We start from the raw sequence: 115,343 nt of genomic DNA, 5'->3' as shown, positions 1-115,343 counted from the left end.
TGGTTACCCATTCCCAGCATTCCGCCCAAATAAGCACTGATGCCACTGGCCATGGTTTGCGTTACCACCGTACTTCCCAGCCGTCGCACCTGACCTTCGTCCACTTTATAAATCGCTTCCCTGAATTTATCAACACCGAGCATGCCCGTTCCAAACACCATCCCGCTTTCCCAATCGGGCTCGTTTTCAGCCGGAGCCAGCCCTGCGTTTTGCCAGGCTTCCATGCCCGCAATAACGCCGTACAAAATACCGCTGGAATTGAGTTGCTTTAATTGTAACTCACTGAAGTAATGAGTTTTAATAGCATCCGTAACGGGCGGAATTCCTCCTACCTGACAGGAGAATTTCAGCTCTGCCAGTTGGGGCAAAAAGCGGATTCCACTTCTTCCGTGCTGAATGGCTTCGGTAAAGGCCGGAATGCCCACCCCATTGGGAGCAGCTACGCCCAATCCCGTAATAACGACTCGTTTACGCATCCGTTTTGGCTTTAAACATTCCGGCAATAGACCCCCGACAGACGAGTTCGCCCGCTTCGTTATGCATTTCTACCTGACACTTTAGTTTCTGAAATCGGAAATATTCTTTTCGAGAAGTAACCCTGACGGTTTCTGCAGGATAAACGGGACGATAAAAATCGATCTGCGAAGACGTGAGAGCTACGGCTCCTTCTTCCAGAGCGGGTTGTAAGAAAATACCCAGACAAACCACACCGATCTGAGCCATCACCTCCGTTAGTATCACACCCGGTGTAACGGGGTAATCTTTGAAATGACCCTGGTAATAGAAGGCATTTTCTGGAAAGGTATAACTTCCTTCGACACCGTTCTCATCTACACGTGATAGCTTTCCAACAAACAGAAAAGGTTCGCGATAAGGCAATTTAGCCCGGATCGTTTCTTCGTTTATTACCATCGCAGTAAGACCCGCTGGGCCGTAAATCCGGGACCAAAACTGAGCATGAGGCCGTACGATCCGCTTTCAGGTTTCCGATTCATAAATCGCTCCAGCACGTATAACACGGTGGCACTCGACATGTTACCGAATTGCCGTAATACTTCCCGCGTGTCGTCCAGATTTTTGCCCCATTGCCCAAATAACTCTTCCACAGTCTCGACAATTTTCTTACCCCCCGGGTGAAAAATCAGGTGTGAAATGTCTGAAGGGCTCAGCTTATTTTTAGCCAGAAAAGGCTCGACAATGGCCGAAAAATGAGCCGCAATGGTTTCAGGAACCGATTTATCTAACACCATTTGTAAGCCCGAATTGGTCAGATCAAAACCCATGATTTCAATGGAATCATAGAAGTGATACATTTCCTGATCCAGAATTTCAGGGCCTTCGTCTGCTTCGTCCGAAGAGAGTAACACGCAGGCCGCTCCGTCTCCGAAAATCGCCGCACTAACGATGTTGGCCATCGAATAATCATCGAGCTGAAAGGTGGCCGTAGGAGCTTCGATGGCTAATACCGCCGCCCGCTTACCGGGGTTAGACTGAAGAAAATTCTTTGCGTAAATAATGCCGGAAACGCCCGCAACACAACCCATCTCCGTCACGGGTAAGCGAACGACATCCTGTCGCATCTGGAGTTTGTTAATCAAAAAAGCATCCACCGACGGAATCATCATACCCGTACAACTGACGGTAATGAAATAGTCAATATCGGTGGCTTTCCACTTCGCCTGAGTAAGAGCTTTGGTCACCACTTCCTCTCCTAACTTAACGACTTCCCGACGGTAAATCAGGTTTTTGTCCTCAAAGGTTGTTTGAGTAAAAACCTCTTCTGGCGACATGATGGAGTATCGTTGATCAACAGCCGCGTTTTCAAAAATCTTACTTACTTTTCGTTGAAAACGAGAATCCTGCCCAGCCAACCAGGTATCCAGAAAAGGTAAAATATCCTCCGTCGCCCGCGAATGGGGCGGTAAGGCTTTAGCTACAGTGGTAATACGAACACTCATATATTTTTCAGAATCCATTGGTAGCGGAAGGCCCATTTCCAGCTCAGATGAACGGAAGCGAAGGAAACCTGCCGCGAAAAGGTTTGTAGCTCGTGTTTTTTAAAACCTCGCAGAATAGAAATCAATCCGTCCTGACGAGTCATATCCTTAAGGCGGAAAACCCGGCACACCAGATTGAATAACTGGTAGGCCAGCTTACTTCGCTGGAGATCGTTGATGATGACGCCAATGCGGGCTTTCGCATTGAACAGGTTCATGAGGTATAGAATCTCGGTATCACTGAAATGATGCATCGTTAGCGTAGCCAGCACCAGGTCGTAACTTTCCTCCGTAAATGCAGGACTAAAGACATCGATCACTTCATAGGAAATCTCCGGGTAATCTCGTGACAACTCCTGAGCGTGAGCAATGGTAAAAGCGTTGGCATCTACACCCCGGATGGTGAAAGCTCGCTTGTTTTTCCGACCCCACTCTGCCACTTCCCGGCACATGTCGCCATTCCCACAGCCGATATCCACCACCGTAATACACTGGCTTTCAGAAACTTCAGCCATTACTTTTTTTAAACCATTCAAGGTAGCGGAATTCCCTCCCAGCCAGCGGTTAATGGTAGCGATTTCGTCCAGCGTCTTTCGTAACTCTTCGCCTTCCAGCAAAAAATTATCCATTACTTCGGCCTGCTGGCTACGTTTATGAGTATTGATGGACATAGGCAGGGGGTATTAATTCTCCGTGAGTTTGACGAATGATAAAAGGTACTAATCCAGGTACGTTGGGAGCCAGCCGGGCCAGGGCGGCGGTTAATCGGGGTTGTTGGAGCACGTGTTGAACCAGCCGCCCCGCCCGAAGGCGAGAATTGAATTTCCGATGCCAGGCTTTGCTATACTGACTTTCCAATTGAGAGCGGTTCCCGTGTTGCCGATACGACGTAATGGCTTCCACCGCCAGCCGGGCACTGTGAATAGCCATTGCCATGCCGTTTCCACACAGCGGATGAATCAGCCCGGCGGTATCACCGCAACGTAATACGTGATCTTCCACGGCAGGCTTGGCCGCAAAAGAAATCTGGCTAATGGTCAGAGACTTTTCAAAAAGCGGTTGAGCTCTCGCGAAAAAATCTTTCAGAAAAGGATTCTTACTCATGACCTGTTGCTGGAATTCTTCCGGGGTACGGTAGGGTTTAAACACATCCGCTTGAACCAGATAGCAGGCATTTACCCGATCTTTCTCGACTTTAGAAATTCCGCAATACCCGCCCGAAAACGTATTAAGAGCAATCAAGTCTGAAGGAAAATCTAGCTGATAATGCCCTTTCACCGCCATCCAGGGGGATTTTGGTAACTGCTTATCCAGAGCTGATCGTTTCCCATACGCAGCGATCAACAGGGGGGCTTCGTATGCTTTATCTTGAAGCGTAGTGACCTCAAACCTATCGTTCACCAATTGCCAGGAAGTAACCTGATCCTGTATAATCCTAACCCCGGATTTGCGGGCCTGATCCGCCAGAGCCTGATCGAGGGTGAAACGGCTCAAGCCAAATCCGCCCAGCGGAAGGCTGGTTTGTAGCGGCTGACCGGCAGGTGTGGTCAGTAAGAATTCTGAAATCTCAGAAGGCTGAAAGGAGTCGATTCCTACCCCCAGCGAATCCAGATACGGACGAACTTCGTTTGAGATATATTCCCCACAAACCTTATGATTGGGAAACACCTGTTTCTCCAGCAATGTGACCTCAAAACCCAACTGAGCCAGATGGATTCCCGCCGTCATCCCCGCCAGGCCCCCTCCTACAATTAGTATATCTGAACGCATAGGTTTGAGGTCTTGAATCTATCTTCCTGAATAAGACCTTTCAGCGATAAAATGTTTTCAAGATTTTACTTCAGCAGTTGGGGTAATACCTTTTCGCCAAAAGCGTTGATGAAAAGCTCCTGCTCGGTATTCACATTATGCAACATGAGACGCTCAAAACCCATCTCGACATACTGTTGTAACCAGGCCACATGCTGGGCAGGATCGGCTGAGATATGAATCATTTTGTCGATGACCGCCGGATTTACCTGATCGCCCAGGTCATCAAACTGGCTGGGATTTCGCAACTCAGTTAATACACTGTTCGGTAGTACATTACTCTTCCACTGTTCATGGGCCATTTGCTGGGCTTCCTGCTGGCTTCGGGCGTAGGATAGCTGTACTTTCAGAAACATCGGTTTATTTTCTCCACCGCCCCGCCGAAACGCATTCACTACTTTTTTCAGGTCATCCATTGGTTGGGAAACGGTGATGAGGGCATCTGCCCAGCCCCCTACCCATTGGGCTGTTTGGGGCGTAATGGCTGCTCCCACAATCAAAGGATTAACAACGGGACGGGTGTAGAGCTTCGCTTCATCGACCGTTACTAATCCTTTGTGAGTTACGGTTTCACCCGCCCACAGAGCTCTAATGATGTCCACACATTCTTTCAAACGCTGATTGCGGTCTTCTTTTCGGGGCCACTGATCGCCCGTGATGTGTTCATTTAGAGCTTGCCCGCTTCCCACCGCAATCCAGAAACGTTCGGGAAACATTTCGGCCAATGTTGCCGCAGCCTGAGCGATAATAGCCGGATGGTACCGCTGACCAGGGGCATTGACAACGCCAAAATCCAGGGAAGTAGCCTGCAAAGCCGCTGCGAGCCAGGACCAGGCAAAACCGCTTTCACCCTGACGGGTAGTCCAGGGATTAAAATGATCGGAACAGGAACCTGCCGTGAAACCCGCTTGCTGGGCTTGTTGCACAAGCTTCAGTAATAAACTGGGTTTAAATTGTTCGTGTGAGGAGTGATAACCAATTTTTAGCATACAATTCGGAAACGTGAGTGAATGATGCGTCACCTCCCGAAAAGGATTATGCCATTTATTATTCTTTACCTCCTTAACAACTTAATAAAGCGTATCAATTAAGTATAAAATAGTATTATCTTCGTCTTATTAATAATCTCGTAAATCATTCATGAGAGTAACCCTGTCATAAACCTTACTTGCCTGCGTAAGTAATGCCCATGCTTTATACTTTAATACCATTGATATTTTTCTAAATTAAATCAGAATACCGCTTGCTAGATTCTATTATTTTCAGTTAACCTTCTCTAAAAGATACGCTTAAATATAGAATCAGCTACTTTTATGACCTTTAAGAGACAAATTTATCAACTGTTTCCGTAATGAATTTGACCTCTATTTACAAAGCTAGTTCAGATTTTTACTGATGAATTAATATTTTTAACGAACCTATTAACCCACTTTTCGGATGCCTTGTTTATCATTTTCTATTTTTGATCAGAAGTTCTTTTTGCTGAAGGTTCGTTTTCAGTTTTAAAATAGAAGTTCTATTATCTTATTGGTAAGCTTGCTTGCTATAATGGTTTCATCATTTAACTCCTACTTATGAAAAGCGAAAATGCCATTACCCTATCTACCTTCAGTATGTCGGAAGACAGTAATGGATTTCTATTGTGGAAAGTCAGTAATCTCTGGCAGCGAGAGCTGAAAGCTCAGCTTGATCCTTTTGATTTAACGCACACTCAATTTGCCCTGCTGGCGAGTGTAGGTTGGAACAGTCTTTCAAAGGAACAGGTTACGCAGGTTGACTTATCCGAGCATACCAAAGTCGACCCCATGACGACGTCAACCGTAGTTCGGACCCTTGAAATGAAGGGATTACTGACTCGGACTCCGCATAAAACCGACACTCGGGCAAAGGTAATTACCCTGACACTCGAAGGAAAGTCAACGTTGGAAGCTGCCATTGAGCGAGTGGAAAACTTTGAAGACGAGTTTTTCGAGTCTTTCAAAAATTCTGACGAATTAAAAAACAGCCTTCATTTGCTACTGAAATATTCGCGATGAAGCGATAAAATAGTTATCTTCTACTAACTATTCATTTTAAAAATTTAAGTATATTTATCTAGTTAAAATTAAATTTATTAAGTCAAATGACTTAATAGATCGTAAGCTCCAAAAACTAAACTGAAAGCATTTGACGCTCTTCCTGGTGAAAAGGAAGAGCGTTTTTATTAGTCGATAGGTATTGAGTGTAATGACTTTCTGAAACTCCTGGAAATTCCGGAAAATTTCTTTCGGAATGAACTACTAAATGGTGTATCTGTCGTCATCTAGCTCTTGGCTAAACGGCTTGTTATTCATTCCACTGCCAACCATAAACTTCTTCACTTGTTATTTTATCGTCCGTTTTAATATACTTGATATACTCTTTTCAAAAACTCATGAAAGTTTATTTTATCTTTATATTTATTAATGAATGATAATTGCATTAATTCTGCAAACAAACGCGTTTATTCGCCAAGGCTTTATACCTTTGCTTTGACCTATTTAAACTACTCAGTATATACTTGTAACTAAAGCGGAACGTTACTTATTAATTTTTTGAAAAAGACTTCCCCTGCCTGAGCTTAAATCCCTTCCATTTAATCGAATCCAAATTTTTGTCAATAGGCTATTCATATTCGCGAAAATAGTACGGAAGTATACCTGCCAAATTGGTTATTATTAGGGCATAACCTTCGCATTCTTCCCAATCCTGAAAAGGCTTTAGGCGATTTAGTCTTAAAGATTTTTTCTCGTAATTCTGTTGATACAGGCTAAGTCGCAGATAGGATTTTTCGCTTTGAGTCATACGTGTACTCGAGATCATTTTACCCGCCGTCGCTCGGCTCTGCTAACTGTAAGCCTCTGGGACCATCTATCTAATAGGTGACTGAAAGCTTGTTTAACTTATTAAATGCTTTGGTTACCACCGGCCAGAGGCCTGGATATTATATTCGTCACTTAATAAAGCCGAGTGGCTGCGGGAGTATATGATTTCCCTTCCATAAAGCATTCATCTCACTACATAGGATCCTTCGCTTCGCCCTGGATAACCTTAAACACCTTATATACTACCGCTGCCCGTATGGCCCGGTTAGTTTTTCACTGGCAGCCCTTTTAAGTTAACACCCCTATCATCGGTCAGTCAGATCAGTGGGATGTCCGATCAAACCTTCCGGCATGTTTGTCTCAAACCCACCTCAAACGCTGTCAAATGAAACGCTGACCTTAGAATTTCGCTCTATCCCCTCAAATCTGGATTTAGTAGCTGAAATCTTCGTCTTTGGCGTTTTTCGTTTTCTTTTCTTCTTTCTCCCCTTACCTTTAAAGTCAAAGGCAAAACCACTTTTTCACAAACTTTTATTTTGAAAGAATAGGTTATTTTGTCTTTTTATATGGTATTCACTTATAAATACCATTCCCCTGTTCTTTTTCCCTACAATCATTATTCACTTATGATCCGTAAAATTTTACTGGGTAGTGCTTTCTTTTTGGCGGTGTGTGTAGCTCAGGCTCAGAACATTCCGACGCCAAAGGAACATTTCGGTTTTAACATTGGTGATGATTACCACCTGTCTAACTACACACAGACGGAAGCTTTCTTCAAGAAACTGGCTACTTCTGATCGCGTTAAGCTTGTGGACATTGGGATGACCGAAGAAGGACGCCACCAGTATATGCTGGTCGTGACTTCTCCCGAAAATCATAAAAAACTTGATCGGTATAAGGAGATCTCTACCAAAATGGCCCGGGCAGAAGGACTTTCCGAAGACCAGGCTCATGCTCTGGCTAACGAAGGAAAAGCCGTCGTATGGATTGACGGAGGCCTGCACAGCACCGAGACGGTAGGAACCATGCAGTTAATTCAGATGGCGTATAATCTGGTTACCCGCACCGATCCGGAAACGATGCGGATTCTGGATAAAACCGTCGTATTACTCACGCACGCCAACCCCGACGGTCACGAACTAGTGGGGAACTGGTACATGCGTCAGTCTACGCCCGAAAAACGTTCACAGAACTTCCTGCCTCGTTTGTACCAAAAATACATCGGTCACGATAACAACCGCGACTTCTTCATGCAACACATGAAAGAAACGCAAAACATTGGTCGTCAGTTATTTGTGGAGTGGATTCCGCAAATCATGTACAACCACCACCAGACGGCCCCAGCGGGTGCAGTAGTAGCCGGGCCTCCGTATCGTGATCCATTCAACTACGTATTCGACCCGTTGATGGTAACCGGAATCGATGCCGTTGGTGCCGCCATGATTAACCGACTGAATGCCGAAGACAAACCCGGTTTTACGCGTTTGGGTGGTTCGGTGTTCTCAACCTGGTATAACGGAGGTTTGCGGACAACGACGCACTTCCATAACATGATCGGTCTGCTGACCGAGATGATTGGTAACCCGACGCCTGCTTCGGTTCCGTTGGTTCCTAATCGTCTGATTCCGAATGGTAACACCCCTCTTCCGGTAACGCCTCAGGACTGGCACTTCAAGCAATCCATTGATTATTCGGTTTCGCTGAACTACGCCGTTCTGGATTATGCCGCCCGTCATGCCGATGAATTGCTGTATAACATTTACAAAATGGGTAAAAATTCCATTGATCGCGGCAGCAAGGATTACTGGACTTTATCGCCCAAACGAATCGATGCGATTAATGACGCCGTCAAAGCCGATCAAAGCAAAGAAGCGGGTCGTTCCCGGGGAGCAGCTGCGGGCCGGGAGTCAGGGTTACCTATCAAGTATTACAATGACGTATTCCAGGACCCAGCCCTGCGGGATGCCCGTGGCTACGTCATTCCAGCCGATCAGGCGGATTTTGCTACTGCTACCAACTTCGTGAATGCCCTGATCCGCACGGGTATCCAAATTCAGCAGGCTACGGCAGATTTTACCGTGAAAGGTAAAAAATACCCAGCCGGCTCTTACATCGTGAAAACGGATCAGTCCTTCCGTCCGCACGTGCTGGATATGTTTGAACCCCAGGATCACCCCAACGATTTTCAGTACCCCGGTGGTCCTCCAGTGCGTCCCTACGATGCCGCCGGTTGGACACTGGCCTTTACCATGGGCGTGAAATTTGATCGTTACGTAGATGCCTTCGACGGTCCATTCAAAAAACTCCCCTACGGTGAGTTATTGAAAGCTCCCGGTCATGTGGATGCTTCTGCCGCTGGCGGTTATACGCTCACTGCGAAAGCTAATTACTCTTTCATCGCCGTTAATGATCTATTGAAAGCGGGCATTGAGGTGTTCCGTCTGCCTGGCGGTGCTTCAGGTAAAGATGCGGGTGTATTCTACGTTCCTGCATCAGCCAAAGCCAAGCAGTTACTGGAAAAATCTTCGAAAGATTTAGGTATCCAGGTGGAAGGTTTATCTAAGAAACCAACGGGTGCGATGACTAAAGTCGCTCCGATGCGAATTGCTCTTTGGGATACCTACGGTGGCTCAATGCCTTCAGGTTGGGTTCGCTGGCTGATGGAGCAATATCACTTCCCCATGGATGTGATTTATTCGCAGCAAGTAGACGCCGGAGATCTGAACAAGAAATACGATGCGATCGTCTTTGTAACTCGTGCGATTCCTGCCAAGCGTGCAGAAAGTGCCGGAGAATACGGCGGTTATCGCATGCCTGAGCCCAAAAAAGAAGATATTCCAGCGGAATACCACCCCTGGATGGGCCAGATTACGGCTGAGAAGTCTATTCCTGAGTTGAAGAAGTTCCTGGAAAATGGCGGTAAAGTCATTACCATCGGAACAAGTACCAACTTGGCTTACCACCTGGACTTACCCGTAAAAAGTGCCCTGACTGAAATGACGAACGCAGGAACCGAGCGGGCCTTACCCAATGAGAAATATTTCATTCCGGGTAGCGTGTTACAGGTTACGCTGGACTCTACGCAAAGTGCAACTTATGGTATGCCCACTTTGACGGATGTATATTTTGATTCAAGCCCGGTATTCAAAATTGCTCCCGAAGCCATTGCTAAAGGTACCGTTAAACCACTAGCCTGGTTTGCTACTAATCGTCCGCTTCGTAGTGGATGGGCCTGGGGCCAGTCGTATTTACAAGATGGCGTTGCCGCTTTCGAAGCTCCCATCGGCAAAGGTAAGCTGTACGCCTTCGGACCAGAAATTACGTTCCGTACGCAGGCTCAAGGCACCTTTAAGCTTCTATTTAACCAACTTTACAAGTAGCATTTTGGGTTAAAGTTGTTTTGAGTTTAGGGTTTTGAGTTATGCCCTTTAACGCCCCACCTAGCTTTCATGCCTGGTGGGGCTTTTTATTTGTGTCTTTCCCTACTGACTTCAACTTCCCCACATCTAGAAACTTGTTGGGAAGTTAGCTCATCGTTATTGTTCAGGTAACGTCATCCCTCCTAGGCATGGGACCTTCCTTCACTTCATTTCGAACAAAGTGAAAAACCTTACTGAGATTTAAAAACTGTACTTACAAGAAAGATAGCTGGCAAGAAAATAAGATTACTCCCTTCATTTAAAGATGACAGAAGGGATATTCATAAGAGCTGCCAGCAAAAAAGCTGGCAGCGATAACGTTATAAGGTTCTTAACCTCCCGCAGTCGCTCGGCAGAGCCGAGCGACTGCGGGAGTAGACAAAAGATCGTAAAGGTTTCCAAATTCAGAGCATAAGAACGTTTGCCTAGGTAGAGACGCGACTTCATCGCGTCTAGCTGGGAGATGAAAAGAATATAACCAGTATTAAAAAAAGCCTCTTACCCAGACGCGATTAATCGCGTCTCTACTTAACTCTATCGCAGTCGCTCGGCTCTGCCGAGTGACGACTTGGCTGTAGGCCTCTGGCCGTCTCCCCAAAGACAATAGAAGTAAGCTAGATAGTTTGCTACATCCAAGTATTTTTCAATCCTACCGGCCAGAGGCCTATTTATCTATTTCGTCACTCGGCAAAGTCGAGCGACTGCGGAGTGACTGCGGAAAATTTATTCAACAGGTAATACCTCCACCTGAACCCTGCTTGCCTTGATCTGATACAAAGGCGTTTCTTCGTGTCGGGGAGCTACCACCAGTTGCGTATCGTTCATGTGCGGGTAAAACAAATCCCAGGCCACTTGCGGATGGTTATTCTCTTTCGATAAATGAGACAGAATTAAATGGCTCATGAAAGCTGGTCGGTAATTCTGAAAGAGAGACAACGCCTGCTGATTCGATAAGTGCCCTTTACCGCCCCGAATTCGCTCTTTCAGAAAATACGGATAACGGCTTTGCGTCAACATTACTTCGTCGTAATTAGCTTCCAGAAAAGCCGCATGACATTGCTGAAAATGACGAATCAATTGATCACAAGGAACGCCGATGTCCGTAAATACACCTACATTAATCCCCTGATACGAAACCAGAAAACTATGCGGGTCGGCAGCATCGTGGGTTTTGACGAACGACTTCACGCATAACTCACCAATCCAGACGCAGTCATTACTAGGTAGAATATAAATGGGAAAACCCGCTTGTGGGTACTTACAGTTTAACAGCGTTTTCGCCGTAATGTATACGGGAATCTGGTATTTTGCCGCCAGCATGGGCACCCCGGTGATGTGATCGGTGTGCTCGTGTGAAATAAAAATGGCCTTTACTTTGGTGATGGACAAGCCCAAACGCCGCATCCGCGATTCGATTTGACGACAGGAAATTCCGACATCCACCAGAATCGCCTCTTCTTCATTGCCTACGTAATAGCAATTGCCGTTACTGCCTGAATTGAGTGAAGTAATAAAAAGTGACATCCTACAAAGTAACGAATTTCGAAGTATCTCATCACGATTATTAGTTCTCTTTCAATCTTTCAGACCGTCATCTTTGCTCTGGTATCCGTTTTAGGATTTAATAAGCCCATTTTTGAATGGATTTATTCTCCATCAGCTGAGCTATAAATACATCATGTTTTTCTTTGGAACCCTGTATAATCCACGTGACCGTCAGATGTCCATGCTCTTTGATCTCGCGAGTAATCTGCCCTTTTAAGCCCGTTTGCTTGAGCAGGTCTTTTATCTCTTCACGAAAATGGCCGGAATAAGTGGTGGTAAGAATGTAGGTTCTGGACTGATTTCTTTCATCAATGTAATTTTCCAGAGAAGGCAGGGCGGCCAATACCAGAAAGATCACAATGCTTGCCCAGGCGGAAGCAAAGTAATAGCCAGCTCCAATGCCCATGCCCACGGCAGCTACGGTCCAAATGGTAGCCGCTGTCGTAATGCCTATGACTTTACTATCTCCACGAAAAATCACTCCCGCTCCTAGAAAACCAATTCCGGTAACAATACCAGCAGCCAGTCGATCTGGGTTACCCGGAGCACCCAATCGATTGGATATCATCGTAAAGAAACAGGCTCCCATCGAAATCATGATCATGGTTCTGAATCCAGCCGACTTGCTACGATACTCCCGTTCTGCTCCTACAATCCCACCCCATAACACGGCCAGAGCAAACCTTAATAAAATTTCTACGTCAAAAGAATCCATTCCTGTACATGAAACGATTGAATCACACTGATTCAAGAATACATTGTTTTTTTCAGGTTTAAAACCCTTAGCCGCCAAAATAACTGCCGGCAATGCCGCAACAGGCTTTCACCAGTAACAAACCATCAATGACGACGAGGTAATACAAAATCTTGCGTCGATGATGGAGGCCATAGGCGACGGCCAGTAAAGCGAAGTAAGGCAAGGCATTAAAAGCAATTCGAAGGGTAGAAAAATGCTGGACACTGGCAAACACAAAAAAAGAAGAAACCCCGATTAATAAGAGCGGAATGAGAATAAAGTAAATCGTTTTTCGAAGCCCAAACTGAACGACAAAGGTTTTCAGTTGCCGATTGGCATCATCGGCGTAATCTTTGAGATCAAACATGATGGCATTTACCGTGCAGAACATCCAGTTTTTAATGAACAACCAGATTTCCAGTTTGGCGTTGGGAAACACACTGCCGTGTTCAAGCTGGACTTCAAAAACGGGCATCAAGCTCACGCAACCCGCCCAGACGAAGCCAATGACGAAAGCCTTCAGCCAGCCCGTATCCCGCAGATTGAGCGTTAGGCCCATGCCGTAATAAAGTAAACCCGCTAGAGGTACCAGGGCAATGAATACGTAATCGATGAAGGGTAATGAGGTAAGATTTCTCCCGTATTGAACGAGTAGTAGAATGGCTGAGCCAAGGCCAATCATGGACAGAACCAGCTGACTGATCCGAACAAAGAAAGCATGCTGACGATACCATTCGGTTCGGGGATTTCGGGAAACGGGAGCGGTGGCCGGAATGGTGTAAGCCACGGTGTAATACACAATAACCGCCGAAACCACCAATACATAATAAGCCGGAGAAGCGAAAGGTAAATCCAGTTGAAAAGCCGTTTCCAGCGAAAGCATAAGAGCCAAGAGGCCCAGAAAGTAATTGGAAAAAAATAGAAACTGAATCGCCCGCATATTCTCTTTTGATGCTTTTTCAAAGCCTAAAGGAAGGCAGGAATTTTCATAAAGCGGTAGCCGCAATACTCAATTTTTTGAATCGATAAAGATACGGGGCTTTATGAGCCTTACCCGTGTAACTTTTCTCCAGCCGTTCGAGTAAATCCAACTGAAGCATTCGCCTTTGAAAACTGGAGCGATTTAGTTTTTCACCTAAAATGGTTTCGTATAAGTTTTGTAAAGTCTGCATGGTAAAGGCTTCGCCGAGCAGGGAAAATCCTACCAGTTCCTGATCTAGATTGGCTCTTAAATGACGCATGGCAAATTGTACGATTTCGGTGTGATCCTGCATGAGTTGTGGCAAACGACCATACTCGTGCCAATCGCACCGATCGGCCATGGAATCAGGTTGGGGACTTACTTTCGTGAAATCCACCAGAGCATAGTACCCCACTGTTACAAATCGCCGCAGTAGCCAATGATGATCTTCGGCAACAAGCCCTTTCCCCTGCATGATGGCTCGCATGGAATCGGGGTCCGATCGCTCCACACTACCAAAGGTGTGAAATTGTTGCAGATAAAGATTCGTCAAGCCCGTTCGCTCGCTTAAGACCCGCCGGGCGGCGTCTTCCAGATTCTCATTCATGCGAACAAAACCTCCCGGCAGAGCAAACAAACCGGTGTTTTCGTATTCAAGAATCAGAATTTTTAATTCCTGTTCGTGAAAACCAATGATAACAAAATCCAGAGCTAAATGCGGAATATAGCCCGCCCCGGAGGCATCATTAACGGAAGGATCATGCGAATCTGTCATTTCAGGGATTACGAAAGTAGGGTTAAGTTTGGCAAAGTCAATACAAGGGTTTATTATTGTTGCACTTTGCAACAATAATAAAAAGGCTGAGTTAAATTAGTCGTTACTTTTACTAAATAGTTCCTCAAACCAATGAAAACGCTAGGCATCTTTCTGGTTGCGGTAGGGCTGGCCACCTCGGCCTGGGCCCAAAAAGCTCCACAAGTTAAAATTAAAGACGGAACCCTTGAAGGCATTAGTGAAACAAAAGGGGTTCGGACTTTCAAAGGCATTCCCTTTGCCCAGCCACCCATAGGCGATCTTCGCTGGAAAGAACCCCAGCCCCTTAAAAAGTGGAGTGGGGTTTACAAAGCCGACCATTTCGGTCCATCGGCGATGCAACGGCCTGTTTTTGGAGACATGAATTTCCGTTCAAAAGGCACCAATGAAGATTGTCTGTATCTCAATGTCTGGGCACCCGAAAACGCCGGTAAAAAATCATTACCCGTATTGGTGTACTTCTACGGCGGCGGTTTCGTGGCGGGAGATGGCTCCGAACCTCGCTACGATGGCGAAAGCATGGCCCAAAAAGGCATTGTAGCCGTAACCGTCAATTACCGCCTCAACGTTTTCGGATTTCTGGCCCATCCTGAGTTGACGAAGGAATCGCCCCAGCATGCCTCCGGTAATTACGGTTTACTGGATCAGATGGCAGCCTTGCGTTGGGTGAAAGAAAACATTGCAGCCTTCGGTGGAGATCCTTCTCAGGTAACCATTGCCGGAGAATCTGCTGGTTCTATTTCGGTGAGTGCTCAGATGGCTTCGCCTTTATCGAAAAATCTGTTTTCGAAAGCCATTGGTGAAAGTGGTTCCTTACTAGGTACTTTGGCTCCGGTATCATTAGCGGAAGCCGAGAAAAAAGGGGCTGCCTTCGCCGCTTCTCTAGGAGCAAAATCGCTGGCTGAGTTACGAGCCTTACCGGCTGCTCAGGTACTGGAGGCTACGGCTAAAGCTGCTCCAGGAAGTTTTCCTATGGTGATTGATGGTTACTTTTTACCCAAGTCAGCTCACGAAATTTTCGCCGCTGGCGAGCAAGCTCAGGTACCTTTACTAGCCGGCTGGAATTCAGAAGAGATGAATTATAGAGCTTTTCTGGGAGGTCAGCAACCAACGGTTGAGAACTTTAAGCAAGCCGTTACTAAACGATTCGGTGCTTCGGCTGATGCCATTTTAAAAGCCTATAACCCCACCAGCGACGCGGAAGTGGAAGATGTAGCCACGGCTTTAGCGGGGGATATGTTCCTTGGTTTCAGCACTTGGAAGTGGATTGATTATCAAGTTAAAACGGGTAAAAAACCAGTATATCGGTATTATTATGCTCAGCCCCGGCCGGCGATGCGTCCTGAGATGGGGAATGCTACGCCCGGACTTGCGGGAGGCATTGTGAAAAATGAGGGTCCGGTAACGGCTGCCCCTAAACCGGCCAACAAAGGTGCCGTTCACTCCGCCGAGATTGAATACGCTATGGGTAACCTGGGTAGTAATAAAGTTTACGCCTGGACGGAAGAGGACTATAAAGTGTCGAAAGTAATGCAGGAATATTTCGCCAATTTCATTAAAACAGGCAACCCTAACGGAGCTGGTTTACCCAACTGGTCTCCTGTTACTTCAGATAAAGAAGCTGTTTTGGTGATTGACGCGAACACCAAGCAGATTACAGATAAACACCTCGATCGCTACGAAACTCTGGAGAAGGTTTCTCCAGTGAAGTAAGGGGGTGGGTTTGAACGGTTTGATTTTTGTTTGACCGCGTTTGAATAGGTATTCCTTTATATCAACGTCCCGGAGGAAAACTTTCCGGGACGTTTTTTACTATAATCCCGTATACGATGCTGACGCTCTTTATCATCGTTTAAAGGTTCTTTAAATCGTATTATAAGTTCCCGGATTGCATCCGGGGCTATTCATGTTTAACGCCTCTGGAGTTATGCATTCAAACCTTTTCAAACTTCAATCAAACCTTCTCAAACGGGATTTAATCCGGCTGCTCTTTCATAGCCATGCTGATCAATTCGGCTGTATTTTTCACCCCTGCTTTTCGCATGATACTGGCCCGCTGATTGGCCACGGTATTCGGACTGGTGTCAAATCTTCGGGCAATGTCTACGTTACTTAGACCTTCGGTCAGGCAATGTAATACCTGTACCTCCCGGCTTGTCAATTTGTTCCAGACGGATCCTGACGAAGAAACGGATTCGGTTTTAGGACGAGGTTTAGCTAATACTAATTGACGAATAATCACGCTGGAAGCATTGGGCGGATAATACAAATCTCCCCCTGCCACTGTTCGAATGGCATCAATGATTTCGTCATCATCCGTTTCTTTTAATAAATACCCCGAAGCCCCAAGTTGCACGGCATTCAGAATATAATCGGGATGGCTGTGCATACTGAAAATCAACACCTTCACTTCTGGATATTGCAGCGTAATCTGACGAGTTACCTCAATCCCGGAAAGCCGGGGCATGGTAATATCAAGCAGTAATACATCGGGCGAAAGAGTGGTAATGACGTCCAGCACTTCCTGCCCATCCGCAGCTTCCCCCACGATTTCCAGGTCTTCTTCGTCTTCCAGCAAGGTCCGAATGCCTTTCCGTACCATGGAATGATCATCCGCAATTAATATCCGTATCGGCATCGTTAGTATGAGTTAATCGGCAGTATGACTTCAATCTGCGTTCCGGCCTGACGAACCGACTGTACATCAAGCGTCGCCCGAATCAGTTGAGCTCTCGTTTGCATATTCTCCAGCCCGGCACTTTGCCAACTTAGGGCCTTTTCCAGATCAAAGCCCTGTCCATCATCGCTAATTTTCAGAATAATCTGATTAGGCTGAAAATGCAGAATAATCTGAATCTCGGCGGCTTTAGCGTGCTTCAGGGCATTCGTTAAAGCTTCCTGAGCAATGCGATACAGACCAATTTCCTGAGCTGGGGTTAAGCGTCTGGCTTCACCAAAACACTGAAAGTTCACTTCTGATGCCGCCGTTGGCTGCACCTGACTGGCTAATAACTGCAACGCCGCCGACAGACCATAATCTTCCAGTAAAGTTGGCATCAAATTATGGGAAATCTGCCGCGTAGACTGGATAATCTGCTGAATATACTCACTTAATTCCTCTACTCGCTGCTTCTGTTTGGCTTCAGGAAAAGGAATTTTTTTCAACTTGGCCGCATGCAGGTGCAAACCCGTTAACATTTGCCCAATGCCATCGTGCAATTCACGGGCAAAACGGCGGCGTTCCTCCTCCTGTCCTTCCATCAAAGCTGCCGAGCGAATCTGAGCTTCCATGCGTTCCCGCTGATAACGCTCTTCCTGTAACCGCAATACTTCCTGCTGACTTTGGGTTAGGGCTTCATTGGCAACGGCCAATTGTTGATTGGATGCCTGCAAAGCCTCTTCCGATTCCACTAGTTTTCGAACCGTTTGCCGCGTGTAACGCACCACGGGCCGAAAAACGAATAATCCTTCCAGTAACAGAGTCAATAAAGTAGCAGCCGTTAGCAGGGTTTCCATGCGTTCGAGTTCTTTGACTCGAGCCCGGCTTTCAGCGTCAAACTGAAAGACAATGTCATTCATCTGATCCACAAAAATAGATTCTGTGGCTAGCAGATTCCGTAATGCTTCCTTCTGATCAGCATTTGAAAAATTATCGTCGTTCAGTTTTACAAAGCAGGCGGACATCGATTCAAAAATGGGTTCTAGTCGCTGAAACTTCTGGACAAGTTCAGGGCTTTTTCGAACGGTGTATTCCTGTTCCATGCGAAGCAAACCCGACCGTAGCTGCCGGTGCGTACTTTGCCAGCTTTGCAACAGGGAATCAAACAAAACGGTATCACGGCTAGGTAAATGCTCCAAACGCAGCAAAGCCAGCTTCGTGAGTCGCTGGCTAAGCATTCGCTGCCTTCCGGCCACGTTCAGAACCCGGCTATCCGCTTCGTGATTATGAATAGTATCACGAATGAGCCATAACCCACCCAGACTAAGCAACGCAATGACGTGCAAAGCCACGAGGTAATAACGGGTAAGTCGGCTGGCTACCTGCCGATCCAGTGGATGCATAGGCTAAACTTCTACATAAACGATCCCACCTCTGATTTCGATGGGATAGGTGGCGATGTGATAATGCTCGTCGTTGAGACAAGAGCCATCGCGGAGTGAAAACGTCTTTTTATGAAAGGGACAGGCTACTTTCGGTTCTTCACCCTGGCTACCAATAATGCCCCGGGATAACGCCATCTGCTGACGATGCGGACACTGATTATCGGTAGCAAACCATTCATTACGACGGGAAAAATTAAAAATAGCGATTTGACGGCCTTCGATCAAAACGCAGGCTCCGCCATCCGCCGGAATATCTTCGACGGTACAGGCCTGATGCCAGGTAGTGGTGGGAGAATGCAGAACTTCCATGGAAAGAAAATGCTTTAAAATGATTGATTAAACCTCAATGATTTAGAATGTTAATTAATCGTTTTCCAGTCGCGGGCTTTGGTTTGATTTCGCATCGAGTCAAACTGAACCGTTGGATCTTTTTGCTCAGGCACGTTCACAAAGTGCGAGAAGCGTTTCCGCAATTCTGGATTTTCCACTACTTCTTTCCACTCGCAATGGTACGTGTCTACCAACAACTGCATCTCTTTTTCCAGATCCGCCACAATTCCTAATACGTCGTCTACCACCACGGCTTTTAGATAGCTCATGCCGCCTTCCAGCTTATTAAGCCAGGTTGCGGTACGGGTCAAGGGATCGGCTGTTTTGATGTAAAACATCAGAAAGCGATCAATCAGTCGCGTACAGGTTTCTTTATCAACGTCAGCCGCTAATAACTGGGCATGTTGAGGTTTGGACCCGCCATTACCGCCAACGTATAAATTCCAGCCTTTCTCGGTAGCGATGACGCCAAAGTCTTTGCTTTGAGCTTCGGCACATTCACGAATACATCCTGAAACACCGGACTTAAACTTATGCGGTGCCCGAATGCCTTTGTATCGTTCTTCGAGTTCAATGGCAAAGCTGACCGAATCCTGCACCCCAAAGCGGCACCAGGTTGAGCCTACGCAGCTTTTCACCGTTCGCAGGGCTTTTCCGTAGGCATGACCACTCTCAAATCCCGCTTCGATGAGCTCTTCCCAAATGCGTGGCAAATCACCCACGTGAGCACCGAACATATCGATTCGCTGACCACCCGTAATTTTGGTGTATAAACCGTAACGTTTCGCTACTTGTCCAATGGCGATGAGTTTATCAGGCGTGATTTCTCCACCGGGAATTCGTGGAACCACCGAATACGTACCTCCCTTCTGAATATTGGCCAGATACCGATCATTCGAATCCTGAATTACGGCTCGGTCTTTCTGCAAAATGTTTTCATTCCATAAACTCGCCAGAACTGAACCCACTAGCGGCTTACAGATTTCGCAGCCATCGCCTTTGCCTAAATGATTCAGTACTTCATTATAGGTCGTTAGCTGGTTAATTTTAATCAAATCCAGTATTTCCTGGCGGGTATAATCGAAATGTTCGCAGATGGTATTCCGAACGTACAGGCCCTGCTGCTTCATGACGCCCTGAATCAGATCCTTCACCAGCGGCGTACATCCTCCGCAACCCGTACAGGCCTTGGTCGATTTCTTAAGAGCCTCTACCGTAGTTTGCCCATTTTCGGAAATCTCGTGGCACAACTGGCCTTTGGTTAAGGCTTCACAGGAACAGATTAACGCTTCATCGGGTAAGCCCATCACCCCGGCTCCGGCTTCCTCCCCGCCCCTACTTCCTAAAATCAGATCTTCGGGATTAGGGGGCAGAATGGTCAGGTTCTTGCAGGTTTGCAACAGCATATTATATTGCTCGGCATCTCCCACCAGAATTCCACCCAGAAGCGTCTTTCCATCGGAGCTGACATTGATGCGTTTATAAATGCCTTTGGCTTTGTTCTCGTAAGTAATCGTCCGGCAATCAGGCTCCTGAGCGAAAGGGTTACCAAAACTGGCTACATCCACACCAATCAGTTTGAGCTTCGTAGACATATCAAAAGGTTTGAAGCTTTTGCTATTCCCTATTAACTGACTGGCCACTACTTCCGCCATTTCATAGCCCGGAGCCACCAGCCCGTAAATCATCTGATGTACCAGAGCACACTCCCCAATAGCGAAAATGGAGGGATCAGATGTTTGTAACTGATCATTCACCAGAATCCCACCCCGGGGATGCGTTTCCAATCCGGCAATCTTTGCCAACTCGTCGCGAGGACGAATACCCGCCGAAATAATGAGCATATCCACCGGAAGCTCGGTACCATCGGCAAATTGCAGACCTTCGATATGATCCGTTCCCTGAATAAGTTGGGTGGATTTATTTAAATGAATTTGTAACCCCAGTGCTTCCAGTTGCCGTTGCAGAATTCCCGAACCCGCCTCATCAATCTGACGGGGCATGAGCCGGGAAGCAAACTCAACCACGTGAGCTTCCTCTAGGCCTAAATCAAGTAGAGCTTTCGCCGCTTCGAGGCCTAGTAAACCACCGCCAATCACGGCCCCTTTACGGGCTTTACGGGCGTAGGACTGAATCAGGTCCAGATCTTCCAGCGTTCGATAGACGAAAACGCCATCTTTCTCTACGCCATCCACCGGCGGCACAAAGGCCCCCGAGCCCGTAGCCAGAATCAGGTAATCATACCCCACTACCAATCCGTGGTGTGAGCGAACCTGCTTACGTTCACGGTCAATATCCACGACGGGATCTCCCGTGTACAACTCAATACCATTTTCAGAATACCAGTCGCGAGGAGCCATTAATAAGTCATCGGCTGACTTTCCGGCAAAGTATTCACTTAAATGTACGCGGTCGTAAGCTACCTGAGACTCTTCGCCAAAAACGGTCAGGCGAAAGTGTTTTTTTTCTTTAGCTATAAGTTTTTCACAAAACTTATAACCTACCATGCCATTACCAATGACAACAACTCGGGTTTCTGTGGATGTGCTCATAGTTGATTTTAACTATTTAACTAGTACAAGCCTATGTTGATCTATGACTTATTCAAGAAAAACCCCCATTTCTCCTGAATTGATCGAATCAAAAATAAAACCTCAAAAACACATTTCCTAATATTTTATTCTTCAAACATGATTTTTTAAAACATATTTTTAATGTTTTTCATTGTTTTTTAAAATTATGACTCTAATTTTGAACTGCATATTTACAATAGTCACATTTTATTATTTATAGTACATTAGTCATAACATCTATATTCTCTTTATGAGTATGCGAGCAAGATTAACTTTGATAGGAGCTGGCCCCGGAGATGCCGAACTAATTACGTTAAAAGGCATTCGGGCATTAAAGCAGGCAGACGTCGTATTATACGATGATCTGGCTAACCAGGAGCTACTGGAATATGCCCCAATGGAGGTGCCTAAGTATTACGTAGGCAAACGAATCGGTAAAGCCTCGCATACGCAGGAAGAGATTAATGCGATGATTGTGGCGATGGCTCACGAATATGGTCACGTGGTTCGCTTGAAGGGTGGTGATTCGTACGTGTTTGGCCGGGGACATGAGGAATCGACCTACGCTCAGGAAAAGGGTATTCCCTGCCAGGTTATTCCGGGCGTTTCGAGTTGCATTGCGGTTCCTGCTTCCCAGGACATTCCCGTGACGCGTCGCGGGGTGAGTGAAAGCTTCTGGGTTATTACCGGAACCACCCGCCACGGTGAACTTTCGGATGACCTGAAACTGGCTGCTCAGTCTAAAGCGACAGTAGTCGTGTTGATGGGTTTACACAAAATCAATGACTTATGTGAGTTGTACGAATACTACGGTCGCGGAAATTTACCCATGGCCGTCATTCAAAACGGAACCCGTCCGGATGAACGGTGCCTACTGGGTACGGTTAGCGAAATGCCTCAATTAGTAGCCGAAAACGGCGTTGGGGCTCCGGCCATTCTGGTTATTGGAGAAGTGGTTACGCTTCATCCACACTACATTCAGCAGTATTTACAAAGCGTAAGCGTATCATAAAAAAGCCGATCCGGTGTGGGGGCACCTGGTGGATCGGCCTGGCTTGTTCATGTTGCACATAAACGTATCAAAGAAAATGTAAAACTACCGCTCCAGCAAATCTTCCCGCGTTCGCTCCGGCGAACATCGTTCTTCGTTCTGATCCTGCCGCAGATCAGCCTTCATTGGTATTGCCTGTTTTTCAATTGTTTGTCTTTCCATTTTTATGAAAAATAAGTACATATTCCGACTGCTTGGAGTGGTAGGCGGACTGGCGGGAGTATTCCCTTCTCAGGCCCAACTAACCCTGACCGGGCAACTCCGAACCCGTACCGAACTGCGGGACGGTTATGGTAACTTACTTCCGAAAGATGCATCCGCGGCGGCCTTTACTTCTCAGCGAACCCGGTTATCCGTGGGGTATAAAGTGGATCGGTTAAGCTTCGGTTTTACCGCTCAGGACGTTCGTGTCTGGGGTCAGGATGCTTCTACGATTACAGCAGCCGATGGCAATCGCTTTTCCGTACACGAAGCCTGGGCTGAACTACAGTTACTCAATAAAGCAGATACCAGTATTCACCTGAAATGGCTCGACCAGCTAAGCTTAAAAGTCGGACGGCAGGAGCTGGATTACGACGGAAGTCGCCTGCTGGGCAATCTGGACTGGCTGCAACAGGCACGGCGTTTTGATGCAGCCTTATTCAAAGCCCGCCATCGGGGTTGGGCCCTGGATCTGGGCGGCGGCTTTAATCAGAATTCGGATGCCTTTGGCTTAACCGGAACTGCTTATACGCCGGGTAACGTCGCTACCACGGCTTTGTCTACCAAGAACGTGATCCTTTCGATTCCCGCTGGTTTTATTCCAACTTCCGGGAAAAACGGGGCACCGATTTTAGCAAATGCCGTCAGCACAAACGGACAAAACCAGCAGTTTAAGGCCTTTCAAATGGCTCACCTGACCAAAGTAATCAAAGGGCATACGCTTACCGGCCTTTTCTTTAAGGATGATTTTTCCAAGTATCGTATAGATAGTACCGGTAGCATTTCCAATGGATACGTCTATGGCCGTAGATACGATATCAGAGGGGTGAATTCACGGGTTACCTACGGAGCCATGTTAACCGGATTACTGGCAAAAACGACCCTGGGTAAGTTTAGTTATCTGGCTTTTGCCTACGCCCAAAGTGGCCACGACCGCGATGGACTGACCATTAACGGAGCTCATTATTACGGCGTTAACCTGGCTTATCTTCAAAATCGTTTTACCGTAACGGCTGGATACGAAAATCTTACGGGAAACAAACCCGATCAGCCTACGGGCACCACTCGTCGATTTGATCCGCTATACGGTACCCCTCACAAATACTGGGGTACCATGGATTACTTCTATGTTGGAACGGGTTCCCCCGTGGGAGGTCTTCAGGATGCTTTCCTGAAAGTAAAATACACCGTCAAACGATTCACGGCCGGACTCGATGTACACTACTTCGCTCTGGAATCCCCCATCGTGAATCGTCTGTCGGAGGTACCCAGCACCTTCCGGGGGCATCTGGGCAATGAGTATGATTTCGTAGCGAGTTATGCTCTTAATAAGTTCACAGCCCTTGAGTTAGGCTACAGCCTGATGCAGGGCACTAATCAGCTGGAATACGCTAAACAGAATACGCTTAATCAAAAAGAGAAGTTGGGTCAGTGGGGCTATCTGATGTTAAACATTCGTCCCGATTTCCTGGCGAAATCGGCTAAACCTTAATCCCATGCCAAATACGCCTTTACAATCCCTGCCTTTGTTTCAGTTCCGTGGCGTGCAGATGCGTACGTTCCACCTGACCTGGATGACCTTCTTTGTGTGTTTCTTCGGCTGGTTCGGTCTGGCTCCTCTGATGCCTGCCATTCGGGCCGACCTGGGCCTGAGTAAAGCACAGGTAGGTAACACCATTATTGCGGCGGTTTCGGCCACCATTTTTGCCCGTTTAATCATTGGTAAACTTTGCGATACCTGGGGGCCACGTAAAACCTATACGGCCTTACTCGTCATTGGTTCCTTACCCGTTATGTTGGTAGGTCTGGCTCACGACTACCTTACCTTTCTCCTCTTTCGATTAGCCATTGGTGTGATTGGGGCTTCGTTCGTGATTACTCAGTTTCACACCTCCATGATGTTTGCTCCACAAATCAAAGGAACGGCCAATGCCGTAGCCGGAGGTTGGGGTAACTTGGGTGGTGGCGTTACGCAGTTAGCCATGCCCCTGATTATGACCACAATTATGGGTTTCGGTTTCATTAAATCAGACGCCTGGCGGTTAGCAATGGTTGTACCGGGAGTGATGATGCTAGTGATGGCTTTTCTATATTACCGCTACACGACGGATACACCCGAAGGTAACTTCGAGGACATCGATCGTCAGAAAGTGAAATCCACCGTAAGCTGGGGTCAAGCAAGTGCGGATGTTCGGGTTTGGGCGTTGGCTCTGGCCTACGCCTGCTGCTTTGGCATGGAGATTACCTTTGACGGTGTAGCGGCGTTGTATTTCTTTGATAACTACAAACTTCCCGAAACCGAAGCAGGATTTTGGGCCATGCTGTTTGGCTTTATGAATCTCTTTGCCCGGGCTATGGGCGGTGTTCTGGCGGATAAAGTGGGTAAAACCTACGGCATGCGGGGCAAAGGCGTATTACTGGCCGGCTTGCTGGTGCTGGAAGGATTAGGCATCCTGTTATTCGCTCAGGCCGGAAGTCTGACAATGGCTATCGTCTCTATGCTTTCGTTTGCCTTGTTTCTGAAAATGGCCAACGGTAGCACTTACGCAATTGTACCTTTTGTCAACCCCAAAGCCCTGGGTATTATCTCGGGTATTGTGGGTGCGGGTGGCAATATTGGCGGTATGCTTATGGGATTTCTCTTCAAGTCTCAGAACATTAGTTACGCTCAGGCCTTTTTCTACATCGGTATCGGCGTAGCTCTGACGGGCGGTTTACTGTTCCTGATCAATTTTGCCAAGGCTTCGGTAACCGAAGAATCCGCGTCGGCTCTTGCCCCTTCTTTACAGTCTGCTGAATAAGTTTTAAAAGTTGCCATTCCTATGAGTACGACCCATCAAACCACGTGTTGTTATTGCGGTGTAGGTTGCGGCATTGTCGTCAAAAAAGAAGCTACGGGTGACTTATCCGTGCAGGGCGACCCGCAGCATCCTTCCAATCGCGGGATGTTATGCTCCAAAGGCATGAACCTGCATTATACCGTGATGGATCAGTCCGACCGCTTGCTGTATCCTCAGATGAGGTATGGCCGTTCGGCTCCGATGCAACGCGTGAGCTGGGACACGGCTCTGGAACGTACCGCAGCGGTTTTCAAAACTTTCATTGAAAAGTACGGCCCTGACTCCGTGGCTTTTTATGTCTCGGGTCAGTGCCTTACTGAAGAGTATTATCTGGTTAACAAGCTCATCAAAGGCTTTATTGGTTCGAACAATATTGATACCAATTCCCGGCTTTGCATGAGTTCGGCGGTGGCAGGCTATAAGCTTAGTCTGGGAGAAGATTCCGTTCCCATTTGTTACGATGACATCGAAGAAGCGGATGTATTTTACGTGCAGGGGGCGAATCCGGCCTGGTGTCATCCCATTTTGTGGCGACGGATTGAAGCCCATAAGGCCGCTAATCCGCATGTAAAGATTATCTGCATTGATCCCCGAAAAACCGATACGGCCCGTTCGGCGGATTTGCACTTGCCCCTCCATCCCGGAACGGACATTGTGCTAAACCACGCCATCGGTCGGCTTTTGATTGAACGGGATTACCTCGATACCAGCTTTGTGCTGGATCACACGGACGGCTTTCAGGCGTATCGCGAACTGGTTTTTCAGAGAAGCCTGGAAGAATCTGCTGAACTATGCGGCCTTTCCACGGAGGACATTCGTCAGGCTGCCGAATGGATTGGTACATCCAAGGGGTTTCTCTCCCTCTGGACGATGGGAATGAATCAGTCGGTCGTCGGAGTAAACAAAAACCTGTCCCTGATTAACTTACATTTGATTACCGGACGTATTGGCAAACCCGGAAATGGCCCCTTTTCACTTACGGGTCAACCTAACGCGATGGGTGGCCGGGAAGTGGGCGGCCTAGCCAATGCCCTCCCCGCTCACCGGGAAGTTACCAATGCCCAACACCGGGCAGAAGTCGAAGCTTTCTGGCAATCGCCCGTTTCCATTTCTGATAAGCCCGGATTAACGGCTACGGAATTGTTTAAAGCTCTGGAAGAAGATCGACTGAAAGCCGTCTGGATTATCAATACCAATCCAATGGTGAGTATGCCGGACATGAATGCCATAGAGTCTGCTTTGAAAAAAGCTCGTTTTGTGGTTGTTCAGGATATTTCCAATCGATCCGATACCGTCGCTTTTGCCGACGTTGTTTTACCGGCGTCGGGATGGCTGGAGAAAGAAGGAACCATGACCAACGCCGAACGGCGGATTACCTATTTACCTAAAATTCTGGAAGCTCCCGGCGAAACCCTGCCCGATGTCGAAATCATCTGGCGTTTTGCTCAGAAAATGGGATTCCACGATGCTTTCAATTACCAGCACGCTTCCGAGGTCTACGCCGAATACGCTCGCTTAACCGCCGGAACGAACGTGGATATTACCGGGGTTACCTATCCGTTACTCCAACAGGAACGAAGTATTCAATGGCCGTATTCAACTCAAGCCCAGAGCTCTACCCAACGCTTATTCTCGGATCACCGTTTTTATACGCCTAACCAGAAGGCTCAGATTCGGGCCGTTCCCGATGGGAATGCCTCGGAACCACTGGATGAAGATTTTCCACTGATATTAACTACGGGCCGCATCCGCGATCAGTGGCACACCATGACCAAAACGGGTCGGGTGGCTAAGCTGAATCAGCACATTCCACAAGCTTTATTACAAATCCACCCTCAGGATGCCCTTCAGCGTGCTGTCGGGGATGGTCAGTTAGTTACCGTAAGCAGCCGACGCGGCGAGGTTCGGGTTAAAGCTCAACTCAGCGAAGACGTTCGCCCCGGCGTTTGTTTTCTACCCATGCACTGGGGAAAAATTCTTGAGTCAACGCTCAATCGGGCGAATAACCTCACGCATACCCTGATCGACCCGATCTCTAAAGAACCTGATTTTAAGTTTTCAGCAGTTGAGGTGAAGGCTTATGCAAAGCCCCGCGAAAAGATTATCATCATCGGAGCGGGTTCGGCTGGGCTGGGTTTTGTTCAGTCTTACCGGGCTTTAAATCAGGACGATGAAATTCACGTTTTCTCAAAAGAAGAACATCCTTTTTATAACCGGGTATTACTCCCTGACTACATCAGCGGAGCTCAAAACTGGTCGCAGTTAGTCAAACTAAGCCCCGAAGAATTCGAAGCTCAGGGTATTATCGTTCATAGCGGCATCAGTATTGAACACATTGATCGCACCCATCGGATAGTTACCGACAGTCTGGGCCGGGAGCATTCCTACGACAAACTGATTTTGGGTATGGGCAGTCGCTCTTTCCGTCCCAAAGGTGTTCCTAATCTACCCGGCATCTTTAATCTGCGTTCCCGCATGGATGCCGATACTTTACAACCCTACCTCAAGCAGCCTAATGCCCGGATTGTGGTGGTGGGCGGCGGGTTATTAGGTCTGGAATTAGCGGCCTCCTTACGCCACATGGGCCTGCTGGTAACGGTGATTCAGCGTTCTGGCCGTTTCATGGAACGCCAGTTGGACCCTTTAGCCGGGGAGATGCTCTATCAGGATCTTCGGGAACGGGGCATTGACATTTACTTTAACGAAGAAGTTCAAACTTACCTGGGGTTAACCCAGTTGGAGGGCATTCAGTTAAAATCCGGGAAAAAGATTGATTGCCAGGCCATTGTATTAGCCATTGGCACAACTCCTAACCTGGAATTAGCTCGGGCTTCGGGACTGGATTGTGGTCGCGGCGTCCTTGTGAATGATTACCTGCAAACCTCTGATCCAGCCATTTTTGCGGCGGGAGAGATTGCTCAGTGGCAAGGGCAAATGTGGGGAATTACCCGGGCCGCCGAACAGCAAGCCGAAGCCATTGCCCGCTACATTTTCGGGGATATATCCCAGCCCTATCGCGGCAGCTTGTCCATGAACATTCTAAAAATGGAAGGGTTGCATTTATGCAGCATGGGGTTAGCCGAAGCCCCGGATTCTACGTATGAAGAGATCGTTTTTGTTGACAAAGCCAAGCGTTATTACAAAAAATGCATCGTCCATCATGATCGACTTGTCGGAGCCATTCTCATCGGTGATAAAAACGAATTTCTGGAATTCAGAGAACTCATTGCTAACAAAACAGAGCTTTCCGAAAAGCGTCTGCAATTACTCCGTTCCAGTCAGAAAGCCGATCCGCTCGAAGGCAAGCTGGTGTGCTCCTGCAACAGCGTGGGTGAAGGCAATTTGAAGAAAGCCATTAACTCTGGATGCACTGATTTTCAAAAACTTTGTCAGCAAACCGGAGCAGGAACGGGATGCGGTTCATGCCGTCCTGAAGTCAAGAATATACTACAGCAAATGCTGATCACTGCTTAAGCCATGAGAGATTATTATATCCTGAAAATCAACGCTCCGGCGGGCATTTATTCACCGGGGAATTTACTTCGGATTTTGAAGCTAGCTTATGCTTCGGGCATTCGCAAGGTGCGTTTCGGAGCTCGTCAGCAGTTGTTAATGACGGTACATTACGAAGAACTTCCCAGCCTGCAAAAATCACTCACGCAGGAAGCTATTTCTTACGAAGTTAATACCGACCTCTACCCTAACCTGATTAGCTCTTATTGCGGTGAAGATGTCTTTCGCAGCGGTGACTGGTTACGGGAAAGCGAGTATCATTTTATTCTGGATCAGTTTGAAAAACCCTCTCAGCTTAAGGTTAATCTTTCGGATTCCGGGCAGAGCTTTACGCCGTTTTTTACGGGTCACGTCAATTTTATTGCTTCTCATGAGCCGCATTTCTGGCATGTGTATATCCGTTTACCGAAAAGTAATCAGTTAATCCGTTTTCCTCAGTTACTCTACAGCAGCGAGTTAGGACGTTTTGTTTATACTCTCGAAGCGTTACTGAACCAATCAACTACCCACTGGTTAGAATCGCTTCAACAAACCCATTTCATTGCTCAGCCCTCTCTTCAGGAAGTCGAACTTCCCGACTTTTCGCTCCCTTATTACGAAGGGTTCAACCGCTACGGTACCCGAACCTGGCTGGGGCTTTACCGCCGCGAGGAATGGTTTAGTATTTCTTTTTTGGTAGAGGTTTGCGAGTTATGCCTGAAAACCAGAATTGGAGAAATTTGCAGCACTCCCTGGAAGTCACTCATCATCAAAAACATTCAGGAAAAAGACCGAATGCATTGGTCCTACCTGCTCGGTAAACATAACATCAGCGTTCGTCATGCTTCGCATGAACTGGCCTGGCAAACGGAAGATCATTCGGCAGAAGGGGCCAGTCTGAAACAATACGTCATTCAGCATTTTAACCGGGAAGACACCCGCACGTTTGGGTTATGTTTCGGTATCCAGACACAGCCTAAATCAGAGGTTTTCGGCTCGGTATTAATCCGGCAAAGGCCCTGGATTCAATGGGGATTTATTAGCCTTGGGAAACGTTATGATCTATACGTAGCAGAGCAGTATAATCCCAACAGTCGCATCTTTCGAAAAGTTGAAAAGGGCTTGCTTAAAATGCACGTTCCGCTTCAGGTGGAGCGAATTTGTCGGACGTTTAGTGCCCAGCGAATCCTGCGTACGACAGAAGCCTTGCCCCTGGTAGAAGAAGAACTTTTTGCTTCGCCAACGACTGAAGTCTATGAATGCCCGCACTGTCTGACCCGCTACGATGAACGTTATGGCGATGAAACCCAGTCGATTGCAGCCCATACCACATTTCAGAAGTTACCGGAAAGTTATCGCTGCCCCACTTGCGAGGCTCCCAAGAGCGATTTGATACGAATGTTGCAGGAAGCTTAAAAGCGGTCTAACATTTTAGAATCGAAGCACTGAATGCGTTCTTCCTCTTTTCTAGGACTGACAGGCTTGGAATCAGGCAGGTAGAACCTGCCTGATTGTAGGAACAAGAGGGTATCTCGCACCAGTGGAGACGTAACATTTTTTAAATCTATTTTTAAACAGTCTCTTTAAACGCCAAAGGTTTTGGCGGTATAACTTCCAATATTCTTGATTTCATTATTAGCCGCCCTTACCTCAATGTCGTAAAGGGTCTTATTGATGCGTTCAATGCTGAAGGATTCCAGAATTTCTTCGGCCTGATCCTGCCGCAGCTTGAATCGGTTAATGAGTCGATCCATGATGGGCGTTACGTCCACTGCCGTCGATTTATTCGCATAGGAAACTTCAAAAACAACGTTCTCAACGGGCTTGCGTCCCCTCCCCTCTTTTTCCCCATAAACAGGTGTATACGTGAAGGTTAAGTCCGTATTGCCATTAATTTCCCGCATGGCAATCTCCAGCACTTCGCGGTTAAAGTGCGTCCATTTGGGATATTTATCTTTTCCTGTTTTCGGATCAATGATGGCCAGCATGGATTTCAGTTCTACGACACTACGGGTAAAGGTTTTGTTCTTCATGTTCTTGTACATGCAGAGTAGTTCATAAATCCGTTTGGCGTGAATGGATTGTAAAGCCATGGCTGCCTGAAGCTGGATTTTGGTGAACTTTTCCTTTAACTCAACGTAAAACGGGCGAATCTTCCGAGATAATTCAATTTCAATAATTCCGGTGCCCTTTTTGTAGGTGGCAGAAGCGGCAAAAGTCGTTTGCAGAAAATCGCCATTGGGCAGGTATCCTTCCACCAGACGCGTAACGATCTTGGCGGTAGCTTTTTTGTAGGCATCGTAATACAGTTCCTCACTCCCCATGATCGAAGCAATTTCCTTGATGGACACCTGATATACTTTGTTCAGCGGATCGTCCGGGCGTACCTGAGAAATGACCATATACAAAATGTTCCGCTCGGTTTCAGACATTTCATAACGAGCTTCGGTAATGAAGTTGTCCTGGTATAGTTCGATCTGCTTTTTCATATCCATAGGTTGCTGACACTTAGCCAAATATAGAAAAGAATTGCAATTAGTTGTACATTAAAATTCAAAACACAACTTTTTACCGATCAAAACACAACTTTTAAACCCTATTTCACCGATCAAAACACAACTTATTAGCCTCATCTGACCGATCAAAACACAACTTTTTACCGATCAAAACACAACTTTTAAAAGTTATCCACAGGGTAAATCGCTGATTGATAGCCTGTTAATTTATATTTTTTTCCCTTCAAGAGTATAACAAGAGTATTTGAAATACCCAAACTCTTGATTACTTGCCTACAAGACGAGAGCTTGCATTAAATTTCCCCCGCTCTTTTTTATAGAAAGGGTAAAAAGTAATCAATGAAAAAATCAAAAAACAAAGCGGGGGGATAAAGGTAAAATAGAGTAGGCCGTGAACTAAATAATTAGTTTTAAAACATCTCTCTTTACACGATTCGTTTCTAAGCTTTATCTAGACTTTCAAAAACGATGGATAAGTATAATCACCCAGATTTACTAATAAAGTCGCTCAGAAGGGCTCAAAATGCGAAAAACTAGGCTCTTCTCATTCTTTCGTCCACTCTACCACTCGCCAAAGCTTCCATTTCATCCGTTTTCACCGATCAAAACACAACTTATTCTCTTCAATTAATCATGTTTGATACGGTTTACCTTCATTTATTAGCTAAAGCAAAGAGGAGTATATATTCTCCTCCACCAATTAAAACACAACTTATTCTATTAAATCAAGGGGCTTCTTGGTTGTTCAAAGAGTACAACCCTTCAGTTGACCGATCAAAACACAACTTATTTAAGCGGCTCAACTAAACAGTAGAGACCAATAGCTACATCTATTCTATTGATAATCAAATACATACTAGTTTCACCAATTAAAACACAACTTATTCATAATTGTAATGAAATCACCCATGGCATATCTCTACTGGTATATTTTACCCACTACTAATTTCACCGATCAAAACACAACTTATTAACTAATCATAGCTTATTGAACTAAATTAAGTAATTGATAATAAGACATATACGATAATAGCCATAATAAAAGGGGTAACACTGATTAAAACAGTATTACCCCTTTATTTACTAATTACTCCTGGATTTTACTTCAACGTCTTAAGTTGGCGAGCCAATTTGATAATAGCATTCAGTAACTCGTCCGAAGCAACTTCCACTTTCATTAACTGACTCAATTTTTTCCGCAACTGATTCTTCACTTCTTCCGCTGATGCGGTTTCATGATCCTCTGAATTCTCCACAGCTGGTTTTCTCAACACTTGCTGAACCGCATCCATGGAAGGCAAATCCTCTACCGGCAAAGTTGCTAATTGTTGCATATCACCTTTGCTAACTTTTACCTTTCCGCTCAGCACTTCCTTCTTTAATTCAGGACTCAGTTTATCTACACCCTTTGAAAATTCAGCGTCACGTTTAATGGTCTTTTCACTAACATTGAAACGCTCGGCCAGCCGTTCTGAAGTATTCATTTTTTCATAAGGGACATTTTGTCCTTTATGCTCTTCAAATTCATAAGGGTCAAAATGTCCCTTATGGTTTTCATCCGACAAATTTTCATAAAGGTCATTTTGTCCTTTATGACTACTTCGTTCGTATTTACCCTTTTCCAGCCGTTCGGTTCTGTATCGTAACCCGCGTAAATACGAGGCTTGTTCCGGCGTTAGGTTTCGTCTACCTAGCTGATTTTCAATCATAAAAGCAAAAACTGCTTCCTTGGTTGAAAACTGAACCAGATGAATCTTATAGTCTATGTGATTGGCGGTACAAATGGAATAGCGATTGTGTCCGTCAATCAAAATGTAAGCGGCTTCTGCAACGTCGGTGCCTTTGGCTATAGCCTCTGTTGTTTCCCAAACCAGAAGAGCTTCCCTACATCCTTCTTTCCTTATATTCGCCTCCAACTGAGCAAACTCTTCCGGTTGCAGGGGTGGAATGAAGGCTTCTAGTTCGGGAAGAATCTGAATGCGATTTTTTATTTCCTCATGCCGCAACAGACTCTGATCCTTGATAATTTTCTTATCGTTTAAACCAATCTGGTATTTTTTCATAGGTCAAGGCTTAAGTTCTGGATTGGATAAATTCAGTAGCAAGGTTCTTATAATCCACGGCTCCATTGGAGTCTTTCTGATAGGTAAATATGTCCAACTGAGCTACCTGTGATTCCTTCAAAGCAACATTGGTTCGAATCTCCGTTTTGAAAATGCGGAAATTACTCAAGGCTTCGTGAATATTCTGAATCATGTCCCGATGCACATTCAGGCGTTTATCGACCATAGTCAATAAAATGCCCTCCACTTTCAGCTCGTAATTGATCCGATCACGAACCTGAGCGATTCGATCAAACAAATGATTAACCCCTTTCATGGAAGAAGCCTCCGGTTGAAGAGTAACCAGACAACTGTGCGAGGCTACTAAAGAGGAGTTCGTGAAAATGTTCAGGGCTGGAGGACAGTCAATCAGGATATAATCGTAGTTACCACGAACGGGAGCCAGTGCATTTTTAAGCTGATTAACGCCACCGACGGCCTGCACTAATTCCAGATCAGCGTAGGCCAGTTCTAAATCGCTCGGAGCTAAATCCAGATTTTCACCTACGTTCACAATGGGTAGCGGTTCATTTTTCAGTAAGGCATGAACTACCTGTTTGTCAAGCTCATCCAAGCCGAGCGACTGGGTTAGGTTTCCCTGGGAATCCATGTCTACCAGCAGAATTCGATATCCCGCCAGAGCCAGAGCTTTTCCGAGATTAAGAGTCGTCGTGGTTTTCCCAACCCCTCCTTTGTGATTCACTACCGAGATAATACGGGCTTTTCGGTCAGACAGTTCCGCGTAGCCGTACTCCAGTAGAACAGGATACAATGCCGCTAAGTGTTTATCATTAAGTGTACGATCTCCAGAGATGGCCTTAGCCAGGGTACCGGAAGGAAGGCCCGCCTGTTTTTCTATAGCAGAAACCGAAAGGGCTGGTTTTCGGCGAAAGAATGAAAGAGCTTCTTCGTGCGTCAGCATAAGTCAAAGTGTATTGGAATAATATTAGGACAAATAAATATCATTTGTCCTAATATATGGACTTTCTGATCTTAGAAAATGTAAACTTTTTTTGAACGGCTTAGAAAAGTATCAACCATTAAAGCACTGAGCTACTTTTCTATATAAGCATAGGTTCACCAATCAAAACACAACTTATTAACCTATATTCAATAAGTTGTGTTTTGATAAATGGCTTATTATCAGTTATGTATGAGTGATCGATTTTAGAAATAGTTTTCACCGATCAAAACACAACTTTTAAAATGGAGAAGGCTCAAACAAGGATAATTGATCTGTGTGGGTAAGACGGAGGGCTTTCATCTGCTTTTCATCGAATGGCTGTAAAAGCGAAGTAATAGCCGGATCATCAGAGGGCCGATCGGATAACCAGAGTGATTCGTGTTCAGGATCAATAATGACAGGCATCAAGCCCGTAACATTATTAATGAATTTAAGTAGTGAATTTCCGGGTGTAGTGATTAAGGTAAAAGTCGGGATAACCTGATCTTCGTGTTGCCAGGTTTCGTAGATACCAGCCAAAGCAAAAAGCTGATTATAACGTAACGATAGCTGATAAAGTACCTGGTTTTTTCCTTCTTTTCGATGCACAAAAAAACGATCCGCCAGGACTAGTGCCCGTTGTCCATTCTGAAATGGTTCACGTGCGTAGGCTTTTAACGCAAGATCCTGGCTAAGTACATGCAACCGACGCAGGGGGGTAGACTCTACTTGTTCAGGCTTGGTAGTTGTACTTAACAGGCCCCACCTAAACTGTTGAAGTTCAGTGGGGCTTTGACTAGTAATAATGGGCCAGTAGGGTAATGCTTCAGCATCTGCCTGTGTGACAGGCAAGTACTTTCTTGTCTGAGAAGTTACTTTTTCAACATTAAACCGTTGCTGAATATCCTTAAGTTTTTTGCCAATGCCGAGCCCGATGTACATGGAAATAGATGCTGCCTGGTACCTGAAATAAATCGCGAGGGTATTCGCAAAGGTATGGGATTAAAAAGCTCATGCCCAGTTCACCGCTTATTGAGATTGAAAATAATGGGTAAGGATGGACTGAAAAGATTCAGGAATCAGGTCTGGTCGTTGCGTTTGCAGTGTTTCCGTGTCGAACGTATCCAGATCCGTATATAAAGCTTGTTCCGTATTAAAATGGAGCAAGCCTTCTTCAAATACTCGCTCTTCAGAATCACTGGAAACCTGCATGGAAACGAAGTTCAGACGGCTTATCTCGTCCCTTCCATGTTCCCACTTCAACCAGAAATAAACTTGACTCTTGTCTGTAGCATTGGCTAAATCTGTCCTTTTAACTTCGATGATGCTGATGGCTTGGTTAGTGAAGTAATAAAGTATATCAAAAGCTTCATTCATAGCGAGTAAATCAAATTACATAAATTCAATCAAAATTATAAAAATAAAATCATTTAAAAACGACTTTTAGACTGTAGGTATTAATAATCATAGATAGCGTATTTTCCCGTAATTACAATCTCTTATTAAGTTGAAATCTATTGATAGTATACGTAAACAAATAATTTGCTATTAATGATTTGATTTACAGGTATTTATTATTATTGATAGTAAGATTTTTTCAGGATTAAATTACATTTAATGTTTGTATCTGTAAACGTTTACTTATGAAACGATCCGGCTATTGGATATCTTCTTGGGCAAAAATTAACGTTAGGTGATTGTTATTTTCCTTATTAAATTTACATAAGTTATTTAAGTATAATCACGGATAGTTCCCCCCGCCTGAATCAGTAATTTATGAATCTACCTTTACTCCAAAGTAGGGTTTCTTTGTGGAATCTTACGTTTCTTTTTTTCTCCTGCCTTAGCGTTTTAAGCTGCCGCCCTGATGACTATCCTAAGCGTCAGTTTACGCCTTGTGAAACATTAGCTACTGAAATCGGATATTCGGCTAATGGATTGACTGTATCGGTCAATTTAAATTCCTTAACTGAAACATTAGCTTCCATTGAATGGGATTTTGGCGATGGCACGGCCAAGCAGACCAGTTTAAATTCAACGCAAACGCATACCTATTCCAAAGCTGGAACTTACACCATCACAGTAACCCTTACGGACAAATGCACAAAGACTTTAGTAAAGACGGCAACCGTTACGGTAACGGCCATACCAGTACTAACAACTGTTTTGGCTAGTAGTATAACTTCTAATAGTGCTATTGCTGGAGTTAGGTTTACTAGTTTAGGCAATCCATCAGTTCTTCAATATGGGATCTGTTACACAACTAATAGCAATGTTACTCCAACTGTAGATAACGCAACAGTTAAGTACTTTTCTAACGTTCCTGACGTAAATAGTGCTTTAACACAGCAATTAGACAATCTTCAACCCAATACTACCTATTACTACAGAGCATTTGCTGTCACTGCAGGCGGTAAATACTATCCAGAAGGTGAAGGAGTATTGACCTTCAAGACAACGCCTGATATTACGAGCGGGTTGGTAGCTTATTTGGACTTTGATAATGATACTTGGGATAACAGCCCTAGTAATAATAACCATGGAGAGGTAATACCTAATTCCAGTAAAAGTTTCGATGCAGACCGTAGAGGGAAGACTTCATCAGCCTTTCGGTTTGATGGAACCAATTACATTAAGATAGCCGATAATGCTTCATTACGTTCTTCTGTAGCGTCTATTGCTTTCTGGTTTAAAACAGACAATGTTCCTAACTCGTCCAATAGATTCATGCATCTTTTGTATAAGGCTGATTATGAGACGGATGGTTACAAACAATATTCTGCTTCGCTAGATTGGACTACTCAATATGGCATTAGTGTAAAAGCAGATCTTCGGCAGGGGAGTTGTGAAAATGCATGGCAGCCTTTGCATAAAAACAATTATAGCCTGACTACTAACTGGTGCCATGTGGCTATTGTATTTAACGGTAATAAAGGGGAATTATATATTAATGGTGCCAAGCAACAGGATACTACATTTGCGAGTACAGGTATTGCAAACTGCCCTGGAGGAGACATCATTTTAGGAGCACAGACAAGGGCGTATCCTAATAACTTTAAAGGTTTGATGGACGAATTCCGCGTTTATAATATTGCTCTTACTGAAGAGCAAATTAAGGCACTTTATAACTTATAATCCCCATGTTACATTTTCTATACAAGTGCCTGTTCAGTAGCTTGATTTTTCTGGCTTTTGTTGGTTCAAGTCAGGCCCAGACGGTGGTTTCCAATATTCGAACGGATTATAACACCGATCGAATGAAGATTACTTATGATCTGGAAAAAGCAAATCCCCAAGATTCGATTTACGTTCAGGTGGAAAGCAAAAGTAAAGGTTATTTGCCCGTCAAAACAATAACCGGGGAGGTGGGGAAAGGCATTACGTCGGGTACGAACAAGGTCATCTACTGGGATTATGCTCTGGATGGTATCAAGATAGACGACGAGCAAATTCGGGTTCATATCCAGGTTTTTAACTCTGCAATCAAGCCTAACACAGGAGCGGGCCCGGTCAGTGCTCTAGCTTCGGTGGTCTTACCCGGCGTGGGTAATATGCTGGTAAACCGTAAAATCGGCCTTCGTCCCTTAATCTCCATTTCCTACATTGGTTTGCTTGCCTATGGTTTGATGGAACGCAAGAAAGCAAACGAGCAGTATGCCATTTATAATAGCTCGCAGTACGATTACCTGCCAGCGGAAGCAGAACCATTTTATCAGCAGGCCAATAAGCATCGGCAGAATTTTTATTACGCTTTGCAGGGAGCCGGTTTAATCATGGCCGCTGATGTCATTTACAGTGTCATCAAAGGCAGTAAAAACGCCCGAATCAAACGTTCCCAACCTCGCATTTCCCTCCATTATATCGGTAATACTCCTGCTTTAGCCTACCAACTGAACTTCTAAGCGTATGAAAAAAGCTTTATTTTTTAGTGTGCTCCTGGCAGCTTTGCCCTTCTTCGGTTATTCTCAAACGACCAAAAATTTCTCAACGGGTTGGGAAAAACCCGATATTAAACTAGTAAAACCATCCATCGTCTGGCAGAGTCCATCCGCTCCTGAGTTAACGGTTAATCAGCCCGTTTTTAAAGCTAAGGTTTGCGTACAGTCTTCCGCAGAGTTGACGAATTATCATTTCGTTTTGAATGGGAAGACCATTGGGGGAGTGGAGAGGGGCTTTCGCAAGTCAACTACTTGCGGACAGGAAATTACGCATGAGCTGACCCTCGTGGAAGGCAATAACGAACTACATTTTGTCGCCGTAAATAAGGGCGGGACCACCACGAGCGAATCGCATTACATTACCTACAAAATCGGAGCTACGATCATTCCCCGGTCGGCTTTGATTCTGGCGAATAGTGCGTATCCGGTGCCTTTGAAAAACCCGCTAAATGACGGACGGGCTTTGGAAAGTCATTTGAAAAAACTGGGCTACGAAGTAACCATTCTGGAGAATAAGAACCTGAGAGAGCTCAAAAGTGGCATTGATGCCTACACCGAAAAATTATCCGACAAAACCATTAGTCTTTTCTTCTACGCCGGACACGGTTTGATGGTCAAACGCGAGAATTACATCGTTCCGACCAATGTTCACATCGGCAGCGAGTCAGACGTAGAATATGAGTGTTTTGCTTTATCCCGGCTGGTGGATCGAATGAAGGAGAAAAATCCCAATGGTTCTAATCTGGTGCTTTGGGATGCCTGTCGCAACAATCCCTATCGTTCCTGGACGCGTGGGGTAGAAGGAGCAGTGCATACCAATATCAATCCACCCGTGGGAACCATGATTATCTACGCCACCGAACCCGGTAAAACGGCGATTGATAATGCCGAAGGATCGAACGGGCTGTTCACGGGCGAACTCGTGCGTCACATTCAAACGCCAGACATTGATATTTACGAATTAATGCGTCGCATTGATAAAGGCCTTGCGGATCGGAATACGCCGCAAACGCCTTATCCTGAGGGGACTTTTCGTACACAATTCATGTTCAATCCTTCGCTGAAATGATCCGTTCGAAACGCCTATTTCTACTTCTTTTCTGGTGTATAGCTCAAACAATTCAGGCACAAACCCTGCACGCCGTCTTTGTAGCCGATACAAAAGATGAGTCCCTTGCAACGGCCTGCGAGCGGGATCTGGAAGTCATGCACCGGCAGTTGGCTCAGGCTGCTTCAGCGATGTCGTATCGGTTGAATGACCAAACCATTTCAAGGGATTTATTTACGACCCAACAGCTAGCCCAGGTATTGGATAAGCTTCAGGTAGAGTCGCAGGACGTAGTCTTCTTTTATTACACGGGGCATGGGTATAACCTGAGCGGGCGGCAAGATGTCTTCCCCATTTTGCACATCCAAAAGGACGAAAATCAACTCAAAGACAATCCGGCTCTGCGGGATATTCATGCGATTCTGAAGAAGAAAAACGCTCGTTTGTGCATCACGCTGGGCGATTGCTGTAATCAGATTTCTCATAATACCCGGGGAATGATTGGACGTAAACCCGCCATCGGCGAGTTAACCCTGACGAATGATTCTCTGAATGCAGCTTACCGAAAATTATTTCTGGAAACGTCTGGTGATGTCCTGATTACCAGCAGTAAGCCACCCCAAAACTCTTTTGCACATCCCGACTCAGGCAGCTATTATACCCGGGTATTTGACGAAGCTCTGGAGCTGGCCAGCCGCTATAACCGGGACATTACCTGGGAAACCTTACTCAAGGATACGCAACACCGATTGGAGCAACATTCGGCTACGAAAGACAAAGTTTCCCTTTATGAAATTAAGCTTAAGGGGCAGGAGCCTGTGGTAGTGAGAGAGCTGGACTTCGAACGCATGAATCGTTACCTGAATGCTCTTTCGGATCAGAATCTTTCGGAGTCAGAACGTCAGGCTCTGTTGGGTAAGCTTCACGAATTTTTTGTGAAGAAAGCACGAATTGACATTTACGTTAATACTACGCTTGGCGAAGTGCAGCCCATCGAGCAGGTAGTAAAACGTCTGTATCTCAACGCTGGAAAAATTCAGCGAATTAATATTATCGAACGCTTATCGACCGTTGCTGCCGACGGAAAACATTACGAGCGGGCCGCCATTCAGGAAATTTGGGAATAAAATGATAACCATTGGCTGGTTTAGGTATAGGTAATTGAAAATGAGTTACCCCACACTTTATGAAAACGTACATTTTACTTGTTTTTAGTTTGTTAGGCATCGCAATGTCCAGCCATGCTCAGCCTACGCAGGTTGATAAAAATCTGGTGGTGGAAGATGACCTATTAACCGAAGAAAAACTCCGCGATTTTCAAACCCTTACCCAGCAAAAAGTAACCGAATTTCAACGCTACCTTGCTATTATCTCTGATCCTACGCAGTCGGATGAGGTGCGGGAACTGGCCATTGAAAATGCGGAGAAGCTATTTCTTCCCGGAGCAGCCATGCAAGTAGGAACGGTGAAGAAACAGACCTTAATTCAGGAATATCCGCTGTCGATTTACTTACGTCGGCTGAAAAATCTGGAGAAAAAATATTTCGACGTTTCCATTACCTTTTACGATTTGGCAATGGTGGGCGACTGGGAAAAAACGCAGACGGGTTATGTAACTACTGCTACGTATTTTCAGCACTTTAAAGGAAAAGGCAAGGATGGGAAAATTGCTTACGAGGACAAAACCATCAAGCACCTGGACGTAGATCTGAGAAATCGGCGGGACCCTTTTTATGAAGAACACCGCTGGACCGTTTTGCTCGGTAATATTCGGGTAGCAGAGGTGCAGCCTAAAAAGTCAGCCTTGTAGATGTGGAAATACGTATGCTTTGGGCTGTTACTTTTTTCCATTACCACCCAGGCTCAGGAAGCGGATTCACTGTTTCTTCAGGAATCTACGCAAGCCGGAGGGGCACGGGTAAGGTTTCAGCGATTGCCCGCCGAAGGTTACATGAAAACCCGTTTACATCTGGTAAGCGATTTTCTGAAAAAACTGAATGATACAACGGCTTCCGAAGAATATCCCGTAGCCGAGATTGCCCGGTCGGCTCGACTAAGAGAGCTGATTAATACTGAAAATACCCACCTATCAGGAGATGATTTACAGCGTTTTATAGATCAGATTGGGGCAGAAAAAATAGCGAATCCGCAGGAACATTTATACGCAGAAGTGCTGCTGGAAACCCTGAACAAGGGCGAGAACCGAACACTGAAAGTCTACTTAAAAAAGCAAAAAATCAGTAATAACTGGTCCTGGCAACTGATCGGAACCGAAGCTTTCCCGCCGCTCGATAGTAGCTATAGTCTGGAAGAGAAAGCAGATTCAAGTCAGTTTATTCCTCCCAATGCTCAGGAACTGAATTTCATGGCTTTACCAGGATTATTCCGAAAAGAGATCAGTCCGTTTTGGGCGGCATCGGCTCGCACTAACCCGGATCTACTAGCGATGAATCAACAGATTAAGGAAGGGAAATTGCAGATCATTCATTCCCTCGAAACAAAACTCTGGCTGGATACGCAGTTAGGATGGTATCTGGAATTGCGTCAGTTGAACCGGGAAAGTGAAAATTCTGGCTGGCTTATTCATGACTTAATCAATGATGTAAAGACCTTACCTCAGGCTTTGCTCGTTTTCCTTCAACAAAGTAATAAATGAAAAGCACCTTAACACTATTGATCCTGAGCATGTTGACAATGCCTTTGGTGTGGGCTCAGTCATCGGAGCGTCAGGTAAAAGCCTTTTTGCTGGAATACCAGCAACAGGTTAATCGATTGAGTCAGTGCAAACAGGAGAGCGAAGTAATGAATGCGAAGCGGTTCTTTGCGAATGACACGCTTCGCATTCCGGCTATGTTATTACCCACGGCTTTGTATCGGGTCTCGCGTTCACAAATAAGCGTTCACGATTGGATGCAGGCGTTACCTTCTTTTTTCTGGGAGGGGTTTACCTATAAGCTTGATACGGCCCATTGCCATTTCGAAGAACTAACGCAAGACAAAAACCAGATTTGGGCGAAGGTGACGATTCCGGTTGTTCTGCACGGCTTGTCCCTCAAAACGCACCAAAGGCATTATTACCAGGAAGAACAGGAAATTCTACTCTCCGCAGAGCGGCAGGGGATCCCTCACTGGCAAATTGAAAAAATGACAGGTACGGGTCGTGGGATGAAAGAGACGCCCTTAAATGCCCAGCAATTACTGGACCTTAATCAATTTCTTCAAAGTAGTCTGATACAGTTAATGTACGAGAAAACGCCAGCAACCGTTCGAGAGCAACTATTGGAAAAACTTCAGAGTTACGTTACTTTGGACGCTAAGGTGTTTGTCTGTAAAAAAACAAGCGGCTCCAGCTTATCTCTGCGGGAAATTTCCCAACTCAATCTAACCGCCGAACAAGCCGCCGCCTGTCGTGTGGAAGGCTTTGACCTGGTGTATCAGGGCAACTTTTTTCAAGATCGAAGTGGAAACTGGCAAGCCGATGTGATAACCTTAAAAGGTATTTCGGTATGGATGGATGGAAAGGTTAACTATCAGGACAGGCAAATGAATACACTTCCTGCGGAGCCACCTTTCCAGGAAAAAATTCAATTAACGCATTTAGCTTTCCTCTTGTGATGCTTGTTCGTACGCTACTCATCTGGTTATTTTGCCTTAGTCCTTTTTGCTCAACAAGTCAGCAAAAAGAAGTCATTCATTCGCCCATCGATGTAAAAGTTGATTCCGTAATGAGCCTGGTAAATAATCCGACAGTGGCGAAAGGCACGACCTCCCAGCAGTGGCAGAAAAAGTGCGAACAGTGGTTTGCTCCTTCCGGCTATGTCGTATTAATTAGGGCGAATAAAACGGAAAAATGGATTCCGGCTGCCACCTTTTTGGGTAGTCGCCCGGCAGGGATCAGGTACGAGATGCAGTCGGTGAAAGTGATTCATTTTCAAAATATTAAGAAAATAAAAGAAGGCGAGTACAGCAGTCAGGCATCGATTTATTTTGATGTTCAAAACTTTGAAAATCATTTACCCGTCACGAAGAGTATTTCGAAAGTAACCATTCCCTTAACTCAAATTCCTGCCGCCACGGACTACTGGCAGATTTACGAACTCCGACTCGTTGAAGTCCCTAGTCGCCTGTCGGCCAAGCCCCATCCTTAATTAATGTTTTTTATGCAAAAAAGCTGTATTCTACTACTGATTTTTATCCTGAGTATCCCTTCCTTAATGGCTCAAAAAACCTACCAACGCGGGCTGGTTTTTAATGATGAAGCTTACGAAAGAATGCCAATGAAGGCGGTATTAACGAAAGGAAGCTATGATAATCTGGCAAAAAGTATTTCTTACGAAGCTTATTGCCCGCCTATCATGGATCAAGGGGAATATGGCACTTGCGTTGGCTTTGCGACTACCTATTACATGCGGACGATACTTGAGAAAATTCGACTGAAACAGGAGTCTAATCATGCACTGGCCTTTTCGCCCAGTTATACTTACGAAAAGATCAAAATGACTTCAGACATTACTTGCCAGGAGGGTGGGTCGATAATAGATGCCTTATATACGCTTCAACACCTGGGAGCTCCGTATTACCAAGTCTTCCCGTACCCCAATTGCCGTGACGCCGATAGAACGATAGACGCTCAGGCTGCTCCGCATAAAATTGGGGATGCCATCCGTCTGTTTGGCCCGCTGGCTCCGGTAGATTTTAAAATCAAAAGTCTGAAGAAAGCTTTGAATGAAGGGTACCCCGTGGTAATTGGTATGCGAACACCCATATCCTTTTTTGCGATTCAGCACGTGTGGGAACCCGCTCCCGGTGACGAAAAAACGCCGCAAAATGAAAGCGGCCATGCCATGTGTGTGATTGGTTACGATGATGCGAAATTTGGCGGAGCTTTTCGAATTGCCAATAGCTGGGGAGACCAATGGGCAGAAAATGGATATTGCTGGGTTCGTTACAAAGATTTGGCCGCTTATACCCGAAATGCTTACCAGGCTTTTCCTGATTTCAAGACTCCTCTACCCAATGTAACCTCTACTAGTTTAAAGGGAAAACTGGATCTTCAACTGCGGGAAGGCAGTCTGATGCGGTCTAAACAGACGCTCCAAAAAGGACTGGTGGTGATGGATGATAAACCAGCCGAACTTACCGTATATCAACTCGCCAGTAGTTACCCCGCCGGAACGGCTTTTAAGGCTTTGTTAACGACCAGTGAAGCGGCTTATGTGTACATGATCGGAACGGATAAAAGTGCCAAAATGAATGCCTTATTTCCTTATGCTCCTGATATTAGCCCTCTCTTAGGTCCAGACAATACGGTAGCTTATCCTTCAGGCACGAAGTCAATCACTCTCGATGGTACCAAAGGAACGGATTATCTGATTGTACTTTTCTCGAAAAAACCGCTGGATTTCAAGAAAGTATTAAAGCAAATGCAGCAAAGCACCGGGAATTTGTCCCATCGATTATCGATTGCTTTGAAGGGAGAATTAATTGCACCTTCGCAGGTTTCATATGCCGAAAACCAGCCGAGCTTTGAAGTAACCGGAAAGACAAATGGTTCGGTTGTTCCTCTGATTGTGGCTATTGACCATAAGTAAGTTATGCGAACGATTTCCCTTTACCTGGTTTTCTTTTGGCTCTTTCTGAATTCGGGAAGAGCCCAATCCTTTTTACCGGAAGAAGAAAAAAGCATCATCGAAAATGCCCGGAAGCTACTAAATACGGAATACTTGCAAAATCTGGAAATTCTAACGCATTATGAAGTAAATCAGCCTTTTGATGCACTTCGACCGCAATTGCAGGGTTTCATAAAATCAGCCTTTCGGGACGCGGACGTTCAGATTTTCAACGAATTTCGGGAGCCGTTGGGAACGCTCACCACGGTTGAAGAATACATCAAGGATTACCACATTTTTGCCAAACGAAAACCCATTGTAAATACCCTCGACTGGTCGAAAGCCCGGTTTCAATTGAAGCAAACATCAGACAAAAAACCTTTTCTGAATGTCTACATCTTGAAGAAAATGCAGGGTAGTACGGGAAAAATTCTAAATCAGGAACATCTGGTAGAATGTCGGGTTCAATTTGATTACAACGAGAAACTGAAGTCGTTTTATGGCTTTAAAATTGCCGGGATTACAAAGGTTCAAGACTACCCTAAAGAGTCGGCAACGGATGTTCAGACAGTGGTAGCAGCGAAGAAAAACGATCTTTTCGCCGTACTGGATACGCTGACGGCCCAGTTAAAAGCAAATAGTTCAACTTCACCCGAGGAATTAGTTTTAGAGCGTTTTACGTATAAAAAATGCGGGATCAACGATGCTCTTTCCGATCAGGTTTTTGCGGCTCTAAATTCCTGTATACAGAGGCGAATGAACGTTTCGGTGCAGTCGGTAGCGGGCGATAAAAACGTTTTTCCTATCATTCGGGGATGGTATGAAGATGCCGAAAATCAGTTGGTAATGCACATGGAATTGGTGGATTCCAGAACGGGTAAAGTCTTTCAGCAATTGAGCAATGCCGAGTTACCGTTGCGATGGCTGGAAGAACAGCAGATTCCGCTTAAGCCGCAGAATTATCAAAATGTAAAGGTCGTACAGGATACCATCCGGCAGATCACATCGGTTACTCCACAGTCGGCGTTAAAGCTGGAAATTCGGACCGATCGCGGACGAACGGGGGTAGAATACTGGGCGGGTCAGTCCATGATTCTGGAAGCGAAAGCCAATCGCCCCTGCCATGTTCGATTGCTTTATCGTCTCGCTGATGGCACGCAAACCTTGCTGGAAAATGATTTTGTCATTAAACCCGGGCAGGAAAACCAGCTTGTTCGCATTGCTCCCGAAGCTTCTTTTATCTGTTCAGCTCCTTATGGTACGGAGTACTTGCTGGCGTATGCCTCTGAAGAGCCTTTTTGTGCTTTACCAACCGTGCCGAACCGCGAGGGCTATTTCAGGCAGGAAGGAGAGTATCAAATTTTTGTCGGTTCCTTATCGGCCTTTAATACCTTGATGAAATGTGCGAAAAATAGCGTTATCGCCGAGGATCACTTGCAGATTACTACGCGGGAAGGAAAAACAGATAAATAGTTTAATTGATAATGATTCGGATTAACTCAGACGCTAGGCTATGAAACGTTACGGCAAGTGTACCAATTTTGATAACCATTGCCCAAAGGCTAAGTCGAAGGAATTATTTATGCTGGAGGAAACGCAGGCGTTTGTTTGTCCGGCTTGTCAGAAACCTTTATTTGAAGTTCCAGCAGCGAAAACGCAGGCTTCCCTCTGGCCTAAAGTAGCCATGATCCTGGCAGGAATTTTAGTTTTGGTGGGAGTGGTTATTGGCGGATTCATGTGGCCTGTTTCGATTGAAACTAAGCAGGTTAACACAGAGGAGTCAAAACCAGAGGTTACATCAGATTCAACAGAAAAAGTAGATGCTGTAACCGATACGGAAGTAACCATACGTACAGATACCATGGAGACACCTACACCTCCCCAATTTCCGGCCAAGGGTACTAAAATCAAAGGTTCCGAACATTGTCTGGATTGTGAATCTCTGTATTTTGTTGCGGATGGAAAAGGAGGAAAAATCATGCAAACGGAAGGCTATACTACCAATTGTTGCAAGTGCGGTTCGCGGGTAGCTTTTCAGGATGGGTATTACTATGATATCGTCTGCGAGGATGATCGTATTAAAGCGGTAATGGCAGGAAAAGTTAACTAACAGCGTCGCAGACGCTGTTTTAGGGACTAGTAATCTCAGTGGTATACATGAAATAAACCAGTCTAGTTTTGAAAAAGAGATAATTCGGCCATGCCGCTACCAACGTGGACCGACCAGCTTTTTCGCTGGTAGCAACCGCTTACTTGACCAAAATAGACCTCATAGCCTAGGTTATTGCTGCCAGCGAAAAAGCTGGCCGGGCTACGCTGGCAGCGGAGGACTAGAGACTATTTTTTGAGGAATAAATTTATTTGATAAACAACTAACAACTAACAACTAACAACTAACAACTAACAACCGCAGCCGCTAACAACTAAATCCCCTTCACCACAAAACCATATCGTACAAAACGGGCCATGTCGCGGTAGGTAATCCAGCAAAAACCCTGATCGGCCCAGGTCTTTCCGAAACTGTTAATGATTCGAAACGCTCCTCCTGATTGTTGATCGTCGTAACCAATAATGCAGAGAGCATGACCTTTAAGATCCCTGTTTTGAGGATCATCGCCAGGAGCTGCCTGCCATACCTTCTTGGTGTAATAAAATGAGGCAGGAATAACCATTCCCACCACCACCGGATTACCTTCCGACAAGGCCCTTTTCAGAGCTTGAATTTTAGCCGCTTCGCTATCCTGAACTTTAAAAATTCGCTCATAACCCTTAATCCGATAACGGTTGGCAATGGGATCAACACGGGCTGTCTTTTCACCGCAGGCCGGGTAAGGAAAATTCTGCCAGGACGTATTCCCAACTTCCTGCATAAGCTGTAAAACCTTTGTTAGATACACGCCCTGTGAGCAGTCATAGTCGCTGCCCAGCTTGGCTTTTTCATAGAGGTAACCCGGAGAGAAAGCAAGTTTATTAATGGCTACCTGATTCTTTAACCCCCGTTTTTTCGCTTCCAGAATCGTATGCAGGTAATAACCGCAGGCAAAACCCACACAGGTGCTGTAGGTGCCTTGTCCTTGCACGCTGGGGCAATAGGCTTCGAAACTTACCTGAGCAGGCAACGGAGCTTTCGTCAAGACAGGCTCAAAAGGCAAATGCTCATACGCAGCATCATCCAGTAACATTCCCGTTTGGGGCAGTGGCTGTGCCTCAACATTTCCTGAGAGGAGGAGTATAAATCCAGCCAGAACGATTCCTAACCCACGCATTAATTTACTTCGTTTTTTGATAAATCAGCTAGCAATTGTCGAGCTTCGGCCTGATAAGGATGACCGTTTGTTTTTTCAATCTCTCCTAACAACTTCCGGGCCTGATCGGGTTGACTATTTTTGAAATAAGCCAGCGTTAAGTACCACTGGGCTACCGCATCCCAGTGATTATGAACCTCTTCGGTTAAACTGTGCAGTTTAGTGATGGCCTGCCGGGTCTGATTTTGCCGTAATAGAGTTACGGCTTGTTGCAATTGAATGGAGTCGTTTTGGGCGGCCTCGTCTATTCCGCCCGCTCCGAGCCGATCTGGGTCATAAGGGAGTACGGGAGCCGATTTTACGGAATCAGTCAGGTAACGACTGGCTAATTGTTCGCTGGGACTGGCTCCTGAACTTGCCTGACGATTGGGTTGCAGATAAAACCAACCAATGCCCAAGAGTAAGGCCAGCCCCGCCGCTGTTGCCAATGGAATCCAGCGATTGATTTTTTTCACGGGTTCAGCCGGGTGCAGTGAGATTACCTTGGGTTCTTCCGAAGCATTCGTTTTAAAAACAGGTAACTCATTTCGATCAAGCAGCTCCTGATGAATCTCACGAAAACGGTTTTTATCAGCCAGTAAGATTAATCCCTTCTTGATTTCCTTTTGTAGTTGTACTTCTTGCTGTAATGATTGATCCGCTTGTAATTGCTTTTCAAAAGCCTGACGTTCAGCATCTGGCATTTGGTTGTTAAGGTATGAGCCTATTTGTACGAGTAGTTCTTCTCTTAATTCCATGACTTATTTTTTTCGATAACCGAGGTATAATTCCTTGAGTCGTTGTACGCACCGGAAGCGTTTTACTTTAGCAGAACCTTCCTGAATACCCAGTATTTCACCACATTCAGCCAGTGATTTTCCCTGCACGTAAAAGCAATCAATCATTACCTGACATTGGCGACCTAATTCGTTTCGAGCCCGATCAAGTGCTTCATAATCGGCCTCCTGATCGTCGTCGGACCAGATGCTTTGGGATTCCGCCAGTTCTTTTTCCAGGGCTGAGTCTTCTGATTCGTTTCCCTGAATGAGATCATCTATCAAATCCACCTCATTTGCCGTCGGCTCCTGATAGATTTTAAATCGGTTGTTCTTAGTTCGGCGGAGATGAGACAGCCACTGTTTCTGGCAAATTGCGTTGGCATAAGCCGCAATGGGCTTTCCCTGAAAAACAAATTTCTTATCCCGGATATTAGCCAGACAGATCGCTAAGCCTTCTTGTAAAAGATCGTAAGCATCGTCACTGGAAATCGAGCTACGATTTAGTACATAAGGGATAAAGGTTTTCATTACATTGAGGTATAGCTCTTCCCAGGCTTTGGGGTTATTCTCCAAAAGAGCATAATACTGTTTTTCTTCTTCAGGGAAACGGGCGTGAGAGGGTTTCGATGAATGAGAGGGTTCAATTTCGGACATATAGGCAAGTAGGTATTCATCCTAAAGTTACTTATCATTTTGTGAAATAATAATTTTGCACGTAGATTGAATAAACGTCGTTCACCAAAGTGGAAGCATTTACCTATGTAGATTCCGGGGAAAGGTTATCATTAAGCAGAAAAATAATAGAAAAAGAAGAATAGGAAAGGTGGAGAGGCCTAATCATTAGATCAAAAAATAGCTAAAAATAACCTCAGGCCGAAGCCTGAGGTTATTTTTAGCTATCGATTATGAATTAAAGCAACAACGCATCAATTCGGTGAGCGTGAACCATGTCTTCCGCCTTCGACCAGGTAAAGACGGTATAACGCCCATCCTGAGAGGCAATCAAGGCGATGGCGTCCCGCTGGTCATGGACAAATTGAGCAGCGGATAAATGCCGGGTTCCCCAGGTATGCGTGGGATGAACAACCGTTGCGACCTGATCAAGAATAGGCTCGGAAACGAGGATTTGTTCCACCCGGCTGCTGTGATCTGAACGGCCAATTTTGGCTCCAAATCCTAATAATTGGTATTGATCGTTAATAATAGTGGCTCCATCTACGGCAGTTAATCCGGCCATGCTTTCTACGGCTAGTCCTAGGGTTCCTTTCCAGGAAGAAGCCGTATCCGTTCCTTCCTTCATGAGACTAGCCAAGTGAGAATACGTTGGGACAATGGGGTAAGTAATGGGCTCAATGATAGACTCCCGCCAGGTTTGGCTTTCGGAAGGAACGACCAACAGTGAACCACCCCGACCATGAGCACGCATTGAAACGGCGAGTTGTACCAACACATTTTTAGCGTCGTTAGACTGAAACCCGCTCAAAGACGTAAGGCTCGCGAGGTAATCGGGCAGGTCAGTAATGGTATGATCCACAATTTTTACCTGGTCGCCTTTAAGAATGGCAACGTTCACAAACTTTCCATAACCAGATAATCGTCGGTGCTTAACAATCAGCAAACCGGGCTCGATGACTTCCAGCACAAAACAGTTCCCCGGAATTTCGCGGGTAGTGCCCCAGATGAAGAGTTCGTCGTTTTCATACCCAATACCCAGGTGAATGCCCGGTCTTTCAACGGCGGGAGCCAATTTGGTCAAAATAGCGGGACTAAGCGGAAACCGGTGTTCAAACAACAAAGGCTGATCCGCCATGGAGGCTGGTATATACGCTAAAGATATTTTAGGAGAATATCCCTCTTCGTGCCGCAAACTAGCCCAGAAAGCTGCATCAATCATGGCTTCAATGACGCGGGCGGGTGGGGTAGGAGCCATGGGCTGGCATTTGGCCCGGCAGGTAGAGCTTAATTGTAAAGAAAAATGACTTTCCAGCGTTTCGGCTACTAATCGGGCTGCCTGATAAGTAGGGTCCAGAATCATAGGAGTATATTTAGCGGGGGTGGCCAAACGGCTTAAAGGTCGATGCACAGGAGTATAATTGAATCATCTATAAAGTTTACACGGATGACCAGCTAACGAGAAGTGATTGTGGATCGTTCGCCATGTATGAAAATCAGAACAGGCTTCAATTGTTTTTGGATTATTTAAAATTTGCTAAATAATAGAAAATAGCTTAAGTATGAGTACATTAATACCACCATTAGTAAATTAACGTATAGATCTAGTAAATCATTTGGGTAATTGGAAGTAACTATAGATTTAAGGATTATTAAAAAGTATGATCTATCTTAGCCTCGAATACACCTAACACAATGTTGTTTTGATTTTATGAAAATAGGTTGGAGTTTAGCTATACTCCTATTGTTCGGGATAACCGCCAGATCTCAACAAATTCCTATCCGATTTTCGCACATTACTACTGACCATGGGCTTTCAGAGAGTAACGTTTTGTGCATGATTCAAGATAGTGAAGGCTTTATCTGGGTCGGCACGTACGATGGGTTAAATAAATACGAAGGACACCGCATGGTGGTGTATCGTAATCAGCCCCGCAATAAACAGACGCTGACGGATAACAATATTCGCAGTATCTATGAAGACCATGAGCATAACCTCTGGGTCGGCACACCTAACGGTCTTAATCGTTACAATCGGGCTACGAATACGTTTGTTCGGTATGTACATGATCCTTCAGATTCCCGTTCGGTTAGTAGTAATAATATCTACACTATCTACGAAGATCACCAGCATAATTTATGGGTTGGCACTTACGGCGGCGGGATTAATCGCTTTGATCGCCAAACCCATACGTTTATTCATTACCGTCATAATCCGGTAACTAGACGGGGGTTGAGTGATGATCACGTTACTAAAATCATTGAAGACCACAAAGGTCAGCTGTGGGTGGGGACGCAGCAGGGTTTAAATCGTTTGGATCGAAGACGAAATCAGTTTATTCCCGCTATTCCCAAAATGCATCTGGATCCTCTGTTAGCTCAGGAATACATTCACTCGCTGGTGGAAGACACGGACGGGAATCTGTGGATCGGCACCAATAGTCAGGGCTTGTACCGATGGAATCCCCGAACGCATGAATCAAAGCATTTCAGGCATAGCTCGCTAGAGGTAGGCAGTTTGGGGGGAGACGTCATTATGAGTTTGTTTGTAGATCGTCAGAAACAGATCTGGATCGGTACCGAAAACAATGGTTTGAATTTATATCGGCCTGAAACCCAAAGCTTCGATAAATACCAATTTGATTACACTAATACTCTAAGCATTTCTAACAATACCGTAAACTGTATCATACAGGATTACTCCGGGAATATCTGGGCGGGGGTGCAGCGGGGCGGCCTGAATATCTTTAACCCTCAAGCCAGCATCTTCGATTTTTATTACCAGACGTCTTCCCCCCAAAGTCTTGGGCATAACGAAGTAAAATCCTTTTATCAGGACAAAGAAGGCATCGTTTGGCTGGGGTTGGATGGAGGTGGACTGGATCGATTCGACCCCGTTACGCGTACGTTCAAACACTACAAACACAACGAAAGAGATCCCAAAAGTCTTGGTAGTGACGCGGTGCTGGATATTCGGGAAGATCGCCGTGGAAACCTCTGGGTTGGCACCTGGGGTGGTGGTCTGAATCTGATGGATCGAAAATCGGGAACGTTTACCCATTTTAAGAAAGATCCCGCTAATCCCGCTTCCCTCAGCTCCAATAATGTCTGGAAGATTTTTGAAGATCACCAGGGGACTTTATGGGTGGGAACATTTTTCGGTGGCTTATGCCGCATGAATCCAAACACCCGAACGTTCGAACGAATCATAAAAGACAAGACAGGCCATCGGTTTTACGGAGAAAACATAACCTGCATCGAAGAAGATAAAGGCGGGCATTTATGGATCGGTACTACCGAAGATGGTATTAATCGCTATACCTTGCATTCCGGGAAATTAACGCACTTTTCCCCGCCAGGTGAAACGAATGAATCGGGCGATCAATACATCAAGGCCATTTATTGCGATAAGCATAACCGCGTTTGGGTAGGACAAAAAACGTTGAGTTTATACTTGCCTAGTCATAATATCTTTCAGCGTGTTCGAAATAAAGAACTGAGTAAAATCCAATCCATTCAGGAGGATAATCAGGGAAATTTATGGCTGGGTACATTGAACGGACTGATCAAGTATAATCCCGACCACAAAACGATACAGCAGTTAACCAAAGATGATGGATTGCTCAGTAATGAATTCATTCAAAATGCTCACCTCAAAGCACAGGATGGAACGATTTACTTCGGTAGCAGCAAAGGGTTTGTCATGTTTGATCCGCTACGTGTCGTAGTGAATCGCTACGTGCCGCCGGTTTATCTCACCGGTTTTTCTCTCTTTAATAAGCCCGTAGAGGTAGGGGATAAAAGTGGAATATTACCCCAGTCACTCAATTATTTAGAGGAAATTCGACTGGCTCATAATCAGTCTACTTTTGGCTTTGAATTTGCAGCTCTGGATTATACCGCCGTACGGAAAAACCAATATGCGTATAAGCTGGAAGGTTTCGATGATGATTGGAACATGGTAGGGAACGTTAACAAAGCTACCTACACCAATCTGGATCCGGGGTCTTATGTCTTTCGAGTGGCGGCTTCTAATAATAATGGCGTCTGGAATCGAACGGGGCGTTCCATTAAAGTAATCATTGTGCCTGCGTTCTGGCAAACCTGGTGGTTCCAGATGATGCTGGGCCTTGTGGGTTTGGTGATGTTATACGGCCTGTATTGGTTACGAATTCGCCAGATTAAGAGAAATCAGAAGAAACTAGAAGAACAGGTTCAACTCAAAACCCGGGAATTGCAGCAGGCGAATGATGAAATGCTTTCGCAAAAAGAGGAACTGGTTTTGCTGTCGAATGATTTACAGGCTCTTAACAAGGAATTACGCGAACAGCAGGAGCAGGAGCATAAAGCCCGCGAGGAGGCAGAAAAGGCGAATCAGTCGAAAAGTATTTTCCTGGCTACCATGAGCCACGAAATTCGTACTCCCCTGAACGGCGTGCTGGGGATGACGGCTCTCTTGCAGGAAACCACACTCTCAAGCGAGCAACAGGAATACACCCAAACCATTCATCAGTGCGGTGTAAATCTGTTGGGCGTTATCAATGATATCCTGGATTTCTCTAAAATTGAATCCGATAATCTGGAGATTGAGCATGAGGAAGTAGATTTGCGACAATGCATCGAAGAAACCCTGGATTTGTTCGCCAGTAAGGCTTCCGAGAAAAACATCGATCTTATTTACCAGATTGACTATAACGTTCCGGCTTTTATTAAGAGCGACAGCTTACGCCTCCGGCAGATATTGATTAATCTGGTAGGTAATGCTCTTAAATTCACTCATAAAGGTGAGATTTTCGTAAAAGTATCCGTAGCTCAGCAAAACGCCGATGTACTGCTGCAATTTCATGTGACCGACACGGGCATCGGCATTCCAGAAAATAAGTTGCAACGCTTATTCAAAGCATTTTCGCAGGTAGATTCTTCCACTACCCGGAAGTATGGAGGTACGGGTTTAGGGCTAGCCATTAGTAAGCGACTCGTCGAGTTAATGGGTGGAGAAATTAACGTGTCCAGTACCGAAGGCAAAGGAACGACCTTTAGTTTTACCATCAAAACTCAGATCAGCACGGAATCCAAGCGGCAATATGTCGTGTTTAATACCCTGAGTAACGAGTATAAGAAAGTGCTAATCGTGGACGATAATCAGACGAATTTATTCATCCTACGGTCACAACTAGAGCAGTGGAAACTGAAACCCAGTCTGGCTGCTTCTGGCGATGAAGCGATGGCCCTGTTAAAAGCTGGAGAATCGTTCGATCTTATCATTACGGATATGCAAATGCCCGGCATGAGCGGCGTTGATCTGGCTCGTGAGGTAAGGCAAATGCATAGTCAGATGCCCCTGATTTTGCTAAGTTCCGTAATCGACGAAATCCGGCAAAGCCTGTCAGATTTCTCAATTACTCTTATAACCAAACCAGTAAAGCAAAGTCAGTTATATCAGGCCATTCAGGAACAGTTGAAATGGTCTATTCAACCACAGATTTCACTTCAGTCGAAGCCTCAGCTATTCGACAGTGACTTCTCAAAAGAATACCCTTTACGAATCCTGATTGCGGAGGATAATATTTTCAATCAGAAAGTTGCCACTCGCACGTTGGGCAAACTAGGCTATGTTATTGACATTGCCATCAATGGTTTGGAGGTGCTATCTATGCTTGAGCAAAAGTCCTACGATGTGATTTTTATGGACGTACAGATGCCCGAAATGGATGGCCTTGAGGCTACCCAGCAGGTACGAAAAATGAAAATAGCACAACCTCAGATCATAGCCATGACGGCCAATGCCCTAACTGGTGACCGTGAAATGTGCTTGCAGGCGGGCATGAACGACTACATCTCCAAACCCATTCAGATCACGGAATTGAAAAACAGCCTGATTCGTGCCTTTGAAAAACGTATAATCCTGTCGGTAAGAGAGTTATAAATTGGAATGAGTAGAGAAAGAGGAGAACGTTTTACTGGGTAAAGGTTTCCTCTTCTGATTGAATAGCCCATTGTGCAGCAAGATCAATCCATTGCCATTAATTATACTTTATTCATAGCTAGAAATAAAAATTGGTGAAAAAGAGCTATTGATTTAGAAAGTCATTAACTTATGATAAATAAATTTTGTAGCTTAAAAATGAAATCGCCATTTCATTGCATTATTACTATTGGTCGGTCGCCATTGCCCTGAAATAATACCGTCCCGAGTAAAGGAAAAATTTATGATCACACCTACCATTCCGTTGAACGAAGCTCAGAGGCTAGCAACTCTACGAGATTATGACATATTGGATTCGCTACCCGAACCAGCTTACGATGCGATTACCCGCCTGGCTTCTCAAATTTGTGGAACGCCTATTAGTTTAATCACTCTCATTGACCAGAACCGGCAGTGGTTTAAGTCTACCTTAGGCGTACAAGGTCAGGAAACACCCCGCAGCGAATCATTCTGTGCTCATGCCATTCTGAATCCTCATTCGCCTCTTATTGTGGAAGACGCCCGGCTGGATGATCGGTTCAGGGATAACCCCCTTACGATGGGTGAGCCTTTCGTTGTTTTTTATGCGGGTATTCCACTGGTAACGCCGAATGGTTATGCCATGGGAACGTTATGCGTGATTGACCAGAAACCCAATTGTTTAAGTACCCATCAGCTTCAAGCCCTGCAAGATCTTTCAAATCAGGTTGTGTTATTGCTGGAGTTGAGGAAACAATACTTGCAGGCCAATCAGGCTCGTGAGGAAAAAACCCGGTTTCTGTCCACGATGAGTCACGAAATTCGCAATGCCTTAAGCCCCATTATTAGTTGTAGCGGTTTACTAGCCATGGAAGGCCTTACTTCCCAACAACAGGAGCTGGTTGATATGCTGGAATTTTCATCCAATACCCTGCAAGCTTTGCTAAATGACGTGTTGGACTATAGTAAGCTCGAAGCCGGTAAGATGTATCTCGAACAGATTCCTTTTAGTGTGAAAGAGATGGTGGATAAAATCGTTCGAATTCATCAGCCGTTGTCCCGTCAGAAAAACCTGCTTCTGGAAGTTTGCTTTGCTTCCGATTTACCCGATCAGGTGCTGGGAGATCCCACGCGTTTGAATCAGATTATCACCAATTTGTTAAGCAATGCCATCAAGTTTACGGAAACCGGAAACGTAATCGTTCGAATGTCTTCGCAGCAAGAAACAGAAGATCAGATTTCAATTCATTTTGAGATCATCGATACCGGTATTGGTATCCCTGAAGAGGCCCTGAAATCGATATTCGAAGAATTTTCTCAGGCCTCACTCGACATCAGCCGCAAGTACAAAGGCACGGGTTTGGGGCTTTCTATTGTTCATTTATTACTGACCCTTTATAACAGCCGGATTTTTGTAGAAAGTGAATTGGGCAAAGGCACCCGGTTTTTCTTCGATATCAATTTCGGTAAAGTGGCGGTTTCAAATGCTTTGCATCTATAGAATAGCGAAGCAGAAATCAGTGAGTACGGATAATTTGGTACAACCCAGAAAATCGTAATTCACCAATCGTTAGAAGGACAATGAAGCGTAATTAACAGGCTTTAGTTATAAAAATGAGAAGGATAAAAGGATAACTACTTTTGAAATATAGAAAGGAAGCCTCTACTTTGTAGCGTTTACCAATATGAAGCATGGATTTTGCAGCGAGCCAGTGGACTTCGCTCAGTATCCATGCTTCTTTGTTTTCACCGTTTGTAGTATTTATTGATCTAATGAAAAAATTTGTAGTTCTCGCGAGCTTTTTGTCGATGCTGGCTGGTGCAACTCAGGCCCAGCAGTTATTTTTAAGTAACTATGCATATGAGGTGAATAACCCGGTAATCGGGAAAATTTCGGCTACCACAGGAGCTTTATCTCACCTAAAGATCTCGGGTCCTCAGGCGGGTTTGTTTAAAGTAACAAAGGACCAGGAACTTCTTTTCAAAAAGAAACCCAACTCGCAGGCAAGTTATGAAGTCAGGATAGAAGCCCAGACGGCTCAGGGTAAAATCAGTCAGGATTTTTTAATCATTCCAAACACGTTTCATCAAAACGGTGTCATTGCTCACCGGGGGGCCTGGAAGCATACCGAGGCGGCTCAAAACTCTCTGGCTTCACTTCAGGGGGCTATCAAACTAAACTGTTACGGTAGCGAATTCGACGTTCATCTATCGGCTGATTCCGCTTTGTTTGTTAACCACGATCCGCATATTCAGGGCGTGGCGATTGAAAAAGCCACCACGGAACAATTGAAGGAAATAAAGTTAAGTAATGGTGAAAAATTACCGACGCTGGAGGAGTACCTCAGCGAAGGCATGAAGCAGAAAGGAACCCGGCTGATTTTAGAAATCAAGACCTCGACGATGGGTAAGGAGCGTTCTCTGGCCCTAACAGAACGCGTGGTGAAAAAAGTTAGGGAAATGAAAGCTCAGGCCTGGATAGAATACATTGCCTTTGATTATGATGTGTGCAAACGAGTAAGATTCCTGGACCCATTTGCAAAAGTGGCTTACTTAATGGGTGATCGAACGCCTGAACAACTAGCCAGCGACAAGCTGAGCGGATTGGACTATCATTACAAGATTATGCAGTCGAAGGAAGACTATATTGCTGAAGCTCAGAAGTTAGGACTGACGGTCAATGTATGGACAGTTAACGATCCAGCCCTGATGCAATGGTTGTTGGATCGCAAGGTAGATTTTATTACTACTGATGAACCCGAACAGTTACTTGAAGTAAAAAGCAAGAAATAATGACATGTGGTAAATCTGAAAATATTTTCGGATTTTCTAGATAACATTTCGCCCCTATATGCCATAAGTAAACGGGACTGAACCTTTTTACTTATGGCATTTTTTATGTATTTTTCAAAAGATGAAATAGAAAATAGTAGATGTATGTGAATAAACTTTTTTAGTAATTATAAACAATTGTTTTAACAATACCTTTTATTAGGTAAGTATTACTATTCATTGTATTATCACGTATAAATAACAGCTCAGCCTGAGAATGAAGTATTTCATCTAAAGACAATAATGTAGAAGGCAATTACCCTGTATCTTCGAGCATTGATCACAGAATTTGAATGAATGGTTTTGATCACCTCTTGAACTTTAACAATGCTTAAGAAAGTATAACTTGATTATTGTAGGTTATTTGGGTGTTAATACTTAAAATTTGTACGTAAAGCGGGTTATTCTGTAACCTGGCTTACTAGCTTGGATTAAGTATGCAAATGATCCCCCCATGCATTCAATGTAAGCCGGGCTTTGATTTATGAATTATTTAAGAGAGCAACTCTTTCAACTGATGAACACCGATGAACGAATTCTTGAATTCCTTCAGGAATCCGGGCTTTGGGCTGGTGATTTGACAAAAAAAGATAAACCCTGGTTAGGCTCCACTTTCTGGACCAGTCTGGGATATGCGTCATCAGAATTTGAAGGTACCGATCAGTGGATGAAATATGTTCATCCTACCGACTTACAAAATATCCAAAAGGAGCTTCAGCATTACCTCAAACACCCTCAGGATTCTTTCCTGCAAACCATTCGATTTTTTCATAAAAATGGTTCAATCGTCTGGACTCGTGTCAAAGGAATTCCGCTTCGGAATGATGACGGCAGTTCAATACAAATGCTGGTATCTTACGTAGACATTACTCGCGAGAAAGAGGCAGAGTTAAAGTCGGTTCAGGATGCTTTACTCTATAATTTTATAGCAAATAGTAAGAGCATTTATATTTTAAAGTTAAACCAGGAAGGAGCCTATACCTATGCTAATCAGTATTTTATAGACGAAGTGGGTATACCTCAGGAAAAATTGATTGGCTCTTTCGCAAAGGATCATGTGTTAGGAGAAGATCTGGAAACCGGACTGAAACTATTTCTATCCTGTCTGGAAAATCCGCAGACTCCTCAGTCGCTAACCTTACGTCGAAGAGTTGCCAATGGAAATATTATAACGATCGAATGGACGCTCATTGGTTTATTGAATCATAATGGAGAAGTAGCGGAAGTGCTGGCTTTGGGACAGGACCTAACCCAAAGTTTGAAGACTGAAAAGGATTTGGAAACGCTCGTGGCCAGCATGAGTGATGTTCTTTTTACGCTCAATAGAGAATACGTTTGTACGTACATGTCTCCCAGCTGGACGTCTCAGTACGGCTATGAGCTTTCAGAAACGATTGGTAAACCTACTAGCGATTTTGTTCATCCTGACGACCTGGAGAAATGTTATCAGGCCATAACCGAAACGTTTGACTACAAAGGACCCCGGCCAGCAGTTGAACACCGCATTCGTCACAAAGATGGCCACTGGTGCTGGGTATTAACACGAGCCCGGGTCAGTGAAGACAATGACGAAATAATCCTGACGAGTCATGACATTTCTGATCGTAAAAAAGCTGAGGCAAAGCTAGACCGTACCCGGGAATTGCTTGAACAAACTTCTGATATGGCCCGCGTGGGTGGGTGGGAGTTTAATCCTTTTGAACAATATGTCTATTGGTCCAAAGTAACTTTTGAGATTCATGAGCTGGAAGGGGAAAGCCCCATTCATGTGAGCGATGCTCTCCATTTTTATCAGGAGCCAGAGAGCCGTCGTAAAATCATGACAGCTCTCGAGTTGGCCCAGAAAGAGGGAACGCCCTGGGATTTGGAAGTACAGATGGTGACCGCCAAAGGGACACGCAAGTGGGTTAAAAGTGTGGGTAAAGCAGATTTTGTGGATGGCGTATGCGTGCAGGTATACGGCACATTCCAGGATATTACGGAACAGAAACTAGCCAGAGAAGAAACTCTGAAAGCCCACTTGCAGGCCGAGTCGGCTAATAAGGCCAAGTCAGAATTTCTGGCCAATATGAGCCACGAAATCCGTACACCTTTGAATGGCGTGATTGGTTTCACGGAATTATTAACCAAAACCAGACTCGACGAATCCCAACAGCAGTACTGTGATCTCGTTTTTCAGTCGGCTCAGTCATTACTGGACATCATTAACGATATTCTGGATTTCTCTAAAATTGAAGCGGGTAAGCTGGATTTATGTATAGAGAAAACAGATTTACAGGAATTGATTAATCAGGTGGCGGATATGATTACGCCCCAGACTCATAAAAAACACATTGAGTTATTACTAAAAGTCAGTCCTGATTTACCGCGTTACATCTGGACGGATGCTGTGCGTTTGCGGCAGGTTTTGGTGAATTTGTTAAGTAATGCGGCAAAATTCACCCATGAAGGCGAAATAGAATTGTCTGTCGAACGTATCTCTACGAATACTAACAAAACAGAACTACGCTTTGCGGTTCGGGACACCGGTATCGGAATTCTGCCCCAAAATCAACGGAAAATCTTTGAAGCTTTTGTTCAGGAAGACAGCTCAACGACCAAGAAATTTGGAGGAACAGGACTCGGTTTAAGCATTACCAATAAGCTTTTATCGCTGATGGGAAGCACGCTACAGCTAGAAAGTGAATTTGGCAAAGGCAGTACCTTCTGGTGTGATATTAATCTGGAATTCGAGGAAGAGGAGTCAAAAATCAGTACAGTCATTGGCCATATAAAATCGGTGCTTGTGGTGGATGATAATACGATCAATCGCCACATTCTGGAAGACATCCTGGCTCTGAAAAAAATCAAAACCGATGCGGTAGCTAACGGCTATGAGGCTATAAAGCTGCTCCTGGAAGGGCGGCATTATGATGTAATTCTGATGGATTATTATATGCCTTCAATGGATGGGATAGAAACCATTCGTACGATTCGAAAGCAGGATTTTCCGCAGCCCGTCATTCTATTATATACCTCGTCCGATGACTCGCAAATCAATGAGGCTTGCGAAGAATTGAAACTGGTACACCGGATAGTTAAACCGGTAAAAATCAGTCAGCTTTTTCAGACGCTGGAACAGATTCATCAGGAAACTCCCCAGCCTCAGGTTCAAAAAGAAAGCGTTACTACTGAACAATGCCTGGAAAACGGAGAAGTGACGATTCTGGTGGTTGAGGACAATCCAATTAATATGTTGCTGGCGAGAAAAATGATTAAAATTATACTTCCTAAAGCAACTATTGAGGAGGCAAAGAATGGAAAAGAGGCCGTAGAAGCTTTTCGCCAGCAGAAACCGCATCTGATTTTAATGGATATTCAGATGCCAGAAATGAACGGATATGAAGCTACGCAGTCCATTCGATGCATGCCTGAAGGGAAGAAGGTACCTATTATTGCTCTGACTGCGGGCACTTTAGCCGGAGAGCGGGAGCGGTGCCTGGCCGCCGGAATGGACGATTACTTAACCAAACCCATCCTGAAAGCAACGCTTATTCAGGCTCTGCATCAATGGCTTAGTGAAAGTAAAGAGTTTCAGGTTAACTAAAAAGGGAGAGCCGGTTCTGAACCGGCTCTCCCTTTTTAGTTAACGAATCGTACGTACTGATGCAGGATTAAGACTCTTTTTGAGCGTGTTGAATGGATTTTTTTCCTACCTCGACTTCCACTTCTTTAATCGTTACCGCATAATCACTCGGGTGAATGGCAGAACCGTATTTGATTGCGTAAGCTTTGGTAAATTCGGCTCCGAAGTAAAGAATCATCGACGAATAATAAGCCCATAATAACAGCACCACGAGCGATCCGGCTGTGCCGTAGGTACCTCCTACATCGCTTTGATTGATGTAAAAAGAAATGGCAAATTTGCCAATCATGAAAAGAATGGCTGTAACCATCGCCCCGGAACGAACGTCCTTCCATTTGATCTTTGCATCGGGTAATACTTTAAATATGACACCAAAAATCAGCGAGATGACAGAGAAGGTAACTAACTGATTTACAATGTAAAATAGAACCACAGTTACATCAGGAAAACGAGCCTGAAGACGGTCACTAATGACATCAATGACGGAGGTAACGGCCAGCGAGACCAGCAGGACGAAGGCAAGACTAATGATTACCGAAAAAGACAGAAAGCGATTTTGAATGAGTTTGAGCCAGCTTTTCTTGGGTTTCGCTTTCAATCCCCAAATCGTATTGATGGAATCCTGAATCTCGGCAAATACACTCGTTGCCCCAATAATCAGCGTACCAATACCAATGGCGGCGGCAACCGTTGTTTTACCACTTACAGCCGCTTTTTTAATAATCTCCTGCAATTGCAGAGCTGTCTCTTTTCCAACAAAGCCATTGAGCTGTTGGTAAATCTCCCCTTCCACGGCTTCACGGCCTAGAAAAATGCTGCAAAGGGAAATGATAACAATCATCAGTGGCCCCATCGAGAAGACAGTATAATAAGCCAGTGAAGCTCCGAGTTTGGTGACTTTGTCATCCGAGAAGCCAGAGAAAGTATTTTTAAGTACCTCCCAAATACCTTTAAATGAAAGTTTCTTTTCCATAGGGTTGAGTAGCGTTTAATCCGGTGGGCGGAGAAATAGAAATAAAGACCATGGAAACGCTAGGAAAAAAATATTCCACCCCGCTGTTATGAATCAAAAGAAAAAGAGCATGGCTTCGGACCAGTTAAGTACAATTAATTATTGATAAGTGTCTGATAATTAAGTATTAATTAATAAGGGTCATTTTGTCCAAAGTTAGGATTCGTAGTTTTTAGCGAGCGTGTGGTAAGGTTTGGATCGCATGGCGAGGAGGGTTATGACTAGGCCGATGATACCCGTAATTGTGAAGATCAGGGCAATTCCCCGATCTGCTCCTGTCCCAAACCAGGGGCCCAGCCAGCGAATGCCATCACCAGTAGTCATGTAAGGAATAAACAGGTACTGAGCAATCGGGCCAATAAGCAGAGCTGTGACGGGTGAAGCGGCCTGCTCAATACTCTGGGTAAATCCAAAGACCCGCCCTTGTTTTTCAGGCGGAATGACCTTCTGTACAATGGTCTGTTCGGCGGCTTCGATAATGGGTATGAGGCACATGTAAACGAAAAGGCCAATGCTTAACAGAATAATAGAAGCGTGCAGGGTAAACACACAACAAACCGCCCACATGATGATATTAGTCAGGAAAAGTGTCCGTAACGGGTTATTTCCCAGTCCTTTACGAGCTACCGCAATTCCACCCAAAATAAACCCAAGGCTAAGTAAGCCCCATAACAGCCCCCAAACCTGTACCGAAACCAGCGATAACCCGTACGGATCCATAAGGGCCATGAATACTCCGCCGAGGAAGTTATTGAAGCAATTGAAGAAAATTAAACCAAACAAACCCGGAATGGCATTGATGATGGCAATGGTTTTTCGGACATCGAAACTCGGAGCATGTTCCTCGCTATGTTGAATGGTTTTTTCTGGAATTTTTCTGAAAACCAGATGAATAAGAACCAAAACAGTGAGTCCCAGGGCCACAACCAGCATCCAGAACATACCCAGGTAACCAATAGCTAGTCCGCTAAAAATGGAAGCAACCAGAAACGAAACGCCGTTGGCTGTTCCTACTAATCCATTGGCTTTGTCGCGTTCTTCTTCGGGTAACAGGACACTTACCAGCGTGGATAAAGCAATGGCCCTCAAATTGCCTGCCAAAGCTCCCACCAGAGCCAGAAGCACAAAAATCCATAAAGCAGGACTTTGTACATTTTTGAAAACCGCCAGCGGAGTCATGCTATAAAGCAGAAAAGCCGCCGTGTAAAGCACTAGTGAGCCCAGGCTGGAAAATAGCATGGACTTCTTTTTAGGATAACGGTCGACAATAGTACCCAGGAAAAAGCCCGTCAATGCAACCGTTCCCGAATATACGCCGGCCATTAGGGAAGTAGTCAGTACCGATTTGGTTTCGAGATATACCCAAAATGTTAGAGCAAACCAGACAAAGTTATTCACCAGCGAAGCCGCTAGTGAGTTAACTACTATTTCGTAAAATATGCGGTAGTTTTTCTTTTCGTCAATAGTATTCATGGTAGAAAATGGAGCTTTTATGAGAGAGGGTTATGCGTTGATAAGTAATCATCTATTAACCAAAATACATACCGGAATTATTTACCCTGAATCGGCCCTAATTCGGGTCTTAATTCCCCTTATCTAAGCAAATAAAACCAATTATTAACCATTTGTTTACATAGTATGTTATTCATTTACAAACGATTAACTAATACTTATTTCGAAAAGCTGGCACAATTTTATTTAATACCTGCATACGTTAATTAATCCGAACAAATACTTATTAAACACTATTCCTATGAGTTTTATAAAAGTGGGTACCGATACGAACGGTAAAGATATTGAAGTTTATTATCAGGATTTAGGTACAGGCAAACCCGTAGTATTAATTCACGGTTGGCCGCTGAGCAGTTCTATGTGGGATTACCAGCTTAATGAGCTACCCAAATACGGACTACGCGTAATTGCTTACGACCGACGCGGATTTGGTAAATCGTCGCAACCCTGGGATGGATATGATTATGATACGTTAGCGGCAGACTTAAAAGCAGTATTAGATACATTAGACCTTCAGGATGTTACACTGGTTGGTTTCTCAATGGGTGGCGGTGAAATCGCCCGCTATATGAGTAGTTACGCAGGTGCTCGCGTAAGCAAGGTAGCTTTTGTAAGTGCGGTAACACCTTATTTATTAAAAACGGAAGATAATCCTGACGGGGTAGATCAAAGTACATTCGATGAAATTACGGAAAATCTGTTACAGGACCGTGCGGACTTCCTGCAAACGTTTGGCAAACAGTTCTACGGCGTAAGTCTGTTAAACCCTGCTGTAAGCCAGGCTCACCTGGATGGAGATTTCGCACGGGCTTATGCGGCTTCTTATAAAGCAACGCTGGACTGTGCGGCGGCTTTCTCAAGCACCGATTTCCGTCCCGATTTGCCTTCTATTAACGTACCTACACTGATTATTCACGGGGATGCTGATAAAACCGTCCCTATTGAATCCTCAGGCGAACGTCTGGCAGAGGCCTTGCCTAGTGCCCGCTATATTGTGTATGAAGGAGCCCCTCACGGATTGTACTTCACTGAGAAAGAGCGTTTAAATGAAGATTTACTAGCTTTTGTAAAAGAATCGGTAAGCTCACCTACTTTTTAACTACCTACCCGTTTTATAAACAAATGTTTAGAAAAACTATAAAATCATATCTATTATTTTGAAATAACCTAAATAGTGGCAACAATTTTATACCTTTGCTGCTCACCGAAAAAGTTAAAGGTGTGGGTTAATTCATTGAAAACCGTCTGGCTATGCCGGACGGTTTTTTTGTTTACTCGTTATCAAAGCTAGAATTGAAAGCCTGGTTTGAGGCTAATGTGCTCAGTATGACTTAATGACGTATAGGGTTAAGCGTAAGAATTGTTTAATAGGGAGTGTGCTAAACACTCCAATACTAAAAACCCGATCTCTATGATTGGATGTATATATTCTTAGATCTATAGCCGGGTTCAGACAGAAGTCACCTTTATAAGCCGGAATTTTGTCCAGTAAGATACCGTACTCTACATCGCCGATCAGGTTTTCCAGTATTACCCAAGACAGAATAGATGTTCTAAATGACATGATGGCGACGCGTTTTATGTGTCATAATGACGTATATTGCTTCAACCCAGATCATTATAGAGCATTGGTAGTAATAACGTATTAACTAAGGTTTAGTGGGATAAGTAAGCAACAAGCCAGTTTTTGCAAGAAAATCCCGGAAGTCACTTTCCGGTGGTTTTCTTTTTACGTATATACTAAAAATTAACAAATGACAGAAAATGGATAGATAGGATTCGATTCATACTTATATTATAAAGGTAGATGGGAATCTGCTATAGGGTAGGAACAAGATATCCATTTTATCTAAAATGTCATTTTTAAACAGGTGGTAACAAAAATCAAAAAGACATTGGAAAGCTAAGATGATTTCACTTGCTTTAGCCTTTCGGGTCTAATCTGGTAAAGCATTCCCATGTGTAGTGAAAGCGGCAGTAGGGTCGCGAGCAATTGAAAACTGAAAATTGTAAACTGTAAACGAAAAGATGGATCACCTGAAATTCCCCATTGGCCCTTTCGCCCTCCAGGAAACCTATACGGATGAAGAATTTGGCCGCATCCTCTATACAATTGAAACTGCCCCGGCAGCCTATGGACTGGTTACTGAAAACCTCACGGAAGAGGATTTACAAAAAACGTATCGGGAAGGAGGCTGGACGATCCGGCAGATTATTCATCATGTGGGAGATATTCAGATGATTCATTACACCCGCATGAAACAGGTCATTACTGATCCTGATTATAAGACAATAAACCTCATTAAAATTGATGATTGGGCTGCTACGCCGGATAGCCTTTATGCTCCCATTAAAGATTCGTTGTTGCAGTTAGAGGGTGTTCACCGACGCTACGCTCATTTGGCTAAATCGCTTTCGGAGGAACAGTTAAACCTTTCGTATTATCACCCCATGCGGGGCTATTTTATTAATCAGCAACAGGCGTTGGCCATGTCGGCCTGGCATGTGATGCACCATTTAGCACATATTAAATTAGCCCTGGGCGAAGCGATAATTTAGCCCAAGGTTGTTTGGTAATACTACTTTTATCATGGCTGGTGGGAACACCAGCCATTTCATTTTTATAATGGTTTTTCATTCGCCATTTTTCTTTTTAATAAACGATACACGGCCTTTCCTTCAAACGCTTTTTGCCGACGCGTCTGGTAGTGCGTCTGATTGAGTTTTTCGGCAATTTGAGCGTAGGTCATGCCCATGTTGCGGTATAAGGCAGCTAACTCTGTTGCCTGTACGTTGGCTTTATGAGTCAAGGCATTTTGCGTCCGAATCTCTCGTCCTTTAACAATAGCGGCCATGTTCAGATTTTCGGGCTTACCCAACAAAAACCCCTGGGCTTTTTTCTGAACCAGTGCCGCCCGGGTTCGTTCCGAAGTTCGTTCGGCTTCGTACTGAGCGAAGGTTACCATCATCCCAACCGTCAGGGTATTGGCATCGGGTAGGTCGCAGGCCACGAAGTCAATGCCCGAATCCCGAAGGGTCATCACAAAAGCCACATTGCGACTGAGCCGGTCTAGCTTGGCGATTAACAATTTGGCATGATGCTGATGACAGGCTCGAATGGCCGCCTGCAACTGCGGCCGCTCACTTTTCCGTCCCGATTCAATTTCGGTAAATTCTTCAACTAACGAATCCGTCTCCCGAAGGTATCGTTCCACAATCGCCCGCTGATCGCCCAGGCCTAGTCCACTTCTTCCCTGACCTTTGGTCGATACCCGGTAATAACAGATATACTTCATTGCAATTTCAGTAAAAGGATCACAGATAAGAAAATCTGATAAGTTCAGCTAACGCATTTTTCAAATATAAAACATGTATGGCATTTTATAAACGACCATTCTTAAAATGCCATAAGCGTTTTTGAAGAGATTATTGCTAAAAGACTGCAGTCTCTCGGCTTTGCCGAGTGGCCCCCTAGCAGTAGGCCTCTGGCCGTCTGAAGCAAATAAACGAACGGGGAACGAAAGACTTGTTTTACTTGAAACACTATAGCTACTACCGGCGAGAGGTCTAGCTATTCATTCTTCACTCGGCTTTGCCGAGCGACTGAAGAAAAAAAGGATTCATTATAAGTAGCCAACTTAGACTAAGTTTGCGGACCAGAAATTACAATCCGCATTTGATTTGAATGGCGGCCAATTGACGATGTCAATGGTATCATTAACGACATGCATAATATTATAAATAATGCAGAACAGTCAGGGCTAAAACTTAATACTTTTATCAAAAACAACTTTTAAGAAATGATATATTTTGAAATAAAACGAAGTGCGGAACCTAAAATAGTTGGTGTAACCCATGGGGCGGGACAGACTCTCTATACTAAGGAATTTATTGACAAAAATAAATGGTATGATGATCTTTTTTTGGGTGATGCAAGCAAAGAAAAATGGCAGTTGTTGTCAAGAATGACGCAGTTTGCTAAACCACTGATTGAAGTTCCCCTGGAAAAAAAAGCAAAGCATACAGACTATATTGGCTTTTCAATGCGAGGTTTTATGGTCAATAACAGACTTCGAGATATTTTAGAGAGTAGTCATTTACCCAAAAATCATAAATTTTTAGAAACGACTCTGGTTCAGAAAGAAAAAATTATAGATGGCTATTGGTGGTTTGTCTATGACCTGGATACAGGCGAACAAACTGTAGATTTTGATAAGTGCGAATATGACTTACGTTACCACAAACGCAATTTTGGTGAAAACTTTACGGTTAATATTCAGACCTATCAAGACTACATAAATGTATTTTATGAAACAGGCCGGGACGTAGGCATTTATAAGTTAGTATTTAATAAAAATTTTGACCAGGAATTAGACTTATTTGGGATGGAAGTTTTAGGCTCTAAAAGCTATATTTCTGATAGGCTTCTAAAAAAGATGGAAGCGGCTAAAATAACAGGTTACGAAGCTATTTCGCCTGAAAGAGCTAAAAGGCGATCGGAAACTTTAGGGCTTAGTTATACTGAGTTTATTTTCTCCTAGCCAATGAAACGCAGTCAATAGGGCTTTTTAAATTCATTTATAATAATTAGCTTTTACTTGTTCATCATAAATGGGAAGCAATATGATTTCGTCACATAGGAGTTTCATCATTTCTAAATGAATATTGTATGTTATATGAATTTTGTTTTAATGTATATTGATATATGCTATAAAAATCAGATATGTTTTCCTGTAGTCGCTCGGCAGATTTGAGCGATCGCCTAGCAGTAGGCTTTGATGAGCAGGCCCGCTTTGCCTGACTCGAATGCAACGAACTTGCCGTTAGCATTGATATCTTCATAGACCCGACCACTCACCTGAGCAGATAAGGAACCGCTCGCAATCGTTAAAAGGCTTATTAGTACAGGTACTTCCATAATATGATTTACCTTGGATGGTTAGGTAGTTTTCTTTCTAAAAGGGGTATAATTCTCCCCACCTTTCACTAGGAACAAGCCTCGCCCCAAAAACTAAGGATTGTCTTTCTAATCTTCGAGCACTGCTTTAGTTTTAGACATATGAACTAATGGAATATTCTTTCCATAATTATTACTACTTTTTATATTTCATCGTGTATTGTTCCGAGTTATACTAATCATAGATTGTTTCATTTAATAACCGTAACGATGGCTACCTCTCAGTCTCTGGTTACTAACAGTTAAAAACTACCTTTTTCTTAAGCTCCAAGTGCCGTTCTGCGAGATTGTCTCTTGGAACAGTTTGGAAAGCAATGTGTAGATTTTTTGTGCAATTATTACGCTTCTATATCATCATCTTTTATCATGCATTGTTGTTGTCATTACACTAAACACCAACAACGTATGAAATAAAATTGAAATTAATTACTCTTATAGGTTAATAAAATAAGTCTACTTTTTTGATCAATCTTTTTTCTAAAATTGTAAAGAGCAGAATAGTCTTTATTTTTTTCATATATATATATAGGATTTTCTGTTTTGAATGTATCATCTTCTACAAATGGCATATAACTATATAAATAACAATTGCATGACATCTCTTTGACTGTTGAAAATATTTCATTGGATTTTAAGAAGACTACTATTGATATCATCTCTCTTTTTTCATATTTATCTAAGGAGCTTAAAACGTTTACAGTATCAACATTAAAGAAACCTATTTTGCCTATCTTATTACTATTTATATATAAATTACTATCAACATCAAAAAAGTAATTATTCCATACGCCATTTTTAACAAGAGTTCTATCTAATAAATCATTCATGCGAATGATCTTCTTCTCTACAATTGGTATTGGAACACTAAAATTTATAACATTCCTATCATGAGTTGCCATACTACAAGAATTAAGATAAATTATGAGGTATACCATTATAGCACACTTACTTTTTTTTTGCTCATAATACTTTAAACAATTAAGGTATTTTGTAAAATTAGAATATATACTTAAAAATTATTTATCATATTCAATCTCGCCCTCGCTCGGCTCTGCCGAGTGACGAATGAATAGCTAGTCCTCTTGCTGATGGTAGTCAAAGTTTTTAAATTAGGCGAGCTCTTTAGCGTTCTGTTTGTTTTATTTGCCTCAGACGGCCAGAGGCCTACTGCTAGGTAGTCACTCGGCAGAGCCGAGCGACTGCGGGAGTAATACGTATACAACAAACAGAAAAGGCCCCCAGTCCAGTGCCTCTTCTGTTTGTGTATAAAAGAAAATTACTCCAGCGTCTTTTTGCCCGAAATTGTAGCCGCTTCCAATTGATGCTGATCAAAGATGAGGACTTCATTTGTCCCTTTCTTTAGCCAGGATGCGGGGCAATACAAACGGGTTTGGGGGCCACGTTCCCAGTAACGACCCAGGTTATGACCGTTGATATAAATCACGCCTTTCTTATACGTACTCAAATCAAAAAACGTGTCAGCCGTTTCTGATAACTCAAACGTTCCTTTAAAGAAACGACCCGGTTGCCCGGCTACTTCGGCAGACGATTTCAGCGATTGAATGTAATCCGTTGTAAAAGGTAAATTATACACCTGCCAGTCCATCAGCGTCATGCCGTTAAGTGAAACGCGTTCGGTAATTCCCTTGCGATCAATCATGAATTCAGCGAAGTTGATGCGACCCATGCCTTCCACTAAAATATCCAGAATAGGTTCTTTTGAATCAGTTTTGGGTAAGGTGATGGTGTGGTTACCCTCATCCCGGTAGACATGGCCTACGTATTTCCCATCCACAAACACCGTAGCATAATCATGTAACTCTGTGATTAACAGCTTGCCGCTGGTATGGGCGTTCAATTTCGTACGATACAAAATGAAACCAGAATTTTGACCAAAGGCCTCCATTGGCTTAGGTTGAGCTACTCGTTTGGCTGGAGGTAAATTATTCCAAACCGAACCGTAAGCGTTTAAATGAATGGCCGGAATTTCCATGGCTGGAATCGCTTCGGGCAGAGCTGGAGGGGTGTGGCCCGTTGCCTGCTGAATGGCCTGACGCAAAGCATAATACTTCGGCGTTGGGCGGCCCTGCTCATTCACGGGAGCATCGTAATCGTAACTCGTTAAATCGGGCTGATACTCCGTAGGCTTGAAGGCGTTAGCTCCAGCCGTAAACCCAAAATTGGTTCCCCCGTGAATGACATACAGGTTAAACGAAAGCTTGTTTTTCAGTAGGAAGCGAACCTCTTTCAATAAGCTAGTCGTATCGGGTCGAGCCCATTTTTCGCCCCAATGCGTCAACCATCCCGGATAAGTCTCCGCTGAAAAAACGGGAACACCAGGGTTCATTTTACGAGCCAGATCAAAATCAGCCTGACTTGCTCCGGGGTCCAGTCCGGTTGCTGCTCCGGGTAAACTGCCAGCTTTCAGATTGGCCGTTGCCGGGCCATCGGCTGTATAAAATGGAACGTTGATTCCATTTTTCAGCCACAGCTTTTGCACCGTTTGCATATACTGGCGGTCGTTACCGAAACTGCCGTATTCATTTTCGGCCTGAACCATCAGAATAGGCCCGCCTTGGGTTACCTGAAGATGGTTAACTTCTTTACTCAGAGCCTTAATGTAACGCTCGGCAGCTTTCAGATAGGTTGGGTCCATGCAGCGAACTTTCAGATCGGGCTGGGCTAACAGGTAGGGAGGAATACCGCCAAAATCCCACTCCGCACATACATAAGGCCCCGGACGCAGTAATACCCAAAGTCCTTCCTGCTGAGCTAATTTGATAAATTCGGCGATGTTTCGGTTGTCGGTTCTGAAATCGAAGTGACCTGGTGTTTGTTCATGGTAATTCCAGAAAACATAAGCTGCAATCGTATTACAGCCCATGGCTTTGGCCATCTGAATGCGATGTTTCCAGTATTCTTTTGGAATGCGGGCGGGGTGCATTTCGCCACTAATCATGTGAAAGGGCTTACCGTCGAGTAGAAAATGCTCTTGACCTAAAGTAAAGGTATGCTTCTGAGCCTGAAGCTGTAGCCCGTAAAACAGGACGGTAATGCACAGAAAAACTCTTAAGCAGAAATGGTTCATTCGTTTACAACTGGAAGAAAGAAGTGTTAACATATTCTTCAAAGTAAAGCTCAAAAACAAACCTTTATACTCGTTCGCTACAAAGAATGAAAGTCTGAGTAGGAAGGGTTCAAAAAGGAAGAGGGAACGTACCGATGACTACCAAGACTAAAGAACTGACTGCTAAAACTTTCTATCAAAAAATAGTCGATGATCTGAGCCTTACGCGGTTAATCCTGGAATGAAATCGTGCTTTTTTTTAAGCTTCATGAAAGAGTTATGTACAAAGAGTAAGGTTGTAAAGCCCTATTGGAAGTCATATAGGTAACGCCATCAAGGAATGAAAAAGACGGCCTGACAAAACCTCTAAATGCAATGAAATGATGACCCCTAACGAATCTCTTTCCCGACGCAGATTTCTGGATCTGGCCGCCAAAGGAACGGTTGCTTCGGCCCTGATAGGTATTCCCAGCATCGTCCCCTCCTCTGTTTTTGGTAAAAATGCACCGAGCAATCGAATTAACGTGGGAGCCATTGGTACGGGGCGTATTTCCCGGGGGCATGATATTCCGGGCGTCTGGCAGTATGACAATGCCCTGATTATGGCCGTTTGCGATGTGGATGCCAACCGAGCTCAGGATGCCAAAAAACTGGTGAATGACTATTACAGTAAAAAAAGCGGGAAAGATTACGATGGGGTGCAGGTTTACGGGGATTACCGCGAATTATTGGCGAACAAAGATATTGATGCCGTGCTGGTTAGCACCCCTGACCACTGGCATGCTCCGATGGTCATTCATGCGGTGCAGGCGGGTAAGCACGTGTATATGCAAAAACCAGCTTCTCTGACCATCAGCGAAGGTCGAATGATGGCCGATGCGGTGAAGCGTTCCGGTACAATTGTGCAGGTAGGAAGCCAGCAGCGATCTTCTTCGCAATTTCGTTATGCTGCCGAACTCGTTCGGAATGGACGCATCGGACAACTAAAAACGGTGTATGTTGGCCTGCCCGGTGATCCTTCCGGCGATGAGGAAAAAGAAATGCCGATTCCTAAAAACCTGAATTATGATTTCTGGTTAGGCACGACGCCTGAGGTGTATTATACCGAAAAAAGGGTACACCCGCAGGTAGGTTATGACCGTCCGGGCTGGTTGCGTTGTGAGCAGTTTGGTGCCGGGATGATTACGGGCTGGGGATCACACCACATTGATTGTGCCCACTGGGCGATGAATACGGAATTAACGGGTCCGGTAGAGATCTGGGGGAAAGCTGATTTTCCGAAAAGTGGCCTCTGGGACGTACACGGCATTTTTCGGACCGAAGCTCTGTACGAAAATGGCGTTCGAATGGTGGTTAGTAACGAACTACCTAACGGCATTAAGTTTGAAGGGACCGACGGCTGGGTATTCGTTTCCCGGGGTGATGCTGCGGTTACTTCAAGTGATCCTTCGGCCAAACAACAGGCCTCAAAAGCTCTGGATGCGAGTGATCCCAAGTTGTTAACAACCGAAATCGGGCCGAATGAGATACATTTAGCCGTCAGTAAAGAACACCATGGAAACTGGCTGGAAAGTATCGCAGCAAATCAACAACCCATTGCTCCGGCAGAAGTGGGACATCGTTCCTGCTCGGCTTGTCTCCTGCATCACGCTGCCATGAAACTCAATCGAAAGCTCTACTGGGATCCCCAAAAAGAGCAATTCAAAAACGACGCTGAAGCAAACAAATTACTATCCCGACCCCAACGCAAAGCGTACGCGATTAAAAGGGTTTAAAAAGTTTTGAGTTTAGAGTTTTGGGTTGTAAATCCGACGAAAAGATGAAATTTCACATCGAACTCTAAACTCAAAACGCCAAACAATAAACACTAAACTGTACTAATGAATCTTCGTCAAACCTCTTTGCTGGGCTTTTGTGTGGCTGCTTTAATGGCCTGTTCTGAAAAATCTGAGAAAAACAGTGAAGCTTCTGTTCACCTGATTACCCTGGACCCGGGCCACTTTCATGCGGCTTTGGTTCAAAAAAGCATGTACCCTGAAGTAAGCCCAAAAGTATACGTCTACGCTCCCGATGGCCCTGATTTGCAGATGCATCTGGATAAAATTGAAGGCTATAACAAACGGGCGGAAAACCCTACTCATTGGGAAGAAGAAGTCTATCAGGGGAAGCATTACTTCGAGAAAATGCTTCAGGAAAAGGCGGGTAATGTGGTGGTGCTGGCAGGCAATAACCAGAAAAAAGCCGAATACATTCAGAAATCAATCGGAGCCGGGTTCAATGTGCTTTCTGATAAACCGATGATCATCCGGGCCGAAGATTTTGAAAAGTTGAAAGAATCCTTTGACACAGCCGAGAAGAAGAATTTACTGCTCTACGATATTATGACGGAGCGTTTTGAGATCAGCACCACGTTGCAACGTGAATTCTCGAAGATTGAATCGGTGTTTGGAAAGCTGGAAAAAGGAACGCCCGACAATCCGGCAGTAACCAAGGAAAGTGTACACCATTTCTATAAATACGTTTCAGGAAAAGTGCTTACTCGGCCCACCTGGTTTATGGATGTTAATCAGCAGGGGGAAGGGATTGTTGACGTTACCACGCACCTGGTAGATCTGGTTCAGTGGGAATGTTTTCCAGAACAAAGCATTGATTACCAGAAAGATATTAAGCTGAACTCGGCTCGCCGCTGGACGACGGATATAACTCGTAGTCAGTTTGATGCGATTACCAAACAAAAAGATTTCCCGGCTTACCTGAAACCAAGCATTGTCAAAGACAGCATTCTGAAGGTGTATAGTAATGGCGAGATCAACTATCAATTGAAAGGGGTTCACGCGAAAGTTTCCGTAATCTGGGCGTATAAAGCTCCCGAAGGTGGCGGCGATACGCATTACTCCATCATGCGGGGAACGAAAGCCAATCTGATTATTCGTCAGGGACCCGAACAGAATTTTGTAACGACCTTAACTATTGAACCCGTTGCCAACAAAGTAACCGAAGCCGAAATGAGGGCGGCCCTGAAAACCATTCAGCAGACGTATCCGGGCGTAGAATTGAAGAAAATAGAAAAAGGCTGGGAAGTAGTGATTCCCAAAAAGTATCAGGATGGTCATGAAGCACACTTTGGCCGGGTAACCGAAAATTACCTCAAGTATCTGAAAGCTGGGAAGTTACCCGATTGGGAAGTGCCCAATATGATTTCGAAGTATTACACCACTACACAGGCGTTACAGTTGGCAAAAAAATCGAAATAACTCTAACTATTACTCCCCTGAACCTCTATGAAAGAAGAAAATCGTCGGCAGTTTATTCGGCAATCGGTAACCGCTACTGCTGGTTTAATGGCCTTGCCTACGCTGGCAAATACGGTCTCTAGAGCCAAACCAACGCCTGCTAAAACCTGGGACAATCCGCGACTGAAATTCTCAGTGATTGGCATTAATCACTCCCACATTTACGGGCAGGTAGAAGCGGTGATTCGTGGGGGTGGACAACTGGTTTCTTTTTACTCGAAAGAAGCGGATTTAGCCGCAGCCTTTGCCAAACGTTATCCGCAGGCTAAGCAGGCAGCAAGTGAGAAGGAAGTACTCGATGATCAATCAACGCAACTGATCCTTAGTTCCATTATTCCTGATCAACGAGGTCCTCTGGGCGTTCGCGTGATGGAAGCCGGAAAAGACTATATGGTGGATAAACCGGGCATTACCAGTCTGGATCAGCTAGCGGAAGTACGCCGGGTGCAGAAGAAAACGAAGCGTATTTTTTCAATCATGTTTAGCGAGCGTTTTGAAAACAAAGCGACCGTTAAAGCGGGAGATTTAGTAAAAGAGGGAGCCATTGGTAAAGTGGTACAGACGATTGGACTGGGCCCTCACCGCATTAGTTTGATGAGTCGCCCGGACTGGTTTTTTGACCGCAAACGCTACGGTGGAATCATTTGTGATATTGCCTCTCACCAATGCGATCAATTCTTGTTTTTTACCGGATCGACTAAAGCTGAAGTGGTAGCTTCGCAAACGGGGAATGTTCATTTTGCAAAATACCCTGATTTCGAGGATTTTGGAGATTTAATGGTTCGCGGGGACGGTGGTACGGGTTATATCCGGGTAGACTGGTTTACGCCCGACGGACTAAAAACCTGGGGCGATGGCCGTCTTACCATTCTGGGTACGGATGGCTATATCGAAATCCGTAAGAACATTGATATTGCCGGGCGAGAAGGGGGGAATCACCTGTTTTTGGTGAACCAGAAAGAAACCCGTTATATCGATTGCAGCCAGATGGACTTGCCCTTTGGGAAGTTACTGGTTGATGATGTCATCAACCGCACAGAAACGGCCATGCCGCAGGAGCACTGTTTTCTGGCCACAGAGCTAGCCTTAAAAGCCCAACAGAAAGCTTATAAACTAAATTTTAATAAAGCATAATTGTATAAAGATCATTACGCAATGGTTGCCAGCGAAAAAGCTGGCAACTTTTTTATGGAGCATATCCAATCTTTTGGGGTGCTTATTCTGTAGCTTGCTGTTGAGAAGAGGGATATGTAACATTCTGTCATTCAGATTAATGAAAGAACTAGCTCGTCTAGTCCTCGTTTCAAAATACAACTAGCAATTATTACATGAGGTAGAGACGCGATTAATCACGTCTGGGTAAGAGGCGTTTTTTAATACTGGTTAATTCTTTTCATCTCCCGGCCAGACGCGATGAAGTCGCGTCTCTACCTTAGGAAAACGTTCTTATTACTCTCTCGCAGTCGCTCGGCTCTACCGAGTGACGAAATAGATAAATAGGCCTTCTGGCCGATAGGATTGAAAAATACTTGGATGTAGCAAACTATCTAGCTTACTTCTATTGTCTTTGGGGAGACGGCCAGAGGCCTACAGCCAAGTCGTCACTCGGCAGAGCCGAGCGACTGCAATAGAGTTACTACACCAAGTAGAGACGCGATGAAGTCGCGTCTCTACCTAGGAAAACGTTTTTATGCTATTCTGGATTTGGAAACCTTCACGATCTTTTATCTATTCTAAACGTATTCTTCTTAAAGGTTTCGAACACTCCTGATTACAAATTCTTTAGAGAAGGCTTTTAGAATAGTAATTCCAACAAATGCTCAGGGGTAAAAAAATAAGGCTGCCGCTTGTGTATCTTTCGCAATAAGAACATCTCAGCAAATCTTCATGAATCCTGTATTCCCGACCTTAGGATTAGACCATTTTCAGGAAAATGAACGGAACGAGGTGCGTTTACTGGACCATCTGACTCATGGAAAAAACACGATTACGGTTCCTCACAAGCACGATTTCTTTCTGTTCTTCCTGGTAGAGGAAAGTTCGGGAACGCATACGATTGATTTTGTTGATTATCCCGTCGCTAACCAGCAAATTCATATTCTCTTGCCCGGTCAGGTACACCATTGGCAGTTAGCGGATGATACGAAAGGGTATCAGTTAATGATGAGTCAGGCTTTGGTGCAGACGTTTACGGATTACCTGCAGTTTTCACCTCTGTTAGCCACGCCAATTATTGAATTAGATGAAAAGGCGTATCCTCTATTTCGGCAGGAATTTGATCAATTATCAGCAGAATTATTACTTGCCCTACCTGATTGGACATTAATTGGTTTACGTTGCCGAATTATCGCTCGGTTAATCAGTCGGGAGCTGGAGCGAAATCAGGCCTTTCCTTCAAAGGCTTCTCCGATATTGGTAAATTACTTACAGTTACTCGAAGAGAATTATAAAATTGAAAAGTTAGTAACCTTCTACGCCGACCGTCTTCACATTACTCCTAATTATTTAACCATTCTCTGTAAAAAACACCTCAACCTTTCGGCAGGAGAGCTGATTCATAACCGATTACTGTTGGAAGCCAAACGTTTATTACAAATTACAGATCGGTCAGTTAAGGAAATTTCTTACGAATTAGGTTTCGAAGATTTGGCGTATTTTTCCAATTTCTTTAAAAAACATACAGGTATATCTCCCCGTACTTTTCGAGAGCAGTTATAATATTTACAAGTTATTATGATTTTTTTATAACAAGTCTCTTTGGCGTCGCTTCTACTTTTGCAGCTTCAAATAATATCCAAGATGCTTACTCGCAAAGCTTTTCTTCAACAAACCCTCGGAGTTATGGGAGCTGGATTAGTAACCAATGCCTGGGCAGCGGATTCGGTCCATCAGAAACCGGAAAAGGCTCAGATTATTCTAAAAAACGTTCGTCTGGAAACAGGATTTGAACGCGATGATCTGGAAGTGACCCGGACGAAAACAGATTTATTTGTTCTGGTGATCGAAGAAGGAAAGATTAAAGCCATTCAACCTAATCGGGATGTTGATGGAGCCATTGATGTTAAAGGTTGTTTGCTGTTACCCGCCACGAAAGATATGCACATTCACCTCGATAAAACCTATTACGGCGGTGAATGGAAAGCTCGTTCCAAGCGGCAAAAGTCAGTGAAGGATATGATTGCACTGGAGGAGAAAATCCTGCCGGGTATGCTGAAAACCTCTACGGAACGGGCCGAAAAATTAATTGAATTATTACAATCCAAAGGCTCTGATTTTGCCCGGAGTCATGTGAATATCGAACCCGCTTCACAGCTTAATTCGCTCAAAAATCTTCAGAAAGCCCTTGAGCATCAGAAGGAAGGTTTCTCAGCGGAACTCGTAGCTTTCCCGCAACATGGTCTTTCCAGATCTGAAGGGTTAATGAAGGAAGCGGCCCAGATGGACATTGATTTCATTGGCGGTCTTGATCCGTTTAGCATTGACGGTAGCGTTGAAAAACCTATTGATTTTACGGTTCAACTTGCTTTGGATTATCAAAAAGGCATTGACATTCACCTGCACGAATCGGGCGAAAGTGGCCTAAAAACGGTTCAGTATCTCATTAAAAAGGTAACTGAAAATCCGGTTTTAAAGGGTAAAACCTTTCTAAGCCACTGCTTTATTCTGGGAAAACTGGAAGGAAAACAACTCGAAGAAATCGCCCAGCAGTTAGCGGAAGCTCAGATTGGGATCATTTCAACGATTCCTTTTGGAAAGGTAATCATGCCCATTCCTACGCTACATCAGCACGGCGTATCCGTCATGACAGGTACGGATAGCGTAGTCGATCACTGGAATCCTTTCGGTACGGGAAGTATGATTCAAAAGGCCAATCTGATGGCTCAGTTGTATGGCTATTCCAGCGAGTTAGAGCTTTCCAGATGCTTGGGCATTGCCACGGGTAATGTTCTTCCTTTGGATGAATCTGGTCAACAACAATGGCCAAAAGCAGGGGATAAAGCCAGTTTTAATTTGGTGGAAGCCAGTTGTTCAGCGGAAGCAGTAGCTCGTAATTCAGCCGTGAAGGCTTTGTATCATGAAGGGAAATGTGTGTACAAAGATTAATTGTCAACGTTCCGAACGTTGACAATTAACTCTATTGCAGTCGCTCGGCTCTGCCGAGTGACTGCATAGCGGTAGGCCTCTGGCCGGCCTCAACCAACAAGTTATCTTTAAAGCAAACGCCCCAACTCAACATTACTTTGCAGAAGATCGGCCAGAGGCCTCTGGTTATGGCGTCACTCGGCAGAGCCGAGCGACTGCGGGGAGAAACGATTAGAAACTAATTACCAGAAAATAAAGTGTTGGAATGACAGGTATAATAGGAGCGTTATTTTTCTACCAATTGCGTAAATAACCTCGACAGTGTTTCGTTCGCATCCTGACAGAATCCGGTGTGTAAAGGAGAGGTTTGCAGAATTGTACTCCGATTAGCCGCCAGCCAGCGAAAACGGGAGGCAATGGGTAACTGACCAATGACGCCGCCTTCTTTTTTTCCCGCACAAACTTTTTCAAAGGCCCGTAATCGTTCGTACAATTCTCCTATATTTATTTTGGAATAAAGGGCTGATAATCGGCTTTCGTCGAGCATGAATTTGGTTTGAAGAAAGCCTTGCTTCGGGCAGTATAAAATAACGCCGACGTTCATAAATTCTTCCCGTTCCACGCGTGGGACTACGCGAATCACGGCGTACTCAAATAAGTGCTTTTCTTGCATTTTCTGCTTCTTTGACGAAAATTTCCGACGCGGCGAGTCGCGTTTGTAAAAATTGAATGTAGACCTGTCGTTGCTCTTCGGGCGTTCCCAGCGAAGGATCGACAAGTAACCAGTCGTCGGGAATCAGATGTATGATGGCTTCAATGCGTTCAGGAGTCAAGATGGAACGGAATGAGCGATCTACCTCGGCTAGTTGTGAGGCCTGGGGCAATAATACGTGGTCTTTCACCTGCACAAAAGGACGGATGCTCTGGGCTTGCCAGTTATCCCAGTTATGATGAAAGTAAAGCGAAGCTCCGTGGTCAATGAGCCAGAGCTCCCGGTGCCACATGAGCATATTCGTATTACGGGCGGTGCGGTCTACGTTGGTAATCAGGCAGTCAAACCAAACAATCTGAGAGGCCAGTAAGGGCTCTACCGTCGTAACGAGGGCATCAAAAGTAATGGCTCCCGAGAGGTAATGCAGGGCCAGATTTAGCCCGCCGCTGGTGCGTAACAAATCCTGAATTTCCTCGTCAGGCTCGGTGCGACTCATGTCCGGGTCAAGTTCGCTGAAGACGAGCTCAGGAATTTTAAAACCTAGAAAACGAGCCAGTTCGCCACCAATCAACTCCGCAATAAGAGCTTTAATCCCCTGCCCGGCTCCTCTGAATTTCTGGACGTAAAGAAAACCGTCATCGGCTTCGACAATGGCTGGCAAAGAACCGCCCTCCCGCAAAGGAGTGACGTAACGGGTTACCTGCACCGTTCGCAGTTCATTATGGATATTGTTCACAGGCTTAATCGACTTATAAAAACTGATAATTATGAAATAACTGCCGGACGAAGGTACGTGGTAAATCTACGTCATGCTGTAAAAAAATACCCCCAGTTGTTGGACCAGGGGTATTTTTGCAGAGAATAAAGCAAACCTATTTAACGGTTTTTATTCCCATATTCTCGAACATAAAAGCCCACTTATCCGCCTGTTCTTCAATGATTTTGGCAGTCGGTTTCCCAGCTCCATGTCCGGCAGAAGTTTCAATGCGAATGAGCACTGGATTGGTTCCCTGGTGTTTTTCCTGTAAGGTAGCTGCAAACTTAAAGCTATGAGCGGGCACTACCCGGTCGTCATGGTCGGCTGTGGTTACCATCGTGGCCGGATACGCCGTTCCTGCTTTCAATTGATGCAGTGGCGAATAGCGATACAGGTTCTCAAAGCTTTCCTTCGACTGAGCACTGGAACCATACTCAACCACCCAACCCCAGCCTACCGTAAACTGGTGAAAGCGAAGCATATCCATTACTCCCACGGCGGGAAAAGCTACTTTGAAAAGATCAGGACGCTGCGTCATTACCGCTCCCACTAACAAACCACCGTTGGACCCCCCTGAAATGGCCAGCCGTTCTTTGCTGGTGTATTTTTCTTTTTCTAGATACTCCGCCGCCGCAATGAAATCGTCGAATACGTTCTGTTTTTTCTCCAGCATACCACCCTTGTGCCAGCTTTCACCGTATTCGCCACCCCCGCGAAGGTTAGCCTGAGCGTAGATGCCGCCATTTTCCAGTAAAATAATATTGGAAGTACTAAACGCCGGAGTCAAACTCACGTTAAAGCCCCCGTAGGCATACAGTAGGGTAGGGGCGGTGCCGTCTAGTTTCAGCCCTTTTTTGTAAGTCAGAAACATGGGGACTTTCGTGCCATCCTTACTTGGAAAAAAGACCTGTTTCGTCTCGTAGTCAGCCGGATTGAATTTTACTTCCGACTTGCGGAATAGCTCTGATTTACCCGTAGCAATGGTGTACTTGAAGATGGTTGACGGGTATAAAAACGAAGTGAATACATAGAAAATCTCCTTATCGTCTTTATTACCACCCCAGCCGCTCGAACTGCCCAGGCCGGGTAACTCGACGGAATGGTCAAGCTTCCCATTTTTTAAATCATATTGAAAAATCCGATCTGACGCGTCTTTGAGGTAATTGACAAACAACTTGCCCCCGCCAGTACCCGCCGATTCGAGTTTTTCGGGTTTTTCTGCGACAAAATCCTGTTGCTGTTTCGTCGACGGATCAACCAGGACAATGCGATAATTCGGAGCTTTTTCATTGGTATGTACGAGTAATTTGCCGCCGATGTTATCAATCACAGAATAGTTATGATCGAAACCTTTAAAAAGAAGGGTGAAATCTTTTTGGCCTTTACTTAAATCCTTCACCCAAATCTCCGAACCGTCGGTTCCTTCCGAGCTATTAATGATCAGAAAGCGATCATCTTCCGTGGTTTGAGCAAAGAAATACCGTAAGGGATGTTCCTTATCTTCAAATACTAGCTGATCTTCTGATTGGGCCGTGCCTAATCGGTGGTAATAGATTTTATGGAACCGATTGGCCGCCGAAAGTTCTTCTCCTGACTTGGGTTCGTCGTAGCGACTGTAATAAAAGCCATCTTTATACCAGGCCGCACCACTGAATTTGAGCCAGTTCAGTTGATCTTTTGTCTTTTTACGGGTCGCAATCTCCATCACTTCCATTTCCTGCCAGTCCGATCCCGCCCGGTTGATGCTCAGAGCCGCGTACTTATGATCGTGGGAAAAACCCGCAAAACCCGCCGTTACCGTTCCGTCGGTTGACAGTTTGTTCGGGTCAAGAAATACTTCAGGCTGAGAGGTTAACCCTTTCTGGTAGTAAATGACTGCCTGATTTTGCAGACCATCGTTTTTGGAGAAAAAGTAATAGGAACCTATGCGAAAGGGAGCTCCGTATTTAGGGTAATTCCAGAGAGCTTCCAGTCGTTTTTTAATCGTATGACGGAAAGGAATTTTTTCCAGGTACTGCGTAGTAAGCCGGTTTTGTTCAACAACCCAGGCTTTGGTAGCGGCAGAAGTGTCGTTCTCAAGCCAGCGGTACGGATCAGCCACAGAAGTGCCAAAGTACTGATCACGAACAGTGTCGTCTTTTCTGGTTTTCGGATAATTTAGGGATTGTGACATACAGGTACTTGCGTAGGCGAGGCCTAGCGATAAAAGCCAATAGGAATGTCTCATGGGTTATGAACACATGGAAAATGATCGATCAGGTAAATATAAACGTCTTCGGAGATTATAGGTTAAGACAGGCGGTTTCTTCCAGCAAGTACATAGCTTTTCCCGCTGCCAGCTTTTTCGCTGGCAGCCCACAAGCCTAACGTAATGCTGCCAGCGAAAAAGCTGGCAGCGGCAGGAAAGAACGTCCTGAAAGTTTTGAACATTCGGGATGTAGTAATAGAAAAGACCAAAGCTCCTCCCGCAGTCGCTCGGCTCTGCCGAGTGACCCGGTAGCGGTAGGCCTCTGGCCGTCTGACGAAAAACAATGAGCAGGTAACCAAAGTGCTTACTTAACTCAAAGAATATCCAGAGGGTTGGCTTCCAATTCGTCGTGAATCAGAACGATTATGAAGGGTTACATTCGTTTGAAAAGGTTTGAAGGTGTTTTACAATGAAGGCATTACGATGAACCCAACAACTCCAGAGAAGTTAAACACGAATAGCCCCAGGTGATAACTCTAGGAAACCTCATAAATCCGCGATGCCAACGTAGACGACTCATAATTCTGACTCACTCACTTAACATCACTAAAATTATGCGATTGTATTCTATATTTTTTATTAAATTTGTAGAATACAATCGCAATAATTAATGATTAAGCGACTTTTAGAAGCTCAATTGGATGCCCGTTGGGGAACGGGGAAAGCCCTGGTCGTTTTGGGACCACGGCAGGTAGGAAAAACAACTTTGCTAAAGAAACTTTGCGAAGAAAGAGGTTCCTACATACTGCTTAACGCCGATGAAGCCGATGTGCGTAGCCAGTTAGAGAATGCCAATGTCAGTCGATTAAAGCAAATACTGGGGTCTAATAAAATCGTCTTCATCGATGAGGCTCAACGCATTCAGAATATCGGGTTAACGCTGAAATTATTAACGGATCAATTGCCCGAACGGCAGTTACTGGTTAGCGGATCATCCTCACTCGAACTTGCTAATCAGATCAATGAACCGCTGACCGGACGAAAATGGGAATTTCGGATGTTCCCCATTTCCTGGGCCGAGCTAACGAATTCGGCGGGTTACCTGGAAGCCCATCGACAACTGGAAACGCGGTTACTCTACGGCATGTATCCCGATGTAGTGACGAGCCTGGGGGACGAACGGGCTGTTTTGCAGCAACTCAGTACGAGTTACCTCTACAAAGACCTATTGACTTTCGGTGGTATTCGTCGGCCCGAAATACTGGATAAATTGCTGGTTGCTCTGGCTTTGCAGGTAGGCTCAGAAGTATCTTATAACGAACTTTCTCAGCTACTACAAATCGACCGGGCGACGGTGGAGAGTTACATTAGTCTACTGGAGAAAGCATTCATTATTTTCCGACTTCAGCCGCTTAGCCGAAACCTTCGCAATGAGATTAATAGCAGCCGCAAGATATATTTTTATGATAATGGCATTCGGAATGCTATTCTGGCTGATTTCAAGCCACTAAACTTACGCGGTGATGTGGGAGCTTTGTGGGAAAATTTTCTGGTAAGCGAACGTCAGAAACATCTGCATTATACCCAGCAATGGACTCGGAATTACTTCTGGCGAACCTATCAGCAGCAGGAAATTGATTACGTCGAAGAACAGGACGGAAGTTTTCGGGCGTATGAATTTAAATGGAACCCTAAAGCAAAAGCCCGTTTTTCAAGCACCTTTCTGGAAAGTTATAAACCCGAAACGGCTGACGTAATTAGTCGGGAAAACTTCGATGCTTTTGTCGGAATTGTTTAATCCATAACTCCAAAAGATTCATCGTACTTTTCATTAAGAACGTATAGAAAACAGCGTACTAGATCCTGCTTCAAAAAAGATATCAAACAAATACAAGGTCCTGACGTTTTAGGACAGAAAGGTTCCGCTTACTAAAAAAGTAAAAACAATTCTTTGACCGTTTTATAAATAAACAGTCTTTAAACTAATTACTTGTTCTAGCTTTGAAAGTGGGACTTATAATAAGTTCGATTTTTAATAAACGTCAGTACGTATTTCATGAAAAACAAATTTACGGGCCTTATCTTTTTGATGTGGGTTTTCGCTCTTCCTGGTTATGCCCAGTGGTCGGTGGGAATCGAAGGCGGTTACAATCAAAATGCTCTCTACACCAATGTGGGTGCTCTGTCTTTTACCAAGTATGTCCCGCAGAATGGCTTCTCCGTCGGAATTCCCGTTCAGTATAAAGTTAAAGATTGGTTTTCCATTCAGGCCGATCCGCAGTTTATCCAAAAAAATTACGAGCTAAAGCGGACGCAGTTTTTTGAAGGAATTTATCAGAAGAACATCAATTCGTACGTTCAACTCCCATTAATGGGCCGCTTTACTTTTGGGGGCGAAAAGCTCAAAGGATTTCTTAATCTTGGAGGTTATGCTTCTTACTGGAGCATGGGTCGGATCAAAGGTGTACAGGCTAATATTTTTTCTGACATCGAATCAAGCTCGGATACCCAGGAATATGACCGTTACCTGGAACTGAAGAACGGCTATTCTTACAACGAACCCTACACCTTTGACGAACGCAAAGATAACCGTCTGGAGCTGGGTTGGCTGACTGGCGTTGGCGTGAGTTATCAGTATAAAAAGTATCAGTTCTTTGTGGAAGGGCGTTATTACCAGTCCATTACCGATCAGCAGAAAAACTATATGATTAATCAGATTCCGCGGTATAATCAGACGTACACGGCTCAGATTGGTTGTTTGTATCAGTTTGCTAAAAAGCCTAAAAAATCCACTTCATCCAATTAGTGACTTCTGCTCTTTATGAGTTATCATATCTCGTAAATAGCTTATCATAAGATAGTTATGAAACTTATTTATTCGTTAATAGCCGCCCTGCTGGTGATGGGCGTTGTCTCTTGCCAGAAAGAACTGCCCGACCTGGAGCAACCTGAACAGTATGTGGTAGGCAGTTTCAGCGAGGAGTTTGAAGCCTTCTGGAATGGCATGAACAGCAACTATGTATTCTGGGACATTGATCCTACGGATTGGGATGCCATTTATAGAAAGTATAAACCTCTTTTTGCCCAGCTTAACATTAATAAAGATACCGACATCCGTAAGGCTTATACCTATTACCGTGAAATGACGGCTAATCTGGTTGACTCTCATTACGCCTTGGTTCCGAGTAATAATGCTTTACTGGATTCGGCCACGATTAGTCCGGCTTACAAGCGAATTCAGAAGCGTCCGGATTTTCACCCCGGCATTTCCGAGCGATATTACTACAATTACGTTTATCCTTATTACCTGGGTAGCAATGGGTTAAGAACTATAGATAGCACGGCGGGTACGGTCATGGTTTCGGGTAAAATCAGTAATAGTATTTTATACTTCCACTTCTCAGAATTCAATCTCAAGGATCGTTTTGAAAACGGAAAACTAGCAGAACGTCAGGTCCTGCAATACTTCTTCAATGCCCTGAATGACAATTCACTTACCGGAGTCATTCTAGATCTTCGGGGCAATGGAGGCGGTAATCTTTCGGATTTGAATTTCCTGATGGGAGCCTTTACCGATAAAGCCTATACCTTCGGAGCGACCCGTTCGAAAGGCGGCCCCGGTCGATTGGACTATACGCCCTGGATTGATGCGAAAGTAACGCCCAAAACAGGGGCAAAGTTATTCACCAAGCCCGTAGTGGTTATTACCGATCAATATTCAGTAAGTATGGCTGAAATTACGGCGATGGCGGTCAAAGCTCTTCCGAATGGGAATGGTCGCGTTGTTGGTGAACGAACCTGGGGAGCTAACGGGCCTCTAACATCCAAAGTTTTTTACAACGGCGGACAATTCTCAACGGCCTTATTTGACCTCGTATATACCTCTTCCCAGATGTTACGCTACAAAGATGGAGTGATTTACGAAGGTGTGGGATTTCCGCCGGATATCACCGCTACTCTGAACGTACCCTCGTTTCAGTCGGGTAGGGACAATCAATTGGAGCGGGCTATTTCGGCTGTCATGCAATAGAGATAAAGATAGCCTATTCAAAACGCCTTCAGGCCCCAAATGGCGGAAAAGCGGAACGACACTACAAAATGTAAGCTAACAGTCAGGTGCTTTCCTCTACTAATCTGTTGACAGTAGAGAATTTATAATCTAAATAGCTTCAACGTGGGCCGGGAACCCATACCAATTCCCGTTGAGTTTACGTTATGGCTTTTAGTTAATACAAATTTATTGGAACACCTTTAGCTTTATAATCCTCTACTGACTCGATTCGGTAGAGGATTTTTGTTTGTATATACCCAATTACCTATTTTTCTGCGTACGCTTTTAGTACCGACGACAATATACAGGTAAGCGTTTTTATACTTGCAAAAAGTTACCGAGTCTGTACCATCAGTGCTCCCCGTGAATAGAAACGATTGATAGTATACGTTTAATTAAAAGCAGTTTTATTTAATTCAATCCAATACCGATAGATCTGATCCCAAATAAGTACAAGACCATCCTGGGTGCTTGGCTTGGTAATGTAGCTGTTTGCTCCCTGTAGGTAAGCTTCTTTTACCGTTTCTTCGCCCTGTGAAGTAGTCAGAAACAGAACAGGAATATGAAGCCACTGTTGCATGGAACGAAGCCTCTCAAGTAGCTCCAGTCCGTTCATTCGAGGCATGTTAATATCAGTGATAATCATCTGGGGAGACAAATCCCTGAGTATTTCCAGAGCATGCTGCCCATCATGAGCAAAGATTAGCTCACAGGGATGATCCGACTTTTCTACCACTGACTGGAGAAATTCGCGGTCATCTTCATCATCTTCAACAACTAATAATAACGGAGAATTGGACATGAACGGGTTAACAATTTGATAAACGCTGCGATACAACATGATCCAAATTCCGGGAGCCAGGAGACAGATTCAACGTAGCGAACAATGATTTAGATTAGGTATCTGATTGTTATCTAAAATACGATAATAATGAAAAATAAGTTTTCTATAGGTATAAAATGAAAATTTAGTTATAGATAATAATCTGATAGTGAAGGAAATAGGATTCAATGATTAAGTAAATAACCTGTAATCAATGACTTACATGCATTAAGATGAATTCAGCTCGGGTAGCTTACTAATACACATTAGCAAGAGAGTACAGTTTCTGTTTACGCCTATACTTAACTTTGGATTAGTACAATAACTACTAAAGATTTATAATGGATCACGGTCAATGGTTGAAGGAAATGCAAGAGCGTATAGGATAATTACTTAACATAATCAAAGTTATAGAGCAGATTATATACTCCTAGAAGAACTTGACAGTTCATTTATTGATAGCCTTATGTATATTAGTGAATGAACAATGAAAGACACAGAAAATGCTCACCGAAAAAGATTTGTTACTGGATGTAATACAGAATACGCCAGAATTTTCTGCATGGACTATCTTCGAGGATTCTTGGGAAAAATTCCCGAAGTTTTCAGTCCATATGTTGCAATGGGTGATGAATATGGGTGGTACATAGTTGTCAATTAGCATAATCGAGGAGATTTAATTAAGATAATTGATAAAGAAGAAATTTATGATAAAATAGTTCACCAAGATATCATGTTTAATTCTGGGATTATTTTTCAAAGCTACGGCCACATGGCTAGCTCTTATCTAAAGAGCGATTGATGCTATCATTAAAAAATACCGAGGATAAGGAATAGAACTTTTAGAGTTATAAAGAACGGTCGTCATTCTGTATTTAGTGAAGCATTACCAATAAGAAAGATAAAAGGCTAAAGGACAGAAGGCAAATGAATAAAAGAGAAAGTTTAACTGTTCTGTATTTTAAGCTCGCATGGTGATATAAGGATAAATAATGTTACTATATAACTGATATTAGTCATATATTAACATTTACTTATCGCTCTGAGTTACATCTTAAAACAAAATAGAAGCTTATTTAACAACAATATAAAATTAAGAATGACATTCAAAACTAAGACTAATGATTAAGAACGAAATTAGTAGCAAAGACACAATAGTTTTTCAAAAAATATTAATAATATTATTTAGTATAATACAATTGATTATATTACTAACATTAGTATTTGATTTTAATGTTAATACTTTGTATGTATGGATTTTAGTATCATTAATATCTGTGTGGTTTTTAAAAAAAAATTTAAAAACCTATTTCATATACTACGATAATAGTTTTATTTACATTGAAAATGCTATGAAAACTAAAAGAAAAAATATAGAATTATTTGACAAAGTACTAATGACTACATTTTATGGGAATTATAATATGATTTTTAAAGACGAAGAAAATTATAATTTCAAGCTAATTATTAAAGATAACTGGTTTAAACAACTTGGGAAAGATTCTCAGTTTTACGCAGTCAAGTTAACTAATGAAATAAATTTAGTAAAGAATAAAAGTATATTTTAAATTTTATTCTTTACTGGTGCCTAGCTAAACTTTTATAAAAGTCAAGATTAAAACTTCATATTCCTAACTGTATATACAAGGCAAAACTCCGCTTACTAACTACTAGTAAGTATAACGTCTAAAATAGAGACCCCATAATTATATTAAAAACTTTCAAAATGAAGAAATTCATACCACTGATAGTTTATTTGATCACTGTTTTAGGACTTTTTTCTCTTCAAGCGGCTATAGCTCAAACGAGTAATCAAATTCAGAAAAAAGCAATTGCACTTATGAAACCTGGCAATACAAGTATTGGTCTCATGCTAGGTGAGCCTACTTCTAAAGCTTTGCAGGTTTTGGGGAATCCAAATTCAATAGCTGACGAATACTGGGAACATCCTGAGATTACAGTGAAAGTATACACCTATGGCCTTAACAAGCTATACTTCTATAAGAGTAAACTTGATAGTTATGAAATCAACGATTCCTCTATAAGTGTAGGTACCATTCATGGTCAAACATTTAAAGTAACAGATTTCAGTGTGATTAAAGAGGTTGTTATACCACGTGGCCCTGGTGAGCCACCACGCCATGAAATGGGAAGGTTTATATTAAATTACCAATTGCAGGAAGGTACTGGTTCTTCGCGTGGCAAAAATTATTGGTCTAATGTCTACTATTACGTAATGAATGGGTCTACTAATCTTGATTTGATATTCGAAATTTTACTTGACGCTAATAATATGATTGTAAATATCTCTGTTACAGATTAACTGCATTAATGGAATTTAAACAAATCTATACGCTGTTTATTCAAATAAGATATTTATATATCTTTTACTTAATACCAAAATGGTTGCAAGTCTTAGGTTTATAGAATGATCCTTAGATTTCAGTATAAAAATAGTTAAACTCTAACATTCATTGATTATTATTTATAGGTATAATATCATTAATATAATGGTAGTTGATTAGTAAGTTTAATTTTGAATTAAACTATCAATTAGTAAATAAACAGAAATATCGTATACAAATTTGGTCATTAATACTTATATTATTGATTTTTAGCTAAAGATACAATTAGGCCAACCTAGTCATGTATAAAGATTTAATCCTATCCATCTACTGAATGAATACATTTTCGTAGGGGAATGGCTAGAGAAGTCGTATAAACTTTAACTTTTTTACCCTGGTAAAGAGTTTTTTCTAGGGATTAGCCGCTTTTACTGCAAGAATGTCTTGTCTATGGGAATCCATTGATTCCACACTTCACCTCTTGCATGAAACTCTTTTTCTCTCTGTTCGTATCTATTTTGCTGGTTTCTTTTCTGAATGCAGGAAATGCTTGGGCAAAAGTTTCCATTACCACAAAAAAAGACAGTAACCAACGGCAGGAAAATCCCGTCATTCCCGGCGACTTTGCTGATCCTTCGGTCATTCGTGTAGGCGACACGTATTATGCTACTGGAACATCCTCTGAATGGGCTCCCCATTTTCCTTTGTATCAATCTACTGATCTGATTCATTGGAAATCCATAGGTTATGTTTTTCCGCAAACGCCTTCCTGGGCCTCGGCTTCTTTCTGGGCCCCCGAGCTTTATTACCGCAAGGGTACGTACTACGTTTATTATGTAGCTCGCAAAAAAAGCGACGGAATTTCCTGCATTGGCGTAGCGACGTCTCGTAACCCGGCTCAGGGGTTTACAGATCGCGGGATTATACTGGAATATGGAAAAGAAGCCATTGATGCTTTCATTATTGAAGATAAGGGCCAGCAATATATTACCTGGAAAGCCTACGGTCTCGATCAGCGACCCATTGAAATTCTAGGTAGCAAGCTTTCAGACGATGGCTTGAAGCTGGAGGGCGAACCTTTTACATTACTCCGGGATGATCAGAAAGAAGGGCTGGAAGGCCAGTGTCTGGTAAAGCGTAATCAGTATTACTACCTGTTTTACTCACCTGGTAATTGCTGTGGCCGCGGTTGTAATTATAAGGTAGAAGTGGCTCGTTCGGCATCCATTCAGGGACCCTATACCCGTTTTGAAGGGAACCCCTTGCTAGCCGAAACCGACGAGTGGAAATGTACGGGCCACGGCACGCTGGTCACTTCCAGGGAAGGGAAAGATTATTACCTCTATCACGCGTACAGCAAAGCGGATGATGTATACACGGGTCGGCAAGGAATGTTGGGAGAAGTAATTTGGGATTCAGAAACCGGCTGGCCGCAGGTAAAACCGTTGGGCGAGAAGGCGAAGGCTATTGCTAACTTTAAAGATGATTTTTCAGGAACGTCTTTGTCTGGCCAGTGGCAGTGGGATTTTCGCCATGCTGAGCCCGAGGTTCAATTGAGTAAAGGACAGTTGTCACTAGCTGGGAAGACCCTACAAACAAACCTGACTGGAACAGCCATGACCATCCGTCCACTGAAAGGAGACTATGAAATTAGTACTGAGGTAATGAATCAGAACGCCAGTCTGAAAAGTCTGGTGCTTTACGGTGATGCTGCACAGGCGGTAGGCATTGGCGTGAAGGATCGGACTGTAGAAGTTTGGGAAGTGAAGAAAGATAAAAGATCGGTACTTCGTCAGGAAAAGCTGGTAAGTAACGAGCCTGTCGAGCTAAAAATGACCGTAAAAAAAGGTGCTGAACTTCGGTTCTACTGGCGACAAAAAAGCAAAACCTGGAAAGAACTCCCAATACAAGACTCTCTCTATAACGGAGAATTTCTGCCTCCCTGGGACCGAAGCCCCCGGCCCGGCGTATTACAGCAAGGGGCCATAACGGCACCGGCTCTCTTTAATTTTTTCGATTTACACTACCAATAGCCCTTAGAAGACGCCTGAATAGATGTTCAGGCGTTTTTTATTGTTCCGTAATCATGCGAAGCCAATGACTAAAACTATACTTTATTCTAATTTCTTCGGGCAATACCTCATAAGGGGTCTTTAAAAAGGCATCTAGTTCAGCTTCATTTTCACTGGTGAGTACGAAAAAGTTATTCGGATGGTAAAAGTCTTCGTGAATAACCATCGGATTTGTAGTAATAACCTTCTTCTGTAGCTTGATTCCATCAAAAATTCGGAAGGAAAACCCGGCGTGTATGTCCATTTTAAAATCCAGAATAATTTCTGTGTCTTTAATCAACTGTAGTTGTTCTTCGTAGGGAACAATGGTATGAAAACAATTGAAGTGTCGTTTGACGAAAAGGGGAATTTTATCTTCATCCTGCTTAGGATACACCAAATCAAAACGAACGGGACTTAGTTTTTGAGTAATGAATCGATAGAGCGACTGAATAATATCGATGCGGGAAGGATGATACGAACTGATGTAATAAATTTTATACCCCTGATTCAGGACTTTATTCCTTTGCATCAACTCCGGGTAATCGAAGTAAAAATTAGGGGCGTACCGAACCCCGTATTCCCGAAAAGTCTGTACATCGCTACGATCAAAAACGAAAAACCGATCAAATAAAGAGACTTTGGAAAGCACCTGTGGATTAGCTTTTAGTCCATCGTAAAAAAAGGAAAGAAACTGTCGGCTCCGGTGTTTGGCTACTTTGAGTAAATCCTCCGAAAAAAGGTCGGGACGAATGACGAGCGTTACTGCATATCGCCGCTGGCTTTTTACTAAAGCCATTCTTTTTTGGGTAGAAAACTCAGTTTTTTCGGCCTCATTATCATGCTTTGAAAAGGCCTTGCTAAAGAAGTAACTAACTTTTTGAAATACACTTTTCTTTTCAGGTGGATACAGATTATTATGAACAACGGTAACCTCGTACCCCAGGTGAATCAGGTTTTTTTCAATGACCCGATACAACTGATAATCCCAGGGAGCAATGAGTAAGAACTTTTTTGGGTTGGGCATACGATTCGTTTACAGAACATGCGTATTCAGATCCAGCACGAAGCGAGTGTAAGCAATTTCGCCTTTATAAAAGATTGCTCCTCCGGGTTTCATGCCGAAGCGTTCGTAAAAGGGGATGGCCGTTACGCGGGCGTCACACCACAGTTGCGGGACGGACCGCCCATACATTTCCTTAATGACGTGTCGAAGTAAGGCCGAACCTACGCCCTTGCCCTGATGATTGGGGTGAACCGCAAATTTTCGAAATCGGTATTTCTCGCCATCCTGAAAAACGGAAATAACGCCCATTACTTGATCGTTTTGAATGGCTCCGTAGTGCAGACCTTCAAAATCTTCTTCGAGTATCACGTAAGTGATCGGTCGGTCGGGCCATAGAACCTGATGGCGTAACTCATAGGTTAGTTCGGGAGCGATAGCCTGGATTTGTATATTGGAAGCATGCATAAGGACGTGGACTTGAGCCTTTTCTGCAAAAGTAGTCCAATTCATACTAAATTTTCTGCTAGATTCAGATTCTAATTCATGAACAACGATACCTCTGCCGATGCTTTACCTTATGCGTAGCCTAATTGTATGCCTGATCGTAGGATGTGCCTTTTTGGCAAAAGCCCAGATCATAACCGGAGCCGATCAAACGGAAACCTACGTTCCCTATCTGAAAGGAAAACGGGTTGCTCTGGTGGTGAACCAAACCTCGATCATTGGAAAAAAAGCGAGCGTGGATAGCCTGCTTTCACTGGGCGTAAAAGTCGTTCGGATTTTTGGTCCAGAACATGGCTTTCGGGGCAATGCCAGCAATGGTGCCAAAGTAGCCGATGCCATCGATGAGAAAACGGGCGTACAGGTGCTTTCGCTGTACGGGAAAAGAAAGAAGCCGCTAGCCGAAGATTTAGCCGATATTGATCTGGTCGTTTACGATATTCAGGATGTAGGAGCCCGTTTTTACACCTATATCAATACCTTGCACCGGGTAATGGAATCCTGTGCGGAGCATAAAAAAGAATTAATGATTCTGGATCGACCCAATCCTAATGGGTATTTGGTGGATGGTCCGATTCTGGAAGATGACCTTCATTCAGGTATTGGCATGCACCGTATTCCTATTGCTCACGGGATGACGATAGCCGAGTTCGCTCAGATGCTTAACGGCGAAGGCTGGCTGGAAAACAAAAGAACGTGTCAATTGAAGATTATCAAAGTGGCCAATTACTCGCATGATCAACCTTACGAGTTACCCGTGTTTCCCTCCCCTAATCTCAACAGTCAGCAATCCATTCTTTTATATCCCAGCATTTGCTGGTTTGAAGGTACCATCATCAGTCAGGGTCGAGGTACGTACATGCCTTTTACAGTACTGGGAGCTCCGGCTTTAAAAGGGCAGTATGCTTTCAGTTTTCGTCCCGTAAGCATTCCCGGTATGAGCGAAACACCCCTGCATCAGAACCAGGATTGTTATGGATTGGATTTAAGAAAAGTAGACCTCAGATCCCTGCGGGCAAAGGGACAGTTGAATCTTCAATGGATCCTGGAATTATACAAAGCGTATCCAGACAAAGCTCGTTTTTTTGACCGAAGCCAGAGTGCTCAAATGGGCGACTTCGATAAACTTGCTGGAAACAGAAATCTGCGTCAGCAAATCATCGACGGAAAAAGCGAAGCTGAAATTCGCCAGAGTTGGGAACCGGGCCTTACGACGTTTAGACAACTACGGAAGAAGTATCTTTTATATCCTTGATGATCATTTGTAAGTTTTGCTATACTGTTGGTTTATAGAATTATCACATTTGTTATATAACAACCGGGGTTTCAGGCTGTAAAATATTGCTTGTTACCTCTTTTATAGGAGCAATCTATTGAAAGTCAATATATTAACAAATGGTAAAATCGCAGGTATGTAACAACGTTCATAGAAAATGAAACGTATATGATAGCGTTCAGGGCGTTTTAGGAATCAATTTTGTCATAGTAGAATTAACCACTCCCTTTCTTTTGGTTTGCTCAGAAAGGTTTACTCATTGTCCTTTTAATAAAACTATGGCTTTCATTTCTAAAACTGGCTCTTGCCCTCATTGCCGTTCAAAAGATACGGAAAGACGCCGCCGCCCATTGTTAGTTAAATACTCATTGTTTTTTCTAAACACACGGTATCATCTGTGTCTGAACTGTCGTAAGACGTTTATAGAACTCCGCTAGTAGTTATCTAAGAATTATGCAAGAACCAGTGGTCGGGAGGCTTACTGGTTTTTTTCATATATATTGAAATAAGTGGATATAATTAGTAATATATTATTTAATATAATAACGTAATAAAAACGTTATAAAATCACATATAAAAATATTTAATGTATATACATATATTTTTGAACCATTCTATTTGCTCTCTAGTTTAACCTCTCGAAACACATTATTATCTGTCGTCTTCACAAATTCATTAAATTCTTTTTTGTATGTCTACTACGAAATGGATCGTTGATCCTACTCACTCAGAAGTACAGTTTAAAATCAAGCACCTGGTTATTTCAACCGTGACGGGTTCTTTTAATTCGTTTAATGGTGAAGCTACGGTTCCTGCTGACTCGAATGATTTTTCAGGTTCAAGCATTGAGTTTGCTTTAGATGTAGACAGCATCGATACCAATCAGCCTCAGCGTGACGAGCACCTTCGTAACGGTGATTTTTTCGACGCTCCTCAATTCCCAAAAATTACGTTTACCTCTACTTCTGTAGAAAAAGCGAAAGGTGATACTTACAAAGTAGCCGGTAACTTAACCATGAAAGGCGTTACTAAGCCTATCGAAGTAACTGCCGAATACGGTGGAACAGCGAAAGATGCTTACGGTAATACGAAGGTGGGTTTTGAAGTAACGGGCGTTGTCAACCGTAAAGAATTTGGATTAACCTATAACGCTTTAACGGAGACCGGCGGACTGGCTTTAGGAGAAGACATTAAATTAATTGCTAATATCCAATTGGCGAAAGCATAAAATTGTTCAGAGTTTTGGGTTTAGTGTTCAGAGTTAATGTTACCAAAATACTAAACTCAAAACCCAAAACTTGAAACACAAAACTCTAATACACATGAAAAAGCTCACTTTTGCCCTTCTTTTTGTTGCTTTGTCTTATTCTGGTATGGCTCAGACTGTCTGGAAAATGGATAAAGCTCACGCCCAATTGAAATTCGATGTTACGCACTTAGGTATCTCTACCGTTTCTGGTGCGTTCACTGATTTTGATGCGACGGTGACGGCGGAAAAGCCTGATTTTAGCGACGCTAAATTTGACTTTACGGGTCAGACAGCTTCGGTTAATACGGGCGTTGACAAGCGTGACGAGCACCTGAAATCGCCTGATTTCTTTGATGCCGCCAAATTCTCGACGTTAACGTTTAAAAGCACTTCTGTGAAAAAAGCAGGTGCTAATAAATACAAAGTAACGGGCGATTTGACACTCCACGGAGTAACTAAACCCGTGACACTGGACGTTTGGTACCGCGGAACGATTACGAATCCTATGAGTAAAAAACCAGGAGCTGGTTTTCGGGTAACGGGAACAATTAAACGTAGTGATTTTGGAATCGGCTCGAATTTCCCCAATACCGTGGTTAGCGATGAAGTAAACATCGTTGCTGACGGCGAATTCGGTAAGGAATAATTAGTCTCCTACCTATAGACTTACAATAGACCGGCGTTTCAGGCCGGTCTATTTTTTTATAGCCGCATCTCGTCGGCCTGCCAGTTCTGAATGGAGCGTTTGATCTGATCGGGTGAAAGGTTTTCCCGAATGGCTCTCTTTAGTAAAGGCACCAGTTCTTCATCAGAAGCAAAGCGGAGGGCTGCTATTTGCTGGATGCTAAGCTGACTTTCAAAAGACTCGAACGATTCGTGGGTCAGCATGTAGTACCGCAATCGCATTTCCAGTCTGACGATCCGATCCTGATTTCCCAGGGCATAGTGCTGTCGAAGCATAAAGGCAAGCCAGGTAATAACTGCCACCTGAGTGGTGACAAAACCCCAGAGAAAGGAATGTTCCGTGATACTCATGTATAGGCCCACTCCCATCAGAAAAAGGACGACGGGATAAAATACAAAATGATGAGGCGGGTAATACTGGACGTGGTTTTTGTAGTTTTGTGTTTTCATACGAATTCTTGGTAGCAGCGTTGGCAAACCTGTGAAAAAGCAATACCAGATCTAAGACGATGACTTTTGACGAGCTTAATTTAAATAAACCCCTGCTGAATGCCCTGAATGATTTGGGTTATACGACCCCTACCCCCATTCAGCAAAAGGTATTCTCGGTAGTAATGTCGGGGGCCGACGTATGCGGTATTGCCCAGACCGGCACGGGTAAAACGCTGGCCTATGTGCTGCCATGCTTACGGCAATACCAGTTTTCGAAGGATCGGTTACCACAGTTACTCATTCTCGTTCCCACGCGTGAACTAGTGGCTCAGGTGGTGGAAACGATTGAAAAAATGAGTACGTACCTAACCCTTCGGGTGGTGGGTGTATTTGGTGGTGTAAACCTGAAAACCCACGTAGCTGAAATCAAACAGGGTGCTGACGTGCTGGTAGCCACACCCGGTCGCTTAATCGATTTATTATCCAATGGCACCCTAAAGGGAAAAACCATTAAGCGTCTGGTGATTGATGAGATGGATGAAATGCTTAACCTGGGTTTCCGTTCTCAACTAACGACCATTCTGGACTCTCTGCCTGCCAAGCGACAAAACCTGTTATTCTCGGCTACGATTACGGAAGAAGTAGAAGACCTGATTCATACCTTTTTTACTAATCCAATTCGGGTGGAAGCGGCTCCGGTGGGAACGCCGTTGGATAACATTCAGCAACAGGCGTATGAAGTGCCAAACTTCCATACCAAACTTAACTTACTGGAATGGTTGCTTCAGGATAAAGCCACGTTTAGTAAAGTAATGGTTTTCATCGAAACCAAAGCTGAAGCCGATCAGCTTTTTGAGCAACTGGATTCCAAGTTTCCTAACGAGGTAGGCGTAATTCATTCTAACAAAGCTCAGAATAATCGCTTTCAGACGGTTCAGCGATTCAAGACGGGGGAAATTCGGATTCTGATTGCAACGGATTTAATTGCCCGGGGTCTTGACGTGGCCGAGGTTTCACATGTCATCAACATCGACACGCCAGAGTTACCAGAAACGTATATTCACCGCATTGGCCGGACTGGTCGGGTGGATCAGAAAGGGGTTTCCATTACGTTTATTACTGAATCTGAAAAAGAGTATCAGCAGGCCATTGAATCGCTGATGAATCAGGAAATTCCGATGTTACCGTTCCCGGAAGAAGTGGAAGTTTCTACTTTGCTTCGCTCTGACGAACGTCCGGTGAATCCGCATAAGATTATCGAACCCAAACTTACACCCCGCGATTCTGTCGGAGCGGCGTTTCATGAAAAATCGGCCAAAAATTCAAAGGTTAACGTTCGTAGAAATCACGCGGCTGAAATGATGAAAAAATACGGCAGACCTATCAAGAAGACGCGTAAGAATAATTAGATTTTATATTGTCTTGTTGTTTTGGCTTCATGATTCTCCGCCCTAGTTGGTGTGCTTACCAATCATTATGCTTTTAGTTATGGCTGGTGAAGACACCAGCCAGGGCGGAGGGTCTATCTATAAGGAACCCCGGATTAACATCCGGGGCTATCCAGCCTGGGGCTATCCATATTCAACCCCTCCGGGGTTATATCTCCCATTTCAAAACGTCTTGTCTAACTTTACAGGTTTTCTCTTTCCAACTCAAAACTCAAAACTCAAAACTCAAAACTCAAAACTCAAAACTCAAAACTCAAAACTCAAAACTCAAAACCGTAGCGACGGCCGCTCAAAACTCAAAACTCAACAGAAACCATCGCTTTAATAACGCCATTCGCTGGATTCAGCCAGTTTGGGAATTCTTCTTTTACCTCATCGAAGCTGACTTCATGGGTAATGTATGTTTTTGGATCAACCAGCCCTTTTTTCATGCTGTCAATCACGTGCTCGAAATCTTCCCGTGTGGCGTTGCGACTACTCATCAACGTAGCCTCACGTTTATGAAATTCCGGGTGTGAAATCACAAGTTCACCTTTCTGCAAACCTACCAACACGTAACGGGCTCCGTGAGCCATATACTGAAATCCATTATTGATCGCTTTCAAACTTCCGGTAGCATCAATAACAACTGTGGGCATATCCCCATTCGTTAATTCCCGGATCTGCGACTCAACGTCATCGGATAGGGCATTGACCGTATGGAGCACGCCTAGATTTTTCCGGCAAAACGCCAGCCGATCTTCGTTAATATCCAGAGCAATGACCTGAGCACCCGCAATTCGGGCAAACTCCATGATCCCCAAACCAATGGGACCAGCTCCAACCACCAGCACAAATTCACCCGGCTGAATGTCCGCACGCCGTACGCCGTGGGCACCAATGGCCAGAGGTTCTACCAAGGCCAGTTCTTCATAGCTCAGACCTTCGCCATGCACGAGCGAATACGAAGGAACACTAACGTATTCGGACATGCCGCCATCAATATGCACACCAGCTACTTTGATAGTTGTGCAACAATTGGGCTTACCCGAACGACAGGCAATGCAAGTGCCGCAGTTAAAGTAAGGAATAAACGTTACCCGTTCGCCTTTTTCAAAACCGGGAGCCTGATCGGCATCGATTAACTCACCGGAGAGTTCATGTCCCAAAATTCTGGGGTAATTGAAAAAAGGCTGTGTGCCTTCGTAGGCATGTAGATCAGTACCGCAAATACCAATTCTTTTAATTTTTATCAACGCATGTCCGGGTTGCAATTCCGGTTCCTGAGCTGTTTGATAATCGAATCTTCCGGGGGTGGTACAAACAAGCGTTCGCATATCTATTTCAGAGGTATAAAATAATAAGACAAAAGTAGGAAGCTCCTACCCGGTAAAGTTTCATAAACTTATCCTATCATTTCAAAATTGGGTAAAGCTATGACTGGGAGTCTGAGGGTAAATAAATAGTAAAGGTAGCTCCCTCCCCCAGCACACTGTGAGCTTCGATATAACCCCGATGGTTTTCTACCACTTTTCGGCATAAGGCCAGGCCAATTCCCGTTCCGGCGTATTGATCGCGGCTGTGCAGTCGCTGAAACATTTGGAATATTTTTTCGCTATATTCTTCCTCAAACCCAATTCCGTTGTCCTCTACTTTCAGCCAGATATAGGATGTATCGGCTTGCAAAAGAGGCAAATTTGCAGGGGTTTCCAATTTCCCGCCGCTGATGTTTATCTGAATGGGTCGGTCAGGATGCGAAAATTTCAGAGCATTGGTCAACAGGTTTTGGAGTAACTGGGCAATCTGCTGAGCATTTCCCCGTACGAAAGGTAAGTCATCCATGATAAAACTCGCTTTCTTTTCCTGAATGCTCAATTCCAGATCCAGTAAAACATCTTTAATCAGTTGATTTAAGTTGACAGAACTGAATTGAAGCTGATCATTACTTAATTGTGAAAAGGAAAGTAAGTCTCTGATTAACGTTGTCATGCGTTGGCAGGACGCCTGAATTCGCTCTAATAACACCTTACCCCGGTCGGTAAGATGATTTTTTTCATGAACTTCAATCAGGGAAATAAAGGACTGGATCTTACGTAACGGCTCCTGTAAATCGTGACTGGCAGCATAGGCAAACTGCTCCAAACTGGCGTTGGTTTGCTGTAAATCCAGATTCATACGATTAAGAGCCAGGGTTCGTTCTTTTACCTGCCGTTCCAGCTCTTCTGCCAGTTGTTTTAAAGGAGTAATATCCTGAGCCGTACCCGTTAATAAGTAAGCTTCGCACTGCTCATTATAAAGTACATGAGCTCTGGCATGAAGAATTCGCTCCTCGCCGGTTACCTGATTAACTACGGTATATTCTTCATCATAAATACCGTCCGATTCGGGAAGTAACGCACGGGCAATAGCGTTTTTCACCCGTTCCCGGTCTTTCAAATGTACCGCACATAAGGCATCCTTGATTTCCAGATCCTCTTCCGAGAAACCAAACCAGGATTTTATGCGATCAGAATAATATACCTGGTCAGTCAGCGGGTTGTAACTCCAGGTACCTAACTGGGCAATGTCTACAGCCGAACGAAGATTTTCTTCGGCTTCTTTAATCTGAAGGCGTGCCGCTACCTGAAAGGTTACATCCGTAGCAGTATTAATAACTCCGTAAATACGACCATCCGCATCGTATACGGGATTATAGGAGAAGTTAAACCAGGACGTTTTCAGGACGCCATCCACCATAATATTGGCTTTCCCTTCAGGATTCCGATAGGGAATTCCGGTATCATATACGTTTTGTAATAACTCCAGAAAAGGCTGGTCTATCAGTTCGGGCATGACGTCATGCAGAATTTTCCCCTGCACCTCTTTCAATGTTTTTCCCCAAATCTGAAGCATGGCGTCATTTACTACTTCAATTTTCATGGACCGCCCCGTAAAGACAACCGTCGCCGTTGGGGTGTCGATTACCAGGTTTCGGAATCGTCTCTCACTGTCTTGAAGAGCCAGTTGAATTTCCTTTTCTTCCGTGATTTTCTGAACAATAGCAACAAAGCTGACGGGCTCATTAGACTCGGAACGGATTAATGACACCGTCAGTCGTCCCCAAACCAGACTCCCATTTTTATGAAGATAGCGTTTATCAACGGTGCGAGCCCTGCGAATGCCAAGAAACAACTCCTGAGCCACTCGTTCGTCTCGCTCTATTTCTTCGAGGGGAGTGATCATTTTAAAATGTTTCCCCAGGAGTTCTCCGATTTGATACCCCACAAACGCTGCCATCGCGGGATTAACGAGCTGGAAAAATCCGTCGGTACTTAAAATGGCGATGCCCACTTCGGCACCCGTGAAAACGGACTGATACTTCTGTTCAATGGCTTTGAAAACCCCTTCTTTAACCGTTTGTTCCGTTACGTCCTGGGTCGTGCCGGAAAAACGGTAGGGTTGGTTCTGCTCATTGAAATAGGCCTGGCCCCTACAATGCAGCCAGCGAAGACGACCGTCTTCTGCCCCAATGGTCCTAAAAATAATATCGTAAGTATCCCGGAAACGCGGATCAAGGGCACGACTGACGGCTTTTTCAACTCTGGATCGGTCCTCTGGATGTATGTAAGCAAGTACTTCAGCATACGTTACCACAGTACCTTTCGCAAAGCCATGTAACTTATTGCATCGCTCATCCCAGCGAACAATCTCACTAATCGGATCAAAATCCCAGGTACCAAGCCCAGCCGACATTAAAGCAAAATGCAAATACTCCTCTTCTTCCGGTATCGCCTTTTCTGGTTCCTTTTTAATCTCCTGAAAAGACCCAACCATTCGAACTGGTTTTCCAGCTTCAGTCCAAAGCTGAGCCTGAGCCTTGACTCGGTAATAGAGGTGGTTAACTCCTAAAAAGGAAAGTTCATCCTGCCAGCTCAGCGGTAACTCCTGCCAGGCCTTACTCACCCGGCTTTGATCATCGGGATGGATACGTCCCAGCCAGGCAGACCAGTCAAGCTGCTGGCTCTGGTTATACGGACTTCCTAACTCCTGACTATACTGAAACGTATTGCTTTCTATATCCCAGGTCCAAAGCATGAAAGGGTCTGCTTTGTCCTGTTGGTTCGGGTTCATATCGCTGCGGCTCATCAGTGATAATAATCTGCTCTTATTAAAGGCGGGGCAAATCTTGCGTTTAAGGTAATAACCTACGAATTGGTCTCGTGTTTCGAGGGTAACATTTTTATTTTCATTCAAGCATAGCACATGCACTTACTTGAATTATAGACCTAGCATTCCTAATCTTAGCCCTATTTTTTTAATCATTTGTTTAATTATAAATAACTAATAATGAAACGATTAATGAAACACCCTATCATAAATAAATCAATTTTATCAGCAATAAGAGCACTTATCATTCGTCCGCCTCGTTACCTTTGTACTCTCCATCGATTTACTTTGCCATGAAAATTTATTCTTTCTTATTTCTACTTATATTAGGAGTCACGGCCTGTTCGCCGGATGACGAAGACCTCGCTTCTCGCGTGGAAGGCGTTTATACTACCACGCATGTTACCTCCAACGGCAAAGCAGTAGCTATTTCTGCCAACCGACCTAAAACTCATATTGCCTTACAGCCCATTGATGCCTCACATGTCAAAGTCATTGCTGAAATGGACTCCCTAACCGGAATCCCTTCTTTTGAAAGTGAAGGAACTTTATCCAGTGGCGGGCAGGGCATCACACTCATCATGGATGATGAAAATGCCGCTACCATCCAGCATGATAAAATGCGAATGTATTTAATCAAAAGAGACAATACGCTCGTTCAGATCGATGCCGTTCGTCAATAATAACCCCTTGAAAAAAGCTACTCCTGATCGTACGGGAGTAGCTTTTTTATTTAGGCACCAAATTTATTCTTACTATCAAAGGCCAGCCCTAATCCAACGCTGGAGAGTTTGTTTTCATCGGCAATGTCGGCTTGCGGGAATAAATTTCGGAAGGTCTGCTGCACAGCGGGCACTTCCGTAGAACCGCCCGTGAGAATAATCAGATTGATCGCATCGGGCTTTACTCCAGCCTGACTCAGACATTCATTGGCGGAAGCCGTAATCTTTTGAATATCGTTAGTAATGGCGGTTTCAAAAGACGAACGCTGGGTAACGATTTCAAAACCCGATTCTAGAAAATCGAAAGACATGGTATGTTCCAACTCATGCGTCAGTTCGATTTTAGCCTGCTCGGCAGCCGCCAGTAAGGTATGGCCGGATTCCTGTTCCAGCACTTTCAGTAGCCGACCGTAGCGGGTTTTATCCTGCGACTGTCCCAGCGTATTTCGAACCTGTAAAATCATTTTCGGATTATACAGGAAGTTAACCTTACTCCATTCCGATAAATCGTGGAAAGGCTTGAGCGGAACATCCAGCTTATTAGGTCCAAACGTGGTTTTGTAGCCAATTTCTGGCATAATTTCAGCCAGACTGAGGGCTTTATCGAAGTCATTGCCACCTACCCGAACCCCGGTATTCGCCAAAATATCCGAAGAACGATTGGTTTTGTTTAGATACTTATTAGACAGACGGATGACCGTAAAATCTGATGTACCCCCTCCCAAATCCACGACTAAAGCCAGTTTCTCACCGGAAATAGTAACCTCGTGGGCAAAGGCCGCTGCGATGGGTTCGTATTGAAATTCAACGAATTCAAAGCCAATACTCCGGGCAATGGCCTCTAATTCCGTCTGTGCCTGACGGTCAGACGCCGGATCTTGGTCAATAAAATGTACCGGACGCCCCATTACTACTTTTGTCAGTGGGAATCCGGCTTCTTCATCAGCCTTGACTTTCAACTGATTAATAAAAGACCCAATGATGTCCGAAAAATTCATAAATCGGCCATGCACGAACGTTCCCTGCTTCATAATGGGCGTACCCAGAATTCGCTTCAGGCTTCGCATCAATCGGCCTTGTTCCTTATTGAGAAAATTTTGCATGGCCGCCCGACCATAATACGTTTTCTTCTCGTCCCGATTGAAGAACAATGCACTGGGCATGGTTACCGAGCCATTTTCTACAGGTACTAAGTGAATATTTTGCCCGGCTGCCAGGGCAATACTGGAGTTGGATGTACCAAAATCAATTCCGCAGGAAAGGGAAGTCATACCTATGTAATTCGCTAATGTACCCAGGCCCATCGGTTCGAATCTTCGCTCTGACTGCTGGGCTGCCTTTCATTTTACAAATGGAGAAAACTTCCAATATAGCACCTTTATTTGAGTTGTGTATCTTTCCTGTTGTTTTTTCGTGTTCTGCTGCATTTTTCAGGTAATTCTTTACCGTTCATCACATAACTCAGAAACGGGTTTGTCAAAAACATACCAGTCAGTATGTTTGTCTTTCCAAAAGCAGACTACGATATGTCCAAGGCGGCTCAGACCCGGCAGAATATTCTTTACAAAGCCTTTGAAATGATTTATCAAAAAGGCTTTCAGGCCACCAGCATCGATGAAATCATCGCTACGACGCAGGTAACGAAAGGTGCTTTTTTTTATCATTTCAAAAATAAAGAGGACATGGGGCTAGCCATGATCCGGGAGTTCTTGGCTCCGGGAATGCAGGCAGCCATTATTACTCCTCTAACCGATTCCAAAAATCCGCTGGATTCGATTTATGACATGATGCATTACCTATTATTAAAGGATCCTTTTTTCAATTCAGCCTATGGCTGCCCGGCAGTTAATCTGATTGATGAAATGTCTCCCGTTAACGCTTTATTCAAAGAAGCATTAATGGAAATTTCGAAGGAATGTCAGGGAGCCATTCAGGTTACGCTGCAACGCGGAATTGAAAACGGGCACCTTCGCGAAGACGTTGATGCCAAGCACGTTTCCATCTTTATCATGATGAGTTACAACGGCGTTAGAAACATGGGAAAACTCCTCGGTCCAGCCTGTTACCCGGTTTATCTGAAAGAATTGAAAGCCTACCTGGCTAACCTGACTTAAAAAAATTTACACTAAAAACATACCATTTAGTATGTTTTATTCCACAAATGGAATTTCCTATGAAAGTTATCCTCATCACGCTGGGCTTCGCGGGCCTCTGTTATGCTTTCTATAAAGTCTATAGTCGATGGCATCTCGAGAAAAATATGGATGAAATACTCAGCAGCGGAGCCGTGATTCTGGATGTACGAACGGCCCGGGAATTTGCCAAAGGGCATTTGCCGGGAGCTATTCACATTTCGCTGGGAACGATTCGGGAGGCTGACATTCCTTTTGCCAAGAATCAACCTGTCGTCACCTACTGCTCCCATGGCTTACGAAGTATCAAAGCCGCTTCCATTCTGAAAGCCAGAGGATTCATGCAGGTCCACAACGGCGGGGCCATGAATGACCTTGCCCAACGACTGCCCCCTTCTCAACGTTAACTACATGTACTCAACTTTATTAGTCCTCCATTCTTTTGTTCGCTGGCTGGTAGTACTCAGTTTATTGACAGCTCTGGTGCGGGGATACCAAGGCTGGTTTCGGGCAGATGTATTCAGTAAAACCGATTACAGGCTCCGACACATCACCGCAACTTTTGCCCATATCCAGCTCATGATTGGTTTTCTCCTGTACTTTCAGAGCCCGTTAGTGGCCATTTTTCGCTCGGGTGATTCGCAATCGGAAGTCCCACTGGATATTCCCTTTTTTGGGTGGATGCACATCAGCCTTATGACGCTTGCGATTGTTGTAATTACCGTTGGCTCTGCCCTAGCCAAGCGACAACCAAGTGATTTGGCAAAGTTTAGAACAATGGTAATCTGGTTTTCAATAGGTTTACTTCTTATTTTTATAGCCATTCCCTGGCCTTTTTCTCCCCTGGTTAATCGTCCTTACTTACGCTCTTTTTAATTATGCTTAAATTCATCACTACCAATATTGGCCGCCTTCGCCTGATTTCTCTACTTGAAGGACTCTCGCTTCTGGCTCTTCTCGGAATTGCCATGCCGATGAAGTATCTTAACCATGATCCTTCATTAGTAAAAGCCATTGGCCCTGTTCACGGCATTCTGTTTCTGCTGTTTATCATGAATACGATTAGTGTAGGCATTGAATACCGCTGGAAATTTACCGAAACCACCTGGAAGGTACTGCTGGCCTGCATCATTCCCTTTGGAACCTTTTACGTGGACCGCACCATTTTATCTCCCTTGCAGGAAGCTCAGTCTTGACAATTACCTTATTTCTTTGGTTATCCAGAGTGAAGGATCTTATCTAGTTATCGAATGACGTAGACAAGTCCTCTTCCACAGTCGCCTGACTTAGGCAGTAGAATGTAAGCCTCTGAAGAAGGTATCAAAAGCACTTTAATACCTCTTAACCTTTTACCTGAGACGGCCAGAGGCCTACAGCTATGCAGTCACTCGGCAGAGCCGAGCGACTGCGGTTAATTAACTGCGTGTCTTTATTAAACTCCTTCCTGTCATTCAGAGCGAAGCGAAGGAACTTACTTCTGTTTCGTAGCAATCTGTCAGGAGGGAAGCTTCATACTTTTGGCGAATATGTAATCATCTCTGGTAAGGTCTCTCTCTTCGTTCGAAATGACAGATGGGATAGCGGTTATAATGAGAAGGCTGCCAGCAAAAAAGCTGACAGCGTTAAGGTATTTTTCTATTCCCCAGGTCTTAGCCTCATGCCGGTAGGATGGAAACCAATCGCTGCTTTCAGAACTATTTCCCAATCAAAAACTTCCTTACTAACATCGGATAGAGCCGGATGACAGCGGTAAGCATAAATGACATTTCTATAGTTCCCCTTTCGTTTTCTTACAATTTCTGAAATCATACTTTGCAGAATTTTGGGGTGTTCAAATAAAAACATCCTATGCAAACGCCATCCTTATTAATAACTGGTGCTACGGGCACCATTGGTTTGGAGTTAACTACATTGCTCCAACAAAAAGGCTATTCTTTCCGAGTCATGGTTCGATCACTGGAAAAAGCTGAAGTCTGGAAGTCAGTTCCTTCGGTAGAAGTGGTTATCGGTGATTTTAATGAACCAGAAAGTTTAGAAAAAGCCTTAACAGGCATCGATCGAGCCTTTTTACTCACTAATTCTTCCGCCAAAGCAGAAGAACAACAGTTAGCTTTCGTAGCTGCAGCCCAGCAAACGGGCCTCAAACAGTTGGTCAAACTTTCCCAATTTGCCGCCGAGGTTCATTCTCCCGTCCGTTTTCTACGTTACCACGCCATCGTTGAAAAGGCGATACAAGACGCTGGGATTTCGTATACCTTCCTACGCCCTAACCTTTTTATGCAGGGCTTACTGGGCTTTAAAGACGTTATTCAGACGAAGGGAATGTTTTTTGCCTCCGCTGGAGACGCTCCCGTCAGTGTGATTGACATTCGGGACATTGCCCGAGTCGCTTTTCGTTGCTTAACGGAAGATGGGCACGCTGGGAAAATCTATCCCTTAACTGGACCACAGGCCCTGACTCATACCGCAATGGCCGCTGAACTTTCAAGGGCTGTAGGTAAAGAGATTCGTTACGTAGATGTGGAGCCTGAAGTCATGCATCAGGCCTTACTGGAAGTAGGTTTTCCGGAATGGCAGGCGGCCGGACTTATAGAAGATTATGCTCATTACAGTCGCGGTGAAGCATCACTGGTTACACCTACCGTAGCAGAAGTAACCGGGCAATCCGCTTCTCCTTTTAGTCGTTTTGCGAACGATTATCGGGCTGTTTTCGGGAAGTAATGGATCAGGTAACGCAAAAGAGCTGGACTAAAAATCCAGCTCTTTTACCCATACACTTTTGGTTAATCAATTAATAAGGCTTGGCCTCATGTCCCTGCTCTTCAGCAGAATGAGCGGCTTCTAAGGTAGAAGTTGTACCGATGGGGCCTTTCTGAATGCCCTGACCCGCAACGGCTTGTAAGCCTTCTTCAACCCGACGACCATAGTCTTCATCGCATTGATAAAAGAGTTCTACCATTTTCTTTTGCACCTCTTCGTGGGCCGAAGCCAATGTATTGACCAGATTAGTAATCAAATCTTCCCGCTCCCAGTCTTCAAACGTACGGTAACGTTCGCCAGCCTGAGCAAAATTATTCTGACGGTCAATTTTCTGACGAACCAATTTCGCAGAATAATGAGGTTCGTAATCTTTACCCGCCTTCGGAGCTTCTTTGAGTCCATTCAGTCGGGAAGGTTCGTAGTTTACGTGCGGATTTGCTCCTTTAGCGGCGTCAACACTATAAGCCATTTGTCCATCCCGCTGGTTGGTCGCAATATGGGTTTTAGGGGCATTGATAGGAAGTTGTAGATAATTGGTTCCGACCCGGTACCGCTGGGTATCAGAATACGAGAACGTCCGGCCCTGAAGCATTTTATCATCCGAAAAATCCAGCCCATCTACCAGTACTCCCGTTCCGAAAGCGGACTGTTCTACTTCAGCAAAGTAGTTTTCTGGATTACGGTTCAGCGTCATTTTTCCTACAGGTAACCAGGGGAATTGATCCTGAGGCCAGAGTTTGGTATCATCCAGCGGATCAAAATCCAGCTCTGGATGGTCATCGTCGCTCATGATTTGTACGAATAACTCCCATTCAGGGTAATTGCCATCTTTGATGGCTTCGTACAGATCCTGAGTGGCGTGGTTAAAGTTCTTGCCCTGAATTTCCTCCGCCTGTTGCTGCGTCAGGTTTTTAATACCCTGTAATGGCTCCCAGTGGTACTTCACCAGTACTGCTTCCCCTTCCGCATTCACCCATTTATAGGTGTTTACGCCTGAACCCTGCATTTGCCGGTAGTTGGCCGGAATCCCCCAGGGTGAAAACAGGAAGGTAATCATGTGCAGAGCTTCTGGCGTACCGCTGATGAAATCAAAAATACGTCCCCCATCCTGCTGGTTGGTTAAGGGATCGGGTTTGAAAGCATGCACCAGATCCGGGAACTTCATGGCATCCCGAATGAAGAATACCTTCAGGTTGTTACCTACCAGATCCCAGTTGCCATCTTCGGTATAGAACTTAACTGCAAAACCACGAGGATCTCGTAAAGTCTCCGGCGAATGTCCCCCGTGAATAACCGTAGAGAAACGCACAAAGACCGGCGTTTGCTTTCCTTTTTCCTGAAAGAGTTTCGCTCGGGTATATTTAGAAATGGGTTCGTCGCCTACGGTTCCGTAAGCTTCAAACACGCCGTGAGCTCCCGCTCCCCGAGCATGAACTACCCGCTCGGGCACGCGTTCGCGATCAAAATGAGAGATCTTTTCAAGGAACTGGTAGTTTTCCATCGTAGCCGGACCACGATTACCTACCGTTCTGATGTTCTGATTATCCGTAATTGGATGTCCCTGTCGGGTAGTCAAGGTTTTTTTGCCGTCAGAACCGTTCTGACCTGCACCGTTTTCATTACTCATAGTTATTTGATTTAATTAGAGGATTTGCTCGTTTGTAAAGAAGCTACCAACATTTCATAGCATTCGGCATTTTCCTGAATCATGGCATGATCGATGGGATTTTTTCCAAAACGATCCTGAACGTAAGGATTGGCTCCGTACTCCAACAGTAGCTGCACCAAATCTTTATGCCCAAAGGTGGCGGCGAAGGTTAAAGCCGTAGCCCCGTTTCCATTCACCGTGTCTACATTAGCTCCGTGTTCGAGTAAAATGCGGGCAATTTCGGTACATCCCTTAAAGCATACACCCATCAAGGCGGTATTGCCCATGCCGTCTTGTATCTCAGGGTCAGCCCCCGATTCCAGTAAGAGCGTAACGGCTTCTGGATGCTGGTAATACGCAGCCAGAATCAGTGGTGTACTTCCCCGCGTGTCCCGTTCATCCACCGGAGTATCCTGAAGGTTAGCTTTTAATGCTTCAATATTATTTTTTCGGGCTGATTCAAAAATATCCATAGTCACTCGTAGTAGGTATGATTATAAGTTGAGATAAGGACAGATGCTAGGATGAAAATCAATGATTTTACTTGCCTGAATAATGCCCAATAATCGTGCCAAAACCATGCTAATCGTTGGGTGTGATCTGCTCCTGATAGCTTTCTTTTAGCAGTGGAAAGTCCCTTACCCGGTGCCCGCTAGCCCGGTAATACGCGTTAGCCAGGGCAGCAGCGGTGGGTCCCTGAACGGCTTCTCCGGCTCCAAGCGGCTTTTCTTCGGGTCGATTAATGACCTCTACTTCGACTTCAGGAATTTCGCTCATGCGTAAAATTGGATACGAATACCAATCGCGGGAAACGGGTTGGTGAGTATCAAATTTTACTTCTTCTTTAATGGTCCAACTGGCAGATTGAATCATTCCTCCTTCGGTCTGATTCTTAATACCATCGCTATTAATAACTTCCCCGGCATCAATTACGGCCCATAATTTGAGCACCCGAACAGAGCTTTGCACAACGCTGACGCGGGCGGCTACGGCACAGTAGGCCGCCGTGTTTTTATACCGGGCAAAGGCAATACCAATGCCTTCATTAGGTCTAACGGGTTCTTTTTCAATGAGCAATTGTAATTTCTTCAGCACTTCGATGGCCCGATGATCTTTCAGGTGCATGATCCGAAAATCGAAGGGATCTTTGCGGGCTTTTTCGGCCAGCTCGTCCATGAATGACTCAATGGCCAATACATTTCCATAGCCTCCCAAACTTCGCAGGGCGGATACCCTCAGCGGACCACTGAAACGATGAGCCGTAATGTCGAGATTGGCAATGGCATAATAAGGTTCTGAATTACGCACCATGCCGCCGTTTACTTCCAGTTTTTTGCTAGACGTAAAGGCTTTCTTGAGGTAACGGGCGGGAAGTAAGTTTTCGGGATTTCCGCCGGGCCGGGTGCTGTGCGTATCCGACCAGAGGTCATATTTCCACTCCTGGATGTATCCCTGATCGTCCAGCCGGGCTTCCACTTCGAATACCATGGCACTTCCATAGGGCTCCCAGGCGTGTTCGTCTTCTCGGGACCATTGCAGTCGAATGGGTGTATCAGGTATAGCCAGGGCCAGCAAAGCCGCTTCAGCTGCGACATCATCGGCCCCATTGTGACCATAACAACCGGAACCCGCTACGCCAATGACGTGAATTTGTTCGAGCGGTAAGTCCAGCATCTGATGAATCGCTTCCCGCAAGGGATACACCCCCTGCGAGTGAGTCCAAATCTGTAATTTTTTGTTTTGATACCAGGCCACCGCACAGGAAGGACCAATGGAGCCATGCATCAGGTAAGGTTTCACATATCGGGCTTTCCAGGTAGCATTACTGGTAACCTGTCCGCGTTGCGTTACTTTATCCGTTTTCCCGGGCAATGATTTTAGATAGGTAACTAACGCTTTCTGAGCGGGTAATGGCTTACCTTCTGACCAGCGAATCTGGTTTTTAAGCCAGGTTTGAGCCTGTGTTACCTCGAATTCATCCGGTCCGACAATTCCGATAAAACTACCATTAACGATGGGCTTATTCAGACCCGGAAATTGCTTTTGAAGAGCCGCTTCATTAAATGACTGGAGCCGAGACTCATACGAAGGCGGGCGGGCAATGCGGGCGTGAAGCATGCCGGGAAAACGTAAATCCTGCACGTACCAGGTTTCTGCTCTGACCATTTTCTCAATTTCACCCCGGTGTATGGGTTTGCCCACCCACTCGTACCTATGCTTTGGCTTTAAGGGTACTGGCATTCGTACTTCATCCCGAATTTGCTGTCCCTGTAAAACCTCTGAAAAACGGCGTTGCTGCCTTTTATAATGGATAACTCCCTTTTTAATCTCCAGCCGATCCACCTGCGTTTGAAACTGCTGAGCAGCCAGTTCCAGCAGCTTCTGGCGAGCCATAGCTGCGGCATATCGAACGGCTATGGCACTATTCTCAATAGAAGCACTCCCCGCCGTATAGGTTTCGTTGGGTGTACGTTCGGTGTCGGCCATAACTACTTCTACCTGGTGTATCGAAAGATCCAGTTCTTCCGCTGCCATCTGAGCTACGGCTGTGCGAATCCCCTGTCCCATTTCTATCTTTCCGGTAAAAACCCGTACGCTTCCGTCGGCGAGAATCTCCAGCCAGGCATTTACCTGTGGCGTTTTCTTTAAACTTCCGGGTAACTCATCGGCCTCCGGAAAAGGTAATGCAAAGCCAATCGTTAGCACGCCCAAGCTTTGCATAAAGGTTCGTCTCGTGGTTTTCATTGCGGCAGACATTTATCGAATGACTCGTTTCACCGCTCTCAAAAAACGAGCCTGCGTTCCGCAGCGGCAAAGCACCCGTTCCAATCCCTCCCGAATGGCGGCATCATCGGCTTTCGGATTTTCCGCTAATACGGAAACCGCTGACATGAGCATTCCATTCAGACAATACCCACACTGAGCTGCCTGTTCGTCAATAAAAGCCTGCTGAAGTGGATGAAGTTTCTGGGCCGACCCAATACCTTCCAGTGTAGTAATTTCCTGATTTTTAACTACCTCAACGGCAATCATGCAGCTAGGCTGGGCTTTGCCATCCAGCAGCACCATGCAGGCTCCGCACTGTTGCAAACCACAGCCAAACTTGGGACCATTAAGTTGCAATTGATTGCGAAGGACGTATAATAAAGGAGTAGTCGGATCAAGGGTAAGCGTATGCGAGGCTCCGTTCACCCGTAGTTGTAGCGTCGTTTTCATGCGTTTGAGGTTAGATACTCGCTTAACTAAAATGATCGGGCCAGCGATTTCTTTATCGTTGGGCTATGAAGAGAAAAGCTCCGAAATGGCCATGATGCGTGCAGGGAACCAGGAGTTGCCCATGCGACGAAGTAATAGAAATAATCCCTTCCGGGGTTCGGCTTAGAGTCATTTTCGCCGATGAACCAAACCGTTGGTAAAAGTGCGAACAGATGCTTTGCTGCATTGCTGCATGCTGACTGGTATAATCTGACTTTCTAAACGGGACGATGATGGGTTCCTGAAAAGCCGTTGTGTGAGAGGAGACTGTTACTACGTATGAATCCCTTAAAAAAGACTGGGTATAGAAGCGTTGCTGGGTATAATAGACTTCCCCGCTCATGAACTTTGCATCAAAGCTATTGATCTGACAGACAAGGGCCGTTGTAGCATAACGCCTTACGGGATTTTGTATGAACGATAACTTATAGGCACTTTCTTTCATACTCCAGAGTGTCCAGACCATGACATCGGGATCGGCAGCGGTAGTAATAAGCTGCTGTTCCTGTGACGAAAAAACTTTCGCTAAAAAGCCTTTTCGTCGCCAGTGGCTATCTGCTTTTGCCTGAGCCCAGTCCACCAGATCAATCATGCCAGCTTTTCTCTGATAATATCCATGGCCGCCCCGACGGTTAACATGCGTTCCATGGCTTCGTTATCAATGGTGATGTTATAAGCCTCTTCCACGTCCAGCACAATATCCACCAGATTGGCGGAATTGATTTTCAGATCTTTCATTAAATCGGTTTCCGGGGTAAGGTCTTCCCAGGCTTGCGTGTCCTGCACGTAAGGCTTAATAATGGTTTTGAGTCGCTCGATTACTTCTACTTCGTTCATGGATATTTCTTTAAAATCAGACAGGCGTTTACGTCTCCAAAACCAAAATTGGCTTTTGCTACGGTAGTAACCGACTGGCGGATCATTTGTTGAGGAATCCGATCCGGCGAGATCAGGGCCGCCGTTTCGGGGTGAAGATCTTCACTGTTGAGCGAAGGGTACATAAAATCATGGTGTAACTCCAACACCGCAGCCACGCTTTCGATGGCTCCGGCTGCACTCAAACAATGCCCTACCATGCCTTTCAGGGAGTTAATAAAAGGGAAATCGCTCCCCTGCCGCCCCAAAGCCTGCGTCCAGGCCAGAATTTCAGCCGCATCTTTGATCGTCGCTGTCAGATGACCGTCAATCAAATCTATGGCTGAACCTTCAACCTCTGCCGATTCAAGAGCTTTCTCAATGCATCGACG

Annotated in this window: 92 protein-coding genes and 1 pseudogene (1 of these 93 running past the window's edge); 47 read left to right on the top strand and 46 right to left on the bottom strand. The window is 44.5% G+C overall.

Features of this window, described 5'->3' with window-relative positions:
- From QE390_RS20795 to QE390_RS20770, 6 genes are all read right to left on the bottom strand, one after another.
- On the bottom strand, positions 1 to 476 hold part of the coding region annotated (locus QE390_RS20795; protein ID WP_307143651.1) for a beta-ketoacyl synthase (this coding region is incomplete at its 3' end). The annotated region extends 379 nt beyond the left edge of the window; 476 of 855 annotated nt are visible.
- Positions 469 to 912 carry a 3-hydroxyacyl-ACP dehydratase FabZ family protein gene (locus tag QE390_RS20790; protein WP_307143650.1) on the bottom strand — a complete coding sequence of 148 codons (444 nt, stop codon included), beginning with the start codon at positions 910 to 912 and terminating at the stop codon, positions 469 to 471. The genes QE390_RS20790 and QE390_RS20795, both read right to left, overlap by 8 nt.
- Positions 906 to 1,958, bottom strand: a complete 1,053-nt coding sequence (locus QE390_RS20785) for a type III polyketide synthase (protein ID WP_307143649.1) — start codon at positions 1,956 to 1,958, stop codon at positions 906 to 908. Before QE390_RS20785 ends, QE390_RS20790 begins: the two co-directional genes overlap by 7 nt.
- Complete coding sequence (locus tag QE390_RS20780; protein ID WP_307143648.1) at positions 1,955 to 2,668, bottom strand: methyltransferase domain-containing protein; 714 nt, start codon at positions 2,666 to 2,668, stop codon at positions 1,955 to 1,957. The genes QE390_RS20785 and QE390_RS20780 overlap by 4 nt, the downstream gene beginning before the upstream one ends.
- Positions 2,649 to 3,767: an NAD(P)/FAD-dependent oxidoreductase gene (locus tag QE390_RS20775; protein ID WP_307143647.1), complete on the bottom strand. Its 1,119-nt coding sequence runs from the start codon at positions 3,765 to 3,767 to the stop codon at positions 2,649 to 2,651. The genes QE390_RS20780 and QE390_RS20775 overlap by 20 nt, the downstream gene beginning before the upstream one ends.
- A gap of 65 nt (positions 3,768 to 3,832) precedes the next feature.
- Complete coding sequence (locus tag QE390_RS20770; protein WP_307143646.1) at positions 3,833 to 4,795, bottom strand: TIGR03885 family FMN-dependent LLM class oxidoreductase; 963 nt, start codon at positions 4,793 to 4,795, stop codon at positions 3,833 to 3,835.
- A 585-nt stretch (positions 4,796 to 5,380) separates the two neighbouring features.
- Between QE390_RS20770 and QE390_RS20765 the strand changes: the two genes are divergently transcribed.
- Positions 5,381 to 5,842, top strand: coding sequence for a MarR family winged helix-turn-helix transcriptional regulator (locus QE390_RS20765; RefSeq protein ID WP_307143645.1), 462 nt, complete (start codon positions 5,381 to 5,383; stop codon positions 5,840 to 5,842).
- A 1,433-nt stretch (positions 5,843 to 7,275) separates the two neighbouring features.
- Complete coding sequence (locus tag QE390_RS20760; RefSeq protein ID WP_307143644.1) at positions 7,276 to 10,029, top strand: M14 metallopeptidase family protein; 2,754 nt, start codon at positions 7,276 to 7,278, stop codon at positions 10,027 to 10,029.
- A 762-nt stretch (positions 10,030 to 10,791) separates the two neighbouring features.
- Here the strand turns inward: QE390_RS20760 and QE390_RS20755 are convergent.
- The 4 genes from QE390_RS20755 to QE390_RS20740 form a co-directional block, all read right to left on the bottom strand.
- Complete coding sequence (locus tag QE390_RS20755; protein ID WP_307143643.1) at positions 10,792 to 11,592, bottom strand: MBL fold metallo-hydrolase; 801 nt, start codon at positions 11,590 to 11,592, stop codon at positions 10,792 to 10,794.
- 97 nt (positions 11,593 to 11,689) lie between these two features.
- The gene (locus tag QE390_RS20750) at positions 11,690 to 12,328 is read right to left on the bottom strand and encodes an MgtC/SapB family protein (RefSeq protein ID WP_307143642.1); all 639 of its coding nucleotides are present in this window, start codon (positions 12,326 to 12,328) and stop codon (positions 11,690 to 11,692) included.
- Positions 12,329 to 12,395: 67 nt separating this feature from the next.
- Positions 12,396 to 13,289 carry a hypothetical protein gene (locus QE390_RS20745; protein ID WP_307143640.1) on the bottom strand — a complete coding sequence of 298 codons (894 nt, stop codon included), beginning with the start codon at positions 13,287 to 13,289 and terminating at the stop codon, positions 12,396 to 12,398.
- Positions 13,290 to 13,335: 46 nt separating this feature from the next.
- Positions 13,336 to 14,085 carry an NUDIX domain-containing protein gene (locus QE390_RS20740; RefSeq protein ID WP_307143639.1) on the bottom strand — a complete coding sequence of 250 codons (750 nt, stop codon included), beginning with the start codon at positions 14,083 to 14,085 and terminating at the stop codon, positions 13,336 to 13,338.
- A 132-nt stretch (positions 14,086 to 14,217) separates the two neighbouring features.
- On the opposite strand from QE390_RS20740, the gene QE390_RS20735 reads away from it, so the two are divergent.
- Positions 14,218 to 15,837 carry a carboxylesterase/lipase family protein gene (locus tag QE390_RS20735; RefSeq protein ID WP_307143638.1) on the top strand — a complete coding sequence of 540 codons (1,620 nt, stop codon included), beginning with the start codon at positions 14,218 to 14,220 and terminating at the stop codon, positions 15,835 to 15,837.
- A 262-nt stretch (positions 15,838 to 16,099) separates the two neighbouring features.
- On the opposite strand, the gene QE390_RS20730 is transcribed toward QE390_RS20735, so the two are convergent.
- Genes QE390_RS20730 through nirB form a run of 4 tightly spaced genes read right to left on the bottom strand, consistent with a single transcriptional unit; the run spans position 16,100 to position 21,110 of the window.
- Positions 16,100 to 16,762, bottom strand: coding sequence for a response regulator transcription factor (locus QE390_RS20730; protein WP_307143637.1), 663 nt, complete (start codon positions 16,760 to 16,762; stop codon positions 16,100 to 16,102).
- A gap of 2 nt (positions 16,763 to 16,764) precedes the next feature.
- Positions 16,765 to 18,186 carry a histidine kinase gene (locus QE390_RS20725; RefSeq protein ID WP_307143636.1) on the bottom strand — a complete coding sequence of 474 codons (1,422 nt, stop codon included), beginning with the start codon at positions 18,184 to 18,186 and terminating at the stop codon, positions 16,765 to 16,767.
- A gap of 3 nt (positions 18,187 to 18,189) precedes the next feature.
- On the bottom strand, positions 18,190 to 18,537 hold the full coding sequence (gene nirD, locus QE390_RS20720) for a nitrite reductase small subunit NirD (protein ID WP_307143635.1): 348 nt from the start codon (positions 18,535 to 18,537) through the stop codon (positions 18,190 to 18,192).
- A gap of 50 nt (positions 18,538 to 18,587) precedes the next feature.
- A complete protein-coding gene (nirB, locus tag QE390_RS20715; protein ID WP_307143634.1) occupies positions 18,588 to 21,110 on the bottom strand; it encodes a nitrite reductase large subunit NirB in 2,523 nt (840 codons plus the stop codon).
- Positions 21,111 to 21,387: 277 nt separating this feature from the next.
- On the opposite strand from nirB, the gene cobA reads away from it, so the two are divergent.
- The 5 genes from cobA (at position 21,388) to QE390_RS20690 (ending at position 30,131) form a co-directional block, all read left to right on the top strand.
- On the top strand, positions 21,388 to 22,143 hold the full coding sequence (gene cobA / locus QE390_RS20710; protein WP_307143633.1) for a uroporphyrinogen-III C-methyltransferase: 756 nt from the start codon (positions 21,388 to 21,390) through the stop codon (positions 22,141 to 22,143).
- Positions 22,144 to 22,348: 205 nt separating this feature from the next.
- Positions 22,349 to 23,875: an alginate export family protein gene (locus QE390_RS20705; RefSeq protein ID WP_307143632.1), complete on the top strand. Its 1,527-nt coding sequence runs from the start codon at positions 22,349 to 22,351 to the stop codon at positions 23,873 to 23,875.
- Positions 23,876 to 23,879: 4 nt separating this feature from the next.
- Complete coding sequence (locus QE390_RS20700) at positions 23,880 to 25,184, top strand: NarK family nitrate/nitrite MFS transporter (protein WP_307143631.1); 1,305 nt, start codon at positions 23,880 to 23,882, stop codon at positions 25,182 to 25,184.
- Between the two features lie 21 nt (positions 25,185 to 25,205).
- On the top strand, positions 25,206 to 28,697 hold the full coding sequence (locus tag QE390_RS20695) for a nitrate reductase (RefSeq protein WP_307143630.1): 3,492 nt from the start codon (positions 25,206 to 25,208) through the stop codon (positions 28,695 to 28,697).
- Positions 28,698 to 28,700: 3 nt separating this feature from the next.
- Entirely contained in the window at positions 28,701 to 30,131 is a 1,431-nt protein-coding gene (locus QE390_RS20690; RefSeq protein WP_307143629.1) for a rubredoxin, read from the top strand.
- 167 nt (positions 30,132 to 30,298) lie between these two features.
- On the opposite strand, the gene QE390_RS20685 is transcribed toward QE390_RS20690, so the two are convergent.
- From QE390_RS20685 to QE390_RS20665, 5 genes are all read right to left on the bottom strand, one after another.
- The gene (locus QE390_RS20685) at positions 30,299 to 31,204 is read right to left on the bottom strand and encodes a replication initiation protein (RefSeq protein ID WP_307143628.1); all 906 of its coding nucleotides are present in this window, start codon (positions 31,202 to 31,204) and stop codon (positions 30,299 to 30,301) included.
- A gap of 1,127 nt (positions 31,205 to 32,331) precedes the next feature.
- The gene (locus QE390_RS20680; protein WP_307143627.1) at positions 32,332 to 33,294 is read right to left on the bottom strand and encodes a hypothetical protein; all 963 of its coding nucleotides are present in this window, start codon (positions 33,292 to 33,294) and stop codon (positions 32,332 to 32,334) included.
- Positions 33,295 to 33,304: 10 nt separating this feature from the next.
- Positions 33,305 to 34,255 (bottom strand): ParA family protein, encoded by a 951-nt coding sequence (locus QE390_RS20675; RefSeq protein ID WP_307143626.1) that lies wholly within the window; start codon positions 34,253 to 34,255, stop codon positions 33,305 to 33,307.
- Positions 34,256 to 34,534: 279 nt separating this feature from the next.
- Complete coding sequence (locus tag QE390_RS20670) at positions 34,535 to 35,218, bottom strand: SOS response-associated peptidase family protein (protein WP_307143625.1); 684 nt, start codon at positions 35,216 to 35,218, stop codon at positions 34,535 to 34,537.
- An 87-nt stretch (positions 35,219 to 35,305) separates the two neighbouring features.
- Positions 35,306 to 35,653 carry a hypothetical protein gene (locus QE390_RS20665; RefSeq protein ID WP_307143624.1) on the bottom strand — a complete coding sequence of 116 codons (348 nt, stop codon included), beginning with the start codon at positions 35,651 to 35,653 and terminating at the stop codon, positions 35,306 to 35,308.
- A gap of 399 nt (positions 35,654 to 36,052) precedes the next feature.
- Between QE390_RS20665 and QE390_RS20660 the strand changes: the two genes are divergently transcribed.
- Genes QE390_RS20660 through QE390_RS20610 form a run of 11 tightly spaced genes read left to right on the top strand, consistent with a single transcriptional unit; the run spans position 36,053 to position 46,981 of the window.
- Positions 36,053 to 37,411: a LamG-like jellyroll fold domain-containing protein gene (locus QE390_RS20660; protein WP_307143623.1), complete on the top strand. Its 1,359-nt coding sequence runs from the start codon at positions 36,053 to 36,055 to the stop codon at positions 37,409 to 37,411.
- A 5-nt stretch (positions 37,412 to 37,416) separates the two neighbouring features.
- Complete coding sequence (locus QE390_RS20655; RefSeq protein ID WP_307143622.1) at positions 37,417 to 38,178, top strand: hypothetical protein; 762 nt, start codon at positions 37,417 to 37,419, stop codon at positions 38,176 to 38,178.
- A gap of 4 nt (positions 38,179 to 38,182) precedes the next feature.
- Complete coding sequence (locus QE390_RS20650) at positions 38,183 to 39,283, top strand: caspase family protein (protein ID WP_307143621.1); 1,101 nt, start codon at positions 38,183 to 38,185, stop codon at positions 39,281 to 39,283.
- Entirely contained in the window at positions 39,280 to 40,389 is a 1,110-nt protein-coding gene (locus tag QE390_RS20645) for a caspase family protein (RefSeq protein ID WP_307143620.1), read from the top strand. The genes QE390_RS20650 and QE390_RS20645 overlap by 4 nt, the downstream gene beginning before the upstream one ends.
- A 59-nt stretch (positions 40,390 to 40,448) precedes the next feature.
- Complete coding sequence (locus QE390_RS20640) at positions 40,449 to 41,072, top strand: hypothetical protein (protein ID WP_307143619.1); 624 nt, start codon at positions 40,449 to 40,451, stop codon at positions 41,070 to 41,072.
- Complete coding sequence (locus QE390_RS20635; protein WP_307143618.1) at positions 41,073 to 41,918, top strand: hypothetical protein; 846 nt, start codon at positions 41,073 to 41,075, stop codon at positions 41,916 to 41,918. It abuts the gene before it with no gap.
- A complete protein-coding gene (locus tag QE390_RS20630; protein ID WP_307143617.1) occupies positions 41,915 to 42,877 on the top strand; it encodes a hypothetical protein in 963 nt (320 codons plus the stop codon). The genes QE390_RS20635 and QE390_RS20630 overlap by 4 nt, the downstream gene beginning before the upstream one ends.
- Positions 42,877 to 43,410 carry a hypothetical protein gene (locus QE390_RS20625; protein ID WP_307143616.1) on the top strand — a complete coding sequence of 178 codons (534 nt, stop codon included), beginning with the start codon at positions 42,877 to 42,879 and terminating at the stop codon, positions 43,408 to 43,410. The genes QE390_RS20630 and QE390_RS20625 overlap by 1 nt, the downstream gene beginning before the upstream one ends.
- Positions 43,411 to 43,422: 12 nt before the next feature.
- Entirely contained in the window at positions 43,423 to 44,853 is a 1,431-nt protein-coding gene (locus QE390_RS20620) for a C1 family peptidase (protein ID WP_307143615.1), read from the top strand.
- A gap of 3 nt (positions 44,854 to 44,856) precedes the next feature.
- Positions 44,857 to 46,344 carry a DUF4384 domain-containing protein gene (locus QE390_RS20615; RefSeq protein ID WP_307143614.1) on the top strand — a complete coding sequence of 496 codons (1,488 nt, stop codon included), beginning with the start codon at positions 44,857 to 44,859 and terminating at the stop codon, positions 46,342 to 46,344.
- Positions 46,345 to 46,384: 40 nt separating this feature from the next.
- Positions 46,385 to 46,981, top strand: coding sequence for a hypothetical protein (locus QE390_RS20610; RefSeq protein WP_307143613.1), 597 nt, complete (start codon positions 46,385 to 46,387; stop codon positions 46,979 to 46,981).
- A 313-nt stretch (positions 46,982 to 47,294) separates the two neighbouring features.
- Here QE390_RS20610 and QE390_RS20605 read toward each other — a convergent pair whose 3' ends face one another.
- The 4 genes from QE390_RS20605 to QE390_RS20590 form a co-directional block, all read right to left on the bottom strand.
- Positions 47,295 to 48,137 carry a C1 family peptidase gene (locus tag QE390_RS20605; protein WP_307143612.1) on the bottom strand — a complete coding sequence of 281 codons (843 nt, stop codon included), beginning with the start codon at positions 48,135 to 48,137 and terminating at the stop codon, positions 47,295 to 47,297.
- Positions 48,137 to 48,913 carry a hypothetical protein gene (locus QE390_RS20600; protein ID WP_307143611.1) on the bottom strand — a complete coding sequence of 259 codons (777 nt, stop codon included), beginning with the start codon at positions 48,911 to 48,913 and terminating at the stop codon, positions 48,137 to 48,139. Before QE390_RS20600 ends, QE390_RS20605 begins: the two co-directional genes overlap by 1 nt.
- 3 nt (positions 48,914 to 48,916) lie before the next feature.
- A complete protein-coding gene (locus tag QE390_RS20595) occupies positions 48,917 to 49,588 on the bottom strand; it encodes an RNA polymerase sigma factor (RefSeq protein WP_307143610.1) in 672 nt (223 codons plus the stop codon).
- Between the two features lie 256 nt (positions 49,589 to 49,844).
- Positions 49,845 to 51,017 carry a putative sensor domain DACNV-containing protein gene (locus QE390_RS20590; RefSeq protein WP_307143609.1) on the bottom strand — a complete coding sequence of 391 codons (1,173 nt, stop codon included), beginning with the start codon at positions 51,015 to 51,017 and terminating at the stop codon, positions 49,845 to 49,847.
- A 300-nt stretch (positions 51,018 to 51,317) separates the two neighbouring features.
- On the opposite strand from QE390_RS20590, the gene QE390_RS20585 reads away from it, so the two are divergent.
- The 4 genes from QE390_RS20585 to QE390_RS20570 all read left to right on the top strand — a co-directional run bounded on the left by QE390_RS20585 (position 51,318) and on the right by QE390_RS20570 (position 61,968).
- The gene (locus tag QE390_RS20585; protein ID WP_307143608.1) at positions 51,318 to 55,532 is read left to right on the top strand and encodes a two-component regulator propeller domain-containing protein; all 4,215 of its coding nucleotides are present in this window, start codon (positions 51,318 to 51,320) and stop codon (positions 55,530 to 55,532) included.
- 283 nt (positions 55,533 to 55,815) lie between these two features.
- A complete protein-coding gene (locus QE390_RS20580; protein WP_307143607.1) occupies positions 55,816 to 57,051 on the top strand; it encodes a GAF domain-containing sensor histidine kinase in 1,236 nt (411 codons plus the stop codon).
- Positions 57,052 to 57,323: 272 nt separating this feature from the next.
- Positions 57,324 to 58,343, top strand: coding sequence for a glycerophosphodiester phosphodiesterase family protein (locus QE390_RS20575; RefSeq protein WP_307143606.1), 1,020 nt, complete (start codon positions 57,324 to 57,326; stop codon positions 58,341 to 58,343).
- A gap of 523 nt (positions 58,344 to 58,866) precedes the next feature.
- Positions 58,867 to 61,968, top strand: a complete 3,102-nt coding sequence (locus tag QE390_RS20570) for a PAS domain-containing protein (protein ID WP_307143605.1) — start codon at positions 58,867 to 58,869, stop codon at positions 61,966 to 61,968.
- Positions 61,969 to 62,035: 67 nt separating this feature from the next.
- Here the strand turns inward: QE390_RS20570 and QE390_RS20565 are convergent, their stop codons facing one another.
- Positions 62,036 to 62,980, bottom strand: coding sequence for a YihY/virulence factor BrkB family protein (locus QE390_RS20565; protein ID WP_307143604.1), 945 nt, complete (start codon positions 62,978 to 62,980; stop codon positions 62,036 to 62,038).
- A 195-nt stretch (positions 62,981 to 63,175) separates the two neighbouring features.
- Positions 63,176 to 64,492 (bottom strand): MFS transporter, encoded by a 1,317-nt coding sequence (locus QE390_RS20560; RefSeq protein WP_307143603.1) that lies wholly within the window; start codon positions 64,490 to 64,492, stop codon positions 63,176 to 63,178.
- A 280-nt stretch (positions 64,493 to 64,772) separates the two neighbouring features.
- Here QE390_RS20560 and QE390_RS20555 point away from each other — a divergent pair, with 280 nt between their 5' ends.
- The gene (locus tag QE390_RS20555; protein ID WP_307143602.1) at positions 64,773 to 65,630 is read left to right on the top strand and encodes an alpha/beta fold hydrolase; all 858 of its coding nucleotides are present in this window, start codon (positions 64,773 to 64,775) and stop codon (positions 65,628 to 65,630) included.
- A 929-nt stretch (positions 65,631 to 66,559) separates the two neighbouring features.
- Positions 66,560 to 67,090 carry a YfiT family bacillithiol transferase gene (locus QE390_RS20550; RefSeq protein ID WP_307143601.1) on the top strand — a complete coding sequence of 177 codons (531 nt, stop codon included), beginning with the start codon at positions 66,560 to 66,562 and terminating at the stop codon, positions 67,088 to 67,090.
- Between the two features lie 62 nt (positions 67,091 to 67,152).
- On the opposite strand, the gene QE390_RS20545 is transcribed toward QE390_RS20550, so the two are convergent.
- Positions 67,153 to 67,827 carry a recombinase family protein gene (locus QE390_RS20545; RefSeq protein ID WP_307143600.1) on the bottom strand — a complete coding sequence of 225 codons (675 nt, stop codon included), beginning with the start codon at positions 67,825 to 67,827 and terminating at the stop codon, positions 67,153 to 67,155.
- Between the two features lie 504 nt (positions 67,828 to 68,331).
- Here QE390_RS20545 and QE390_RS20540 point away from each other — a divergent pair.
- Positions 68,332 to 69,072: an imm11 family protein gene (locus QE390_RS20540; protein WP_307143599.1), complete on the top strand. Its 741-nt coding sequence runs from the start codon at positions 68,332 to 68,334 to the stop codon at positions 69,070 to 69,072.
- Positions 69,073 to 69,293: 221 nt separating this feature from the next.
- Here the strand turns inward: QE390_RS20540 and QE390_RS20535 are convergent, their stop codons facing one another.
- The 3 genes from QE390_RS20535 to QE390_RS20525 all read right to left on the bottom strand — a co-directional run bounded on the left by QE390_RS20535 (position 69,294) and on the right by QE390_RS20525 (position 72,576).
- Complete coding sequence (locus tag QE390_RS20535) at positions 69,294 to 69,449, bottom strand: hypothetical protein (RefSeq protein WP_307143598.1); 156 nt, start codon at positions 69,447 to 69,449, stop codon at positions 69,294 to 69,296.
- A 461-nt stretch (positions 69,450 to 69,910) separates the two neighbouring features.
- On the bottom strand, positions 69,911 to 70,387 hold the full coding sequence (locus QE390_RS20530; protein ID WP_307143597.1) for a hypothetical protein: 477 nt from the start codon (positions 70,385 to 70,387) through the stop codon (positions 69,911 to 69,913).
- A 377-nt stretch (positions 70,388 to 70,764) separates the two neighbouring features.
- Complete coding sequence (locus QE390_RS20525) at positions 70,765 to 72,576, bottom strand: beta-galactosidase family protein (RefSeq protein WP_307143596.1); 1,812 nt, start codon at positions 72,574 to 72,576, stop codon at positions 70,765 to 70,767.
- Positions 72,577 to 72,935: 359 nt separating this feature from the next.
- Here QE390_RS20525 and QE390_RS20520 point away from each other — a divergent pair, with 359 nt between their 5' ends.
- From QE390_RS20520 to QE390_RS20500, 5 genes are all read left to right on the top strand, one after another.
- Entirely contained in the window at positions 72,936 to 74,330 is a 1,395-nt protein-coding gene (locus QE390_RS20520; RefSeq protein ID WP_307143595.1) for a Gfo/Idh/MocA family protein, read from the top strand.
- 105 nt (positions 74,331 to 74,435) lie between these two features.
- Entirely contained in the window at positions 74,436 to 75,809 is a 1,374-nt protein-coding gene (locus tag QE390_RS20515) for a putative oxidoreductase C-terminal domain-containing protein (protein WP_307143594.1), read from the top strand.
- Positions 75,810 to 75,836: 27 nt separating this feature from the next.
- Positions 75,837 to 76,982 (top strand): Gfo/Idh/MocA family protein, encoded by a 1,146-nt coding sequence (locus tag QE390_RS20510; RefSeq protein ID WP_307143593.1) that lies wholly within the window; start codon positions 75,837 to 75,839, stop codon positions 76,980 to 76,982.
- A 753-nt stretch (positions 76,983 to 77,735) separates the two neighbouring features.
- Positions 77,736 to 78,566, top strand: coding sequence for an AraC family transcriptional regulator (locus tag QE390_RS20505; protein WP_307143592.1), 831 nt, complete (start codon positions 77,736 to 77,738; stop codon positions 78,564 to 78,566).
- Between the two features lie 81 nt (positions 78,567 to 78,647).
- The gene (locus QE390_RS20500) at positions 78,648 to 79,952 is read left to right on the top strand and encodes an amidohydrolase (RefSeq protein WP_307143591.1); all 1,305 of its coding nucleotides are present in this window, start codon (positions 78,648 to 78,650) and stop codon (positions 79,950 to 79,952) included.
- Positions 79,953 to 80,217: 265 nt separating this feature from the next.
- On the opposite strand, the gene QE390_RS20495 is transcribed toward QE390_RS20500, so the two are convergent.
- From QE390_RS20495 to QE390_RS20485, 3 genes are all read right to left on the bottom strand, one after another.
- Positions 80,218 to 80,604: a DUF3037 domain-containing protein gene (locus QE390_RS20495; RefSeq protein ID WP_307143590.1), complete on the bottom strand. Its 387-nt coding sequence runs from the start codon at positions 80,602 to 80,604 to the stop codon at positions 80,218 to 80,220.
- On the bottom strand, positions 80,582 to 81,379 hold the full coding sequence (locus QE390_RS20490; protein WP_307143589.1) for a HipA family kinase: 798 nt from the start codon (positions 81,377 to 81,379) through the stop codon (positions 80,582 to 80,584). The genes QE390_RS20495 and QE390_RS20490 overlap by 23 nt, the downstream gene beginning before the upstream one ends.
- A 136-nt stretch (positions 81,380 to 81,515) precedes the next feature.
- On the bottom strand, positions 81,516 to 83,573 hold the full coding sequence (locus tag QE390_RS20485; RefSeq protein WP_307143588.1) for a prolyl oligopeptidase family protein: 2,058 nt from the start codon (positions 83,571 to 83,573) through the stop codon (positions 81,516 to 81,518).
- 685 nt (positions 83,574 to 84,258) lie between these two features.
- Here QE390_RS20485 and QE390_RS20480 point away from each other — a divergent pair.
- From QE390_RS20480 to QE390_RS20470, 3 genes are all read left to right on the top strand, one after another.
- The gene (locus QE390_RS20480) at positions 84,259 to 85,386 is read left to right on the top strand and encodes an ATP-binding protein (RefSeq protein ID WP_307143587.1); all 1,128 of its coding nucleotides are present in this window, start codon (positions 84,259 to 84,261) and stop codon (positions 85,384 to 85,386) included.
- A 258-nt stretch (positions 85,387 to 85,644) separates the two neighbouring features.
- Complete coding sequence (locus QE390_RS20475) at positions 85,645 to 86,394, top strand: porin family protein (RefSeq protein WP_307143586.1); 750 nt, start codon at positions 85,645 to 85,647, stop codon at positions 86,392 to 86,394.
- A gap of 57 nt (positions 86,395 to 86,451) precedes the next feature.
- Complete coding sequence (locus QE390_RS20470; RefSeq protein WP_307143585.1) at positions 86,452 to 87,618, top strand: S41 family peptidase; 1,167 nt, start codon at positions 86,452 to 86,454, stop codon at positions 87,616 to 87,618.
- A 412-nt stretch (positions 87,619 to 88,030) separates the two neighbouring features.
- Here QE390_RS20470 and QE390_RS20465 read toward each other — a convergent pair whose 3' ends face one another.
- A complete protein-coding gene (locus tag QE390_RS20465) occupies positions 88,031 to 88,441 on the bottom strand; it encodes a response regulator (protein WP_307143584.1) in 411 nt (136 codons plus the stop codon).
- 1,142 nt (positions 88,442 to 89,583) lie between these two features.
- On the opposite strand from QE390_RS20465, the gene QE390_RS20460 reads away from it, so the two are divergent.
- The 3 genes from QE390_RS20460 (at position 89,584) to QE390_RS20450 (ending at position 92,840) form a co-directional block, all read left to right on the top strand.
- Positions 89,584 to 90,030: a hypothetical protein gene (locus QE390_RS20460; RefSeq protein WP_307143583.1), complete on the top strand. Its 447-nt coding sequence runs from the start codon at positions 89,584 to 89,586 to the stop codon at positions 90,028 to 90,030.
- Between the two features lie 158 nt (positions 90,031 to 90,188).
- Positions 90,189 to 90,785: a hypothetical protein gene (locus tag QE390_RS20455; protein WP_307143582.1), complete on the top strand. Its 597-nt coding sequence runs from the start codon at positions 90,189 to 90,191 to the stop codon at positions 90,783 to 90,785.
- A 507-nt stretch (positions 90,786 to 91,292) separates the two neighbouring features.
- Positions 91,293 to 92,840, top strand: coding sequence for a glycoside hydrolase family 43 protein (locus QE390_RS20450; RefSeq protein ID WP_307143581.1), 1,548 nt, complete (start codon positions 91,293 to 91,295; stop codon positions 92,838 to 92,840).
- Between the two features lie 37 nt (positions 92,841 to 92,877).
- Here the strand turns inward: QE390_RS20450 and QE390_RS20445 are convergent, their stop codons facing one another.
- The gene (locus QE390_RS20445; RefSeq protein ID WP_307143580.1) at positions 92,878 to 93,885 is read right to left on the bottom strand and encodes a hypothetical protein; all 1,008 of its coding nucleotides are present in this window, start codon (positions 93,883 to 93,885) and stop codon (positions 92,878 to 92,880) included.
- Between the two features lie 9 nt (positions 93,886 to 93,894).
- Positions 93,895 to 94,329: a GNAT family N-acetyltransferase gene (locus QE390_RS20440; RefSeq protein WP_307143579.1), complete on the bottom strand. Its 435-nt coding sequence runs from the start codon at positions 94,327 to 94,329 to the stop codon at positions 93,895 to 93,897.
- A 112-nt stretch (positions 94,330 to 94,441) separates the two neighbouring features.
- Between QE390_RS20440 and QE390_RS20435 the strand changes: the two genes are divergently transcribed.
- The 3 genes from QE390_RS20435 (at position 94,442) to QE390_RS20425 (ending at position 97,536) form a co-directional block, all read left to right on the top strand.
- Complete coding sequence (locus QE390_RS20435; protein WP_307143578.1) at positions 94,442 to 95,620, top strand: DUF1343 domain-containing protein; 1,179 nt, start codon at positions 94,442 to 94,444, stop codon at positions 95,618 to 95,620.
- Positions 95,621 to 96,332: 712 nt separating this feature from the next.
- Entirely contained in the window at positions 96,333 to 96,869 is a 537-nt protein-coding gene (locus QE390_RS20430; RefSeq protein ID WP_307143577.1) for a YceI family protein, read from the top strand.
- Positions 96,870 to 96,963: 94 nt separating this feature from the next.
- Positions 96,964 to 97,536 carry a YceI family protein gene (locus QE390_RS20425; RefSeq protein WP_307143576.1) on the top strand — a complete coding sequence of 191 codons (573 nt, stop codon included), beginning with the start codon at positions 96,964 to 96,966 and terminating at the stop codon, positions 97,534 to 97,536.
- Positions 97,537 to 97,592: 56 nt separating this feature from the next.
- Here QE390_RS20425 and QE390_RS20420 read toward each other — a convergent pair whose 3' ends face one another.
- On the bottom strand, positions 97,593 to 98,024 hold the full coding sequence (locus QE390_RS20420) for a DUF6526 family protein (RefSeq protein ID WP_307143575.1): 432 nt from the start codon (positions 98,022 to 98,024) through the stop codon (positions 97,593 to 97,595).
- Positions 98,025 to 98,083: 59 nt separating this feature from the next.
- On the opposite strand from QE390_RS20420, the gene QE390_RS20415 reads away from it, so the two are divergent.
- Positions 98,084 to 99,415 (top strand): DEAD/DEAH box helicase, encoded by a 1,332-nt coding sequence (locus tag QE390_RS20415; RefSeq protein ID WP_307143574.1) that lies wholly within the window; start codon positions 98,084 to 98,086, stop codon positions 99,413 to 99,415.
- 335 nt (positions 99,416 to 99,750) lie between these two features.
- Here the strand turns inward: QE390_RS20415 and QE390_RS20410 are convergent, their stop codons facing one another.
- Positions 99,751 to 100,770: a zinc-binding alcohol dehydrogenase family protein gene (locus tag QE390_RS20410; protein WP_307143573.1), complete on the bottom strand. Its 1,020-nt coding sequence runs from the start codon at positions 100,768 to 100,770 to the stop codon at positions 99,751 to 99,753.
- A 97-nt stretch (positions 100,771 to 100,867) separates the two neighbouring features.
- Positions 100,868 to 103,543, bottom strand: a complete 2,676-nt coding sequence (locus tag QE390_RS20405; protein WP_307143572.1) for a PAS domain S-box protein — start codon at positions 103,541 to 103,543, stop codon at positions 100,868 to 100,870.
- A 329-nt stretch (positions 103,544 to 103,872) separates the two neighbouring features.
- Here QE390_RS20405 and QE390_RS20400 point away from each other — a divergent pair, with 329 nt between their 5' ends.
- Complete coding sequence (locus QE390_RS20400) at positions 103,873 to 104,262, top strand: hypothetical protein (RefSeq protein ID WP_307143571.1); 390 nt, start codon at positions 103,873 to 103,875, stop codon at positions 104,260 to 104,262.
- 50 nt (positions 104,263 to 104,312) lie between these two features.
- On the opposite strand, the gene QE390_RS20395 is transcribed toward QE390_RS20400, so the two are convergent.
- Positions 104,313 to 105,572 (bottom strand): Hsp70 family protein, encoded by a 1,260-nt coding sequence (locus tag QE390_RS20395; protein ID WP_307143570.1) that lies wholly within the window; start codon positions 105,570 to 105,572, stop codon positions 104,313 to 104,315.
- 225 nt (positions 105,573 to 105,797) lie between these two features.
- On the opposite strand from QE390_RS20395, the gene QE390_RS20390 reads away from it, so the two are divergent.
- The 5 genes from QE390_RS20390 (at position 105,798) to QE390_RS20370 (ending at position 109,154) form a co-directional block, all read left to right on the top strand.
- Positions 105,798 to 106,415, top strand: coding sequence for a TetR/AcrR family transcriptional regulator (locus tag QE390_RS20390; protein WP_307143569.1), 618 nt, complete (start codon positions 105,798 to 105,800; stop codon positions 106,413 to 106,415).
- Between the two features lie 59 nt (positions 106,416 to 106,474).
- Positions 106,475 to 106,840: a rhodanese-like domain-containing protein gene (locus tag QE390_RS20385; RefSeq protein ID WP_307143568.1), complete on the top strand. Its 366-nt coding sequence runs from the start codon at positions 106,475 to 106,477 to the stop codon at positions 106,838 to 106,840.
- Between the two features lie 4 nt (positions 106,841 to 106,844).
- Complete coding sequence (locus QE390_RS20380) at positions 106,845 to 107,309, top strand: hypothetical protein (RefSeq protein WP_307143567.1); 465 nt, start codon at positions 106,845 to 106,847, stop codon at positions 107,307 to 107,309.
- Positions 107,310 to 107,311: 2 nt separating this feature from the next.
- Entirely contained in the window at positions 107,312 to 107,629 is a 318-nt protein-coding gene (locus tag QE390_RS20375; protein WP_307143566.1) for a DUF3817 domain-containing protein, read from the top strand.
- A gap of 652 nt (positions 107,630 to 108,281) precedes the next feature.
- The gene (locus QE390_RS20370) at positions 108,282 to 109,154 is read left to right on the top strand and encodes an SDR family oxidoreductase (protein ID WP_307143565.1); all 873 of its coding nucleotides are present in this window, start codon (positions 108,282 to 108,284) and stop codon (positions 109,152 to 109,154) included.
- 70 nt (positions 109,155 to 109,224) lie between these two features.
- On the opposite strand, the gene QE390_RS20365 is transcribed toward QE390_RS20370, so the two are convergent.
- The 7 genes and pseudogenes from QE390_RS20365 to QE390_RS20335 form a co-directional block, all read right to left on the bottom strand.
- On the bottom strand, positions 109,225 to 110,820 hold the full coding sequence (locus QE390_RS20365) for a catalase (RefSeq protein WP_307143564.1): 1,596 nt from the start codon (positions 110,818 to 110,820) through the stop codon (positions 109,225 to 109,227).
- A gap of 11 nt (positions 110,821 to 110,831) precedes the next feature.
- On the bottom strand, positions 110,832 to 111,314 hold the full coding sequence (locus QE390_RS20360; RefSeq protein WP_307143563.1) for an ankyrin repeat domain-containing protein: 483 nt from the start codon (positions 111,312 to 111,314) through the stop codon (positions 110,832 to 110,834).
- 109 nt (positions 111,315 to 111,423) lie between these two features.
- Positions 111,424 to 113,586, bottom strand: coding sequence for a molybdopterin cofactor-binding domain-containing protein (locus QE390_RS20355; RefSeq protein WP_307143562.1), 2,163 nt, complete (start codon positions 113,584 to 113,586; stop codon positions 111,424 to 111,426).
- Between the two features lie 12 nt (positions 113,587 to 113,598).
- Positions 113,599 to 114,057 carry a (2Fe-2S)-binding protein gene (locus QE390_RS20350; RefSeq protein WP_307143561.1) on the bottom strand — a complete coding sequence of 153 codons (459 nt, stop codon included), beginning with the start codon at positions 114,055 to 114,057 and terminating at the stop codon, positions 113,599 to 113,601.
- Positions 114,058 to 114,109: 52 nt separating this feature from the next.
- Positions 114,110 to 114,688: a 4'-phosphopantetheinyl transferase superfamily protein gene (locus QE390_RS20345; protein WP_307143560.1), complete on the bottom strand. Its 579-nt coding sequence runs from the start codon at positions 114,686 to 114,688 to the stop codon at positions 114,110 to 114,112.
- A complete protein-coding gene (locus tag QE390_RS20340) occupies positions 114,685 to 114,933 on the bottom strand; it encodes an acyl carrier protein (RefSeq protein WP_307143559.1) in 249 nt (82 codons plus the stop codon). Before QE390_RS20340 ends, QE390_RS20345 begins: the two co-directional genes overlap by 4 nt.
- Positions 114,930 to 115,343: pseudogene (locus QE390_RS20335) on the bottom strand (beta-ketoacyl-[acyl-carrier-protein] synthase family protein); the annotation flags it as partial. The pseudogene QE390_RS20335 and the gene QE390_RS20340, both read right to left, overlap by 4 nt.

It is taken from the genome of Siphonobacter sp. SORGH_AS_1065 (assembly GCF_030818595.1).
Taxonomy (GTDB): domain Bacteria; phylum Bacteroidota; class Bacteroidia; order Cytophagales; family Spirosomataceae; genus Siphonobacter.
The sequence above is the reverse complement of the archived record's forward strand: the minus strand, read 5'-3'. Positions and strand labels throughout refer to the sequence as shown.

What these genes read in the sequence shown, in the direction of transcription:
- QE390_RS20790 (WP_307143650.1), bottom strand. Translation starts at nt 912, where the DNA reads ATGGTAATAAACGAAGAAACGATCCGGGCTAAATTGCCTTATCGCGAA.
- QE390_RS20785 (WP_307143649.1), bottom strand. Translation starts at nt 1,958, where the DNA reads ATGAGTGTTCGTATTACCACTGTAGCTAAAGCCTTACCGCCCCATTCG.
- QE390_RS20780 (WP_307143648.1), bottom strand. Translation starts at nt 2,668, where the DNA reads ATGTCCATCAATACTCATAAACGTAGCCAGCAGGCCGAAGTAATGGAT.
- QE390_RS20775 (WP_307143647.1), bottom strand. Translation starts at nt 3,767, where the DNA reads ATGCGTTCAGATATACTAATTGTAGGAGGGGGCCTGGCGGGGATGACG.
- QE390_RS20770 (WP_307143646.1), bottom strand. Translation starts at nt 4,795, where the DNA reads ATGCTAAAAATTGGTTATCACTCCTCACACGAACAATTTAAACCCAGT.
- QE390_RS20765 (WP_307143645.1), top strand. Translation starts at nt 5,381, where the DNA reads ATGAAAAGCGAAAATGCCATTACCCTATCTACCTTCAGTATGTCGGAA.
- QE390_RS20760 (WP_307143644.1), top strand. Translation starts at nt 7,276, where the DNA reads ATGATCCGTAAAATTTTACTGGGTAGTGCTTTCTTTTTGGCGGTGTGT.
- QE390_RS20755 (WP_307143643.1), bottom strand. Translation starts at nt 11,592, where the DNA reads ATGTCACTTTTTATTACTTCACTCAATTCAGGCAGTAACGGCAATTGC.
- QE390_RS20750 (WP_307143642.1), bottom strand. Translation starts at nt 12,328, where the DNA reads ATGGATTCTTTTGACGTAGAAATTTTATTAAGGTTTGCTCTGGCCGTG.
- QE390_RS20745 (WP_307143640.1), bottom strand. Translation starts at nt 13,289, where the DNA reads ATGCGGGCGATTCAGTTTCTATTTTTTTCCAATTACTTTCTGGGCCTC.
- QE390_RS20740 (WP_307143639.1), bottom strand. Translation starts at nt 14,085, where the DNA reads ATGACAGATTCGCATGATCCTTCCGTTAATGATGCCTCCGGGGCGGGC.
- QE390_RS20735 (WP_307143638.1), top strand. Translation starts at nt 14,218, where the DNA reads ATGAAAACGCTAGGCATCTTTCTGGTTGCGGTAGGGCTGGCCACCTCG.
- QE390_RS20730 (WP_307143637.1), bottom strand. Translation starts at nt 16,762, where the DNA reads ATGCCGATACGGATATTAATTGCGGATGATCATTCCATGGTACGGAAA.
- QE390_RS20725 (WP_307143636.1), bottom strand. Translation starts at nt 18,186, where the DNA reads ATGCATCCACTGGATCGGCAGGTAGCCAGCCGACTTACCCGTTATTAC.
- nirD (WP_307143635.1), bottom strand. Translation starts at nt 18,537, where the DNA reads ATGGAAGTTCTGCATTCTCCCACCACTACCTGGCATCAGGCCTGTACC.
- nirB (WP_307143634.1), bottom strand. Translation starts at nt 21,110, where the DNA reads ATGAGCACATCCACAGAAACCCGAGTTGTTGTCATTGGTAATGGCATG.
- cobA (WP_307143633.1), top strand. Translation starts at nt 21,388, where the DNA reads ATGCGAGCAAGATTAACTTTGATAGGAGCTGGCCCCGGAGATGCCGAA.
- QE390_RS20705 (WP_307143632.1), top strand. Translation starts at nt 22,349, where the DNA reads ATGAAAAATAAGTACATATTCCGACTGCTTGGAGTGGTAGGCGGACTG.
- QE390_RS20700 (WP_307143631.1), top strand. Translation starts at nt 23,880, where the DNA reads ATGCCAAATACGCCTTTACAATCCCTGCCTTTGTTTCAGTTCCGTGGC.
- QE390_RS20695 (WP_307143630.1), top strand. Translation starts at nt 25,206, where the DNA reads ATGAGTACGACCCATCAAACCACGTGTTGTTATTGCGGTGTAGGTTGC.
- QE390_RS20690 (WP_307143629.1), top strand. Translation starts at nt 28,701, where the DNA reads ATGAGAGATTATTATATCCTGAAAATCAACGCTCCGGCGGGCATTTAT.
- QE390_RS20685 (WP_307143628.1), bottom strand. Translation starts at nt 31,204, where the DNA reads ATGAAAAAGCAGATCGAACTATACCAGGACAACTTCATTACCGAAGCT.
- QE390_RS20680 (WP_307143627.1), bottom strand. Translation starts at nt 33,294, where the DNA reads ATGAAAAAATACCAGATTGGTTTAAACGATAAGAAAATTATCAAGGAT.
- QE390_RS20675 (WP_307143626.1), bottom strand. Translation starts at nt 34,255, where the DNA reads ATGCTGACGCACGAAGAAGCTCTTTCATTCTTTCGCCGAAAACCAGCC.
- QE390_RS20670 (WP_307143625.1), bottom strand. Translation starts at nt 35,218, where the DNA reads ATGTACATCGGGCTCGGCATTGGCAAAAAACTTAAGGATATTCAGCAA.
- QE390_RS20665 (WP_307143624.1), bottom strand. Translation starts at nt 35,653, where the DNA reads ATGAATGAAGCTTTTGATATACTTTATTACTTCACTAACCAAGCCATC.
- QE390_RS20660 (WP_307143623.1), top strand. Translation starts at nt 36,053, where the DNA reads ATGAATCTACCTTTACTCCAAAGTAGGGTTTCTTTGTGGAATCTTACG.
- QE390_RS20655 (WP_307143622.1), top strand. Translation starts at nt 37,417, where the DNA reads ATGTTACATTTTCTATACAAGTGCCTGTTCAGTAGCTTGATTTTTCTG.
- QE390_RS20650 (WP_307143621.1), top strand. Translation starts at nt 38,183, where the DNA reads ATGAAAAAAGCTTTATTTTTTAGTGTGCTCCTGGCAGCTTTGCCCTTC.
- QE390_RS20645 (WP_307143620.1), top strand. Translation starts at nt 39,280, where the DNA reads ATGATCCGTTCGAAACGCCTATTTCTACTTCTTTTCTGGTGTATAGCT.
- QE390_RS20640 (WP_307143619.1), top strand. Translation starts at nt 40,449, where the DNA reads ATGAAAACGTACATTTTACTTGTTTTTAGTTTGTTAGGCATCGCAATG.
- QE390_RS20635 (WP_307143618.1), top strand. Translation starts at nt 41,073, where the DNA reads ATGTGGAAATACGTATGCTTTGGGCTGTTACTTTTTTCCATTACCACC.
- QE390_RS20630 (WP_307143617.1), top strand. Translation starts at nt 41,915, where the DNA reads ATGAAAAGCACCTTAACACTATTGATCCTGAGCATGTTGACAATGCCT.
- QE390_RS20625 (WP_307143616.1), top strand. Translation starts at nt 42,877, where the DNA reads ATGCTTGTTCGTACGCTACTCATCTGGTTATTTTGCCTTAGTCCTTTT.
- QE390_RS20620 (WP_307143615.1), top strand. Translation starts at nt 43,423, where the DNA reads ATGCAAAAAAGCTGTATTCTACTACTGATTTTTATCCTGAGTATCCCT.
- QE390_RS20615 (WP_307143614.1), top strand. Translation starts at nt 44,857, where the DNA reads ATGCGAACGATTTCCCTTTACCTGGTTTTCTTTTGGCTCTTTCTGAAT.
- QE390_RS20610 (WP_307143613.1), top strand. Translation starts at nt 46,385, where the DNA reads ATGAAACGTTACGGCAAGTGTACCAATTTTGATAACCATTGCCCAAAG.
- QE390_RS20605 (WP_307143612.1), bottom strand. Translation starts at nt 48,137, where the DNA reads ATGCGTGGGTTAGGAATCGTTCTGGCTGGATTTATACTCCTCCTCTCA.
- QE390_RS20600 (WP_307143611.1), bottom strand. Translation starts at nt 48,913, where the DNA reads ATGGAATTAAGAGAAGAACTACTCGTACAAATAGGCTCATACCTTAAC.
- QE390_RS20595 (WP_307143610.1), bottom strand. Translation starts at nt 49,588, where the DNA reads ATGTCCGAAATTGAACCCTCTCATTCATCGAAACCCTCTCACGCCCGT.
- QE390_RS20585 (WP_307143608.1), top strand. Translation starts at nt 51,318, where the DNA reads ATGAAAATAGGTTGGAGTTTAGCTATACTCCTATTGTTCGGGATAACC.
- QE390_RS20580 (WP_307143607.1), top strand. Translation starts at nt 55,816, where the DNA reads ATGATCACACCTACCATTCCGTTGAACGAAGCTCAGAGGCTAGCAACT.
- QE390_RS20575 (WP_307143606.1), top strand. Translation starts at nt 57,324, where the DNA reads ATGAAAAAATTTGTAGTTCTCGCGAGCTTTTTGTCGATGCTGGCTGGT.
- QE390_RS20570 (WP_307143605.1), top strand. Translation starts at nt 58,867, where the DNA reads ATGAATTATTTAAGAGAGCAACTCTTTCAACTGATGAACACCGATGAA.
- QE390_RS20565 (WP_307143604.1), bottom strand. Translation starts at nt 62,980, where the DNA reads ATGGAAAAGAAACTTTCATTTAAAGGTATTTGGGAGGTACTTAAAAAT.
- QE390_RS20560 (WP_307143603.1), bottom strand. Translation starts at nt 64,492, where the DNA reads ATGAATACTATTGACGAAAAGAAAAACTACCGCATATTTTACGAAATA.
- QE390_RS20555 (WP_307143602.1), top strand. Translation starts at nt 64,773, where the DNA reads ATGAGTTTTATAAAAGTGGGTACCGATACGAACGGTAAAGATATTGAA.
- QE390_RS20550 (WP_307143601.1), top strand. Translation starts at nt 66,560, where the DNA reads ATGGATCACCTGAAATTCCCCATTGGCCCTTTCGCCCTCCAGGAAACC.
- QE390_RS20545 (WP_307143600.1), bottom strand. Translation starts at nt 67,827, where the DNA reads ATGAAGTATATCTGTTATTACCGGGTATCGACCAAAGGTCAGGGAAGA.
- QE390_RS20540 (WP_307143599.1), top strand. Translation starts at nt 68,332, where the DNA reads ATGATATATTTTGAAATAAAACGAAGTGCGGAACCTAAAATAGTTGGT.
- QE390_RS20535 (WP_307143598.1), bottom strand. Translation starts at nt 69,449, where the DNA reads ATGGAAGTACCTGTACTAATAAGCCTTTTAACGATTGCGAGCGGTTCC.
- QE390_RS20530 (WP_307143597.1), bottom strand. Translation starts at nt 70,387, where the DNA reads ATGGCAACTCATGATAGGAATGTTATAAATTTTAGTGTTCCAATACCA.
- QE390_RS20525 (WP_307143596.1), bottom strand. Translation starts at nt 72,576, where the DNA reads ATGAACCATTTCTGCTTAAGAGTTTTTCTGTGCATTACCGTCCTGTTT.
- QE390_RS20520 (WP_307143595.1), top strand. Translation starts at nt 72,936, where the DNA reads ATGATGACCCCTAACGAATCTCTTTCCCGACGCAGATTTCTGGATCTG.
- QE390_RS20515 (WP_307143594.1), top strand. Translation starts at nt 74,436, where the DNA reads ATGAATCTTCGTCAAACCTCTTTGCTGGGCTTTTGTGTGGCTGCTTTA.
- QE390_RS20510 (WP_307143593.1), top strand. Translation starts at nt 75,837, where the DNA reads ATGAAAGAAGAAAATCGTCGGCAGTTTATTCGGCAATCGGTAACCGCT.
- QE390_RS20505 (WP_307143592.1), top strand. Translation starts at nt 77,736, where the DNA reads ATGAATCCTGTATTCCCGACCTTAGGATTAGACCATTTTCAGGAAAAT.
- QE390_RS20500 (WP_307143591.1), top strand. Translation starts at nt 78,648, where the DNA reads ATGCTTACTCGCAAAGCTTTTCTTCAACAAACCCTCGGAGTTATGGGA.
- QE390_RS20495 (WP_307143590.1), bottom strand. Translation starts at nt 80,604, where the DNA reads ATGCAAGAAAAGCACTTATTTGAGTACGCCGTGATTCGCGTAGTCCCA.
- QE390_RS20485 (WP_307143588.1), bottom strand. Translation starts at nt 83,573, where the DNA reads ATGTCACAATCCCTAAATTATCCGAAAACCAGAAAAGACGACACTGTT.
- QE390_RS20480 (WP_307143587.1), top strand. Translation starts at nt 84,259, where the DNA reads ATGATTAAGCGACTTTTAGAAGCTCAATTGGATGCCCGTTGGGGAACG.
- QE390_RS20475 (WP_307143586.1), top strand. Translation starts at nt 85,645, where the DNA reads ATGAAAAACAAATTTACGGGCCTTATCTTTTTGATGTGGGTTTTCGCT.
- QE390_RS20470 (WP_307143585.1), top strand. Translation starts at nt 86,452, where the DNA reads ATGAAACTTATTTATTCGTTAATAGCCGCCCTGCTGGTGATGGGCGTT.
- QE390_RS20465 (WP_307143584.1), bottom strand. Translation starts at nt 88,441, where the DNA reads ATGTCCAATTCTCCGTTATTATTAGTTGTTGAAGATGATGAAGATGAC.
- QE390_RS20460 (WP_307143583.1), top strand. Translation starts at nt 89,584, where the DNA reads ATGATTAAGAACGAAATTAGTAGCAAAGACACAATAGTTTTTCAAAAA.
- QE390_RS20455 (WP_307143582.1), top strand. Translation starts at nt 90,189, where the DNA reads ATGAAGAAATTCATACCACTGATAGTTTATTTGATCACTGTTTTAGGA.
- QE390_RS20450 (WP_307143581.1), top strand. Translation starts at nt 91,293, where the DNA reads ATGAAACTCTTTTTCTCTCTGTTCGTATCTATTTTGCTGGTTTCTTTT.
- QE390_RS20445 (WP_307143580.1), bottom strand. Translation starts at nt 93,885, where the DNA reads ATGCCCAACCCAAAAAAGTTCTTACTCATTGCTCCCTGGGATTATCAG.
- QE390_RS20440 (WP_307143579.1), bottom strand. Translation starts at nt 94,329, where the DNA reads ATGCATGCTTCCAATATACAAATCCAGGCTATCGCTCCCGAACTAACC.
- QE390_RS20435 (WP_307143578.1), top strand. Translation starts at nt 94,442, where the DNA reads ATGCGTAGCCTAATTGTATGCCTGATCGTAGGATGTGCCTTTTTGGCA.
- QE390_RS20430 (WP_307143577.1), top strand. Translation starts at nt 96,333, where the DNA reads ATGTCTACTACGAAATGGATCGTTGATCCTACTCACTCAGAAGTACAG.
- QE390_RS20425 (WP_307143576.1), top strand. Translation starts at nt 96,964, where the DNA reads ATGAAAAAGCTCACTTTTGCCCTTCTTTTTGTTGCTTTGTCTTATTCT.
- QE390_RS20420 (WP_307143575.1), bottom strand. Translation starts at nt 98,024, where the DNA reads ATGAAAACACAAAACTACAAAAACCACGTCCAGTATTACCCGCCTCAT.
- QE390_RS20415 (WP_307143574.1), top strand. Translation starts at nt 98,084, where the DNA reads ATGACTTTTGACGAGCTTAATTTAAATAAACCCCTGCTGAATGCCCTG.
- QE390_RS20410 (WP_307143573.1), bottom strand. Translation starts at nt 100,770, where the DNA reads ATGCGAACGCTTGTTTGTACCACCCCCGGAAGATTCGATTATCAAACA.
- QE390_RS20405 (WP_307143572.1), bottom strand. Translation starts at nt 103,543, where the DNA reads ATGAACCCGAACCAACAGGACAAAGCAGACCCTTTCATGCTTTGGACC.
- QE390_RS20400 (WP_307143571.1), top strand. Translation starts at nt 103,873, where the DNA reads ATGAAAATTTATTCTTTCTTATTTCTACTTATATTAGGAGTCACGGCC.
- QE390_RS20395 (WP_307143570.1), bottom strand. Translation starts at nt 105,572, where the DNA reads ATGACTTCCCTTTCCTGCGGAATTGATTTTGGTACATCCAACTCCAGT.
- QE390_RS20390 (WP_307143569.1), top strand. Translation starts at nt 105,798, where the DNA reads ATGTTTGTCTTTCCAAAAGCAGACTACGATATGTCCAAGGCGGCTCAG.
- QE390_RS20385 (WP_307143568.1), top strand. Translation starts at nt 106,475, where the DNA reads ATGAAAGTTATCCTCATCACGCTGGGCTTCGCGGGCCTCTGTTATGCT.
- QE390_RS20380 (WP_307143567.1), top strand. Translation starts at nt 106,845, where the DNA reads ATGTACTCAACTTTATTAGTCCTCCATTCTTTTGTTCGCTGGCTGGTA.
- QE390_RS20375 (WP_307143566.1), top strand. Translation starts at nt 107,312, where the DNA reads ATGCTTAAATTCATCACTACCAATATTGGCCGCCTTCGCCTGATTTCT.
- QE390_RS20370 (WP_307143565.1), top strand. Translation starts at nt 108,282, where the DNA reads ATGCAAACGCCATCCTTATTAATAACTGGTGCTACGGGCACCATTGGT.
- QE390_RS20365 (WP_307143564.1), bottom strand. Translation starts at nt 110,820, where the DNA reads ATGAGTAATGAAAACGGTGCAGGTCAGAACGGTTCTGACGGCAAAAAA.
- QE390_RS20360 (WP_307143563.1), bottom strand. Translation starts at nt 111,314, where the DNA reads ATGGATATTTTTGAATCAGCCCGAAAAAATAATATTGAAGCATTAAAA.
- QE390_RS20355 (WP_307143562.1), bottom strand. Translation starts at nt 113,586, where the DNA reads ATGAAAACCACGAGACGAACCTTTATGCAAAGCTTGGGCGTGCTAACG.
- QE390_RS20350 (WP_307143561.1), bottom strand. Translation starts at nt 114,057, where the DNA reads ATGAAAACGACGCTACAACTACGGGTGAACGGAGCCTCGCATACGCTT.
- QE390_RS20345 (WP_307143560.1), bottom strand. Translation starts at nt 114,688, where the DNA reads ATGATTGATCTGGTGGACTGGGCTCAGGCAAAAGCAGATAGCCACTGG.
- QE390_RS20340 (WP_307143559.1), bottom strand. Translation starts at nt 114,933, where the DNA reads ATGAACGAAGTAGAAGTAATCGAGCGACTCAAAACCATTATTAAGCCT.